This is a genomic window from Micromonospora sp. NPDC004704 (assembly GCF_053601675.1).
Window position 1 is genome coordinate 111,979 of the sequence record NZ_JBSGCD010000006.1, and the last position, 115,343, is coordinate 227,321.

Sequence of the window (115,343 nt, forward strand, 5' to 3'; positions counted from 1 at the left end):
CAGGACAGCGCCACGTCCGGGCTGTTCGTCTCCTGCAACCGCCGGATCAGCGGATCCATCGACATCCGCATCACCCCGGCGGCACCTCGGGTCAGCACCAGGTGGAAACCGATGTCGGTGCCCTGGGGCAGGAACGGGATCAGCGGTTGCAGCGGGCTGTCGTGCCCGCTGAGCAGGTCGTAGTCGTCGACCAGGACGAACAGGCGCGGACCGGTCCACCAGTCGCGTCGGCGCAGCCGTTCGGGGGTGATGTCCGCGCCCGGCACCCGGCTGCGCAGCCCCTCGACGGCCTGCGCCACCGCCTCCTTCGTCGAGTCCGGGGAGACGGAGTAACCCAGCCGGTACTCCTCCGGGATCGACTCGAAGAGCTGGCGGCGGAAGTCGACCACCATGATCCGCGCCTCCTTCGGCGTGAACCGGCGGGTCACCGCCTCCGCGAGGTGGCGCAGCAGGGCGGTCTTGCCGCTCTCGGTGTCACCGAGCGCGGTCAGGTGCGGGACCTCCTCGAAGTTGTGCCAGACCGGCCGCATCCGCTCCTCGTCCAACCCCAACGCCACCCGCAGGTCGCCGTCGGGTGCCGGCAGGTCGGCGGCGGGAAGCACCGCCGGCAGCGTACGGACGGCCGGGGCGGCCGGGCCGTCCCAGAAGTCGCCCACCATGGCGGCCAACCCCCGGGCACCCTCGGCGACCGTGTTCGGGTCGGCCAGCCCGTCGATCCGGGGCAGCCCGCCGAGGAAGTGCGTCTTCTGCGCGGTCAGACCCCGGCCCGGGGTGTGCGGCACCGTCGCCGCCAGCCGCAGGTCGATCGCGGAGTCGACCGGGTCACCGAGGCGCAACTCCAGCCGGGTGCCGATCTGGTCGCGCATCCCGTGGTGCACCTCGGACCAGCGGGCGGTGGTCAGCAGCAGGTGCACGCCGAAGTTCAGGCCCCGGGCGACGACCTGACGGATCGCCGCCTCACCCGCCTCGAACTCCTGCCGCAGGGTGAACCAGCCGTCGACCACCAGGAACACGTCGCCGTACGGGTCGTCGGTGATCGTCCCGTCGGCCCGGTGCTGCCGGTACGTCGCCATGCTGTCCACCCCGAGGGTGCTGAACCGCCGTTCCCGGTCGGCGATCAGGGCGGCGATCTCGGCCAGGGTCCGGCTCACCCGGTCGGTGTCCAGCCGGCTGGCGACACTGCCGACGTGCGGCAGGTCCGCGATGGACGCCAGCGCACCACCACCGAAGTCCAGGCAGTAGAACTGGACCTCGCGCGGGCTGTGGGTCAACGCCAGACCGCCGATGACCGTACGCAGCAGGGTGCTCTTGCCGCTCTGCGAACCACCGGCCACGCCCAGGTGCCCACCGACCCCGGACAGGTCGACCGTCATCAGCTCCCGTACCTGTTCGAACGGCTTGTCGACAAAACCGACCGGCACCACGAGGCGGCCGTTGCCGGGCCAGTCCGGTGCCCGCAGACCGTACTCCGGGTCCGGGGCGAGCGCGGGCAGCAACTGGTCCAGGGTGGGCGGGGCACCCAGCGGGGGCAGCCACACCTGGTGGGCCGGCGGTCCCTGGTCGGCGAGCTGGTCCACCACGACCGCCAGCACGCTCGCCGTGTTCGCCTCCGGCTCGACCCCCTCCGGTACGTCCGGCGCCACCGCGCTCTCCTCCGGCACCCGGTACGGCACATGGTCCAGCAGGTACGGCACCACCTGCTGCTGCACCACCTCCTGGCGTACCCGGGCGGTCTTGGGCCGGTACGCCCCGGAGACGTACGCGGCCTTGAACCGGATCAGGGTCGACACGTGCGTACGCAGGTAGCCGTTGCCCGGCTGGGCGGGCAACTCGTGCGCGTCCGGCACCCCGATGACCGACCGGGACTCCATCGCGGAGAACGTACGCAGGCCGATCCGGTACGACAGGTGCGATTCGAGCTGGGCGATCCGCCCGTCGTCGAGGCGCTGGCTGGCCAGCAGCAGGTGGACCGCGAGCGACCGGCCCAGCCGACCGATCATCACGAACAGGTCGATGAACTCGCGGTGCGCGGCGAGCAGTTCGCTGAACTCGTCGACCACGACGAAGAGGGTGGGCAGCGGGTCGAGCCCCGCACCCTGGGACCGTGCCCGTTCGTAGTCCAGGGCGGAGCTGAACCCGCCCGCCTGCCGGAGCAGTTCCTGGCGCCGTACCAACTCGCCGTGCAGGGCGTCGCGCATCCGGCTGACCAGGGCGGCCTCGTCGGCCAGGTTCGTGATCACGGCGGAGGTGTGCGGCAGCCGGTCCAGCCCGAGGAAGGTCGCCCCACCCTTGAAGTCGACCAGGATCAGGTTCAGCGTCTCCGAGGAGTGCGTCGCGGCCAGGGCCAGCACCAGCGTACGGAGCAGCTCGCTCTTGCCGGACCCGGTGGCGCCGATCAGCATCCCGTGCGGGCCCATCCCGCCGAGCGCCGACTCCTTGATGTCCAGCTCCACCGGTACCCCGTCGGAGTCGATCCCGATCGGCACCCGGAGCCGGTCGGCCGGTGCCCGGGTCGCCCACATCCGGGATACGTCGAGCCGGCTCAGGTCGCCGATGTCGAGCAGGGTGGCGAGGTCGAAGTCGGAGGTCAGCGCCTCGGCCGCCGGTTCGGTGGCGATGCTGAGCCGGTACGGCGCCAGGATCCGGGCCACCGCGCGGGCCTTGGCGACGCTCAGCCCGTCGGCCTTCGCCAGCGGGGAGCGCGCCTCCCGCCCCACCGCGTCGTGCCGGACCATCTCCACCTGCCCGTCGGCCACGTCCAGCCAGAGCAGCTCGCGCGGGGTGGCCGGCGGCGCGGTGCCGAGTTCGACCAGCAGCGCGTTGCGGTACCCGCCGGAGGCCATCCGGGCACCGGTCGGGATCCGCCCGCCGTCGCAGATCACCAGCACGTACGGTTCGTCCCGGCTCGGCGTGGCGCCCTGCTCGTACCGGGGGCGGGCGGAGAAGGCGTCGCCGAGCAGGCGTTCGACCTCCTCGATGTTCTCCGCGACCAACCGGGCCGAGCCGGCGGCGTCCTGGTCGACCGGGTGCTGCACGTGCGGCAGCCACTTGGCCCACTCCCAGGCGCCGGCCCCGTCGCCACCGAGACAGAGGGCGATCATCACCTCCTCCGGGGCGTGGAAGGTGACGAGCTGGGCGACCAGGGCCCGGAGCACCGAGCGGCGTTCGTCGTCGGCGCCGGTGATCCGGATCTGGGCGAAACCGCGCAGGAAGAGGGCGACCGGCTGGTCCTCGATCGTGCTGTACGCCTTGATGAACCGGCGCAGGGACTTGGCCGACAGCGGCTCCAGGTCCTCGATCGGCTTGGTCTGCATCGGGGCGATCCGGGTCGCCAGGCGCTGCCGGCCGGTGCCGACCCGCAACTCCAGGAAGTCCGGGTGGGTGCCGCGCCGCTCCCAGCGCCGGGTGGTCATCGCCACCGACCAGAGCGTGCCCGGCTCGGGATGCCGCCAGGCGCTCGCGTCCCGCTGCTGCCCCACGTACCGCCGCACCCGCCGCCGGTTCTGGGCCAGGTAGCGCAGGTAGTCGCGCCGGTCGCCGCCGAGCCGCCGCTTGCGGTCGCCGCCGCTCATCGCCATCTGCCCGATCATCATGCCGCCCATGGCGACGACCAGCAGTCCGGCCATCATCCAGGTCATCGGCCCGCCCCGGGACGGGCCGACGAACATCAGCATCATCACCCCGGACATCAGCATCATCGGCAGGAACGTCATCGCGCCGCGCAGCCCGCCCGCCTGGATCTCGGGCAGCTCGGGCGGCTCCTGGAGGCTGATCTCACCGGAGGGCATCTCCGGCCCGTTGCGTCGGGCCGGACGCCGGAACACGACCGTGGTCACCGCTGGATCACCTGTCCGTGGGGTCGGGCCCCGCGCGTGGGGCCGGCGCGCCCTACAACGTCCCGACACCGCTGTCGGGTCAACCGGTCGGGGAAAAACCTCGGCCGTCGGTCAACCGGTCGGGGAAAAAACCTCGATCGGTGGTGAACCGACGCGCGGGCGGTCCGTAGTGAGGGCGTGACCATCGTCGCCAGTGGAGAGATGTGTCGGCTGGTCGTCTGTGGACCGGACCGGCAGGTCGAGGTTGCCGTACCGGCCCAGGTGCTGGTCGCCGACCTGCTGCCGGCGCTGCTGCACCACCTCGGCGAGAACCTGGCGGACACCGGCCTGCTGCACGGCGGCTGGGTGTTGCAGCGGCTCGGGGCGCCGCCGTTCGACGAGGACGGCACGGTCGCCTCGCTCGGCCTGCGCGACGGCGAGGTGGTCCACCTCCGGCCCCGGTCGGAGCAGATCCCGCCGGTCGACTTCGACGACCTGATCGACGGGATCGCCACCGGGGTGCAGTCCCGCGCCGGCCGGTGGCGTCCGGAGATGATCCGCTGGGCCGCGCTCGGCCTGCTCGCCGTCCTGTTCGGGGTCGGGTGGGCGGTGCTGGCGCTGACCGGTCCGCCGACACCTCGGGCACTGACCGCGGGTGGTCTCGCGCTGGCCTGCCTGGTGACCGCGTTCGCGGTCACCAGGGCCGGCGGTGACCGGGTGTTCGGCCTGGTCTGTGCGTTCGCCGCGATCGGGTACGCCGGGCTCGCCGGCTGCCTGGTGCCGGACCTCGACAGCGCCGACATCGGCGTACGGCTGGCCGGGCCGGAGCTGTTCGCCGGCTCGGTGGCGGCGCTCGCGGCGGCCAGCATCGGACTGGCCCTCGTCGGGTGGGCCGGTCCGCTCTTCGCCGGGATCCTCACCACCGGGCTGTTCGCCGCCGGTGGTGCCGCGCTGGCCGCGTTCGTACCGCTGGCCACCGACCGGGCCGCGGCGGTGGTCGCGGTCGCCGCGACCGTCGCCGGCACCGCCGCCCCGATGCTCGCGTTCCGCCTCGCCGGTCTCCGGCTGGCGCCGCTGCCGACCGAGCCGGAACACCTCCAGGAGGAGATCGATCCGGAACCGAGCGAACCGCTGCTCGCCCGGACCGCCGCCGCCGACCGCTACATGACCGGGCTGTACGCCGGCCTGGCGTTCGTCGTCGGGATCGCCCTGGTCCTGGTGGGTGCGGCGGGCGGCTGGGCGTCGATCACGTTGGTGCTGCTCGTCACCCTGGTCCGGGTGCTGGCCGCCCGGCCGATGAACAGCGGATGGCACCGGTTGGCGATGGCCGCCCCGGCGGTGGCCGGACTGGTCGCGGTGACCCTGGAGGCGGCGGTCACCGCGCAGCCGTGGCCCCGGCTGCTGTTGCCGGTCGCGCTGGTGCCGCTCGGCACCGTACTGCTGATGGTGGTGGCCCGGATCATGCCGGGGCGTCGGATGATGCCGTACTGGGGTCGGATCGGTGACCTGAGCCAGACCGTGGCCACGGTGGCGATGTTCCCCGTCCTGCTGGCCGTGCTCGACGTGTACCGCTACGCCCGGTCGTTGGGGGGCTGAGCCGGATGCAGTCGCGTCGGGACCAGGTGCAGGCCCAGTCGTACGTGTTGGGGCGGTTGACCTCCGCGCTGGTGGCGGCGGAGCCGGAGGCGGCGGAGAACCCGCACCGCCGGCTCCTGATCGGCACCGTCGCCGGTACGTTGATCGCCGCGCTGGTGGTCGCCGGTTTCGCCGTGTACGGCTTCCTGCGGCCGGGCGGCGCGACCAGTTGGCGCAAGCCGGGCACGGTGGTGGTCGAGAAGGAGACCGGCAGCCGGTACGTCCTCGTCGACGGTCGGCTGCGCCCGGTGCTCAACTACAGCTCCGCCCTGCTCCTGTTCGGCAAGAAGCCGGCGATGACCACGGTCTCCGCGACCTCGCTCCGGTCGGTCCCGAGGGGACAGTCGGTCGGCATCGTCGGCGCGCCCGACGCACTGCCCGCACCGACCGCCCTCGCCGGCACAACCTGGACCGTCTGCGCGGTGGCCGGGCGTGATGCCGCCGGCACCCTGGCCACGGCCACCACCCTGACGGTCGACCGGACCCCGTCCGGCCCGGTGCTCGGCCCGGACCAGGGCGTGGTCGCCCAGGCGCCCGGCGGGGAGACCTTCCTGGTGTGGCGGGGCCGCCGGTACGCGTTGACCCAGACCTGGCTGAGCCGGGTCTTCGGTTACGACGGGTCACCGGCCCCGGTCGAGCCGGGCTGGCTGGACCAGCTTCCGGCCGGGTCGGACATCGGGCCGGTGGCGGTGCCCGGCCGGGGCGAGCAGGGACCGGTCGTCGACGGCACCCCGACCCAGATCGGTCAGCTCTTCGTGGCCCGGATCGCCGGCACCGCCGAGCGGCACTACCTGCTCCAACGGGACGGGTTGAGCCAGCTCACCCCCACCGGGGTAGCGGTGGTGTCGAGCGACCCCGAAACCGCACGGGCGTACGGGTCGCGTCCGGTCGTACCGACCGAGCTGACCGCAGCGGCGCTGGCCGGACTGCCGGCGTCGAAGCAGCCGGTGCTCCCCGGTGACCTGCCGGAAACGCCACCGGCGGTGGCACCCGCCGGGCCGGGCCGGGTCTGGTGCGTACGCCACGGCGATCCGAGCGGCGTGGTCCGGCTGACCGCCGAGTCACCGCTGCCTCCCGGCGCGGTCGCGGCCGGCGACGGAGCGGGGGTGACCCGTACCGCCGGGACCGCCACCGCGGTGGCGTTCGCGGCCGGCGTCGGCGGCCTGGTCCGGCTGGGCCGGCCCGGTCAGGCGCCCGGCACGAGCTACTTCGTGGTGACCGACGCGGGGATCAAGTATCCGCTCGCCGATCCCTCGGTGGCCCAGGCCCTGGGTTATCCCACCTCGCTCGCGGCGACGGTGTCGCCGGCGCTGCTGGAGCTGCTGCCGACCGGGCCGCTGCTCGACCCCCAGCGGGCGCGGGGGTGACCGACACGGCCAACCGGTCCGGCAGCACCGATTCCAGCAACAGCCAACCGAACGGTACGAGAGGACGTGTGTGATGACCCAGCCGAACGAGGTAGACGAGGAAAGCATCCGGCAGCTGCTGGCGGCGTTCGAGGTCGCGATGGCCGACTGCAACGCGGCCGACCGGAGCGTCGACGCGGTCTCCGGGTCGACGCCGTGGCACGGCGAGGCGGCCGTCCGCTACATGCAGGAGCTGCAGAACTGGCGCGGCGGCCTGGCCCAGGTACGCAACGGCCTGGAGCAGCTACGCGCCTCGATGACCCAGCACCTGCAGGTCTCCAGCAACGCGGAAATGGAATCGGCGTCGCACGCCAAGTGGTACCAGCCCTGATCCGTCCCGCCGGCGCCCCCGCCGGCATCCCTGTCGACGACGAGCATTTGTGACGAGCAGCGAGGAGTGACGCATGGCGACCTACGGCCTCAACCCGGACGGCCTGCTGGCCAGCGGTGAGGAACTGCGCGGGGTGACCCGGTCGATCGAGCAGGCGCTGGCCGACCTCGACCAGGTGGTCAACAGGTTCATCACAGCGAACGTGGGTAACACCGCGAGTTCGTACCAGACGGCGCAGAACACCTGGCACCTGGGCATGGGCCAGATGAACGCCGCCCTCAACTCGGGTGCCTCCGCGATCGACCAGATCCGGGACACGTACCAGGTCGCGGACACCCAGGGCGCGGCCCTGTTCGACGGCTCGATCTGAGCCCTCAACGGCCGGGTGGACACGAGCGGGCCGTCCGCCCGGCCGGATGTCGATGTTGAACTCCCCACAGGAGGTGGATCATGCCGATCAGTGTTGACGAGGCGTTCCTGCGCCGGGTAGCGGCGGAGAACACACTGCTCGGGGGCGAGGCTCCCGGTGCGGCGAACGGGCCGATCGACGCGTTGGTCATCAAGCCCGGACACCAGAACTTCGTGGTGGGACAGGCACTCTCCACCGCGATCAAGCAGCAGGGCGGTGTGGTCAAGCAGCGGCTCAACCAGCTCGGTCTGCTCTTCACCACCCGTGGTCAGCAACTGCGCGGATTCGTCGACACGACCGACGACGTCGAGTCGCTCAACGACATGACGGTCGCCGAGTTCCGCGCCCGGATCCCCAACTTCTAGCCCGTACGAACCCGCCGGCACCGGGCCGGTCGGACCGGCCGACGTGGCCGGGCCCGCCGTCCCGGCACCGGTGACCTCCGAGAGGATGACCCATGACCCAGCCATCACCGGGAATGAACTGGGTGCCGGCGCTGAAGGACATCCTGGGCGCGGACGACGACGTCGACCCGACCCGGATCACCAGCCCCGCATGGGTCCAACTGGACACCTCGTACTGGATCTCGGCGGACATCCGGTACAACACCGAGGGGTCCCATCAGCGGCCCTGGGACCACTGGATGCCCGGCGACCCGGCCCACGCCGGCTGGAACCGGATCACCCTCTACCGCAAGCGCAACACCGACACGCTCGAGAACTTCCAGCTCATCCGCGGCTGGATCTCGTTCTACGAGGGTGGGGAGACCGGCCCGGCCCGGCAGGCCCAGATGTTCGTCGCGATGAGCGACGAGACGACCTCGGGGATCATGAGCAACGCGTTCCTGGACCCGCAGAGTCTCTACGACGCCGCGCACCTGTTCTACGAGGTGACGAACTGGCTGATGAACACGGGCCAGCCGAAGGTGCAGGCGTTGGTCGGGGAGATCGACCAGGAGGCGAACGGGTTCGAGGGCTCGGCCGCGGACGCGTTCATGTTCGCCATGGAAGACATCAACCGGACCATGCTCTACCTCAAGGAGAACATCACCGAGCCGGACGACTGGATCGAGTTCATCAACGGCAGCGGTGACGCGGTCGGCACCTTCAAGACCGCGATGGTCGACGCCTGGGCAGCCTTCAAGGAGTACCGGTTCTACGACCCCAACTGGCTGATCGGGCAGCTCGTCCAGTCGATGGAGCAGCAGGTCGACGCGTACGACCGCACGGTCAAGTTCCCCGGGTTCGTCAGCGGCGGCACCACCACCGGCGGGTACGACGAGGTGTGGAACTTCGCCTTCCCCGACCAGGGCATGCCCGGACCGTACGACCTGATGCAGCCGGCCGCGTGGGAGCAGCTCAACACGGACACCAAGACCCAGTGGATCAACGAGCTGAACACGTTGAACGCGGCGTCGCTGGCCGCGACCAAGGCGTTGATGGACAACTTCGCCACCACCACCGACAAGCTGCAACGGGTGATCCCGGACCTGTACCGGGGCACCTTCTACGTGCCGCCGCCGGATCCGACGCAGATCCCGCCACCGGGCGGTGGTGACGGAAACTTCGGCATCAACACCGGCGGCAACAACGGCGGCGGTGGGGGCGGCGGCGAAGGCGGTATCGACACCTCGGGCCTCGGCAGTGGCGGCGGTGGGGGAGGCGGCGAGGGCGGCATCGACACCTCCGGTCTCCGCAGCGGCGGCAACACCGGTGGCGGCGGCTCGGAGTTCGACCCGTCGTCGGTCGGCGGCAACCAGTTCGCGTCCGGGTCCAACTCCGGCGGCGATCCGGGTGGGATCGACACCTCCGGCCTCGGCGCCGGTCCCGGCGGAATCGACCCGTCGGGTGTCGGCGGGGGGACCTCGATCGGTGGGATCAGCGGCGGCTCGAACTCCGGTGGCCTGAACCCCGGTGGCGGCGGAACGTCGATCGGCGGGATCGGCGGCGGCTCGTCCGGCGGCACGGGTGCCGGTGCCGGTGGCGGCGGGATCACCATTCCCGGTCTGGGCAGCGGCGGCTCGTTCACCGGGGGTGGCAGCAGCGGCGGTTCCGTCGGTGGTGGCGCCGGACAGAAGCCGCCCGGCTCGGGCCTGGGCCTGGGCTCCGGTTCCAGTTCGGGTTCCGGTGGATCCGGTTCCGGTTCCGGGGCCGGCTCCGAGGAGGGCGCCGGTGGCGGACTCGGCAGCGGCGGCTGGTCGGGCATCCCCGGCCTCGACGATCCCAGCCTCGGCGGCGGCTCGTACCCCGGCAGCCAGGTCCCCTCCCAGATCGACCCGGGCAATCTCGGCTCCGGCAACTTCCCCTCGGCGGGCTCGGTGGTCGGACCGCTCGGCACCCCACCTCCGGGGTACGCCGGCGCCGGAGCGCTCAACGGTCTCGCGACGAGCGGCGGCGGCCTACCCGGCGGCGGTGGCTTCAACGCCGGCGGTTACGGCCTGGAGAACCTCCCCGGTGCGATCCTCCCGCCCACTGCCGGCGCGAACGGCGCCAACGGCGCGATGGGCGGCATGGGCGGGATGCCGTTCATGCCACCGATGGGCGGCATGGGTGGCATGGGCAGTCCCGGCAACGGTGACAACAAGGAACGCGAGCGGACCACCTGGCTGGCCGAGGAGGAGGAGGTCTGGGGCACCGACCCGGACTGCGCACCGGCCGTCGTCGGGCGTGACGACGGCTCCGAGTACGACCAGTCCGAGACCCAGACTCGGCAACCGGCCCCGACCCGCGGCCCACGGTCGCCGTACGGGCCCTCGCGGGGCACCACCCGCGGACGTTCCTGAGCGAGAGGAGTACCGCAACCATGTCCAGCCCGTTGCACAACCAGATCGAGCAGGCGTACGCCGAACTCGAACGCAGCCAGGCCGCGCTCGCCGGGGTGCAGGAGGAACTCGCGGGCGCCCAGACCACGGTCACGTCCAAGAACCGGGCGATCACCGTCACCGTGGACAGCCGGGGCGACCTGGTCGACATCAAGTTCCTCACCCGGTCGTACCGGACGATGCCGTCGGCCGAACTGGCCACCCTGCTGATCGAGACGATCGCCGAGGCGCGGACGAAGGCGCAGGCGGCGGTGGCGGCGACGTTCCAGTCCGTATTGCCGACCGGCATGTCCGCACTGGACATGATCAACGGCACGGTCGACTTCGAGGAGATGATGCGGGAGGCGATCCGGATCGCGAACGAGCCGTTCCCCGGTGACGAGCCGACCGAGCAGCCGAAGCCGGGAGGCGGCAGGTGACCGAGCCGATCATCTCCGCCGACACCGCCCGGCTGCGGGCCGAGGCGTTCGCCAGCTACCTGGAGCACATGAAGGGCGTGGTGGACGAGTTCGACGCGGAGCGGGCCGCGAACGCCCCGGTGGTGCTCAGCGTCCGGGGCGAGGTGGACGAGGCGATCGTCAAGGACCTCGACCGGGACCTGCCCGAGACGCTCTACGTCCTCACCGGGCTACGGGACCTGTCCCTGGGCGACGGTTCGCGGGTGGAGGAGTTGCGGGTGCTGCTGGAGTCGTACGAGGCGGGCAACGTCGACACCGCCGGTAGCTGGGGCGGCGACGGACCGAACCTGTCGCTCTGACGGGTGGGTGACGGACGGACCCGGCACAACGGACGGAGGTGAGCTGGCCGGATGGCGATCGAGGCGTCGGACCAGCTTGCCGGCTTCCTCAAGTGGGTCTCGGGGGAGGACTTCCCGGGGGCCAACGAGGATCGGCTGTTCGGGATGTCCCGGGCCTACTACGGGGCGGCCGACGGGGTGGAGGCCGCGATCCCGTTGCTGGTCACTGCCGTGGAGTCGATCCGCGAGGGGGTGTCCGGCCAGGCCGACGAGGCGTTCGTCGAGTCGATGCGGGCGTACGTCGACGAGGAACCCGGCTTCCTCGCCGCCGCCGGCCTGCACATGCGCAAGCTCGGGGCGAAGAGCCAGACCAGCGGCACCCAGGTGCAGTACGTCAAGATGACCCTGATCGGCGCGATCATCCTGCTGCTGATCGAGTTCGCGGTCGCGCTCGCCTTCTCGTTCTTCAATCCCGGTGCGGCGTTGAACTGGCTGGCCGCCCGGGTGGCCATCTTCCGCTTCCTGGTCCGTACGCTGCTCGGGCGCCTGCTCATGCACGTGGTGATGAACCAGATCATCGGTATCGGTCTGCAGGTGCTGCTGGACCTGATCGTGCAGCGGTTGCAGATGGCGATGGGCACCCGCGACCACATCGACACGTCGCTGACCCGGCAGGCGGCGATCGCGGGCGCGGTCGGCGGTGCCATCGCGACGGTCCTCGGTCCGGCCGCGAACCGGATCTTCCGCCGGTTCGGCGGCGAGGTCGCCGACGCGGTGGTGGACAACATTCCCACCCCGAAGCCGCCACCGAAGTCCTTCCTCGACGCCCTCATGACCCCGGCGCCCAAGCCGACGGCCCGGCAGGCGGTGGTCGAGGCGGCCGAGGAGCTGGTGGTCGAGGCCGGCACCGAGGTCCTCGCCGAGGGCACGGTCAACGCCATCAACGGCGAGGGCTTCAAGGTGACCGGCGCCGCGGCCACCTCCGGGATCCTGTCCGCCGGCGCCAGCATCGCCGGCACCAACGTCGGCAACGCGATCCGGCCGGGTCCGGACGACGGACCGAACGCCGACGGCACCGACCAGCCGACCAAGTCCACCCCGACGGACGTGCCGACCCCGGTGGTCACCCCCGGCGGTCCGCCGCCGGGCAGCCCCGGTGGGGTTCCGCCGGGTGGTCCCAAGGGCGGGTCCAACGATCCGGGTACGTCAACCGACGGCGGTCCCGACGGCCCCACCGACTCCGATCCGGCCACCTCGACGCCGATTCCCGTCGGTGCCGTTCCGGGCGCCGGGTCGACCAACGGCCCCGCGTCCACGCCCAGCTCTGCGGCGCCGACAACGGGTTCGGGTACGCCGTCGAGCGGTCCCGACGCGCTCGACGCCCCGACCCCGAACGCCCCGACCCCCGACGGCTCGCTGCCGGACGGCTCGGTCCCCAACGGATCGCTGTCCAACGCGCCGACCCTGAGTTCTCCACTGTCGAATGCGCCGACGCTCGACGGTCCGCTGTCGAACGGTCCGGCATCCGACCTCCCGTTCGCGTCCGCCGAAGGGTTCGGGCCGACGGTCGGTGGCGGCGATTCCCAGGGTCCGGTCACCACCGGCTCGTTCACCTCGTCCGCCTCGACCCCGCCAGCCATGTCGTCGGGTTCCCCGGTGAGCGGAGCGCCCACCCCGACCAGCGTCGGTACCGGCGCCTCCTCGACGGCCGCCACCAACGGGGTCGGCGGCTCGACCGGCCCGACACCGGTGACGTCGAGCGCCGTGTCGAGCAGCACGACAGCGGCCGGTATGAACGGCACCCCGGCGGTGAACCCCACCGGCACCACCCCCTCCACCCCGACCAACACCAACACTCCGACCACCTCGACCAGCCCCACGCAGACCAGCACCACTGCCACGAGCACCGCGGCCACGCCCAGCGGCACCGCGTCCAGCACCACGCCCACCGGGTCCGCCGCCCGGACCGGTCCGGCGCCGATCAGCTCCAGTGCGCTCAGCTCCAGCACCACCGTGCCCGGTGCGGTCGGCTCCAGTACGGCGAGTGTCGATTCGGCGGCCCCGCGCCCCGCGACCACCAAATCGACATCCACCGGCCCGACACCCACCGGCCCGACACCCACCGGCCCGACACCCACCGGCCCGACACCCACCGGCTCGTCGGCCACCGGCCCGACATCCGCCGGCCCCATCCGGGTCAGTTCCGCGGCTGTGAACCAGAACCCCGACCCCAACCCGACCTCGGTGAGCAACCCGGCCGACCGGATCGCCGATCCGCGGAGCGAAGAATCGTCGACCCCGGTCGAGACCCCACCGTCTGTAACCGACCAACCGACGCTGACACCTCCCGCGCCGCCGACCACCCCTTCCACTCCCGGCGTGGGCGGCGCGGACGGCCGTCGGGGACCCGTGCGGCATCGGCCCGGGAACTCCCGCGAGCGTCGGGCATGGAACCGGCTGCACCGGCGTTTCCGGCCGGGGACCGTTCTGCCCACTGTCCTTCGCGGACCCGTGCCGGTCACCCTCGCGGGTAAGGCCCGGTCGGCCGGTCCGGCACCGGTGGGCGACCTGACCCGGGGCGCGGACGGCACCTGGTACGCCGACGGCGTACCCCTGATCGTGCGGCCGGTGCCCGGCGGCCGTGCCGGTGTCGGGCTGCTCTCCGACGCCGACTTCGAACTGGTCCGGGGCAGGCCGCTACCGGACGGCGACGGTGCGGCGGTGCTGGTGCACGGCGCGGGTGACCTGGTCCGGGCGGCCGTGCGGCAGGCCGACGGTACGACCGGAGCGGTGCTGCTCGACCCCGACCAGGTGGCCCGGATCGTGGCCGAGGTGACCCCGCCGGACGCGCCGCTGGTCCTGGTCGCCTGCCAGCCGGGAGCACTCGCCGGCGGGTTCGCCCAGCGCCTCGCCTCGGCCCGGGGTACGGACGTGCTCGCCGCCTCGGGCGACGTGATCGCCGGCAGCGACGATTCCCCGGGCAACCTCGTCACGGTCGGTGGCGATCCCTGGTTGCTGTTCGTCCCCGAGGGGCTCGGGGGCGAGGGCTGGGACGTGCTCAACGACGACGTCGACGGGCTGGCGCGGCCCTTCGACGGGATCACCGCGATCGACGGTGACGGCCGTGGGCCGGGTCTACGACTCGGCCGTGGTCCGTCGACCAACCAGGAGGCGTCGACCTCCGGGACGGCGGCGAAGGCGAAACCGCCGCCCTGGACCAGATTCAAGGCCTCGACCAGTGCCGAGAAGACGCCCGGAACCCCGCCGAAGACGACGGGTCCGGCGACCGAGGCCACCCCGGCCGCCCCGCTGCCGGACATCTCCGCCGAACTCGGTGTCTACCACCGACGTCCGGAACTGCTCTCCGAGGTCGACGGTGCGGCCGACGTCGACCGGCTGGTCAACGACCTGCGGCGGGCGGTCCAAGGGCAGGTGCGGGCGCGGGTGTCCAACCATCTGGCCCGGATCACCTACGGCGGCCGGCAGGCGATCTCCGTCGACACGACCGCGATCGAAGAGGCGCTGCGTACGGATCTCCAGTCGTTCTTCACCACCGGCGGACGGACGTTCGACGTCCGGGACGGCTGGCGACGGTGGCACTCCGTCACCATCGCACCGACCCGGTTCACCGACACCCAGCAGTGGGTGGACCAGAGCGCGGACAAGGCCAAGTACGACACCCGCAACGACGCGAACGTGGCACTCAAGGACACCGCGACGGCCGGGGACAGCCTCGCCCTCGGACTGGGCGCCTCGATCGGCGGCAGGTTCGGGCCCGGCGGCGCCCTCTCCGGCGATCTCGCGTTCGCCCGCGCGGCCGAGACCGCCGAGTCGAGCGGCACCCTCTCCGACTCCCGCAACGTCCGCAGCGGCGCCGGTTCCCACCTGGTGCTGGCCTCGGTCCAGTTCACGGTGACGGTGGACCGGGCCGGCCGACCACCGGCGACCTCACCCCCGCTGCACGAGACCGGTGCCGACCACCGGCGACGGATGGCCACCCACCCGCCACCGCCGGGCGGGCCGGTGGCGACGGTCGCCTTCCGGGCGTTGGACGACATCGCCCGAGCCACCCACACCGCCCGCCCCGTCAGCTCCCGGCAGGGCCGGTTCGACGTGTCCACCCTGGTGGAGAGCCTATATCCGGTACGGATCGAGGACGCCCGGTTGGATCGGCGGGATCCGCACGGCAACCGGGTCGACACCCCGACCAGGACCTGGAACGTCACGGCCGAGGACATCCTGCAACAGCTCAGACCGACCGGTACGGTCGGCGAGGGCAGCATCGGCCGGGAACAGGTACGTGCGCTGCTGAGCGAGTCGAGCGTGCTGGGACAGGTGCCGCTGGCGCTCGAAAGCTCGGTGCACTCGCCGCTGGTGCTCAGTTCGTCCCGCCGGCAGGCGGTGGCCCTGGAGCTGAGTTCCGAGGTCACCGAGATGGAGGTGCTCGAGGACGTCGCGAAGTCGTCGTTCCGGTGGCAGCCGGGGGTCACGTCAGTCGGCCGGCAACAGCATGTCAGTTCCGTCGGTGGGGGTGGCAGCGGGGCGTTCCGATGGGGATTCGGGTTCGCGTACATCCAGGCCCGGTTGAGCGCGGGGTTCCGGCGCAACACCACCACCAGCGTCAAGCAGAGCAGCACGGCCAGGACCGGGACGGAGTTCAAGGACGTGAAGAACGTCCTCGCCCGGGTGAAGGTCCGGCTCACGATCGACGCGTCGACCCGGGTCAACGCGTTCCAGCAGCCGTTCCGTCGGTCTCCCCACCCGGTCGTGGTCGAGCTGACCATCCTGGCACGACTGCCGCGCGACAAGGCCGAGCAACTGCTCGCCGGACCGCCGCCGGCCGACGACAGCGCCACGCCCGGGGGTGACCGTAAGGGCAAGGCCAGGAAGCCACCGGAGGAGACCGCCGGCAGGGCGGTGCTGGACGACGTACCCGAGGCGCTGTCCGAGGCCGAGGGCAGCGACGAGGTGACGAACTCGGACTCCGAGGCCGAGACCGTCCCCGATCCACTGCCGCCACCGTGGGCCAAGACCGGTGGCAACTCCGTGCCGTACGGGATGAGCAGGTTCCGGGAGCTGCACGGCCGTACGTCGACGCTGGTCAGGGGCCTCGGAGGCGGTTTCCTGCCCCGGTTCCGGACCGGTGGGGCGGTCAAGGCGATGGGGTTCGTCAGCTCCGCGAGCGAACGGCAGAAGAACCAGTCCGAGCTGGACCGGGTGCTTTCCGTACCGGCGCTGCGGCAGAACTACACCGCCCTGCTCAACGGCGGGGTGGCGGCGGTGCTGACCCGGACGAAGTTCTGGCACTCGCGGCACGTGGTGGTGCACGTCACCGCACGGCACACCCAGGATCTCACCTACTCCGGTGTGGAAAAGGGCGTCGCGGTACGGAACTTCCAGTCCAACAGCGAGCAGGACGGTGCGGCGGCGGGCGCACAGTGGCGGGCGGCGTTGGCCGTCGAGGGCGGGTTCATCGGGCGGTTCCCGGGGCCGAAGGCGAGCGCGGCGGTGATGCCCGGCGGGGCGGTGGAGGGACAGCGGCGCTGGGCGCAGCAGGGCGGGGTGGAGACGACCGGCCAGGAGACCGCCCTGCACGGCGGTACGCCCGACTCCCAGCGCTTCGACGGTGAGCTGGAACTGGTCGTCACGGTTTACACGTACAAGAAGCGAATCGGACGCAACCCGCGGGCCCGGCTGGGGATCGGGCACCGGGCCGGACCGTTGACCCCGACCACCGCACCCGCCGAGGAGTGGGACCTCGACCGGACACAGGTCGGCGACCGGCAGCTCAACCAGTACCGGCTCACCACCACCAAGCCGGTGAGTGTGCTGTTCGCGAAGAGTGCGATCCCCCGTCAGGATCTCGGCGACCTCCAGGTGAACCGGGTGGATGCCGTCGACGGGGACCGGCTCCCGCTGCGTCGGCGTGCCAAGGCCGACCTGTCGACCCTGCGCGACTTCGTGGACCGGCCGGCACCGGCACCGCCGCCCCAGCCGCAGGCCCAAGCCCAAGCCCAGCCTCAGCCGCCGCAGCCGCCGCCGCTCGCGGTGTCGGACTGGCGTTTCGTCGAGGCGATGCCGGGCAGCAGGGAACTGATGGAGCTTGCCCAGGAGACGGTCCTGGAAACCCAGCAGTACGAGGAGGGTGTGTCCCGGCGTCAGCTCGGCGGGCTGCGGGGCGACGTGACGCTGGTCGAGGGGATGCCGGTCTGGGCCGAGATGGTGGATCGGTTCTCCACCAACCAGCAGGTCGCGAACCTGGGACCGATGACCGAGCAGCAGTGGGACCTGGAGCCGATCACCACCGAGGCCGACGGTGGGCGGCTGAACGTGTCGGTCGCGGCCCGGCTCGTCCGGCCCCGGCTGGCGCCGAACCTGTCCGAGGTCACCACCGAGAACGCCCCCGGTGGCGGGGTCCAGGTGTGGGGAACCCGGACCAGGGAGAACCAGATCCAGGGCCGGGTCCAGTTCGGCGTCTCGGGTCGGGAGACGAGCAAACCGGAGGACAAGTTCGGCGGCGGTGGCACCGCGTCCGGGGGTTACCAGCGGATTCTCTATTCGAAGATGACCCGGCACCGGAAGAAGGTGAGCGGGTTCATCGAGCGGAACGTCAACAACCGGAAGGCCAGGACCCGGTCGTACCTGGTGGTGGCCGACCTACGGGCCAGCGTGGTCGCGGAGGTGACGAATCCGGCGGACATGCCGAAGTCGCTGCTGCCGGAGCCGTTCCAGCCGGCGAGTTGGGAGCACCACAAGACGGTGACCCGCAGTGCGGTGATCGAGAACGCCGTCTACCTCTGGGTCAGCGAGGACGAGGCGATCCGGCTCGGTCTGATCACCCGACCGGGACATCCGGCGGTGCCGGAGACCATCGCGGAGGAGGTGGCCGACCAGGACTTCGTGCTGCCGGCCGGGCGCTCACCCGGCCTGGGACTGCAGACGTTCCACCAGGTGCCCTCACTGGTCCGACCGGCGATCGACGCCCTCCGGGCGATGGTCGCCCGACCGAACCCGCATCCGGTCTTCAACCGAATTCTGGCGACGCTGACCGGGATGGGGCTGGCCGATCCGATGCTCAACCGGCGCCGGCTGCTCAACGTACTGTCCCGGACCGGGTTCCCGAGGCACTGGGCGGCGCTGTTCGACGGTGGGGTGTCGCTGCTCTACCCGGAGACCGGGAAGGTCAGCCAGCGGCTGTTCGACATCCGCCTGGTCGCCGTCGCCGACCAGCCGCCCGAACTGGTCCGCTTCGTGGCCGACCACAACGACATCGACGTACGGACGGTGGGCGTCGGTGGCCAGGGCAGGACGGTTCGCAGCGGCCGTGGCGACGCGCTCTTCACGAACGTTGCCGGCTCGGCGATCCTGAACCCGGACGGCAAGCCGGTGGCGCTCGGAGCCGGACACCAGTACGGCTACGGCTCGCTCGTGCTCAGCTCGAACACCTCGGAGTCGGAGAACCGGACCACCGACATCAGCTCCGGTCGCGGGGTCAAGGCCAGGACCCGGCTCCGCCCCCGGTTCGAGATCCGGATCTACTACCGAGGTCGACCGGTACGCGGCGGGGTCGTCTCCTTCCAGGCGCCCGTCACGGTCGACCGTTGGGCCACCAACCTGCGGGTCCGACCGACCGGGACAGCCGCCAGGCCACCCGCCGAGCCCGGCGATCCGGGCGCGTACCAGTTGCCGAGCGACCAGTTGCCCGCTCCGCACCTGCGGACCGGTCGGCTCCGGGCGCCGGGGTGGCGGGAGCGCAACGGGATCCTGGTGCCGCCCCGGTTCGCGCCGGAGGATCTCGACGGCGCCCAGGTGCTCCAGGATGCGGTGAACGGCCTGCTCCAGGGGGTGTCGAACCGGCTGGCCGAGGCAGGCTTCGCCGGAGCCCACCAGGTGCACCAGGGGCTGACCCCGGAGCTCCTGCTGCCGAACGCGAGTGACCTGCTCGCCGACCTCGGGCTGGAACTGCCCGAGGTGCCGAGCACCGACCTGTCGATGAAGGGGGCGGTGGTCCGGGTCCGGCTGGTGCCGGTGGCGGTCCGGCTCGCCGGGGTCGACGCCGGGGTGTACCGGGAACACGTACAGCAGGCGACCGGTTCCTCGGGCAGCGGCTCGAACGCGTTGACCCAGTCCACCCAGGCGCCACGGATCCTGCTCGGCCGGGGTTACCTGGGCGACCCGTACCAGGCGTTGGAGACCGGTGGTGCGGGTCCGTCGACCGGTGAGACCGCGGCGGTCGCCTCCGGCGAGGAGGGCGGGTCGACCGGGTTCGGCAACGTCAAGCCCGAGGGTCCGTCGGCGGCGGTCGCGTACGTCTGCCAGCCAGTGGTGGAGGTGATCCTGCCGGAGCGGGTACGGGTCCTGCTGCCCGCCCGGCAGCGCATCGGCCGTCCGGTCGATCCGGTGACCGTCGTGCTCCGGATGGGCCTGGACGATGCCCGCCAGGTGCTCGCCATCGACGACAGCGATGCCGTACGGCCGGGAATGCGGGCCGCCTTCGACCAGATCGTGGCCAACGACGGGCTGCTGCACGCCGCCGGTGAACGTTTCGTCGCGGCGACCGACGCCGAGGAGGCGGCCAGGTACCGGTTGCAGAGTGTCCAGGAGCCCCGTCTGCGCGACCGGCGAATGGAACGGGAGGAGGTGGTCGACGCCCGCGCCGAGGCCACCACCGAGTGGCAGGCGGCGGTCGAGAAGCGGGAGCGGGCCGAGGCCGTCTGGTGGGACCTGCTCCGGACGCACTCGCAGCTGCTCGACGACTTCGAGGCGACGTACGTCGGGGTACCGCACCGGATCGCGGACCCCGTGGTGGAGACCGATGGGGACAGTGACAGCGATGGTGGTGACGACCCGCCGCCGGCCACCCGCAACACGCCCGCGATCCTGCCTGCCGTGCCGGAGGATGACGGTGCCGCCGCCGACACGGTCGGGACCGAGGTCCGACGGCCGCCGAGCAAACTGTCACCGTTCCAACGGCGGCGCACCGAGCGGCTGACGGACGCCGTCGTCCGGCCGAACGCCGGCCCGCTCCCGGTCGACACCGGCCGCCTGGCCCGGCTCAGGCAGGAGGCTGAGGCGGCGCTCCGGCAGGACGCGGCTGCGAAGGCCGTCGAGCCCAACGTCGCCGAACCGAAGGTTGAGCCGAAGGCCGAGCCAAAGGTTGAGCCGAAAGTTGTCGGGACCGGCGTTGCCGCCGCGAAGGTCGAGCCGAAGGCCGTCGAGACCAGGGTTGCCAAGCCCGGGAAGGTCCGGCCGAAGGCGGGCGTCGAGCGGGTGCGAACGTTGTGGAGGCCGGACCGCAAGCCCGGTCCCTCGACCGTCACCCCCCTGGCGGCGGCCGTCCCGACCCCGCTCGGCCCCGTGTCCGCCAGCGGCACGACGGTGACCAGCCCGGCGGTGACCAGCCCGACGTCGGTGACCAGCACGACGATGAGCGATCAGGGTTCCGCGATCGTGTCACCGACGGACCTTGCACCGGCCGCGCCGGTGCGGGTGACGGAGTTGGTCCGGGACAAGGCCGGGACCTGGTACGCCGACGGCAAACCCCTGGTCGTACGGCGACCGCCGGGTGAACGGGCCGGAGTGGCGCTGCTCTCCGACGCCGACTGGGAGTTGGTACGCAACCGGTCGCTGCCGTACGGGTCCGGGGGCGCCCTGCTGGTCCACGGCGCGGGTGGTTTCGTCGCGGCGCCGGTGCGGCTGGGCGACGGCACCACCGGCGAGGTACTGCTCACCCCGGAGCAGGTGTCCCGGATCGTCACCCCGCTGGTGCCGCCGGAGGTGCTGCTGGTCCTGGTCGCCTGCCGATCGGACGAACTGAGCGGCGAGTTCACCCAGGGCCTGGCGTCGGCGCGCGACGGGGACGTGCTCGCCGCGTCGGGGGACGTGGTCGTCGGGTCCGATTTCCATCCCGGCAAGGTGCTCAGCATCGGGGGCAGTTCCTGGTCGCTGTTCACCCCGACGGTCCTGGGCGAGCAGGGGTGGGACACCCTCAACGACTTCGACGGGCAACCGATCCCGTTCGACGGGATCGTCGCCGAGGACGGTGACTCCCGCGGCACCGGGCTGCGCCTCGGACGCAAGTCGAAGCCGTCCACCTCCGCCACCGTCCCGTCGGCGTCGACCTCGGCTCCGGCGGGTACCCCGGCCACCGCCGCCCAACTCGGCCGCTACCACTCCAACCCGGACCTGCTGTACGAGGTGGACGGGGCGTCGGACCTCGACCGGCTGGTGACGGACGTGACCGAGGCCGTACGGCAACGGGTCCGGGCCCGGGTCCGACCCGGGTACGCCCGTGCCACCTGGGGCGGCCGGCAGGGAATCTCGGTCGACACCACCGCGATCGAGGCGGCCCTGCGGCAGGACCTCCAGTCCTTCTTCACCACCGGCGGCCGGACCTTCGACGTCCGGGACGGCTGGCGCAACTGGCACAGCGTCACCATCACCCCGACCCGGAACACGACCGGCCAGCGCTGGGTGGACCAGAGCGCGGACAAGGCGAAGTTCGACACCCGCAACGACTTCACCTCGGTACAGCGGGACACCGCGACCTCCGCGGACAGTCTCGCCGTCGGCGGCGGCTTCACCATGGCGAGCCGGTTCGGGCCCGGCGGCGGGTTCTCCGCCGAGGCGGCACTCGCCCAGGCCGCGGAGTCGAGCGAGAACACCTCCTCGCTGTTCGACTCGCACAACGTACGCAGCGGCGGCGGGTCGAACCTGGTCCTGTCGTCGGTCGAGTTCACCGTCACGGCCGGGCGGGTGGGGACCGTACCGCAGACGGCACCGCCGTTCCACCGGGCCACCCCGGCGGTACCGGTGCCGGCGGTGTACCCGCCGGCACCACCGGTGGTGACCGCGCAGATCGGGTTCCGGGCGCTCGACGACATCGCCAACGCCGGGGCGCCGGTCGGCGTCAGCCGGGCCAGTGGCGACTTCGACGTCCCCACCCTGGTGGAGAACCTCACCCCGGTACGGGTGCTGGACGCGGCGGTCCGGCAACCCGACGGCCAGTGGAGTGTGCGCCGCACCTGGAACCAGGTGGCCGAGCAGGTCCTGCAACGGATCAGGCGGACCGGCACCGTCGACCCGGGCAGCACCAGCCGGGACCAACTGCGTTCGCTGCTCACCGAACCGAGCCTGCTGGGGCAGCTACCGCTCGCCCTGGAGAGCCCGGCGAACTCGCCGCTGCTGCTCAGCCCGTCCCGACGGCAGGCGGTCTCGGTCCAGATGCAGTCCCGGGTGACCGACTTCGAGGTGCTCGCCGACGTCAAGAAGTCGTCGTTCCGCTGGCAGCCGGGAGTCACCGACAACGGGCGGCAACAGCACGTGAGCATGGTCGGCAGCGGCGGGAGCGTGGTGCCGATCCGATGGGGATTCGGCCTGGCCTACATCCAGCTCCGGCTGTCGGCCGCGTTCCGCCGCAACACCACCACGACGGTCAGGCAGAGCACCACGACCCGTACCGGCACCGAGTTCAAGGACATCGAGAACGTCCTGGCCAGGGTGACGTTCCGGGTCACCATCGATCCGAGCACCCGGGTCAACACGTTCCAGCACTGGTTCCGGCGCCGGACCGGGGTCCGTCCGGTCGAGCTGGAACTGACCGTGCTCGCCCGCCTGCCCAAGGACAAGGCGGCCCTGCTGATCAGCACGGTCCAGCCGGCCGGCACCGCGGCGACCAGTGGCGGCGTTCCGGCGCGGCCGACCGGCACGGCCGCCACCGGGAACCGCAACGGCAAGGCGCGGGCGGTACGGCAGGACGCCGACCCCGATCCGGACCAGCTCCGGCGCCCACCGCCGTACGCGCTCTTCGGCGGGCACGCCATGCCGTACGGGATGAGCAGGTTCGCCGCCGCACAACGGCGTACGACGGCTCTGATCGGGCAGATCGGCGGCGGGTTCCTGCCGCGTTACCAGGGTGACGGTGTCGTACGCCGGATGGGTTTCTCCACCTCGGCGAGCGAGCGGCAGAACAACCAGACCGAACTGGACGGCGTGCTGTCCATGCCGGCACTGCGGCAGAACTACACCGCGATGCTCAACGGTGGGGTGACCGCGACCCTGACCAGGACCAAGCAGACGTACTCGCGGCACATCGTGGTCCACGTCGCCGCCCGGCACCCGCGACAACCGACGTACGCGGGGGAGGAGCCCAACGTCGCGGTCCGCAACTTCCAGGCGAGCAGCGAACAGGACGGTTCGGCGGCCGGGGCGCAGTGGCGTGCCGCGGTCGCGGTGGAGGGTGGGTTCATCGGGCGGCTGCCCGGCCCGAAGGTGAACACCTCGCTTTCGCCCGGTGGCGCGCTGGAGTTCCAGCAGCGCTGGGGCCGGCAGAGCGGCATCGAGGTGACCGGCCAGGAGACGTCCCTGCACGGCGGTACGCCCGACTCGGAGCGCTTCGAAGGTGACCTGGAACTGGTCGTGACGGTCTACTCGTACACCGTCGGGTTGGGCCGGGACCGGCGGGCGCTGCTCGGGCTCGGCCGGCGGGCCCGGCGGATCGAGCACAACCTGGTGCCCGGCTTCACCCGGCTGGCGCAGACGGTGCAGGTCGGCGACGAGCAGATCCCGCAGTACCGCCTCACCGACACGCACCCGGTGAAGGTCCTGCACTCGCGCAGCGCGCTCCCGAGCCGTGACGTCGACTATCCCGTCTCGGTGGCCGAGCGGGAGAGTCGACCGCTGGCCCGGCAGACCCGTACCGACATCTCCACGTTGCGGCAGTTCGTCGACCAGCAGGCGGGGACAACCCCGGCGCCGGCGCAGGCGACCTCGGCGCCTCCGCGTCGTGAGCCGGCGTGGGACTGGCGGTTCGTGGAGGCGATGCCGGGCAGCGCCGAGGTGTTCAACCTGGCCGAGCAGGCGGTGCTCGACACTCAGCGGTACGCGCCCGATCTGGCCTCCAAACGCAAGGTCGGCGGGCTGCGCGGCGACGCCGCGTTGGCTCGCGGGATGCCGGTCTGGGCGGACCTGGTCAACCGGCTGTCGAACTCCCGGCAGATGGCGAACCTGGGCACGATGACCGAACGGCAGTGGGACCTGGAGCCGTTGACCACGGACACCGACGACGGTCGGCTGGACGTGTCGATCGTGGCCCGGATGACCCGCCCCCGACTCGTGCCGGTGGGCGGTGAGATCAGCACGGAGAACGCCCCCGGCGGCGGGGTGCAGGTGTGGGGCAGCCGGACCCGCGAGCGGCAGTGGCTGGGCCGGATCCAGTTCGCGCTCGGGCTGCGCAAGCCCGGGAAGGTGGAGGACAAGGCCGGTGGTGGCGGCACCGGCACCGCCGGCTACCAGCACGTCTTCCGCTACCGGATGAGGCGCTGGCGGGAGAAGGTGAGCGGCTTCATCGAGCGCAACATCAACAACCGCAAGGGGCAGGCCCGTACCTTCCTGGTGGTGGCCGACCTGCGGGTGTCGGCGGTGGCCGAGGTGACCCACTCGGCCGACTTCCCGGCCGCGCTGGTGCCGAGCGCGATCCAGCCGGACCGCTGGCAGAACCACAAGACAGCCGAGCGCAGCGCGGTGATCAAGAACGCGGTCTACCTGCGAGTCACCGAGGAGCAGGCCGCGGCCATGGGCCTGCTCGACGGACCCGAAGGGCCACTGAAGCCGCCGCCACCCGGCCCGTCCAGCATCCGTCAGGACGCCGACCCGGCGCTCGCCCTGCCTGCCGCCCGGTCCGCGGGGCTGGGCCTGCAGACCTTCCACCAGGTCCCGTCCCTGGTCCGCCCCGCGATCGACGAGCTGGAGAAGGCGGTGGCGGCCCCGAACCCGGAGCCGCTGGCAGCACCGATCCTGGCCGCGCTCAACGGCACCGCACTGGCGGACCCGATGCTCAACCGTCGCCGGATGCTCAACCTGCTCTCGCCCAAGGGCGTACGGCGAAACTGGGCGGCCCTGTTCGACGGCGGAGTCTCCCTCATCCACGCCGACACCGGCGCCTTCAGCCAGCACCTCTACGACGTACGGCTGCACGCGACGCTCAACGACCCGATCGAGTTCGACCGTTTCGTGGCCAACCACGACGACATCGACGTACGCATGGTCGGCGCGCGGGGCGCCGGCAAGCTGATGCGGCGCGCCCGTGGCTGGGCGGTGTACTTCAGCGCCCTCGCGTCGGGCGTGATGAATCCGGGCGCGAAGCCGCCGGATCCGAAGGCACCGGAGGATCCGAACGCCGGCGGCGCCGGCGCGCTCGGCGGCGGCTACCAGTACAACACCGGGAACCTCACCGCCAGCACGAACTTCAACGAGTCCGAGCGTCGCACCGTCGACATCAGCTCCGGGCGCGGGGTGAAGGCACGGATCCGCCTCAACCCCCACTTCGAGATCCGGATCTACCACCAGGGTCGGGCGGTCCCGGCGAACACGATCACCTTCCGGGAGCAGGTGACGGTCGACCGGTGGGCCGGGGACCTGCGCAGTGCCGCCCGGAACCGGCCGCCGGCCGCCCTCGACGGGCCGGGCGCGTACCCGCCGCAGGCCCGTCCGGGGGTCGAGCCGGGCTGGCAGGACCGGGACGGACTGCTGCTCCCACCCAGGTTCACCCCGGAGGACCTGAGCGGCGCGGCCGAGGTGCAGCAGGCCGCGGCCGAGCTGATGGCCGACGCCGCGCGCCGGCTCCGGACGGCCGGTTATCCCGGCGCCCAGCAGGTGCAGCAGGCGCTCACCCCGGAGATCCTGCTCCCGAACGCGCGGGCGCTGCTCTCGACCGAGGGGCTGGTGCTGCCGGCGCTGTCGAGCGCGGAAGCCTCGATGCAGAAGGCGCAGATCACCGTACGGCTCGAACCGGTGGCCGCCCGGCTGGCCGGGGTTGACTCCGGTGTGTACCGGGAACACGTCGAGCAGTCCGGCGACGGCATGGGCAGCGGCTCGAACGTGCAGCACCAGTCGATGCACGCTCCCCGGATCGTGGGCGGGCGCGGGTACATCAACGACCCGTACCAGCCGATGGAGACCGGCGGCGCGGGTCCGTCCAGTGGTGAGACGGTGGCGAACGCGGCGGGGGAGGAGAACTCGGCGACCGGGTTCGGCAACGTCAAACCGGAGGGCCCGTCGGCCGCCGTCGCGTACGTCTGCCGCCCGGTGGTGGAGGTGACGCTGCCCGGCAAGTGGTCCCGGCCACTGCGGATCCGGCACCGCAGCAACGAGGACACGGCGGATCCGGTCGTGACCGTCGTGCTGCGGATGGGGCGCGACGACGCACGCCGGGTACTCGGCATCGACAACGGGGCACCGGTCAGGGTGCACGACGACTTCGACGAGATCGTGGCGAACGAGCAGCAGCTCAAGACTGAGGCGGACGAATTCGTGGAGGCGGGTGAGGCCGAGGCCGCCGCCCGGTTCGCGGTCCTGGAGAGTCGGCTGCACGACGGGCAACCCGACGACGATCTGGACCAGGCGTGGGTTGCGGCGGTCCGGAGACGGGAGGTGGCCGAGGCGACCTGGTGGGAGACCGCCCAGCGGCACTACCGACTGCTGGACGCCTTCCAGGCCGGTTCCGTTGCCGTACCGTCCGCCCCGGCGCCCACGGCGCCACCGCTTCCCTCGAAGCCCGATTCGTCGACCCCGACCATCTCCAAGCCCGCGTTTGTCGTCCCGCCACTGTTCCCGTTCTCCGACGAACACGCGGGACCACTGGGGACGCTGTCGCTACCTCCGATCCAGGAGGACGACTTGGAGCCCCCCGCCCCTAAGTTCCCCGACCCCGAGCCCTTCGAAGCTGAGCCGGAGACGTCGGCGCCCGCCCCGCCGGTGGTGTTCTCCGGACCCTCCACGTTGCCGCTCCACGCGGTCCTGCCATTCCCCGCCGTCCTGCCGCTTCCGTTGCTCGGAGCCGAGTTCGTCCCGGTGGTCGGGGAGCCGGTTGTCGCTCCCGAGGTCGGCCCCACTCCCGCGCTCGCCGATACGGATTTGGACCATGAGTACGGGGTGGTGGTTGATCCGAAGCGGGTGAAGCCGTCGGAGCTGGCTGATGGTGTGGTTCGGTTGAATCCGATGTGGTATCGGTTGGAGGATTTCAAGCCGGCGTTGTTGGAGCGTTTGGGTGCGCGGTGGCATTACGTGGTGGATGTGGATGGTGGTATTCGGGTGGGGTCGGAGGAAATTTTGACGGTTGTGGAGGATGGGGAGTGGGAGCGGTTGGTTGAGGGGATGCGGTCGGTTGGTTCGGAGTTGACGGTTGATGAGGTGAAGGGTTTGTTGGATGGTCAGGGTCATCCGACGATTGCTGCGGGTTTTGTTGGTGGTGGTGGGGCTGAGGTGGCGCGGGCTCGGATCAGTGGTGAGTTCGGGTGGAATGCGGTGTTGAGTCGTTGGGAGGTGAATGACAAGTCGGGTCGGTATATGAGTGACAAGGTTCGGCCGGACCTGGATCCGGTGGAGATTGCTCGTTGGTTGGACAATGTTGCCCGCCGGTTGAGTGAGAGGTTCGGCGTCGAGGTTCATCCCGTACTGCTGAAGCACGCCGAACCGGCCGCCCCGCCGGCGCCGGAGCCTGTTCCGGCGATCGTGCCCGAGGACCCCGTCCCGGTTCCCCAGGTGCCCGAAACGGCTCCGCCCACCCAACTGCCGGTGACCGGGGGGACCGCGGTCGGGGTCGCCCGACTCACCGATGCGATCATCCGTCCCTACGCCGGCCCGCTTCCCGGGCGGCCGGCGCTCATGGCCGAACTGCGCGACCGGGTCACCGCCGCCCTCAACAGCGGCCTGGGCGAGGAGTACGCCGCCCAGTTGGCAGTCAGGATCGCGGCGGCCCACGGCGTCACCCACCAACCCACCGAACTTCATGGAGATCAGTGATGAGTCAGAGCAGCCGGTCGGCCGCCTTCCACCACCTGTTACTGCGGGTCGACAGCACCCTGCCCGACGAACTGGTCGCCGAGGCCCGTACCTGGCTGGCCGACGGGATGCTGGTCGACGTCGCCCAGGCGGTCGTCTTCACCGCCATGACCAGTCGCGTTGCGCTCAGCCCGGCCGACATCACCCTGCTCCGGGAGACGCTCGGCGAGACCGGTGGCGACACCGACCCGCTGGCGGAGATCGAGACCGCCACGGCCGAGGTCATGCCGCTGTACGGACTCGCACCGGTCGGCCCGGAGGTGCTGGCCGAACACGGCGAGCTGATTCCGTACAACGTCGATCTGACCCGGTCGGACGGCGGCCCGGCGGGTCCCGACGAACTGGACGCGGCACTGACCGGCGCTGTCGGTGACGCGGCCGGGCCGGTCGCCCTGTGGCGCTGCTGGCGTTACCCGGCGCTGGACACCCAGTGGCCGCCGGCGAAGCGGATGTACCTCGTGTACGCGGCCGACGGCGACAACCTGCCCGGCATCACCGCCCGCCTCCAGCGCGTCCTGTCCGACGCGGGTGAGATCGATCCCCTGGTCACGGTGTTTGCCGACGCGGACACGCTGCCCATGTTCCAGCGCACCGCGCTCGGCTTCGCCGCGCTGCTCTGGACCGCCGAACCACAGCCCGAGATCCGTATCGCCCGGCTGCTCGACCCGCTCGACCCTGATGCGGCCGACCGCGCCGAGGAGTCGCTCGAACCCGATGAGCGGGACCGGATCCTGCGTTACCTGGCACAGGGCGTGCCGCTCGTGATCACCACGACCCTGTTCGACGACGTGGTGGACCCGGCGCGCGGTGCGTCCGTCCCGATGAGCTTCCGCACCGACGGGACGTGGGTCTGGAGCGACGCCGTCGCGTACTACCTGGACCAGCACGGGTTGGCGCCGACGGCCGAATTCACCGCCCACATCCGGAGCGGGCGGTACACCGTGCCCGAGGTCGACGTGCTGAGCCTGCACCGGGCACTGGCCGCCGTACAGGCACCGGTCGGCGCACACGTGGCGGACCCGGTCGGACTGGTGACCGGATGACCCCCGGATCACCGTGAACCGGACCGGCGTGGCGTGCGTAGTGCAGGCGACCGGGCAGTGAACAGCGCCGTCCGCCCTGAACGGCCGGTCGGACCAGGGCCATGCGGGAAGGGGCGGTCCGGTGATCTCAGAGCGCGCCACGGCCCCGGCCGTCGGTTCGGTGATCGCCGCGCTTGCCGGTGACGCGCTCCTGCTGCGTACCGCCGCCGACGATCCGGCGCCGATGATCCGGCTCACCGCCGCCCTGCCGGTCGAGCCGGACCGGGTCACCGTGCTCAGCACCCCGGCGGTGACCACCCTCCCGGATCTGTCCACGCTGCTGCCCGAACTCCTCGCCGAGCACCTCGGCGGGAGCGCCGCCGGGATACGCCTGCTCTGCCTCGGCACGTACGCCGAGCCGGTGGCAGTGGATCTCCTGGTCCGCGACCTCGCGGAGCGGATCGGGCAGGAGGTCGTCCTGCCGTTGGATCCGTGCAGCGTTGACGACGGCGGGCAGCCCGGAACGTTCACCGGTGGGCGGGAGTGGCTCAGCTGCGCGCCGGGCGGGACACCGGTTCCGGAACCGGAATGGCCGCCACGACCACCGGCACCGACGCCCACCCCGGCGACGAGCGGGGACGCCACCACGGCCCCCGTCGTGAGCGCCGACCTGACAACAATCCCCGTCGTGAGTGCTGAGCCCACGACAGCTTCCACTGCTGACACCGGCCTCGACGTGGGTGCGACCACGACCCCGACCGCGAGGGTGGACGCGGATCGACGGGCTGAGCCGACCGCCGACGCTTCGGTGTTCCGGCGTCCCGGCATCGGGCAGATGGCCGGCCCATCCATCCCTCGCTACCTGCCCTATGGCGGCAACCGGCGCCGACCCGGCACGACAGCGGCACCGCCGGTCAATGTGACGGCAGCACCGCCGGACGGTACGACAGCGGCGCCGCTGCCGGGCAGGGCCGCAGTGGTGCCTGCCGTCGACAGCCCTGTCCCGGTGGTGGTGGCCGCACCGGAGCCGCAGGTTGCCGGACGGTCCACACCGGCCGGCTGGTCGTTCCTGGCCGGGGACGCGCCTACGGTCGGGATGCCGCTGGCGGCGGGCTTCCTGGTGGAGGTCGAGATCGGGGCGACCGGGTTCCGGGTGGCCGGCCGGCCCGTTCCGCCCGCCGGCCTGGCGAAGCTGATCGTGGCAGCCCAGCGTGGGTCGACCCGGCCGGTGGTCCTGCTCAGTTCTGGCACGTTCCCCGGCGGCCCGGCCGCCGACCTGCTCTTCGGTGGACTCGCGGACGCACTCGGCGGCACCGTGTACGTCGCCGACGCGGCCGTGTCGGTGACCGCGCACGGGTTGCTCGTCACGGAGGGGCAGTTCCGGCGGTGGGCGCCGAGAAGCGCCACCCCAGCAGCGGGTCCACGTCACCGGACGGTCGGACGCGTTCTTCCCGTGCCGGCCGGAACGCGACGTCGTCCGGGCAGCCCGACGGCGGCCGTGCCCGTACCACCGGGGGCGGCCGTGCCCGGGGCGGCTGCGCCCGGGGCGGCCGAACCCGAGCCGGACGGGTCCAGGGCGGACGGTCATGAAACGGCCGTACCCGAGGCGGGCGAGATCGGGTCGGCGGTCGAAGTCCCGGCGGCAGCGGCGGCGTCGGGCGAGGGTCGCGCCGGGCCGGACCGGGCGGAATCGGGACAGCACCCGTCGAGGCTGCCCGAGCCGGTCACCGTGGAGACGAGCCCGGTGCTCGCGGCCGGCCCGGCCGTGGCCGAGCCGGTGCCGGTCGAATCCGTGGCTCTGCTGGACTCCGCCCGTTGGCGCGATACCCCACCCGCACTGGAGGTGCCGCGGATGATGCACCCGGCGGGACCTCTTCCGGTTGTCCCCGTGCCCGATGCCGCAGCACCGCCGCAGGCACCTCCTCCGACCGTCCCACTGCCGGCGCCGGCCGCGCCGGTTGCGTACACCGGTGTTGCCCGGACCGAGACGCAGGCGGCGGCGCGCAGTCAACCCGTGCCGGACGCGGACACTCCCGCGGCACGGTTTTCCGGTGGCGTCAGTTTCGGCGATCCGGGAAGCCCGGCCCTTGTCGAGTCGGTAAGCCTGGCGCTTGTCGAGTCGGGGAGTCCGGGGCTTGTCGACGGGCGGACCGGCCACCAGGCGCCCTCTCCGTACGGTGTCGACCAGCGGCAGCCGGCCGGCGCGGGGAGTCCGACGGGCGCGGTCACCGAGGCCGAGGCCGTGGGTGGGCCGCCCGCACCCGCGGAGCCGGAAGGCGTGGCCACCGGCGACCGGGCCAGCATCGGCAACGCGCAGCACATGATCACGGCGACGGCGACGCCGGTGGCGTTGGGGCAGCCCGGCCCCGAAACCCGGCCGGCGGCGGTGGCACCGGCGCCGTTCTGGCTCACCGAGGAGACCTGGGACCCCGCGGATCGCGGACGCCTGCGGGACGCCCTCAACGGACGGTACGACGCACACGTGCGGGTCATCACCCGGACCCTGGCCGAGGAGCCGGGCATGCGTGCCGCCGGTGCGTCGGCCGAGATGATCGCCGGGCTGGTCGCGTTGCGGGCGTACCACGACGGCGAACGGGAGGCGGTGAACCGGGAGCTGCGGACCGGGGGTCAGGTCGAAGATGGTCCGGCCGGCAACGGCGAATCGGGGGAGCGGGCCCGACTGCTGGCCCGTGGCGCCGTGCACGGGCTGCGCCGGCTTCCCACCGTGCTCGGGCCCGTCTACGCGTCGGCCCAGCTACCGCCGCCGGCACTCGCCGGCTACCGGCCGGGCGTCGACGTGGTCGAACCGGCCTTCCTCGACGTCGACCTCGCCGCCGCCCCGGCGTCCGAGGCAACCGTCCAGTTCGTCATCTGGTCCGCCAGCGCCCGCCGGCTCGACCGGATCAGTCCCGGTGACACGGCCGCCGCCCTCTTCCCGCCCGGTAGCCGGTTCGCGGTTCTCGCGGTCGACCGTCCGGACGACGACCAGGAGCCGATCCGGGTGCTGCTCCGGGACCTGGCCGGGCAGGGCGTACGCGGCGACCGGGGGGTGGACCGGCTGCTCGACCGGCTACGCGCCGCCCGTACGCCGACCACGGCGGTCAACCGGTCCCGATTCCTGGAGTTCGCCCCCGGGCTCGACCCGTCGGGTCAGGTTTTTGCCATCCCGTCGCAGCTCGTCCCGTCCGGTGCGGCCGACGGGCGGTCACTGACCGGGCACAGTGGAGGTACGCGAACGTGAGCCAGGACATGCTGTCGGTCTCCCAGCACGATCCCACCTGCCCGTCCAGGATCTCGGACGCGCTGGCGGCGGCCGCGCCGGGCGCCACCATCGTGGTGCAGCCGGGGACCTACCGGGAGCAGTTGCGGCTCACCGGCGACGTGACCCTGGTCGCCGAGGACGGTCGGGGCACCGTCACCGTCCAGGCCGACGGCGGTGTGGCGGTGTTCGTGGGAGGCGGTTCGGCCACCCTGCGCGGACTGGCGGTCACCGGCGGCAGTGACCGGTTCCCGGCGGTGCAGCTCGGTGGTGGCACGTTACGGATGAACGGCTGTGACGTACGCGCCGACGGGATCGTGGCCGTCCATGCCGTCGCCGGGCGGCTGGAGATGGACGACTGCGCGGTGACCAATCCGACCGGCGCCGGGTTCCTGGTAGAGCAGCAGGGCTCCGGAACGATCGGCAACACCGCGATCACCGACATCGGCGGCGCCGCGATCGTCATCGCCGCCGGCGCCGATCCGGAGTTCTCGGGCTGCACCGTGTCCGGGGTCCGTGGCGCCGGGGTGCTCTCCACCCGGGGCGGCCGGGGCACCGTACGCGGGTGCGAGATCAGCGCGGTCGACGGCCCGGCGGTCGCGGTCGAGGAGGAGGGTGCGATCCGGGTCGTGGACACCGTCGTCCGGGACACCCCCGGCTCCGGGCTGGTCGCCACCGACGGCAGCCCGATCCTGGAGGACTGCGAGTTCCGTGGCATCGGCGGACACGGACTGGTCTGGTCCGGTCGGGCCGCCCCGGAACTGCACCGGTGTCGGGTGACCGGCACCGGGGGCCACGGTGCCTTCCTGCTCGACGCCGCGGCCGGTCTGCTCGACGGGTGCGAGTTCGCGGAGACGGGCGCGGCGGCGGTAGCGCTCACCGGCACCGCCTCGCCCCGGGTCGAGGGGGGCCGGATCGTCGGCGGTGACGGGGTGGCACTGCTCCTCGACGGGTCGGTGACCGGCGAGGTCACCGGAACCGAGGTGCGGGGCGGCACCACCGGGGTCCTGCTCCGGTCCGGCGCCGACCCGCAGCTCACCGGTCTGACCATCGAGGGCGCCACCGAGTACGGGCTGCAGTCCGTCGACGGCGGCCGGGGCACCGTACGCCGACTCAGCGTGACCGACTGCGCCGAGGCGGCGATCCGGGTCGGCGCCGAGGCAACGCTCGTCATCGACGACGCGAACCTGCGGGGTGGCCGGGTCGGGCTGCTCGTCGCGGCCGGCGGCACCGCCACCGTGACCTCCTCCGACCTCGGCGAGGCGCACGACGCGGGGGTGACCGTCGAGGCGCGCGCCGAAGTCACCCTCCGGGACACCCGGGTGCACCACAGCGGCGGATCCGGGGTCCGGTTCGCCGCCCGGTCGCGGGGGCGGCTGGACCGCTGCGACATCTTCGACAACGCCGCCGACGGGGTGTGGCTGGACACGACCGAACCGGTGTCGATGACCGGGACGACCGTTCGCAACAACGGCGTCCAGCAGGTACGCCGGGGCGTGCCGAACAGTTCACCGGAGCCGGTCCGGGCCGACGCGGACGAACCGCAGCGACCGGAGTCGGCCGAGCCGACCGCCGACCCGGTGCCGGCGGAGCGTGCCGTCGAGGACCCGGTCACGCCGTTGCTGGCCCAGTTGCACGCCCTGGTCGGGCTGGCCGGGGTCAAGCAGGAGGTCGCGACCCTGGTCGGCCTGCACCGGATCAGCGCCCGGCGCAGCGCCGCCGGGCTGCCGATGCCACCGATGTCGCGGCACCTGGTCTTCGCCGGAGCGCCCGGCACGGGCAAGACCACGGTGGCCCGGCTCTACGGGCAGATCCTGGCCGCGCTGGGTGTCCTGCCGGGCGGGCAGCTCGTCGAGGTCGCGCGGGCCGACCTGGTGGCCGAGCACATCGGTGGGACCGCGGTGAAGACGACGCAGAAGTTCACCGAGGCGATCGGCGGGGTGCTCTTCCTGGACGAGGCGTACGCGCTCGCCCCGGTCGAGGGCGGGTCCGGCCACGACTTCGGTCGGGAGGCGATCGACACCCTGGTCAAGCTGATGGAGGACCACCGGGACGAGGTCGTGGTCGTGGTGGCCGGCTACTCGCCGCAGATGCGTACGTTCCTGGCGTCGAACCCCGGCCTGGCGTCCCGGTTCTCCCGGACGGTGGAGTTCGACAGCTACACCACCGACGAGCTGGTGACGATCGTCGAGCGGCTGTGCAGCACCCACCACTACGCCCTGGAGTACGACACCCGGCTGGCCCTGGCCCAGTTGTTCGACACGATGCCCCGGACCGAGTCGTTCGGCAACGCCCGGGTGGCCCGGCGGGTGTTCGAGGAGATGATCGGGCGCCAGGCGTACCGGCTGTCGGAGGCGGGGGCGTCGTCCGGGGTCGAGCTGGCCCAACTGCTGCCCCAGGACCTGGGTGCCGCTGCCGCCTCGGCGGTGAGCGCCGGTGCGCCCCGGGCGGCCGAGGTGGACGCCCTGCTGTCCCAGCTCAACAACATGATCGGCCTGGCCGGGGTGAAGCGTGAGGTGTCCGACCTGATCGACCTGCTGGCGAACGTACGGGCCCGGGTACGGGCGGGTCTGCCGGTCCCGCCGGTCTCCCGGCACCTCGTCTTCTCCGGCCCGCCCGGTACGGGCAAGACCACCGTGGCCCGCCTCTACGGGCGGCTGCTGACCGCCCTGGGTGTGCTCAGCGGTGGGCAGTTGGTCGAGGTGGCCCGCGCCGACCTGGTCGGCGAGTACGTCGGCCACACCGCGCACCGTACGCGGGAGGCGTTCGACCGGGCACGTGGCGGAGTGCTGTTCATCGACGAGGCGTACACGCTCGCCCCGGCCGACAGTCGCAACGACTTCGGTCGGGAGGCGATCGACACGCTGGTCAAGTTGATGGAGGACCACCGGGACGAGGTGGTGGTGATCGCGGCCGGTTACGACCAGGAGATGGCCGCGTTCCTGGCCGCGAACGCCGGTCTCCAGTCGCGGTTCACCCGACACATCCACTTCGTCCACTACCAGGCCGACGAGCTGGTGGCGATCTTCGAGGGGCTGGCGCGGGCGAGCGGCTACGAGTGCCCGGGCGACACCCTGGTGGCGCTGCGGGCCCACTTCGAGCGGGTGCCGACCGGCCGCTCGTTCGGCAACGGCCGGTACGCCCGACAGTTGCTCGACGAGGCGGTGACCCGGCAGGCCGGACGGCTCCGGTCGGTCGCTTCGCCCAGTGTGGACGACCTGCGGATCCTGCGCGTTTCGGACGTCTCGCCAACGGTGGGCGCCAATGTCTGAGGACTGATCGGACACATCGGACGGCCCGGAAAGCCTTGCCACACACCAACATTCATCTTCAAGACATTCATGTGTCTCCTTTCCTCCACCGTCGGTCAGACCGGGCAACGCAACGTGGCGGCAGTCGTCGGGCGCTCCGCTCGACGGCGGTGGCGTGGGGAGGCAACTCGGTGGTTGCGGTGTGCAATGAGACGGGCGCGGCGGTGTCGTCCTCGACCGGTCGGGACATCGCCGATCCGTCCCGGCCGGACCGGCGTCTCACCGATGCCCGGATGGCGGTCCTGTACGAGACGCACTCCGACCCGCTGTTCCGTTTCCTGCTGCGGCTGACGCTGGGCGCCCGGCACCTGGCCGAGGATCTGCTCCAGGAGACCATGGTGCGCGCCTGGCGGAGCATCGACGTGCTCGCCGCGGATCAGGAGTCCCAGCGCCGGTGGCTGTTCACCGTGGCGCGGCGGATCGCCATCGACGCCGCCCGCGCCCGGCAGGCCCGGCCGACCGAGGTGGGGGTCGTCGACATGTCTCGGCTGCCGGCGACCAACGACGCGATGGAGGGCGTGGTCGCCGCGCACACCGTACGCGAGGCGCTGCCCAAGCTGAAGCCGGAACACCGTACGGTCCTGATCGACCTGTACTTCCGTGGCCTGTCGACCGGCGAGGTCGCCGCCCGGCTCGGTATTCCGGAGGGCACGGTGAAGTCGCGCGCCCACTACGGCCTGCGGGCGCTGCGGGCGGCCGTCGGGTCGACCAACGCCGACTGACCGTGCCCCGGCGGCCCGCCGGGTCGGGTCCTAATCTTGGTGTGACAGCACCGCGTGGTGCCCTCCATCCGAGCAGATCCGGCGGACCCATGACCGACCTCGACCCCGCGCACCCGGACCCGAACCACCCGGCCGGGCTCTACCTCCTCGGCGCCCTGGACGCCGACGCCGAGGCCGCCTTCGAACGGCACCTCGCCGGGTGCGCCTCCTGCCAGGACGAGTGTGACCGGCTCGGGCCGATGGTCACCGCGTTCGGGCGGCTCGACGCCGACGAGGTCATCAACAGGGAGCCGCCGGTCGGGTGAACCGAGCCGGCTTCCGGGCGGTCAGCCGCGCCACCACTTCTGGTTGGCGTCACCGCTGCACTCCCAGAGCTGCAACCGGGCCCCGTTGCCGGTGTTCCAGTCCTGTACGTCGACGCATTTGTCGGCGAGCTTGTTGACCAGGTCGTGGGCGCCGTTGAGGGTGAACCGCTGCGCCGGGCCCCCGTTGCAGACCGCGAGCTGGACGGTGGTGCCGTTGGCGGTCGACGCCCAGGCCGCGTCCATGCACTTGCCGAACGCCCGCACACTGCCGTCGGCCGCGAACGTCCACCGCTGGTTCGCCGACCCGTTGCAGGACCAGAGCCGCAGCGGTGATCCGTCGGCCGAGCCGGACGCGTCGATGCACTTGTCGACGTACCCGTGGATCGTGACCCCGGACGGCGCCGGCTTGGTCGTCGTCGGCGCGGGTTTGGGCGGGTTCACCGGCGGATTCGGCGCCGCCGGGGGTGGCGGTGCGGCCGGCGGCGGCGCGGCCACGACCGGTGGCGCCGCCGGGGGTACGGCCGGTGGTGCCCCGGGCGGTGCGGCCCCGGCCGGCGGTGGTGCCGGTGGCGGCGCGGATCCGGCCGGTGGTGGCACCGCCGGGCTGCCGGGACGGGGCAACTGTGCCCCGGCCGGTGGACCACCCAACCGCGGGTCGTTGGCGTAGTGGTCGGCGTAGGCGAGCACCATCGCGGTGTGTTCGCGCAGGCCCGGCGAGTCGGGCAGGCCGCCGGCCTGCTGGACCACGGCGCTACCCCAGTGGTACGCGGCCAGCGCCATCGGGTACGGGTCCGTCCCGATCCCGGACAGTTCGCGGGTGAGCACACACATGGCCTGACCGAGCGCCGGGATCGCGGCGTCGGGGTCCCACGGGGAGGCGGTCGGGGGCGCGTACCGGGCCCAGGTCTGCGGCAGGAACTGGGCGACCCCCTGGCCGCCACCGGCACTGAGCAGGTTCGGGTTGAAACCGGAGGACGCCATCAGCTGGGCCGCGACCCGGGCCGGGGTGACCGTGGCGCAGACCTGCCCGGCGGCCAGCACCAGGGGCAGGTAGCCGTCCGGCACCGGGATCGGGGCGGTACCCGCGGTGGGCACCACCCCGACGGCGCGGGGAGTGGGACTCGGGCTGCCGGCGGTGAGGTCGGGCTTCCGCTCGTACCAGGTCGCGTACGCGGCCACGGTGTCGACGTACCCGCGCGCCGCCGCCGGCACCCCGCCCGCCGTCCGTACGGCCGGCAGCCCCGACCGGTACGCGGCCAGCGCCAGCCGCCACGGGTCCCCGTCGACGCCGGACCGGCGTACCTGTCCGACCAGGTCGCACATCTGATGGGCGAGGGCGAAGATGTTGGCGTCGGTGTCCAGCCGGGGCGCCCTGGGCCACGGGGCCCAGTCCTGCCATGCGCTGTCGGTCAGCGCGGCGATGCCGGCCCCGCCCGAGGAGTCCGCCCGCAGGTTCACCTCGAACCCCGACGCCGCCATCAACTGTGCCGCCACCCTGGCCGGGGTCAACGCCGGGCAGGACAGTGCGGCGGCCGCGATCGTCGACACCTGCGCCACCGGAACCGGGCTGGCCGCGCGGCCGGACTCCTGCGCGGTCGCGTCACCGAAACCGGAGCCGGCCGCCACCGCACACACCCCGACCAGTCCCAGTACGGCGGTGACCGCGACCGCCCGGCGCAGCCGCAGATCGAGCCGCAGGTGCCGTACGGGCAGCCGCCGACCCGCCCCGGCCCTGGCCCACCGGGCGACGGCGGCCACGCCCCGCCCGCCGAGGCGTCGTACGGCTCCGCCGCCAGCCGTTGCCCGCACGGGCACCTCCCTCACTCACCCGGACCCGACCCCCACAACGGCCCGCACCCGCCACCGGTTCACCGCCACCGCCACCGGCCCCCGGACTCGGGGCGCCGGTAGCGGCCGACCCCTAGCGGCTCAGGCGCCGGTAGCGGCGGACCGCCAGCGGAGCGAAGACCGCGATGAGCAACAGCGGCCAGCAGACGGCCAGCAGCACCGGGTGCTGGGCGACGAACGAGTCCCCACCGAGGCCGGGGTTGCCGAACAGGTCGCGGGCCGCCGCGACGGTGGACGAGAGCGGGTTCCAGATCGAGATCGCGCCGAGCCAGTCCGGCATCAGCTCCGGTGCCACGAAGACGTTGGAGAGCGCGGTGAGCGGGAAGGCGAGCGGGAACACGATCACGGAGACCGTCTCCGGGTTGGGCACCACCAGCCCGAGGTAGATCCCCAGCCAGGTGAGCGCGACCCGGAGCAGCAGGATGAGCGCGACCGCGATCAGCGCGTCGGCCCACCCGTTGCGCCACTGCCAACCCACCAGCAGGCCGCAGACGACCAGGGTGGACATCTCCAGCAGTGCGCGCAGCAGGTCCGCCACGCTCCGGCCGGTGAGCAGCGCGGACCGGCTCACCGGCATCGACCGGAACCGGTCGACCACACCCTTGTTGACGTCGGTGGCGATGCCGGTGGCGGTCGCACCGAGGCCGTACAGCATGGTCATCACGAACACGCCCGGCAGCAGGAACTCCCGGTACCCGCCACCGCCCGGCACCGCCATGCCGCTGCCGAAGACGTACCCGAAGACCAGCACGAACATGATCGGGAGGGAGAAGTAGAGGATGAGTTCCTCCGGTGCCCGGACCACGTGCGTCATGTAGCGCCCGGTCATGGCGCGGGCGTCGGAGACCGCCCAGCGCAGCCGGGTCGACGCGGTCGGTGCCGGCTCCGCGCCGGTCAGTGCCGGTGCACCGGTACGGGTGTCCATCGTGGTGTTCATCGCCGCCGCGCCCCGTTTCCGCTGGTGGAAGCACTGGTCGCGGTGCCCGTGGAGCCACCGGTGGGTGGGCTCGTGGAACCGCCGGTGAGATGCAGGAACGCCTCGTCGAGGGTGGGTCGCCGCAGGCCGATGTCCTCGACCGAGACGCCCGCGTCGACCAGTGCCCGCATCACCTCGGCGAGCGCGGCGACCCGATCGGTCACCGGGGCGCTGAGCCGCCGGGTCTCCGGGTCGCGGTCCGGGGTCGTGGCGCAGACCCGCCCGACGATCCCGGCGGCGATGTCCAGCTCGGCCACGTCGTGCACGACCACCTCCACCCGGTCGCCGCCGATCTTCGACTTCAGCTCGTTCGGGGTGCCCTCGGCGACCACCCGACCGGAGTCGACCACCGAGATCCGGTCGGCCAACTGGTCCGCCTCCTCCAGGTACTGGGTGGTCAGCAGCACCGTGGTCCCGCCCCGGACCAGGTCCCGTACGGCGTCCCAGAGGCGGTTGCGGCTGCGCGGGTCCAGGCCGGTGGTCGGCTCGTCGAGGAACAGCACCTCCGGTGTCCTGATCAGGCTGGCGGCGAGGTCGAGCCGGCGGCGCATCCCGCCGGAGTACTCACCCGCCGACCGGCCGGCCGCGTCGGCGAGCCCGAACTGCTCCAGCAGCTCGTCGGCCCGGCGCCGGGCCTGGCGTGGGCCGAGGTGGTGCAGCCGGCCGAACAGGGTCAGGTTCTGCCGTCCGCTGAGGATCTCGTCGATGGCGGCGTACTGGCCGGTGAGTCCGATCCGGCCGCGTACCCGGGCGGCCTGGCGGGTGATGTCGAGTCCGGCCACCTCCGCCCGGCCGGCGTCGAAGCTGAGCAGGGTGGCGAGGATCCGTACCGCCGTGGTCTTGCCGGCGCCGTTCGGCCCCAGCAGGCCGTACACCGTGCCGGCGGGCACGGCCAGGTCGAAGCCGTCGAGCGCCCAGTTGGGGCCGTACCGTTTGCGCAGCCCCTCGGTCAGGACCGCTGGTCGTGTTGTTGTCATGACCCCGAGCCTGGAGCCCCGCGCTGACCGGTCACGCACCGGCGACTGACGGGCCCGCACCGGTGACTGACGGGGCCCGCCGGGGCGGTGCGTCAGTGGCCGGCGAGGACCCGGAGCGCCTGGTCGCGGCCGAGTGCCGTGCCCCGGACGAAGGCCGGTTCGTACGCCGCGTCCCCGAGGACGGCTCTCGTACGGTCGGCGATCCGGGTGAGTTCGGCGGCTCCGGCGACCGTGACGTCGCGCAGCACCCGGTCGACCGCGCCGAGCAGCAGCGCGGCCCTGGTCGGGTCGGTCCCGCCCAGGTCGAGCCGGACCAGGCCCTCGACCGCCTCGCCCAGCGGCGGCAGGCTGTCGAGCACGAGCGTGCTGGTCAACGCCCGCGCGTAGAAGTCGCGTGCCGCGCCGACACCGTCGGTCACCTCGGCTATCCGCCCGAGCATCACCAGCAGGTCCAGCCGGGTGCCGGCGGCGGCGAACCACCCCTGCGGACACTCCGTCAGCGCGGCCTCGCACAGCTCGCGGGCCTCGTCGAGGTCACCGCGGCGGCGGGCGATCTCGCCGAGACCGAGCCGGGACGCGGCGGCGAGTTCGAGCGCACCCGCCTGCCGGGCGAGCTGTCCGGCCCGGACGAAGTCGGCGTACGCACCATCCAGGTCGGCGGCCTGGATCCGTACGTTGCCGCGGGTGCGCAGCAGATCCGAGATGTCCACGGTCGAACCGAGCTGTTCGGCCAGCGGCAGCGCCTCGGCCAGCGACGCCAGGGACGACGCGTGGTCGCCGCGCGCGGCGGTCAGTTCGGCTGTGGTGGCGAGCGCCAGCACGGTGCCCCACCGGTCACCGATCGCGCGCAGGCCCTCCAACCCTCGGGCCAGTGCGGCCTCGGCCGGCTCGGCCTGCCCGGAGAACAGCCAGGTCAGGCCCAGGCCGATCGAGGTGAGCGCGCGTGCCCACGGGTCCGAGCCGAGCAGCCCGCCCTCGTCGATCATCGCGAGCATCGCCTCCGTGCTGTCCGCCGGTGGCCCGGAGGCCATCGCGGACAGGAAGAGCAGGAAGGGCTGACGGGGTGGCCGACCCAGGGTACGCAGCACCCACTCGGCCGCGTTCGACCCGGTCGGTGGCTGATGCCGGGTGAACCCGCCCAGCGCGGCGTTCAGCAGGCAGAGGGTGTGCTCCTCCTCGAGGCCTCGCGGTGGCTCGGTGCCGACCGTCCGGAGCACCTGTTCGGCCAGGACCGTGGCCTCGCCGCGCAGTCCGCGTACCCACCAGTAGAAGGACAGGGCCGCGACCAGCCGGAGCGCGGGGGCGGGGTCGGTGCCACCGGTGCTACGGCGCAGGGCGGCGTGCAGGTTGTCCCGTTCGGCGTCCAGCCGCCGGAGCCAGTCCAACTGCTCCGACCGGCGCAGGTGCGGGTCGGCGGTTTCCGCGAGGTCCAGGAAGTAGGCCGTGTGCGCCCGGTGCAGCAGGTCGACCTCACCGGCCTCGGCCAGCCGCTCGGCACCGTACGCGCGTACCGTGTCCAGCATCCGGTAGCGCCCGTCGTGCACCTCGACCAGGGACTTGTCGACCAGTTCCGCGAGGACCTCGACCACGTCGTGGCCGGGCATCCCGCAGACACCCTCGGCGGACTCCACGGTGGCGCCGCCGGTGAGGACGGTCAGCCGGCGGGCCAGCACCCGTTCGGTCGGGTCGAGCAGGTCCCAGCTCCACTCGACCGCCGCGCGCAGCGTCCGGTGGCGCGGCAGGGCGGTCCTGCTGCCCCGCGACAGCAGCCGGAACCGGTCGTCGAGCCGGGCCGCGATGTCCGCGACCGGCAGGGTCCGCAGCCGGGCGGCGGCCAGCTCGATCGCCAGCGGCAGCCCGTCGAGGGTACGGCAGATGCGCAGTACGGCGTCGAGGTCGGCGGCGCCGAGATCGAAGTCCGGTGCCACGTCGACGGCCCGTTCAGCGAAGAGTCGTACGGCCGGGTAGTCGCGGGCGTCGGCCGGCGTGGTCCGCTCCGGTGGCAGCGCGAGCCCGGTGACCGGGCACAGTGCCTCCCCGGTGAGTCGCAGTGGTTCCCGGCTGGTGGTGAGGATCCGCAACCGGGGACAGGCGTGCAGCAGCCGGGCGGCGAGCCGGGCCGCCTCGGCGACGACATGTTCGCAGTTGTCCAGCACCAGCAGCACCGGGCGGTCGGTGAGCGCCGCCACCAGCCGTTCGGTGGTGACCTGCCGGTGCTCGGCCGGGGTCCGCAGTCCCGCGTCCCGCAGTCCGAGTGCGGTGAGTACGGCCTGGGCCATGTTGGTGCCGGGGCTCACCACGGCCAGTTCGACGAAGCAGACCTCACCCTCCTGCCGGCCGGCGGCCTCGATCGCCAGCCGGGTCTTGCCGGCGCCACCCGGACCGGTGAGCGTGACCAGTCGGGCCTCGCCGAGCAGCTTGCCGACCCGACGCAGTTCCTCGTCCCGGCCGACGAAGCTGGTGAGCTGGCCGGGCAGCCCCGGCCGGGCCGTTGACGCCGGTGTCGGTGGCTGATCCGCCCGGAGGACCGAGAGGTGTACGGCGACCAGTTCGGCCGAGGGGTCGGCACCGAGTTCGTCGGCGAGCGTACGGCGGGCGTCCTCGTACGCGGCCAGTGCCTCGGCGGGCCGGCCGGCGGCGTACAGCGCCCGCATCAGCAGCCCGCGCAACCGTTCCCGCAGCGGGTACGCGGTGACCAGTTCACGCAGTTCCCCGATCGGCGACGCCCGGTCGGGGAGCCCGAGTTCGGCGTCGACCCGGTCCTCGACGGCATCGAGTCGCAGTTCGTCCAGGCGGGCCGCGTGCGCCCGACCGGCCGGGGTGTCGGCGATGTCGGCGAGCGGTTCGCCCCGCCAGAGGGCGAGTGCCTCCCGGAGCAGGGCGGCGGCCTCGGTCCGGTCACCGGCGGTGAGTGCCCGGCGGCCGGCGGTGGCGAGCCGGTCGAACCGGTGCGCGTCGACCTGTTCGGGGTCGACCGCGAGCCGGTAGCCGGTCTGGTGGAACTCGACCAGCGGGTGCGCCGGGTCCTGGCCGGGCAGTGCCTGGCGCAGCCGGGAGACCTGTGACTGGAGGGCGTTCGCGGCGCCGTGCGGCGGGGTCTCGCCGTAGAGACCGTCGATGAGCCTCGGTACGGGCACCACCCGGCCGGCGTCCACCAGCAGGAGGGTGAGCAGGGCGCGCAGGCGGGTGCCGCCGACGGTGACCTCTTCCCCGTCGGTCCGGAGTACCCGGGTCGGGCCTAGGATGCCGTACCGCATGGCACCCATTGTCGCCCACCGGGCCGCGGCGGTTGCGCCGGCGGCCCCGGCGGTGGGCGCGACGGCGCAGGTCAGGGTCGGCCGGTCGATCGGAGTTGCCGGCAAACCTCCGCGACGTCTACTTCGTCGTCCCACCCGCGTACGCCCGGTGCGTACGCGATCTTGGGCAGATGCCGCTGAATCGGGGACAAGTATGTCAATATCTGACGTTCCTCGGCCGGTATTGACGAAGATCCGTAAGGGGCAAAGACTGGCGCCCGCACTTACGTGTGGCGCCGGGTCGAAGCCCGTACCCGGCCCGAACACGCTCGCTTCTGGAGGACCTCGGATGAGGAGTTCCCACCTGGGCAGGGTCGGCCGGATGGCGGCCCTGCTCGCCCTACCGGTCGCCCTCGCGCTCAGCGCCGGCCCGGTCGGCGCACAACAGTCCCAGCCGGACGGGCAGGTCGTACCCGACCGGCAGTCCAGCACCGAGCAGAACGGGGTCGCGCTGATGCGCGTCGTCGTGCCGGGCCAGTCCGACCTGGACCGGCTCAACGACCTCGGCGTCGACCTCGCCGAATACAAGAAGCCGGTCGACGACGGCCTCGAGGTGCACGCCGTACTCAGTCCGGAGGAGACCCAGCAGCTTCGTGAGCTGGGCTTCGACGTACGCGACGCGATCTCCGACCAGACCGACTTCGCGGAGAACAAGGCCGAGCGGCAGGCGGCCATCGCCGCGGCGGCGGTCGACGCGGACGAGGTCGACAAGCTCACCCCGCTGCGCGCGGAGTGGTTCACCAGCATCGACGACCAGCGTTTCATCTCGGTCGAGGTGAAGTCGAGCGCGATCGACGCCCAGACGAGCCTCACCGTCACCTGGGACAAGGGCAAGGGAACCCCGGCCGGCTCCGGCGGTACGGCGACCATGTCCCGGTTCACCGACGCCGGCCAGTACATGTACCACCGGTTCAACACCCCGATCCCGGTCACCGACGCGCCGGCCACGGCGACCATCACCAGCAACCGGGGCGGCACCGTCACGGTTCCGGTGAAGAAGTGGCTGGGTGCGAAGGTCAAGGCGCCGAGCAAGCACTACCTCTCGGACTTCGTCGACCACTACATGGACCCGACCGAGATCACCAACCGGATCACCACGCTGGGCCGGGAGTTCCCGAAGATCGCCGAGGTGATCGACCTCCCGAACCTGACGAACGGTTACCGTCGTGCCGCGCAGGCGCAGTTCGGCACCGATGCGGCGAGCACGCTCTACGTCAGCTCGAAGGCGTACGGCTCCGAGGGCGGCAACGGTCTGACCGTGGCACTGGTGAAGCCGGAGGCTGCCTCGGCGCCGCTCGGTGTCGTGGTGACCGGCCGCAACGTCGTGGTCAACCTGGCCACCGACGGCTCGGCCGCGGTCAGCAGCACCGCCAAGCAGGTGGTCGACGCGCTGAACGCCGACACCGGGGTGTCCGCCCTGCTCACCGCCGCGACCTACCGGGGCAACGCCGGGGCCGGGCTGGTCTCGGCCGCGCCGGCCGCGACGCTGACCGACGGACTCAAGGCGCCGGCGTACGTCTCGCGTGACCCGTTCCAGATGAAGGCGCTGCGGATCGGCAAGAAGCGGGACGGATCGAAGGTGGGTGTCTTCCTGTACTGCCAGGAGCACGCCCGCGAGTGGGTCACCCCGATTACCTGTGTGGAGACCGCCGAGCGGCTGCTGCGCAACTACGCCACCAACGAACAGACCCGCAAGCTGGTCGACGGCCTGGACATCTTCATCCTGCCGGTGGCCAACCCCGATGGCGCGCACTACAGCTTCTACGATTTCAACTCGCAGCGCCGGAACATGACCAACCACTGTACGGAGACCAACTCCGACCCGGGCCGGCGCAACTCCTGGGGCGTGGACCTGAACCGGAACTTCTCCGTCGGTTCGGTCTTCGACGGCTACTCGGGTGCCTCGACCACCTGCACCGGCGACACGTTCGCCGGACCGGCCGAGCTGTCCGAGCCGGAGGCCCGCAACGAGGTCTGGCTGACCAACCAGTTCCCGAACATCAAGTTCGCCATGAACACCCACTCGTACGGCGGGTACTTCATGTGGCCGCCGGGGGCGTACAAGACCGCCGGGCGGGAGCTGCTGCCGTCGCCGGACTTCGGCACCGAGAACTACTTCTGGGACGCCTCCACGCACGTGCTCAAGGCGGTCCAGTCCTACCGGGGCACGGCGGTGTGGCCGGGCCGTACCGGTCCGGTGCCGGACGTGCTGTACTCGGCGGCCGGTAACAGCGCCGACGAGCACTGGTTCAACCGGGGCATCATCGGCTGGGACTTCGAGGTCGGGTCCGACATGTACGACCCGGCGACCGGTCGGTTCAACGCGGTCGGTTTCCAGCCGCCGTTCGCCGAGGGGCACGAGGAGGCGATGGAGTTCGCCGCCGGGCAGATCGCCATCCTCGAGGTGGCCCAGGCGTACGCCGCGGACAAGACCGACCCGGTCTCGACGCTGACCGTACGGGACAAGGGCGTCGGCTCGAAGGTGTTCAGCTTCAAGATGGACGAGCCGGCGAACATCTACTACACCCTGGACGGCAGCCGGCCGACCCTGAACTCGACCCGGCTCACCTCGGCCGGGATGCGTGAGGGCGCGCAGGAGATCACCATCAACGCGAAGACCACGGTGAACTGGTTCGCCGTCGACATCGCGGGCAACATCGAGAACAACTACCAGCCCACCGGCACCCGCAACAACTACAAGACCCAGACGCTCTACGTACCCAAGCAGTAGCCCCACCGGGGATGTACGCGGTGGCCGCCGACCCTCGGGTCGGCGGCCACGTCGCGTTCGGGTGGCCGAGGCCGGGACGGGCGTCAGGCGGTCGGTGCCGGTTGGTCGAGGATCGCGCTGAAGCGTTCCTCGGCCAGGTCGAGCTGTTGGAAGATGTGCTGCTTCACCCGGTGCGACAGTGGCGTGTCCGGGCGGCCGATCAGCTCCCGGAACACCGGCACCAGCGGCCGGTACTTGGTGGCGGACGAGGTCACCTTCGGGCCGACGGTGTGGATCACGCCGACGCCGTTGTCGGTGAAGTCCGACACCTTGATCACCCGTGCCCAGGGCTCCCGGTCCAGGCTGGCCGCGACGTGCTCGCGGTACTGGACGTACCGGTCCCGGTCGGGGGTGAACGTCGGGTTGGTGACGGCGGCGACCAGGCAGGCGACCCGGTCACCGAACCGCCGGGCCAACTCGGCCAGGGCGGCCGGAGTCGGGTCGGCGGCCCCGCTGGCGCCGGCCAGTTCCGCCGGGTGGTCCTCGACCGAGTCGTGCAGCAGACCGGCGACGACCACGTCCACGTCGTCCACGTCGTAGTGGTGCAGCAGCCGGATGCTCACCCGCAGCAGGTGGTTCAGGTACGGCTCGCGGACCCGTCTGTCGTCCCGGTGCAGCTCGCTGGCGAGGTCGAGGGCGGCGATCAGCCGATCCCGGTCGGCCGGGTCGAACCGTTGGATCTCCAGCCGGAACCTCTCCCGGAGTCCGGCCTCACCGTGGATCTCGGTGATCGCGTGCATCGGCATGCTGGCGAGGTACGCGGGAAACTCCATGGCGCTACTTATATCGGATCCCAGCAAGATCAGCTTTGTTCGGCACGCGCCCGGGTGGCCGCCAGGAACTCCCGGATCAGCGCCGGGTCCTTCACGCCCCGGCTCACCTCGACGCCGCTGGAGACGTCGACGCCCCACGGCCGCAGCGTGTCGATCGCGGCGGCGACGTTGCCGGGGTGCAGGCCACCGGCGAGCAACCAGTGCCCGTCCGGTACGTCGCGGTCGAGCGTGTCCCAGTCCCAGGCCGCCCCGGAACCGGGCTGCGGCGAGTCCACGATCAGCAGGTCCTCGCCGAGCGCGCCGCACCGTAGACCGCCCGGGCCGCCGGCAGAGGTGCCCCGGATCAGGGGCAGGCCCAGGTCCCGCAGCGCCGCGTAGTGGCTGGCCGGCTCGTCGCCGTGCAGTTGGATCGCCCGTACCCCGGACTCGGCCACCGCGGCCCGGACCGCCTCGACCGGCTCGCCCCGGAGCACCCCGACGGTCAGTACGCCCGCCGGAACCGACCGCGCCAGTTGGGCCGCCTGCGCCGGGGTCACCTGCCGGGGGCTGGCGGTGAGGACGAACCCCACCGCGTCCGCGCCGGCCCCGACCGCGGCCTCGACGTCCCGCTCGGTCCGTAGCCCGCAGACCTTGACGAACATCCGATCCCGCCCCTCCGCGTCCGGCCAGTGCTGCGGCGCCATTCTCGCGGGCGGGGTCGGAGCGCCTCGCCCCGGGATCGCCGTCCGGCGCGTCGTGGCCTCCCACGCGGTGGGGCGTACGCCGTAGGGGTGAGGTGAAAGTCGTACATCTTCTGTTTTATCCGAATAATGCTCAACTGTAGCGGCGAGTGCCTTCGGGCTGTGTCCATCGCGATATCCGAGCCTGCCATGCAACTTCCCACCGCCTCGGTCACGTCATCGTCCTGCGCTGACCGAGGGGTCAGCGGCGCGATAGGGGAGATCGATGGAAGCTGGAACAAACCGGTCACGGCGCGGTGGCCTGTCGCGCCGACAGGCGATCACTTCGGCCGCGCTCGCCGCCGCCGGTCTGGGAGTGCTCGGCACCGGGTTGGTCCTGCGCCTCCCAGAGGCCGCCGGTGAGGCCGGGCCGGGCGCGAACACCCCCAGCCCGACCCCGAGCCCCACCCCGGACCTGCTGGCCGAGGCGCAGACCCGGATCGAGGCGTACGTCGCCGCGCTGGGTGAACGGATCACCCTGGCCGTACGCGACCAGGTGACCGGCACCGAGTTGACCGTCGGGACCCGCGCCTTCCAGACCGCCAGCATCGTCAAGGTCGACATCCTCGCCGCCCTGCTCCTGCGCGCCCAGGAGAAGGGCGAGCAGCTCACCGCCACCGACCGGCAACGGGCTCGCCCGATGATCGTGATCAGCGACAACAACGCCGCCTCCGCGCTCTACCAGAAGATCGGCAAGGTCGCCGGCCTCACCGCCGCCAACCGGACGCTCGGCCTGGTCGAGACCAAGCCCAACGTGCACTGGGGCATGACCACCACCACCGCCGCCGACCAGGTACGCCTGCTCGCCGCGATCACCGCCACCGACAGCCCGCTGGCACCGGCCAGCCGCGCGATGATCCTCGACCTGATGAGCCAGGTCGACAAGACGCAGCGGTGGGGTGTTCCCGCCGCCGCCACCGCGCAGACCACCGGGGTCTACGTGAAGAACGGCTGGGTGCCGGACGACGCGAACGGCAACCGCTGGGAGGTCAACACCATCGGCCGGCTGGTCGAGCCCGGACACGACTGGCTGGTTGCCGTACTCTCCGACAACCACGTGAAGCTCCAGGACGGGACCGCGATGGTGGAGAAGGCGGTCACGTACGCCCTCGGCGAGCTGCGCGAACTGCCGGCCGTCACGATTCCCTGACCCCCTGCCGGGGCAGCGCGGTCGCCGTCCCGTCACCCCCGCCCGGTGACGGGTCGGCGCTCGGACCGACCGGGTCCGCCGCCGGTGGGCCGGCCGGGTCTTCCGCTCTCGGGTCGGCCGGTTGGTCGGCCGGGTCTCGCTCCGTTGGCTTGGCGGGCCGGCGGTGCAGCAGGACGAACAGGCCGCCGGCCAGTAGTCCCCAGAAGGCGGCGCCCAGGCCGAGCACGGTGATCCCGGACGCGGTCACCAGGAAGGTCACGACGGCGGCCGGTCGTCCCTCGGGTTCGGCGACCGCCGCCGCGATCGCCGCGCCGAGGGCGCCGAGCAGGGCCAGCCCGGCGACCGCCTCGACCAGCACCGGCGGCGAGAGCAGCACCACGGCCGTGGCCAGTCCGGACCCGAGCCCGAGTACGAGCTGGCTGCCCCCGGCGGTGACCGAGGCGATCCACCGTCGGCGCGGGTCGGGGTCCGCGTCCGGTCCGGCGGCGAGGGCGGCGGTGATCGCCGCGAGGTTGACCGCGTGCCCGCCCAGCGGTGCGGCGAGGGTGCTGGCCAGCCCGGTGCCGACCAGGACCGTACGCAGGGGTGGCCGGTAACCGAACCCGGCCAGCACCGCCATGCCGGGCACGTTCTGGCTGGCCATGGTGACCAGGAACAGCGGCAGGGCCAGGCTGACCGTCGCCGCCCAGGTCCACGTGGGGGCGGTGAACGCGATGGTGGGGCGCAGGTCCGCGCCGGCCAGCCCGCCGGGCGGTGCGGTCCACACGATCGCCACCACGGCGACCGCGAGTGCCGCCGGTACGGCCCACTGCCGGGCGTAGCGGCTGAGCACGGCCCAGGTGACGACGATCGGCGCCGCCATCAGCGGTACCTCGACCAGGGCGCGTACCGGGGCGACGCAGAGGTCGAAGAGCACCCCGGCCAGCATCGCGCTGGCCACCGGCACGGGGATCGCCGCGACCGCCCGGCCCAGCACCGGGATCAGGCCCGCCGCTATGACGAGCAGGCCGCAGAGGGCAAACGCGCCGACCGCGGCGGCGAACCCGCCCGGTACGGAACCGGTGGAGATCAGCAGGGCGGCTCCCGGTGTGGACCAGGCGATGCTGATCGGCATCCGGTGACGTACCCCGAGCCAGATCGCGACCAGGCCCATGGCCAGACAGAGGGCGAGCAGACCGGAGGCGGCCTGGCGTTCGTCGGCGCCGACCGCACGGAGGGCGGCGAGGACCACCGCGAAGGTGCTGGCGAAGCCCACCAGTGCGGTCAGCACACCGGCCAGGACCGGTTGGAGCAGGCGGTTCATCGGTGCCTCCCACCGTCGATCTCGATGCCACCGGTACGGTCCGGCGTTCGGAGTCGCGTCGTCCGCGGCCATCCCGACCGTTCCGTAACCCGTCCGTTCCGTAACCCGTCCGTTCCGTAACCCGTCCGTTCCGTAACCCGACCGTTCCGTAAACGGAACGCCTAGGGATCTGGAGAATAGCGGCATGGACTCAACCGTGGTCGAGCCGGGCGGCGCCGGGGTGGGGCACCGGCTGCGCGAACTCCGCGAGGCACAGGGCCTGTCGCTGTCCGCCCTGGCCCGCCGGGCCGGCATCGGCAAGGCGACGCTCTCCGGGCTGGAGGCGGGCACCCGCAACCCGACCCTGGAGACGCTCTACGCGGTGACCGCGCAGCTCGGCGTACCCCTGGCGGCGGTGCTCGCCGGCAGGGCCGGCCCCGAGGGCGGAACACCCCCGGTCGTACGCGGTCGGGCGGTGGTCGCCACCCTGCTCGAGGTGTTCGAGGAGGCGTCGATCACGTACGAGCTGTTCCGGCTGCGGGTCCTGCCCGGACCGGCGCAGACCTCACCCGCGCACCACGACGGGGTGACCGAGCACATCACCGTCTTCGCCGGGGTGCTGCGCGCCGGACCGCTGGACGCCCCGCTGGTCGCCGGCCCCGGCGAACACGTCTCGTGGCGGTCCGACGTACCGCACGGCTACGCCGCCGCCGGTCCGGACGAGGTGCAGGCCAGCCTGCTGATCCGCTACCCGCGCCGACCCGGACCGTCCTGACCGGGGCCGGGTCCGCGTAGAGTTCCGGGATCATCGGTGAAACATCCAAGGTACGGAGCGGTAGCGCGGCATGACGGTAAGTGAGCAGAGTGGGGTCGGTGTGGCACCGACGGGGATCGATCCGACGGATCTGGAGACCTGCCTGCGTGTGCTCGCCGAGGTGGACACCCTGCCGGTGGATCATCCGGACGCGCTGCGGGTACGGCTGGCCACCGCGAAGATCTTCAAGAGCGTGAAGGAACGCCGCCGCAAGGAGCGCCAGCAAGCGGTCACCGAGGCCGACCGGGCGGTCACGGCCGCCACCGCCACCGGGGCGCCCGGACGCATCGACGACGAGACCAAGGGTCTGCCGCTGGTGTCGGCGACCACGGACGCGCCGTTGGCCGGAACCCTGCAGCGGCCCAGGGCCTGCTACATCTGCAAGGAGCGCTACCGCGAGGTGGACGCGTTCTACCACCAGCTCTGCCCATCCTGCGCGGCGACGAACCGCAGTCGGCGCGACGCGCGTACCGACCTGACCGGGCGGCGGGCGCTGCTCACCGGCGGCCGGGCCAAGATCGGCATGTACATCGCGCTGCGGCTGCTCCGCGACGGTGCCCACACCACCATCACCACCCGGTTCCCGAACGACGCGGTCCGCCGGTTCTCCGCCATGCCGGACAGCGACCAGTGGCTGCACCGGCTCCGGATCGTCGGGATCGACCTGCGTGACCCCGCGCAGGTGGTGGCGCTGGCCGACTCGGTCGCCGCCCAGGGCACGCTGGACATCCTGATCAACAACGCCGCGCAGACGGTCCGTCGCTCACCCGGCTCGTACGCGCACCTGGTCGCCGCCGAGTCGGCACCGCTGCCGTCCGGGCCGCTGCCGGAACTGGTCACCTTCGGCCACCACGGGATCGGCGCCGCCGCGCTGACGGCCGCGCTTCCGCAGCAGCGCCATGCGCTCGCCCCGCACGAGTTGACCGCGCTCGCGCTGACCAGCGGTTCCGCCTCGCTGGACCGGGTCGCCGCCTCGACCGCGATCGACGCGGGCGGTCTCGCACCCGACCTTGATGCGGAGAACAGTTGGTCCCGGCGGGTGCACGAGGTCGACGCGGTCGAGCTGCTGGAGGTGCAACTCTGCAACGTCACTGCGCCGTTCGTGCTGGTCAGCCGGCTGCGCCCGGTGATGGCCGCGGCACCCGCCCGTCGCAAGTACGTGGTGAACGTGTCGGCGATGGAGGGGCAGTTCGGTCGCGGCTACAAGGGTGCCGGCCACCCGCACACCAACATGGCCAAGGCCGCGTTGAACATGTTGACCCGTACCAGCGCGGCCGACATGCTCACCGAGGGCATCCTGATGACCAGCGTGGACACCGGCTGGATCACCGACGAACGCCCCCACCCGGTCAAGGCCCGCCTGCACGACGAGGGCTTCCACGCCCCCCTGGACCTGGTCGACGGCGCCGCCCGAGTCTACGACCCCATCGTCCGCGGCGAACTGGGCGAAGACCTCCACGGCTGCTTCCTCAAGGACTACACCCCCTCAGCCTGGTAACCCCGCCCCGGACCATCGCACTGATGTAGAGAAAGAGTGGCTACCCGTCGTGGGATAGCCACTCTTTCTCTACAAGAGGGGTTTTGCTACGAGCGAGGGGTGGGGGTCAGGGGAGGGGGCGCTTGAGGTGGTAGCGGTGCACCTCGAACGTGCTCTCCTGGTTGTTGATGTCCTCGGCCGCCGAGACCAGCTCCCACCCCTGCGCGCCAACCCGGTTCAGGTGCGAGATCGCGGTGTCGCCGAAGGCGGACACGTCCTGTCTGGAGCCGTCCGGGCCGTACCAGATGTAGGTCAGATCCAACCTCCGGCCCTCGCCCACCCGACGCCGGACCAGCAACGCGTACTCCCATTTGACCATCCGTCCATTATGGCCGGTATCCGGCGGGTGATCGCCAGCCCCATGGCGGTAGGGTCGGGCCTCCGACAATCCCCGCCCGATGTGTCGGTCTTTATCGGTATGAACCACCAGGTCGATCGGGGTGCAGCCAGGGACGGAGGCGCGATGCCCCGGCCACCAGGGCAAGCGCGAGTACGGTGATCACGGCCTGCCCGATCCGCCCCGGCGCCACTCCCGGGGCCGGATCGAGCACGTAGTTGGCGTACCCGTTCGCGGCGGCGTCGGTGACCAGCACGGCACTACCCAGCACCAGTCCGGCGGCCCGGCGGGCGGCCAGCAGGGCGGCGGCCAGCGGGTCGAAGACGGTCAACGAGACGAAGTAGACGGTCAGCCACACCGGCAGCCCCGGATACGGGTCGGTGCCCCCGGTCGCGAGCTGGAACAGGTGCGCCATCGTGCCGTACGCGAAGACCACGACGGCGGCACCGACCGCGACTCGGATCCGGCCCGGCACCCCCGACCACCGACGACCTCGCATCCCGACCAGTCTGCGTCACCGGGTCCAGCGGTCGGGTGGTGAAATGAGCGGTCAGGAGAAGTGGGTCTTCGGGCGGGGAAGCCGCTCGCCGTCGACGACCACGTCCACCTTCTCGTTGTAGAAGGCGATCAGCCCGGCGATCGGGATCAGTTGCCGGGTCGGGAAGTCGTACGCCCACGCCAGGTCGGGGTGGACCGTGTCGCCCACCCGGACCGACCAGTAACCGCTGGTCCTGCCCTTGTACGGGCACTGGGTGACGGTGTCGGTCGGCACCAGGTGGTCGAAGTCCACCTCGGTCCGGTTGAGGTAGTAGCGGGTCGGCAGGCCGGTCTCGAAGACCAGCACCGGCGACGACGACTCGGCCAGGACCAGACCGTCGAGCTCGATCCGTACGGTTCGGGTCGACCGGAGCGCGTCGACCCGGACGTACGGGTTGCGCGGGTGGACGAAGATCTCCTCGTCCTCCTCGAACCAGGAGTCGAGGGCCTCCCAGTCGAACCGGACGGTCCCGTCCAGCCCGGCGAGGACGTCACCGGCGTAGACCCAGGCCGAGTCCGGGCGGGAGATCGAGCCGGCGCGCAGCCCGTGCCGGTGCGCGGTCCCCCGGCGCAGCCGCTCGGTCCGCTGCTCGTCGACCAGCAGCCCGTCCTGCACGTCGACTCGCGGTAGGTAGAACTGCGGATAGTACGGCCACTCCCAGACGTACAGGGCGCGGGTGGTGTCCAGGACGACCCGGCCGCTGAGCATCGCGCGTACCCGACGGGGCACCGGCTCGATGTGGTCGACCGGGACGATCATCTGCGGGAAGTCAGGCACGGGCACGGCCAGCCGATCTCGGGGCGCCGACGAATGTCCTGCTCACGATACCCGCGCGGGCGGGGTGTGGGCGGACGCTTTGGCGTACCCGGGGATGGGCCGGACCGCACCGGTACGCCCGACGACGGGGCGTACCGGTGCCGCCGGTCAGGGCGCGGTGACCCGGTACGTGGCGCCCGCCTGGGTGGCGAACGTGATCACGTTTCCGCTGACCGCGTGGCTCACCGTGCCGCCACCGACCTGGTTGACCACGATCGTCTGCCCCGGCCAGGGGTGTTGCAGCCGTACGGTCCGGCCCGCCTCACTGGTGATGTCGACGTAGGTGACCCGACCGCCCTGGAACGCGCTCGACACCACCAGCGCGTCCTTCTCCCGCAGCTTCACGAAGCTGGCGTCCCGGTTCGTCGGCCAGACCGGGAACAGCCGCAGCACCCCGCCGTCGCTCTGCAACAGCAGGTTGTTGACCGCCTCGGTCGCGCCCGCCTTCTCCAGGCCGTGCACCCCGTCCCGGATCCGCAGGTTCGCCACCATCTTGGTGTTGATCTGGTTCCTGAGCTGGTCGATCAGGCTCTGCGCCGGGTAACCGACCCGGGCCGCCTGGGTGAAGACCTTCGGGAAACTGTTGTCCTGGCCCCACGAGTTCATCGCGTTCAACGTGTTGATCGCGATCTGCCGGTCGGCGGCCGGCGAGTTGATGCCCAGGACCTCGCCGGGGTGGATGAACTCCAGGTTCACCGTGTTGTCGCCCGGCCGGATGTTGCGGGTGTCCGGCCCGGTGATCGTCCCCGGATCGGCGAGCGCGAAAACCGTCTGGCCGTTGTACGTCGTCGTCGGCGTGGCCGGCAGGCGGTCCCGGATCTGGGTCCAGGTGGCCCGGTCACCGGCGTCCACCCCGAGCGTCACGCTCGCCTCGACCAGGGAAGAGAACAGGTACTTCAGCAGCCCGATGTCCGGACTCGGGTTACGCGACCAGGTGCCCTCGTGCGGCCCGGCGTACAACCGGTACCGCTGGGTGGCCGCGTCGTACTCGAGGTAGTGGGTGAAGAACGCGGCGACCTCCTTCAGGAACGGGTACGCCTTACCGGACAGGAAGTTCCGGTCCTGGGTGTAGTCGTAGTACGCGATGAACTGCGACGCGGCGAACAGCGAGTTCGCCACCTGCTGGTGGTAGTTGTCGTCGGCGGTCGCCCCGAACGGTGCGATTCCGACCGGGAAGAGCAGCCCGCTGGGCACTCCACCGCTCGGGAACCGGCTGTTGACGTACGTCGGGTTGACCCGGCGCAGGTCCTGCTGGGCGCGGCGCCGAGCCTCCGGCACGTACGCGAGCAGCAGGTCCGTGTACGGCAGCGCGAGATCGGCCCGGTTGCTCGAATAGGTGCCGTAGAAGTTCGCCATGAAGTTGTAGTTGAGGTGCATATCGCCGTTGAACATCGGATAGTCCGTGGTGGCCCAGATCCCGTACAGGCCCGGCGCGGTCTTGCCGGCCCGGCTGGACGAGCCGAGCAGGTACTGCGAGCCGTAGTAGAACCGTTCGAGCACCTCGTCGTCGAGGTCGACGTACGACCGCAGCCAGTACTGCTTCCACCAGTCGAGGTGCTGGTTGTAGAGGGTGCCGAGGCTGGCGGCGCTCTGCCCGTCGACGAGTCCACGGGCGGCCGGGGCCGGGTCGGCCGGGTTCTGCCCGCCACCGGCGACCCCGGTCACGAGCTGGATCGTCTGGCCGGGTTGCAGGTCGAAGACCTGGGTCGCGGTGGCGCCGCTCGCCGTGGGTGCGCCGACCGGGCCGGTGCCGACCAGGCGGGTGGCCAGCGCGGCCCGGGACACCCACCGGGAACCGCTCGGGGTGGTCCGGTTGGCCCAGGTGGTGTTGCCGGTGACGCCGGCGGTGTTGGTGAAGCCGGGCTTGGCGTCCTGCGACCCGGACCAGGTCTGGGCCCGCAGTTGGGTGGCGGTCGAGCCGAGCGACTGGATCTGGGTCACCATGATGTTGTCGTTCGCGGCGGTCCAGGTCTTCATCGACACCGGTACCCCGCCGATGGTCATCGACGTGGTGATCTCCCCGGTGAGGGTGTTCTGCTCCTCCAGGAACGGCCCGGACGGTACGGGCGGCGCCGAGCCGGGTGCGTACAGCTCGAACTGACCGATCCGGGCACGCGGGTTGTTGATCGAGTCGGGCGTCGTACCCTGGGTCGGCTCGCTCAGGGTGACCCGGACGTAGCGGGCGCTGACCGCGGAGATGGTCCGGTCGGTGGTACTCGCCGTGTTGTTGGTGACGGTGTCCACCGTGGTCCACGTCGAGCCGTTGCCGACCTGGACGACGAAGTTCTTCGAGTTGTTGGCGGTCTCGTTCGGCCGGGCCGCCCCGTCGTGCCGGATCACCCAGCGGCCGATGGTCCTGGCCGAGCCGAGGTCGAGGGTGAGCGTCTGCGGCTTGCCGACGTCGGAGACCCAGCCCTCGTAGCCGGCGGCCCACTGGCCGTTCACCGCCCGGCTCGGCGGGAAGCTCGGGTGGCTGGTGGTCGCCGTGGCGGTGGCGCCGAGGGCGAGGTTGCCCGACGGCGTGGCGGTCACCGGCGCGATCGTCACCCCGCCCAGCGCCACCAGTGACGGGTTCGGGTTACCGGCCCAGAAGTTGCCCTTGGACAGGTAGAAGGTCTTGTAGCCGTCGCCGCCGCCGGAGGTGACGCCGATGTCGCCGTTGCCGAGGAGTGCGGTGTTCGGCATCGTCCGCGACACCGACTCGCTGTACGCCTGGTTGGTCCAGCGTCCCTTGACGCCGCCGAGCAACTGCTGGACCTCGGCCCACTGCTGCTCGGGGGTGGGTGGCGCCGCCTGGGCCGGGGCGGGTGCCACCACGAGCGTGCCGACGACGGTGACGAGCAGGGCTGTGGAGAGGGCCCTGCGGTACCGCTGTTGTCGTTTGCTGGTCACGGAATGTCCTTTCTGGGACGGGCGGGGGTCTTCCGTGTCCACCGGTGCCGAATGCGGAACAGCGCCGGACCGCTGGGGTCTAGGGCTGCGCGTCCGCGGGCGATCGGACCGGCGCGACGTTGAGGTTGGACAGGACGCCGACACCCGGACGGTGGCGGGTGGTGGGTACGGCATCGGTGCCGAGGTCGGCGAAGGTGGGCTCGAAGTCGAACAGGGCGGCCAGGACCGCCTCGGCGGTGGCGGCACCGGCGATCGAGTCGCGGTTGGAGACCCCGCGTTCGGCCACCCGTACCCGGATGTCGGTCGGATCCCGGTCGAGGATCTCCATCGCCTGCCCCCACAGCGCCCCGGACGCCGACTCCGGGGTCAGCCGGAGCAGTCCGATGGCGAGGTCGGGGCGACCGAGCCGGGCGAGCCCGTGCGCGGTCACCCCCGGCCAGGCGCCGAACGCCCCGCCGGCCCCGTGGTCCGGCCGGTCGGAACTCTCCGCGACCGGGTCGTCCTTGGCCAGCGCCCGCATCCAGGTCCCGGTGAGCAGGTGCCCGGTGACGAAGTCGACCATCTCCCGGCGCCGGGTCGGGCCGAGTTCGGCGTGCAGCGCCGCGGCGACCAGCCCGAAGTCGAGGCTGTGGCCGATGGTCTCGGTCCGGTCCGGGTGCCGGACCGACCACCGGCCCCCGTCGACGTACAGGTCGAGGACGGCGGCGGCGAGCGTCTGCGCCTCGCCCTGCGCCCGTGCCGCGTCGTCGGGTCGACCGCGCAACCGGTACAGGCCGGCGAGGGAACGCATCATCGTCACGTAGCCGGCGTTGAGGGAGGCGATCACGTTGATGTAGTTCGGTACGCACTCCAGCACCCGCCAGGCGTCGTCGCCGAAGTCGGCCAGCACGCCGCCGGTGGCCGTACGACGCCGGTCCCGCCAGCCGTACGCGAGCCGCTCCACATGGTCTGCGACGGTCGCCGAACCCGCCCTCTCGTCGAGGAATCCCAGGTCACCGGTGACGCAGACGTAGTGTTCGACCAGCCGGAACAGGGACAGGTCGGTGGACGCGTACTCGTTGCCCAGCGGGCCGCCCCGCCGGGTGTCGAAACCGAACGAGTCCCGGTACGGCCCGCTCAGCGCCCGCAGCAGCCACGCCCTGAGCCCGACCGGTTCGAGCAGCGCGTACATCCGGCTCCACTCGCTGTGGTCCCAGTAGAACGTGGTGGTCGGGCCGAGCCGGGGTCCGCCGGTCAGGAAGACCGGTTCGGTCGGGCTGGCGTTCAGGTTGCGCAGGTACAGCACGAGCAGGGCGCCCATGTAGTAGGCGCGGCCGAGCTGCGGGTCGTCCGCCCGGAAGGTGGGCAGGTGCCCGCTGAAGTCGCCGTTGTCGGGGGTGAACATGTTGCGCCAGTGCCGGCGCATCCCGTACTCGGTCTCGGCCATCGTCTCGTCGAAGGTCGCCGAGGCACCGCGGGCCGCCCCGGTCACCTCGGCCGGGTCGGTGCCGTAGGCGCAGACCACCCCGAGGGTGCGGGTCTCGCCGGGTGCGAGCGCCAGGGACCAGGTCGCCCGCGCACCCGCGCCGGTGACGGTCAGGTCGCCGGGCGCGGTCGGGAAGGCGTACGCCGCCCGCGCGGCCGAGTGCGCGTCTGCGGTGACCGCGACCCCGTCGGTGATGGTGGTGCTCCAGCGCCGGGACCGCGACCAGTGGTCGGTGGTGGTCGCGACCGGGGTGCCGTCGAGCAGCAGGGTGACCCGGTGGTCGGTGAGCAGAACGGAGATCCGGTGCCAGGCGCCGGCCACCAACGGGGTGTCGGCGTGCTCGACCTCGCCGGAGATGCCGAACCAGAGCCCGTCGGCGTCGATACCGAGTTGGAGCGAGTCCGGGTGGTTGCCGTGGGTGAGGATGACACCCGGCTCGGTCAGCGTGTCCGGCCGGAACTCGAAGCTCAGTACCAGGCTGTCGCGCAGTTCGAAGCCGTCCAGGTCGACCCGGGTGGTCGGCTCCAGCTCGACCGGGTCGGCGAACTCGAAGACCGTACCGCCGTCGGCCGGGCCGCAGTGCAGGTTCCGGATCCCACCACGGGCCGCGTCCCGGTGCGGGTAGACGGTGTCATCGCTGACGTGCCGGGGCAGCTCGTACTGCATCAGCATCGGCGCCCGGTCCTCGTCGCGCTGGATGCCGGGCAGGCGGGGGCGGCCGAGACGGACCCGCCGGGGGCCGGGGCCGAGCAGGTACGGCGCCCCGTCCCGGGCCGGGCGGGTGGCGTCCCGGATCCGTTCCAGGGTGATGAAGTCGTGGTAGTCGCCGTTGGTCCAGGGCACGTCGTAGAGCCAGCCCCAGCCCACCTCGGTTGCCGTGAGCAGCGCGAACAGGTCCTGGGTGACCGTGTACGTGGCTGCCGAGTCCTGCTCGTTGGTGACCTGCACCCGCCAGAGCAGCAGGTTTCGCGACAGCGCCATCCGGGCGTCGGTGCGTACGGACACCCGCTCGCCCCGGTGCTCCCGCTGAACGCCCCACGGCTTCCACCGGAAGCGCTGGGCGTCCGGCACGACGCCGTCCACCCGCAGTACCCCGGTGTGGTAGCCGAACGAGTACGGCGGCGCGGCCAGCCAGGACAGTGACGTCAGGTCGTGGTTGACGTGCCCCTGCCCCTGCTGGTTGCGCAGCGAGGGCAGGTGGGCGAGCTCGGTTGCGTCGACCCACTCGCCGGCCACCTCGTCCAGGTCCGGTACGCCCACCGGCAGCGTGCTGTCGTCCCGTACGCGACGGCTGGGTTGCGCGGTGGTGGTCACTTGGTCGACCCCGCGGTCAGGCCGGCGATGAACTGCTTCTGCACGGCCAGGTAACCCAGCACCGGGACGATCGCGGCGAGGAACATGATGCCGAACAACTGCCCGTAGTCCACGGAATACTGTCCAATCGTCAGGTACAGGCCGGTGGTGATGGTCTGACCCTGCAACGGGCCGAGAATGAAGAGCGGGTTCAGGAAGTCGTTCCAGATCCAGAGCGACGAGAAGATCGCCACCGTCGCGGTCGCCGGCCGGACCAGCGGCATCACGATCTGCCACCAGATCCGTACCCCGCCGGCCCCGTCGAGGCGGGCCGCCTGGATGACCTCCTCCGGCACCGAGCGCATGAACCCGACGTAGACGAAGACGGCGAAGGAGAGGTAACCGCCGCCGAGGTTGGACAGGATCAGGCCGGGGTAGCTGTGGTCGAGGCCGACCCAGGTGAGGATCTTGATGGTGGGCAGCAGGATCACCTGCGGCGGCACCATCAGGCCCGCGGCGAGTGCGGTCAGCACCAGCGCCCGCGCCCTGGTCCGGCGCCGGGACAGGTAGAAGCTGAAGGCGGCGGCCAGCGGGATCAGTAGCACCACCGAGCAGACGACGGTGATCAGCGAGTTGCGCAGGCCGAGCTGGATCAGGTTGTCCGGCCGGCCGAGCGCGGTGCTCAGGTTGTCGATGGTCGGCGGGATCGGCAGCGACACCGGGCTGCGCAGGATGTCCGGCTGGGCCTTGAACGCGTTGACGATCATCAGGTAGATCGGTGCGACGAAGACCAGGATGACGGCGGCGGCGACGATCACGCGTACCCGGGGTCGCAGCCGGCGGATGGCGGTCACAGGTTCACCTCTCGGCGGCGCAGCACGTTGGTCACCGACAGCGCGATCACCGCGGAGAGCAGGAGCAGCACCATCGCGACCGAGGAGGCGTACCCGAACCGGTCGGAGGTGAAGGCGAGCTGCACGATGTAGAGCGCGGTGGACTGGGTGGAGTTGGCCGGACCACCGCCGGTCAGTACGGCGATCACGTCGTAGAGCTTCAGCACGGTGATCAGCGAGATGGTGACACTGATGGTGGTTCCGGGGGCGATCATCGGCCAGATGACCCGGGTGAACCGCTGCCGGCGGTTCACCCCGTCCAGGGCGGCCATGTCGTGCAGTTCCAGCGGGATGTTCTGCAACGCGGCGAGGTAGACCACGGTGGTGAAGCCGGTGAGGATCCAGGCGACGACCACCCCGATGGAGAACAGCGCGGCGTTCGGGCTGCCCAGCCAGGCGAACGGTTCGTCGATCAGCCCGAGCCGTTGCAGGATGTGGTTGAGCAGCCCGTCCTGGGTCAGGATGGTCTGCCACACGAAGCCGACGATCACACCGGAGAGGACCTGGGGGAGGAAGGCGACCGTACGCATCACCCGGTAGCTGAGCGTGGTCCGGTTGAGCATCATGGCGAACAGCACGCCGACGGCGTTCGCCGCGACGGTCACGCCGACGGCCAGGATGAGGGTGAAGACGAGGCTGGCCCGCAGTTGGGTGTCCCCGACCGCCTCGCGGTAGTTGTCCAGGCCCACGAAGCTGCTCGTGGCCCGCAGCGGGTTCTCGTTGGTGAAGCTGCTGCGCAGGCTGAGCAGGAGCGGCAGTACGAGAAAGCACACGTACAGTCCGAAGGCGACCGCGGCTATGGCGAACAGCCCACGGTTCTCCCGGCGTACTCCGCCGCGCCTGCGTGCTCGACTCGTCCGAGTCAAGATGTCACTTCCTTAGCCCGGGTCGGGGTCCGGCGAGGAACCCCGACCCGGTTGGTCCGGTTGCCGGTGAGGGATGGTCGGGGGCGACTACTTGGTCGCGGTGTCCCAGGCCTTGTCGAGCTTGGTGAGTTCGCCCTTGACGTCGGAGCTGGTGAACAGCGCCTGGCTGGCGGCGTAGAAGTCGTTGTTGACCCCCGGCGGCAGCGCGTCGTCGTTGGTGGCCCAACTGATCGAGCTGACCTTGGTGTTCTCGTCGGTGACGTACTGGTAGGAGTCCTTGAACACCTGGGTCACGGTCACCCCGTAGTCGTCCAGGGTCTTGTCCTTGAGCATCGGGAAGGCGCCGTCACCCTCGATCAGGGCCTTGAGGTTCTTCGGGTCCAGCGACCAGGCCTGGGCGAACTTGGTGGCGCCGGGGATGTCCCTGCTCTTGGCGCTGATCGCCATCGAGCCGCCGACGGTGAACGGGATGACCAGTGAGCCGTCGTCGGTCGGCCACGGGAAGACGCCGAAGTTGTCCGCCGTCTCCTTCGGCACCGAGCCGAGGAACCAGCTTCCCATCGGGTACATGGCGGACTTGCCGCCGGTGAACCGGGTGATCGAGTCGGCGTACTTCACGCCGAGGGCGCCCTTGTCGAAGTACCCGTTGCCGACCAGGGTGCGGTACTTGTTGACCGCGGTGACGACGTTGTCGTCGGTGAACTTGACCTTGCCGGCGTACCGGTCCTGGAGCCAGTTGGGGTTCTTGCCCAGCACGTCGGCGCTGATGATGCCGACCAGCGGCATGCCGGCCGCGAACGGGTCGGCGCCGCCCAGCTCGATCGGGTTGACCCCGGCGGCCTTGAGCTTGTCGCACACGGCCAGGAACTCGGCCCAGGTCTTCGGCGGCTGCACCCCGGCCCTGGTGAAGAGTTCCTTGTTGTAGAACACCTGGGGGATGACCTGGGAGTTGGTCGGTGGGATGTAGACCTTGCCCTTGAGGGCGTTGCCCTCGGGCAGCAGGAAGTTGGCGTTCACCCAGGTCTGGTCGTACGGCTGGAGCAGGCCGGCGCCGACGAAGTTCGCCGGGGTGATCGACTGGAGCAGGTCGGGGAACTGGCCGGATGCCTGGAGCTGCTTGGCGTACGTGTCCCGGTCGGTGTTCGGCGAGGTGATCCGATTGATCTTCACGCCGGGTGCCTGCTGCTGGGCGGAGGCGATCGAGTCGTTCCAGAAGGTGGACGTGAGGCTGGGCGTCTCGAACGTCAGGTAGGTCAACGTGCTCTCGCCGCCGCCGCTGCTCTCGCTGTCGGAGCAGGCGGTGGTGAGGGCGAGCGCGCCGATGAGGCACGCCGCCAACAGGGGCTTGCGTATCAAGGAGGTCCTCCTGGCGATCATGGTGGGGGTGCTGGAGTACCAGGCTGGCTCGCGGGGCGGACCCCGGGAGGGTTCCAGGGTGGCGGGGTGGGATAACGTTATCCCGAGGATAGGAAGTTTCCGGGGCGTGTCAAGACTGTTGCTCTGATCGAAACTGAGCACGTGCGGCACCGCAGTCCGCAGGGCGAGAGGGAGAATCACGGCGATGACTGAGCGTATGGCGCAGGACACCGCCGGGCACCGCCGCCGCAAGCGGCCGACCATGCGGGACGTGGCCCGGGAGGCCGGGGTGGCACTGCGTACCGTCTCGCGGGTGGTCAACGGTGACCCGACGGTCGGTCCGCACCTGGTCAGCCGGATCCGGGCGGCCATCACCGCGCTCGACTACGAGCCCGACGAGCGGGCCCAGCAGTTGCGCCGGGGGGTCAGCGGGACCATCGGCGCGGCGGTCCGCAACCTCGCCGACGCCCACCCGGTGCTCAGTGCCGTCGACCAGGCGGCGCGGGTCGCTCAGCTCACCGTCCTGGCGATGTCGACCGAGGACGAGGAGCAGCGCGAGCGCGAGGCGGTGATGTCCATGTGCCGACGCCGGGTGGACGGCATCATCCTCGAGCCGATCAGCGTCAACCACCAGTACCTGGCCGCTGAGGTTGCGGCCGGAATGCCGCTGGTCGCGGTGGACCGGCCGACCGGTGGCCTGGCCGCCGACACCGTGCTCTCGGACAACGCCGGCGGCATCGGCCTGGCCTTCCGCCACCTGGTCCAGCACGGTCACCAGCGGATCGCCTACATCGGCGACCACGAGCGGATCTTCACCGGCCGGGAACGGGCCGCCGCCTTTCGGGCCTGTGTCACGGCGCACGGCGGCCCGCTGGACGGCATGGTCCACCCCGGCGCACTCGAACCGGCCCGGATCGCCGCCGCGCTGGAGACCGCCCTCGATGGCCCGGCGCCGGCGACCGCGCTGATCACCGGCAACGCCACCGCCACGGTGGAGGTGCTCCGGCGGCTCGGCGCCGACGCCGGCCGGCTCGCCCTGGTCGGCTTCGACGACTTCCTCCTCGCGGACCTGCTCCGCCCGGCACTCACCGTGGTCGCGCAGGACAGCGCCGCGATCGGGCGGACCGCGATAGAGCTGCTCCTGGCCCGGTCCGCCGACCCCTCCCGGCCGGTACAGAGCGTGACCGTGCCGGTGGAGTTGATCCCGCGCGGTTCCGGCGAGCTGCGCCCGTAGCCGCAACGGGGTCCCTGTCCGGGTCCGGGACCGGGTCGTAGGCTGGCCCCGTGCCCCCGCCCCGAACGCCGCAGTGCAACCTCCGCGCAACCGGTCGGCGCCGGACGGGAGGACCGTCGGACGACCGGCGGGCGATCCGATCGTGCAGGCACCTCGGAACGGGTCCTAGATAACGTTATTCCCACGGTCCGGACTCGCGCGGTCGCCGCCCGCCCCGGACCCGTACCTCCGGAAGGGACGGATCCATGGAAGGCGTCCGGATCGAGTTCGACGTAACCGCCGAGATGCGCGACGGCACCGTCCTGCGCGCCGACGTCTTCCGGCCCGCGCAGGGCGGTCCGTGGCCGGTACTGCTCGTCCGGACGCCGTACAACAAGCAGGATCCGGGCATCTTCGCCGGCCTCAACCCGCTCGCCGCCGTCCGTCGCGGTTACCTGGTGGTCATCCAGGACACCCGTGGGCGGTACCGGTCCGAGGGGGAGTGGGAGCCGCTGCGCCACGAGCAGACCGACGGGTACGACTCCGTACGCTGGGCCGCGACCCTGCCCGGCGCGAACGGCCTCGTCGGCATGTACGGCCCCAGTTACCTGGGCAACGCCCAGTGGATGGCGGCGGCCGGAAAGCCACCGGAGCTGACCGCCATCGCACCCGCCTTCACCTGGTCGGAGCCCTTCGACGGGCTGTTCGGCCGGGGCGGGGCGATCGAACTCGGTCTCGGCGGCAACTGGTCGCTGCAACAGGGCGCGAACCAGCTCGGCCGCCGGTTCCGCGACGCTCCCGGTGAACGTGACCGACGACTGGTCGCCCTGGTGGCCGAGCTCGACTCGCTGGCCGACGGCGGATACTGGGAACTGCCCGCCGACGCGTTCCCGGCCTTCGCCCGGCACGAGGTCCCCGACCTGGGCTACCAGCGGGCACTGTCCGACCCGGAAGCGGTGGCCTCCTGCCGGGTGTCCGACAAGTACGACCAGATCGACCTGCCAACCCTCAACATCGGTGGCTGGTACGACGTCTTCCTCCAGGGCACCCTGGACAACTACGCCGCGATGGCCGCCGCCGGTCGGCCCGCCCGGTTGGTCGTCGGACCGTGGTCGCACCGCAGTCAGGGCGGCCACCAGCAGGGCGAGGTCAACTTCGGGCTGGCCGCCAACGAGCGCAGCCTCGACCTGCGGACCACCCTGACCGACCTGCAGCTCGACTGGTTCGACCGGTGGCTGCGGCCGGACCGCCCGGTCGGACCGGGTCAGCCGGTGCGGCTGTTCATCACCGGCGTCAACCGGTGGCGGGACGAGCCGCAGTGGCCGTTGGCCCGAGCGGTGGACACGCCCCTGTACCTCGGCCCGGACGGGACCCTTCGCGACGAACCGTCCGGACCGGAGACCGCGCCGGACACGTTCCGGTACGACCCCGCCGACCCGGTCCGTACGCACGGCGGTCAGATCCTGATGGCCGGCGAGTATCCGCCCGGCCCGTTCGACCAGGACCGGATCGAGCGCCGGGCGGATGTGCTGGTCTACACCGGCGCTCCGCTCACCGACGACCTGGAGGTGACCGGGCGGATCCGGATGGCGCTGGTCGCCGGGTCGACCGCTCCGGGGACCGACTGGGTGGCCCGGCTCTGCGACGTCGACCCGGACGGCGTCTCCCGCAACCTCACCGACGGGATAGTCCGGGTTCGCGCCGAGCCGGGGGAGCCGGGGGAACACGAGATCGACCTGTGGTCGATCGGGCACGTCTTCCGCCGTGGGCACCGGGTGCGGGTCCAGGTGACGTCGAGCAACTTCCCGCGCTGGGACCGCAACCTGAACAACGGCGGGACCGGAACGGCGATGATGGTCGCGGACCAGACCGTCTACCACGACGCGACCCGACCGTCCCGGATCATCCTGCCGGTGGTACCGCCGGCGGACCCTTGCTGAGTGCCGAGCCCGTGCCCGAGCCGGGTGCAGCCGACTCGGGCACGGTGATCTACGGGGTGGACGGGATGACTAGACGGGCCGGGACGTGACGATGATCCCGATGCACATCTCGTCGCTGGTGCCCTCGCCCCAGACCACGTAACGCGGCGGCAGGGGCTGCAACTGGGGTATCTGGCGCCGGAGGGTCGCGTCGTGGGTACAGGTCACCCGGTACCTGTCGCCCGCCTTGACGGCCACCGGGGCGACCAGTGGCTGGATCGCCTGCGAGTCGAAGTCGTACGCGGGAATGTCGAGCAACGTACGCGCCTGCGGGGTGTCCGGGTTCAGCTCCACCTTGATCGACCGTCCGAGCAGGTGCATGTGCCCGGCGAGGGCGTACAGGGTGGCGGGTTTGCGGATTTCCTGGTCGCAGTGCTGGGTGGTCCCGGCGACCGGAGCCCGCCCCCCGTTGCAGTACGTGTTGAGCTCGTCGACCGCCGCCCCGGCGGCGTCACCGAACCGGGACCTGACGTCGGCTACGGCGGCCTGCCGTTCGCAGAGCGGCCCGGACTCGCCGTCGGCGCACGGCAGCTCGACCGGTGCCGAGATCACGTCGGTGGTCAGCGACACGAAGTTGGCTCCGCCGTCGGTGAGCCGCAGCCGGATCCCGGACCGGTCGGAGCCGACCGCACCGGCCTGCGCACCGAGCAGGTTGTAGTGGACCTGCATGACGAGTTGGCTGCCGGGTGTCATCGGATAACCGAGGTCGGGCGCGAGCAGCGTCTCGTTCGCGCCGGGCGCCCAGTGGGCCACCCAGGCCAGGTCGTCTCCGATGCCGCTGTTGCCGAAGCAGGTCCAGCCCTCGCCCGGCGTACTGTCGTCCAGTTCCCGGGCCTCCTTCGCGCTCTGCTGGCCGACCCGGAAGAAGATCGCGTGGTGGACGAGTTCGGTGTTCTGGGGCAGGAACTGGCTGCCGGTCAGGAAGGCCGGGTTGGTCAGCCCCGGATCGACCAGGAAACACCGGTACTCGTCGGTGCCGCCGTTGGGGGCCGCGGGCGTGTACGGCCGGGGCATGGACAGGTTGACGAAGCGCTCCCCGTCGCGCAGCGGTGCCGCCGCCGGTGGGTCGAAGCGGCTGTCGTGCCCACCGTGTCCGGCGCCGCTGGGCGAGGGCTTTCCGGCGCCGGATTCGCCGGGCCCGGGACTCAGCGAACAGGACGTGATCAGCAGGAGTACGGCACCGAGTAGGGCGGCTGTGCCGAGGGAGCGCTGGACAGGTCGGACGATTTCCATGGCTGCCTCCGGCCGGGCTGGGGAATCCGTTCAAACGGATCAGGCACCACCCGCTGTGAGCGGGCTATGTCGCTCTGTGACCGGGCGCCAGCGTACCGGGCGGACATTAAGGGAATCTCCGGCGACACTTTCGATGTCGTACATCGGACAAAGCAGCGGATAAAAGCGAGTTTTTCCCATGTATTGATCGGTGTCACCGTTGCGACGGGAAGTACCGGTCCGTCAGTGCGTTGTGGAACGTGCCGGTGGGGTCCAAACGGTCGCGCAGCCGGCGGAAGTCGTCCCAGCGCTCGTAGAGGTCCCGCACCACCTCGGGCTCGGTGCCGAAGAGCTTGCCCCAGTGCGGTCGCGCCCCGTACGGCGCCAGCACCTCTTCGATCGCCGCCAGCACCGGGGTCACCGCCGGGGTGTCCTTGACCCAGGTGAAGTGGATGGCCACACTCTCCCGCCGGTAGCTCGGGCTCAGCCACAGGTCGTCGGCGGCGATCGTACGGATCTCCGAGATCTGCAGCACCGGTGCGATCAGGTGCCGGATCGTGGCCAGGGCGTCCAGTGCGGACCGGGCCTCGGACCGGGGCACCAGGTACTCCGACTGCAACTCCTCGCCGCTGCTCGGGGTGAACTCCAACCGGAAGTGCGGCAGCCTCGCGTGCCACGGACCCGGTACGCCGAGTTGCTCGGTGCAGTTCACCGCGGACACGCCCGGCACCGGGTGCAGGGGCTCGTCGGCCAGGGTCGCCCCGTGCCAGACCGGCGGTACGGCCGCCGCGTCGAACCCGTCGACCCGGAGCTTGCGCCAGACCTGGTTGATCCGGTCACCGGTCCAGTCGGTGAACAGGCTGACGCTGTACCCGCCGCCGAGAATCTCGTCGAAGTGCTCGCGCAGCAGCTCGCCGGGCAGGTCTCGGTAGACGTACTGGCGCAGGTCGTAGGTCGGCTCGATGGCCAGGGTCAACGCGGTGACGACGCCGAGCGAGCCCAGCCCCACCACCATGCCGGGGAAGTCGGCACCGTCGGCGTTCCGGCTGACTGTCACCAGTTCACCGTCGGCGGTGACCAGTTCCATCGCGGAGACGGCGGTGGCCAGACCACCGTTGTGCTCACCCGAACCGTGGGTCCCGGTGGCGCAGGCGCCGGCGACCGAGATGTGCGGCAGCGAACCGAGGTTGTGCAGGGCGTAGCCCTCGGCGTACAGGCGGGCGGCCAGCTCGCCGTAACGCATCCCGGCGCTGACCGTGACGGTCCGGCGCTCCGGATCGATCTCCGCCCGCTCCGGCAGACCGGCGACCGAGACGAGATCCCCCGGGGTGTCCGCGATCCGGTTGAACGAGTGGGCGGTGCCGAGGGCGCGTACCCGCTCGCTGCCGGCGACGATCCGCCGCAGTTCGGTCACCGAGGACGGGTGGTGGAACCGCCGGGCGCCGAACGTGATGTTGCCGGCCCAGTTGGTCCGGGGTCCGCTCGCGGGGTCTGGCGTCGGTGCGGCTGTCGGTGCGGGCGTCATCGGCGGTCCTGTCTGCGCGCGGTGGACCGGCCCCGCCGAGGTGGAGCCGGCGTGTGCCGCCAGGGGGCGCGGCGGCACACCGTACCAAGATTGCCCCGTGGACAGGTGCGCGCCAACCTGGTCGGTGACACGATCACCGGGCGGATCGGATGGCCGGGGCGAGACCGGCACATCCGGGGGCGCCGGCCACACCGCCGGTGCCGGGAAACCGTGTACGACCCTGATCGGCATCCCTCGAAAGAAGGCAATGATGACCACACCCTCGACTCCCGGAGCCGGCGACCTGCCACCCGGACCCACCGGCAAGCCGGTGCTCCCCGCGGCCGGCGGTGCCGTACCCGAGTTGGCGCCGCCCACGGTGACCGTGGCGACGTACCCCGACTACGCCTCGGCCCAGCGCGCCGTCGACTACCTGTCCGACAGCGGGTTCCCGGTCCAGCACACCGCGATCGTCGGCACCGGCCTGCGGCTGGTGGAGAACGTCATCGGCCGGCTGACCACCGGCCGCGCGGCATCGGCCGGTGCGGCCAGCGGCGCCTGGTTCGGTCTGTTCATCGGGCTGCTGTTCGGCATCTTCAGCAGTTCGGGCTGGCTCGGTGTGCTGATCGCCTCGGTGGTCATCGGCGCGGTCTGGGGCGCGATCTTCGGCGCGAGCGCGCACGCCATGACCCGTGGCCGGCGTGACTTCACCTCGCGCAGTTCACTCCAGGCCGAGCAGTACGGAATCGCGGTCGACGCGGAGCACGCCGAGGAGGCCCGTCAGCTCATCGTCCGGCTGAACTGGCGTTCCAGCGAGTCCGGCTCGGCCGGCTAGCCCGCTCCACCCGTACGCCCGACACACCGGGGCCGCGCGACCGTTCCGGTCGCGCGGCCCCTTCGTGTTCCGGCCCCGGTCTGCCCGGCCGGACCGCTCCCCGACTCGGATCCGCGAGCCCAAATTGTCGTGTTGCGTGGTTTTCGGCGTGTCAGGTGGTTCATAGTGATTTGGGAAATATCGGGAGCGCCCTGACCGCCACCTCCGAGCATTTCGAAAGGCAACCCACCATGCACGTCCTGATGACGGCGGCGGGCAGACGTACCGAGCACTGGACCGAACTGTTCGCCGCGCTCTGTGACCGGCCCGAGGTCACGCTCACGGTGCTCGCGGCCGACGTCTCGGCGTCGACCCACCGGCGCCTGGACCGGTTGGCCCGGTTACGACCGAACCTGCGCTACCACCTGGTGTCGCACCTGCTGGGCGAGCACCGGACCGGGCACCTGGCATCGGGGCTGTTCCGACCGGGAACCGGCCGGCGGCTCGGCGGCCGGCACCCGGACGTCGTACACGTCATCGGGGAGGCCACGTACCTGACCACCTGGCAGGCCATCCGGATGCGGCAGCGACACTGGCCCACCGCACCGCTCACCCTGTACGCGGCGCAGAACGTCGTGACGCGGTTCCCGGTGCCGCTCCCGCGACTCGAACGGCAGGCGTACGACAGCATCGACCACGCCTTCCCGATCACTCCGGCGGCGCTCGGGGTGCTGCGCGCCAGGGGATACCGGGGGCCGGCGACGATCGTCCCGCTCGGGGTCGACACCGCCCTGTTCCGGCCCCGTCCGGCGGCCCGCCCGCAGGCGCGACGCTTCACCGTGGGTTTTGTCGGCCGGCTGGAGCCGTACAAGGGCGTGCACGACCTGCTCCGGGCCGTGGATCTGCTCGACTGCGACCTGCTGGCGGTCGGCGGCGGCAGCCTGTATCCGGAGATCGAGCGGACCGCCGCCCGTCGACCGGGCCGGATCAGCCTCGCCGGCTGGACCGACCACGCCGACCTGCCGGAACTGCTGTCCCGGATGGACGTGCTGGTCCTGCCCTCGATCGAGGTGATCCGGCGCGGCCCGCTGCGGTGGACCGGTGTCCCGCAGCGGGAGCAGTTCGGCCGGGTGCTGCTGGAGGCGATGGCGTGCGGCGTACCGGTCGTCGGCAGCGAGGTGGGCGAGATCCCGTACGTGATCGGCTCGGCCGGTCTGACCTATCCCGCCGGTGACGTGGTGGCCCTGGCCGACCGGCTCGCCGCGCTGCGTGACCATCCCGACCTCGCCCGACAGTTGGCCGGCCGGGGGTTACGCCGGGCCACCGACGAGTTCAGTTGGGCGGGGACCGCCGACGGCATGTACCGCGTCTGGCAGGAGTTGACCGGCGCCGGGCGGCAGTTGGCCACCGCCCGAGGACCCGACCTGCCCACCGGGCCGTGACCACCCGGCGGGTGGCGACCGCCGCGCGACAACCAGTACCGCAGAAGACATCTCAGCGAAGGAACGACGATGACCGATTCCCTGTCCCCGGCGCAGGTCGCCGAGCCGACCACCGACGATCCCCGTCAGCTCTACCTCGACCTGCTCAAGAAGACCCTGACCCGGTACGCCTTCGGGGAGACCTGGACCCCGTTCCAGCCCCGCCGCCGGTCGTTGCGCGGCGCGGTGTACCGCCGCGGCCAGCGGTTGCTGCACCAGCGGGGGATGGAACTGGTGCTCCGCTTCCCGTTCGACGCGCAGGCGCGCGAGGTCGGCCGGGACTGCCCGCCGGACGCGGAGACCATGATCGGCCTGCACCGGCTGGACAACCTGGAGCACTGCGTACGGGACGTGCTCGAACGCGGCGTGCCCGGTGACCTGATCGAGACCGGGGTGTGGCGTGGCGGCGCCTGCATCTTCATGCGCGCCATGCTCAAGGCGTACGGGGACCACGACCGTACGGTCTGGGTCGCGGACTCGTTCCGTGGCCTGCCCAAACCCGACCCGCGCCGGGTCGAGGACGTCGAGGACGCACTGTGGAGCGTGCCCGTCCTGGCGGTGTCGATGGACCAGGTCAAGGGCAACTTCAGCCGGTACGGACTGCTCGACGACCAGGTCGGCTTCCTGCCCGGATGGTTCAAGGACACCCTGCCGACGGCACCCCTCGACCGGATCTCGGTGATGCGCCTCGACGGTGACCTCTACGAGTCCACCGAGGTGGCGTTGCGGTCGCTCTACCCGAAGCTCTCCGTCGGCGGGTACGTCATCATCGACGACTACCACGCCGTACGCGGCTGCCGCCAGGCCGTCGACGACTTCCGCGCCGAGTTCGGCATCACCGACGAACTCCGCCAGGTCGACTGGACCTGCCGCTACTGGCAACGCACCCACTGACCACCCCACCCCCACCCCCGCCCCGCCCCACCCCCGCCCCACCCGCCCCACCCCCACCCCGTCGATCTAGGGCAAATACGTGTGGTCAGAGATCAACAAGCGCGTATTTGCCCTAGATCGACGAGCGGGGCGGGGTGAGTTGGGCGGCGAGGTCGTCGAGGGTGTTGAGGGCTCGGCCGGTGCCGGAGAGGTCCAGCTCGACGTCGTACTCGGTTTCGATCGCGTCGATGAGGCGGAGCAGGCCCAGCGAGTCCACGCCCAGCGCGACCAGGGAGGCGCCGCTGACCAGCACGTCCTCGGTCCCGACCGCCCCGTCCGTGACCTCGTGGATCAGCTCGGCCAGCCGTCGGCGCAACCCGTCGTCCCCGGTCATCGTGGCGCTCCCGAACGTCGTACGAACTCGGCGATCTCCCCGATCGTCGGGGTGTCGAAAAATACGTCCAGCGGTACCTCCACGCCCAGGTGCTGGTGGATCCGGCCGCTGATCCGGGTGATCGTGAGCGAGTGACCGCCGAGGTCGAACAGGTCCTCGTCCAGACCGATCTCACCGATCTGGAGCACGTCCTGCCAGATCACCCGGATCCGCGCCACGACCTCGTCGGTGTCGCCGTCGGCCTCGGCGTCGGTCGGCGGGACCTGTGCGGTGGTGGTGCGTTCACGTGCCGGCTCGGGCAGCGCGGCCCGGTCCAGCTTCCCGTTCGGGGTGAGCGGCAACCGGTCCAGGAACACCCAGGCGTTGGGCAGCATGGCGGCGGGCAGCGTCCGCGCCAGGTGCGTACGCAGCGCGGCCGGTTCGGGTGGGGCGCCCCTGGGCACCACGTACCCGACCAGCCGTGCCTCGGTCCCGTCGGCTCCGTCACCACGCAGCAGTACGGCCGCCGCGACGACGTCCGGATGCGCCGACAGTCCCGCCTCGATCTCGCCCAGCTCGACCCGGTGCCCACGGATCTTCACCTGCTGGTCGGCCCGCCCGACGAAGTCGAGCCGACCGTCCGGCAGCCGGATGACCAGGTCACCGGTGCGGTAGAGCCGCGCCGACCCGGTCCCGAACGGGTCGGGCAGGAAACGTTCGTCGGTGAGGTCGGGTTGGCGCAGGTAGCCGTCGGCCACGCCCCGACCACCGAGGTACAGCTCGCCCGGCACGCCCACCGGCAGCGGACGCAGGTGGTTGTCGAGCACGTACGCGCGGATGTTGGGCAGCGGTCGGCCGATCGTCACCCGGTCCGGATGCTCGGGCAGTTCGGCGACGCTGGCGTAGATCGTCGCCTCGGTCGGCCCGTACCCGTTGAACAGGCGGGTGGTCCGACGCCGCAGCTCGCGGGCGAGCGGCAGCGGCAGCGCCTCGCCTCCGGCAAGCGCGACGACCGGGAACCCCGGTTCCCGGCCGAGGCCCGCCTCGAGCAGGACCCGCCACCCGGACGGGGTTGCCTGGACGTGGGTGATCTCCTGGTCGCGGATCAGCCGGCAGACGGCCGCGCCGTCGGCGGCGTGGGTGTTCGACGCGACCACCACCCGGGCGCCGGTCACCAGCGGCAGGAACACCTCGACGGCGGAGATGTCGAACGACAGCGAGGTCAGCCCGAGCCAGCGGTCGGCGGGTTCACCGCCGAGCAGGTCCCGCAGGCCGAGCAGCAGGTTCGCCAGGGCATCGTGGCGCACCGCGACGCCCTTCGGCCGACCGGTCGAGCCGGAGGTGTAGAGCACGTAGGCGACGTCGCCCGGACCGGGCAGGGGTCCGGTCTCGGGCACCGTCGGGTCGGCGGGGTCGAGGTCGTCGACGGTGAGCACCGGCAGGCGCGGATCGAGGGCGGCGGCGGCCGACGCGGTGGCGATGACCAGCGCAGGGTCCGCATCGGCGAGGATCATCGCCTGCCGGGTCGGCGGGTAGCCCGGGTCGACCGGCACGTATCCGGCGCCGCAGCGGAGCACCGCGAGCAGCGCCGCGACCGCCTGCCACGACCGGTCCAGGCAGACCGCGACCAGCGCGCCGGCGCCGATTCCCCGCCCGCGCAACACCGCGGCGAGCCGGCCGCTGGTCGCGTCGAGTTCGGCGTACGTCAGCCGCCGGTCCCCGTCGACCACCCCGACCACGTCCGGGCGTTGCCGAACCTGGGCGGCGAAGAGCGCGGGGACAACCGCGTCGGCGGGGTAGTGGCGCTCGGTGCTGTTCCACCCGTGCACCAGATCCGACAGCTCACCGGGCGGGAGCAGGGGCACGGTCGGCATCGGCCGGTCCGGGTCGTCGACCACCGCCGACAGTACGGTCCGCAGGTGCGCCCCGATCCGGTTGACCGACTCCCGGTCGATCGCGGTCGGGCTGTGCTGGAGGCTGACGGTGACCGCGTCCGGACCGTCGACGATCTGCACGTGCAGCGCGTTGCGGGCCGTGTCGTTGAACATCGTCCACTCGACCGTGGTGTCCGGAACGGCGAAGTCCGGGGCGGGGCCGCGCCGCCGGTAACCGACCGACACCGGGGTCAGCGCCGGAGCCGGGCGCAGCCCGCCGACCGTCTGCGCGAGCGGTACGTGCCGGAACCGGTACAGGTCGCGTACGCCGGTCCGGACCGCCCGCGCGTAGGCCCGGAACGTGGCCTCCGGTGCCGGCGGGTGCACCGGCAGTTCGTTGACGAAGAGCCCGACCTGCCCGGCGGTCGCGGCGGTACGGGTGGACAGCGCCACGCCGACCGGGAGGTTCGGGTTGCCGTAGCGGTCCAGCAGGGTGTGCACCGCGGCGAGCAGCAGCTCGAAGCGGGTCACGCCGATGTCGGTGGCGGCACCGTCGACCCGGGCGACGAGGTCCGGGTCGAGTGCGAATTCGACACTGGCACCGGGTTCGGCGGCGGTCGGCACCCGGTGCAGGCCGGGCAGCAGGACATCGCCGGGGGGCGACCACCGGGCGGCCCAGTGTTCGTGGGCACCGGCGAGATCGGCGGTGACCCGGTGCTGCTCGGCCGCCGCGTGCCCGACGTACGGGTCGGGGGCGGGGCCGAGGTCGACCGGCCGCCCGGCGACCGCCGCGCGGTACGCCGTCGCCAGTTCGCCGAGCAGCACGTCCTTGGACATGCCGTCGAAGACCAGGTGGTGGGCGGTGACCAGGAGGAGGTGCTCCTCCGGTGCGCCGGTCAGCAGGGTGAACCGGGCCAGCGGTCCCCGGCGCAGGTCGAACGGTCGGGTGATTTCCGCGCGGATCCGCCCGTCGGAGAGCTCGCCGGTGGTCAGCGCGAGTTTCTCCACGGCGGGGACGAGCCGGGGTACGCCCTCGGGGTCGGGTTCGACCGCCGTGCTCAGCACCTCGTGCCGGCCGATGACGGCGGTGCACGCCTCGGTCAGCGCGTGGCGGTCGAGCCCCGCCCCGAACCGGACGCCGAGCGCCAGGTGGTACGCCGTGCCGGCCACTCCGGCCTGCTCGGTGAACCAGACGGCGTGTTGGGCGTACGTCGTCGCAGCGGTGTTCACGGGCCCTCCGAGTGGTGGCGGTGCGCGGTCGTGCGGGTCTGTTCGAGTTGGCGGACCAGTTGGCGTTTGAGCACCTTGCCGGCCTCGTTGCGGGGTAGCTGGTCGAGCACCAGCAAATGGGTCGGGAGCTGGTAGTCGGCGAGTCGCGTGGTGAGGAAGGCGCGCAGCGCGGGCAGGGCGAGGTCGGCGGCCGGGGTCTGCGGATGGGGGACCACCACGGCGGCCACGGTGCTGCCGAGCACCGGGTGCGGGATGCCGACGACGGCGGTCTCCGCGATCCCGGTGTGCTCGTACAGGGCGGCTTCGATCTCCAGGGTGGAGATCTTGAACGCGCCGGACTTCACCACGTCCTCGTGCCGGTCGGCGAGGTAGAGGTAGCCCTCGGCGTCCATCCGTCCGACGTCTCCCATCCGTACCCACTCGCCGTGGAAGGTCGCCCGGCTGGCCTGCTCGTCCCGGTAGTAGGCGCGCGGGTGCCGGCACCGCAGCCAGACCTGTCCGGTGGAGCCCTCGGGCAGGGGGCGCCCCTGCTCGTCGGCGATCATCAGGGCGCCTGCGGCGGCCCGGCCGACGGCGTCCGGGCGGGACGGGTTGAAGATCATCGTGGTCTGTGCGGGCGCCGCCTCGGTCGAGGTGTAGTAGTTGACGATCACCGCGTTCGGGAACGCGGTGGCGAGCCGGGCGGCGACCGCCGGGGCCAGCGGCGCGGCCGTCGACCCGATCAACTGCACCCCGGAGGTGTCCCGCCCGCCCAGCGCACCGGAGTTGAGCAGCTCGATCGCCATCGACGGGACGACAAAAACCGTTCCGGTGCCGGGGGATCCGATCAGCCGGGCGAACCGGGCCGGGGTGAACTGCGGCAGGGTCAACGCGGTCGGCTTGGCGGTGAGCGCGTTGAACAGCATCGTCTGGGCGGCGTTGGTGCCGATCGCGAACGCGTGCAGGAACCGCTCGGAGTGCGCCAACGCCAGCCGGCGGGGATGGCTGGGTGCGGCCACGGTCAGGTTCGCGTGGGTCGCCCCGACGCCCTTCGGTCGACCGGTCGTCCCGGAGGTGTAGAGGATCTGGGCCAGGTCCCCGGGACGTACGACGGGGCCGGGGTGCGGTTGTGGTGCCGCCGTACCGACGGCGACCAGTTCGGCGACGGTGGCGACCCGTACCGGCGCTGCCGCCGGCGTCGGATCGGTACCGGGGCCGTGGATCAGGGTGGTGGCCGCGCAGTGCTCCAACGCCTGCCGTACCTGGGTGGCGGCGAGCCGGTCGGAGAGGGGAACGGCGACCCCGCCGGCACGCTGCACCCCGCAGTACGCGACCGCGAAGTCCACCCAGTCCGGCGCGCCGAAGAGCAGCCCGACCCGGTCACCGGCAACCAGTCCACGCTCCCGGAGTGCGGTGGCCACCGCACTCGCGCCCGCGTCCCATTCGGCGAAGGTGAGCGTCGCGACCTGGTGCACCTCGATCGCCACCCGGTCCGGATGCACGGCCGCCCGCCAACTCAACACCTCGGGTACGGTCCGGCCGGCGGATGCGCCGTCGTTTGTCACGCGGTGTGCCTCAATTCGACGAAGACGCCAGAGGGCCTCCCCGTGTCACGGCCGCATCGTTGGTCTGTTGGTCGGTCAGCGGTTCGCCGTACCGTCGCTCAGTGTTAGGTCGGCGTTCCGATTCGCAGTGTGCCCGCTGCGGCCGGTGGCGGGGATCGGCCGAACGGGGCAGCGGATTGGAACCGAAACACTGATGCCCTCCACATAGGACGAACTAGTCGGGAATGCGCTTTCCTTCGTGTGCCGCGCACGAGCAGAGGAGCGGCACCCGGCGGCGGAACCGGCCGCTGGCGATAACATCTGGCACCGGACGATCCCCGTGCCGCAGCCACCCGTGGCCGTCACGCACCGACCGTCCGGGCCGTACGGAAACGTCGTTGGAGGAGCGCATGAGGCGGGTGGCGGAACCGGTCGGCTCCGAGTCGGAGCACCTGGTCCACGCCGACTTCACCGGCGGTCGTGCCGGAACCGCGCCGGTGACCTGGGGCCAGCGTTCCATGTGGTGGACCATGGACGACTTCCGGTCACGCAACAGTTTCCTCAACCTCTGCCGGGTGGTGACCGTGCCCCGGCGCTCTCCGGCGGACGTACCGCACGTGGCCGAGGTGATCGGCACGCTGGTCGCCCGGCACGAGTCACTGCGGACGCGGGTACGCCCCGTCGACGGCGAGCTACGGCAGGAGGCGTACGCCTCCGGGCGGCTACCGCTGCTCGTGGTCGACGCCGACGCCCGGCGTACCGATGACCCGGACGGGCCCGACGACGACGGCGCCGGGCTCGCCGCCCAGGTGTGCGACCGGCTGGGCCACGTCCCGTTCGACCACACCGAGGAGTGGCCCCTGCGGGTGGCCCTGGTGGTGGTCGGCGGCCGGGTGCGCCGGATCGTGCTCGTGCTCAGCCATTCCACGGTGGACTTCCACGCCACCGAGACCGTGCTGCGGGACCTGCGCCTCCTGCTCGTACGCGGCAGGATCGACACCCCGCCGGGCCTCCAGTCGATCGACGTGGCCCGCCGGGAGGTCGGGGCGCAGCGCGGTCGCTCGGACCGGGCGATCTCCTACTGGACCAAGCAGTTCGCGAGACTGCCGGAGGGTGGGTTCGCGGCGATCGGCCCGGCGCACACCCCTCGGTACCGGGGACTGATGATGGTCTCCGAGGCGGTCGACCTGGCCAGCCGGATGATCGCCGCCCGGCACCGGGTCAGCACCTCGACCGTGCTGCTCGCCGCGACCGCCGCGCTGACCGTCGGCGGGGACGAAGCCCTCCGCTGCGGGCTGGTCAGCATGGCGAACAACCGCTTCCAGCCCGGACACGACGACGCGGTGGCCAAGCTCAACCAACTCGCCCTCATCGCCGTCGACCTCGCCGACCGGCCGACCTTCGCCGGGCTGTTGCCCCGGGTCGGGCAGGCCGCGATGGACGGTTACCGGCACGCGTACTACGACCCGCCCGCGATGCGGCGCGCCTTCGCCGAACTGGGGTTCGACTACCTCACCATGCTCGGCCCGTACTGCCTGGTCAACGACATCCGGCTGCCCGGCGATCCCGGTGCTGCCGGCCCGGATCTCGACGAGCGGGCGCTGCGGGCGACCCTGACCCGGACCACGCTCACCTGGTCCGAGCCGGCGAACAAGTTCGTCTGGCGGTGCCGCCTCCAGATGGTTGACGCGCCCCGCGCGGTCGGCCTCGTCCTCACCATCGACACCTGTTACCTGCCGCCGGACCGGGCCGTGGCGCTGCTGCACGACATGGAGGAGCTGCTGGTCCGGGCGGCGGTCGGTGAGGTCCCGTGGCCCTGGCGGCCGGGTGGGGGAGCGGCCTCGTCCTGACCCCGTCGGGCGGGGCACCGTTCACAATCCCGGCCACCGGTTCGCCACGACCGGCGGCTAGGTTGAGCTGATGCATGATCGTCTCGGGCCGGATCCCGGCCGGTCCGGCGGGCCGGCGGTCGCGGGGCCCGAACCGGTGTCGTTGGCCGAAGCGGGGGCGCGGCCCGAAGCGGTGGCGCCGTCGACCCGGCCGCCGGTGACGATCCGCTCCCTCGGACCGACCGTCTACCTGCCGACCGTCATCTACAGCCTCGGACAGGGCGCGGTCGCCCCGGTCGTCGTACTCTCCGGCACCGCCCTCGGCGCCTCGGCCAGCGCCGCCAGCGTCCTGGTCGGCCTGATCGGCGTCGGGCAGATCGTCGGCGCCGTACCGGCGGGGGCGTTGATCGCCCGGATCGGCGAGCGGCCGGCGATGGTCTGGTCCACCGCCCTGGTGGTGCCGGCACTGCTCGCCTGCGTCTTCGCCACCTCCGTCTGGACGCTCGGTGTCGCGGTGGCCGGGATCGGGCTGGTCGGTGCCGTCTGGGGAGTGGCCCGGCAGGCGTACGTCACCGAGGTGGTGCCGTACGAGCTGCGCGCCCGTGCCCTGTCCACCCTCGGCGGGGCGGGCCGGATCGGCGCCTTCATCGGCCCCTTCGTCGGGGCGGCGACGATGACGGTGGTCGGCACCGACGGCGCGTACTGGGTGCACGTGGTCGCCGCCACCGTGGCGGTGACGGTGCTGCTCGTCCTGCCCGCCCTCCCGGTCGACCGGGCACCCGGTACGGCACCGACGAAGGTCCGTACGCTCGCCGTTGTCCGCGACAACCTCGCGGTGCTGCGGACCCTGGGCCTCGGGGTCCTGCTGGTCGGGGCCCTGCGCGCGTCGCGCCAGACGGTGATCCCGCTGTGGGGAGCCCACCTCGACCTGGACCCGGCGACGCTCAGTCTCGTCTTCGGGGTCTCCGGCGCGGTCGACATGCTGCTGTTCTATCCGGCCGGGCGGGCGATGGACCGGTGGGGGCGGCGGGTCGTCGCGATCCCGTCGATGTTCCTGCTCGGGCTGGCACACGCGCTGCTGCCGCTGGCCACGACCGTTGTCGGCCTCGCGGCGGTGGCGATGCTGATGGGACTGGGCAACGGCCTGAGCAGCGGACTGATCATGACCCTCGGCGCGGACGTGTCACCGGTGGTCGGCCGGGCGCAGTTCATCGGTGCGTGGCGGCTCTGCGCGGACCTCGGCAACGGCGGCGGGCCGCTGCTGATCGCCGCGGTACTGACGATCGGGCCGCTGACCGCCGCCGTGCTGACCATGGCCGGGGTGGGCGCGGCGGCGGTCGCCGTGCTGCACCGCTGGACCCCGAGACCGGCGGCACTCGACTAGGTTGCCCCATAGTCGTCGGCAGAACAGGCTCGCGTCGAAGCGACCGGCACGGGCATGCTGAGCGGACGACCGACGGGGGAGGCGTGGCGTGACGCGTGACCATGGGGTGTTCCGGGCCCGATTAGCGGTGGCCGTACTCCTGACCGCCGCCCTGGTCGGCGCCGGCTGCGCCGACCGGGACGAGCCGGGTCCGGACCGGCAGACGCGCGTCGACCAGGCGTTGCAGCGGTACGCGGACGGGGCGCTCGGGAAGGATGGTGTCTCGGCGGCGCCGACCCGGCACCTGCTCGCCGGTACCGACAAGCTCGCCGGCGGCACCGAGGTCACCCTCTGGGTCACCGACCCGGCGGCCAGCCCCGAGGTCAACGCCCGTTGCTACTACCTCGACCTGGAGGAGCGGGGCGGCTGGGTCAGCGGGTTCGGCGGCTGCGGAGGCACCGACGACCAGGTCACGCTCAACCGGAACAACGAGATCGTGTTCGGCACGGTCGGCAGGTGGCCCGCCAGCACCGTCCGGATCAGCCGGGGCGGCCCGTCGACCGACATCACCGTGACCGGCGGCTGGTTCCTGGTGCCGAGCGGGCTGACCGGCGTCAGCAACAGCAGCTACTCGATCGAGCTGGTCGACGCCGACGGCCGGACGATCTGCACCGTACGGAACCTGACCCCGCCGGCGAGCGTCACACCGGTGACCTGAACCATCCCGCCCAGGTCACCGGCCCGGCAGGGAAGGGGCCTGTGCGAGGATGCGGCCGTGCGAGCGGTGGTGTTCGAGGAGTTCGGTGGCCGGCCCGAGGTCCGTACGGTGGCGGATCCGTCCCCGCCGGTCGACGGTGTGGTGGTACGGGTCGAGGCGACGGGTCTGTGCCGCAGCGACTGGCACGGCTGGCAGGGCCACGATCCGGACATCCGCCTGCCGCACGTGCCGGGTCACGAGTTCGCCGGCGTGGTCGCCGAGGTCGGTGCCGGGGTGTCGGGCGTACGGGTGGGCGACCGGGTCACCGCCCCGTTCGTCTACGGCTGTGGCCGGTGCGTCGAGTGTCTCGCCGGGCAGCAGCAGGTGTGCGCGTTCCAGACCCAGCCCGGCTTCACCCAGTGGGGCTCGTACGCCGACTACGTCGTGGTGGACCACGCGGCGGTCAACCTGGTCCCCCTGCCCGACGAGGTGGACTACCGGGTCGCGGCGGCACTCGGCTGCCGGTTCGCCACCGCCTTCCGGGCCGTGGTGAGCCAGGGCCGGGTGGCGGCCGGTGAGTGGGTGGCGGTCTTCGGCTGTGGTGGTGTGGGGCTGTCCGCTGTCATGATCGCCGCCGCGAGCGGAGCCCGGGTGGTGGCCGTGGACCTCGCCGAACCGGCCCTGGCACTGGCTCGCGAGTGCGGTGCCACGGCCACCGTGAACGTCGCCGGACTGGCCGGACCGGTGCAGGTCGCCGAGGCCGTACGCGATCTCACCGGTGGGGGCGCGCACCTGTCGGTGGACGCGCTCGGCAGCCACGACACCTGCGTGGCGGGCATCCGGAGCCTGCGCCGTCGGGGCCGGCACATCCAGGTTGGTCTGCTGCCGGCCGTACTCGGTGCCCCGGCCCTGCCGATGGACCTGGTGATCGGCGCCGAACTGGAGGTACGCGGCAGCCACGGGATGGCCGCGCACGCGTACCCGGCGCTGCTCGGCCTGATCACCGGCGGGGTGCTGGACCCGGCCCGCCTGGTCACCGGTGCGATCGGCCTGGACCAGGCTCCCGAGGCACTGTCCACGATGGACCGTCCTGGTGCCGCCGGCATCCGCCTGATCGAGCCCTGACCACCCGCGTTGTCGGGCTCCCGAGGTGAGATTATCGGCGGCCCGACCCGGTAAAAGGCGGTCACCGGGTGACGGGCGGGGTGAGGGGCGCGGGTGTGGTCCGGCGGGTCGACGGGGAGCAGGGACCGCTCAGGCCAGGCCGAGGAAGAGCAGGGTGTCGTCGAGCATGGACCGCTGGGTCGAGGGCGGGTAGCGGTCCGGGTCGGCGGAGGCGAGCGCGGCGGCCCCTTCGAGCATGGCGACGAGCGTGGCCGCCGTGTTTCCCACCCGCCGCTCGGGCCACTCCGGCGCGGCGGCCCGGACCAGTCGCTCCACCCGCCCCAGCCAGGCCCGGTTGTTGGTCCGGTGCAGGGCGATGAGTTCCTCGTCCCCGACGGCGGCGGCGAGGAAACCCACCCAGACGATGCTCTCGGTCCGCGTCTCGTCGTCCAGGGCGAGCCCCTGCTGGAGGACGGCCCGCAGCGCCTCCACCGGACCGGTGGCGTTCGCCTCCAGTGACTCGACCCGCGCGCGAGTCCGTTCGTGCAGCAGGTGACGGGCGTGCAGCAGCAGCGCCCGGCGGTTCGGAAAGCGGTGCATCACCAGGCCGGTGGTACAGCCGGCCGCGGCGGCGACGGCGCGGATGGTCAGGCGTTCGAGCCCCTGGAGGGCCAGTACGTCCCAGACGGCGCGCGACAGCAGGGCTTCCTGCGCCGGCTTGTCGGCAGTACGTGACATTCGTGGGCTCCCATCGCCAATCCGTAACGGCTGTTACCGTAACATCTGTTCTGCATGGGAACGCTTGTTGGTATCGAACAGGGGGCGCGGATGTCGGCAGGATGGACGATCGAGGTGCGGCCGTGGGACGACCCGGTTGGTGTGGCCCTGCGGGCGCGGCAACGGGCGGAACTCGACGCCCGTTACGGCACCGACGACCATGAACCGGGGCAGGCGCCGTCGGCCGACGACATCGCGCTTTTTGTCGTCGCCCTCGACGCGACGGACGGCCCGGCGATCGGCTGCGGTGCGTTGCGGCAACTGGACCACGGCTCGGCAGAGATCAAACGGATGTACGTCGATCCGTCCGCGCGCGGCACCGGCGTCGCCACGGCTCTGTTGCGCGCCCTGGAGGCGGCTGCCGTGCAGCGGGGATGGCTGACGCTCCGGCTGGAGACGGGCACCGCCCAGCCGGACGCCCGGCGCTTCTACGAGCGCGAGGGTTACCGGCAGATCGAGGCGTTCGGCAGCTACGTGGGTGCGGACCTGTCGGTCTGCTACGAGCGTCAACTCGTCGCCACGGGTCGCTCCTCCCACCGGTAGCCCGGACAGCGATCTCCACAGTGGAGCGAGCGGAAACCCGTACGTGTAGGCGAAATCGTTTACCGCGTGGCAATCTGTCCGACGCGAGCCCAAAACAGCGGGGCCGTGTCCTTCTTCTAGATCCACAACGTCTCGAGATCCACTCCGCGCCCGGCCTCCCCCACACGGCCGGGCGCGGCCTCATCGAAGGGTCGTACTGGTGCATCAACCCCTTGCGCTACCCCGGCGGCGACGCCTGTCCCGGCTCGCCCTGCTCACCGCGGCTCTCGCCGCGGTCGCCGCGCTCGTCGCGACCTCGGTCGGTACGCCCACCGAGGCCACCAACCGCGCCCGGCCGTTCCCGATCGACCTGGAGCGCACCACCATCCCGGAGCTGAACGAGGCGCTCAACGCCCAGCGCATCACCTCCGTGCAGCTCGTGGAGGCATACCTGGAACGGATCCGGGCGCTCAACTCCAACGGCCCCGGCCTGAACGCGGTCCGGGTGCTCGCCAAGGACGCCGTCGACCAGGCACGCGTCGCCGACCAGGACCGGCGCAAGGGACGCACGCGCGGCCCGATGCACGGCATCCCCGTCCTCGTGAAGGACAACATCGATGTGAAGGGCCTGCCGACCACGGCCGGCGCGCTGGCGCTCGCCGACTCGCGTCCGGGTAAGGACGCCTTCCTGGTGACCCGGCTGCGTACCGCCGGGGCGATCATCCTGGGCAAGACCAACCTGACCGAGTTCGCGAACTTCACCACCAACGGCATGCCGTCCGGCTACAGCGGGCTCGGCGGTCAGGTGCTCAACCCGTACGACGTGAGCCAGACTCCGAGCGGCTCAAGTTCGGGCTCCGGTGCCGCCGCCGCTGCGGCGCTCGCCGCCGTCACCATCGGCACCGAAACCTCCGGCTCGATCCTCAGCCCCTCGGCGGCGAACTCGCTGGTCGGGGTGAAGCCGACGGTCGGCCTGGTCAGCCGTACCGGAGTCGTCCCGATCGCGGCCAGCCAGGACACCGCCGGGCCGATGACCCGTTCGGTGTACGACGCCGCCGCGCTTCTCACCGCGCTGACCGGCATCGACCGGGAGGACCCGATCACCTCCACCAGCAGCGGCGTGGTCGGCACCGACTACACCCGCGCGCTGTCCACCACCGCCTTGCAGGGCAAGCGGATCGGGGTGGCGAGCGCGCCGACCGGCAACCAGGGCGTGCTGTTCAACGAGGCGCTGGATGTGATCCGGGCCCAGGGCGCCGAGGTGGTGCCGGTCACGGTCAGCACCGGTGGCCTGCCGCCGGGCATCCTCGACTACGAGTTCAAGCGGGACCTGAACGCCTACCTGGCCCGGCTGCCGCAGAATGCCCCGATGGACACCCTGGACGACGTGGTCCAGTACAACCTGGCGCACGCGGCCGAGGGGACGATCAAGTTCGGTCAGACCCAGCTCGTCACGTCGAACAACATCGACCTGACCGACCCGGTCGCCAAGGCCGCGTACGAGACCAACCGTGACACCGGCATCGCCGGCGCGCGGGACCGGATCGACTCGGTGCTGCGGGCGCAGACCCTGGACGCGATCGTCTTCGTCGGCAGCGGTTCGGCCGGCATCGGCGCCCGTGCCCAGTACCCGTCGGTCGCCGTCCCGATCGGGTACGACCCGGCGAACGGTCGCCCGGTCGGCCTGTCCTTCCTGGGCACCGCCTACACCGAGGCGTCCCTGCTCGCCTTCGCCTACGACTACGAGCAGGCGTCGAAGAAGTGGCTGCCGCCGTCGCAGGTGAACCCGTCGCTGTTCCGGTGCAGCCCGCTGGAGGGCCACAGTCCGGGCTGCGCCCCGTGACCTGACCCCGGTCGTCCTACTCCGGCCCCGTCGACACCCACCGGTGTCGGCGGGGCCGATCCCATGCTTGCCTCGGCACCAGTTCTGCCCGCCGACAGCGGTCACTTTTACGACGTACATCAAAGACGATGTACGTACATCATCTTCGATGTAAAGAAAAACCGCGTGATGTCGATTCCCCCTGGCCGCGTGGGACTCCCGCATTCACCGGGTCGGCGATTCTTACATTTCCTGTACGTGCGGACACGCTGGACTCCCTCGCCCGCCACAAGGGAGGATCCGAGCGCGGACATCAGTCCGTATCGGTGTACTTACAGGCGGGGTGAGTTGATGAACGTCGAGATGTGGATCCGTGCGCTGAAAGCGGCTCGGGCGAGCGCGGGGGCTTCCCAGGAACATCTCGCGAGCCTGATCAAATGGAGCCCGTCCACCATCGCCGCGATCGAAACCGGTCGTCGCCGCCCGACGGAGGGGTTCGCCGAGGCGGCCGACGACGCGTTGCAGACCGGTGGACTACTGGCCGAGTTGCTGGCGAACGCGAACCACCGCCGTTCACCCACCTGGTTCGAGGACTGGCGCTGGATCGAGGACCAGGCCACCCGACTACGAGAGTTCCATCCCTGCCTGGTCCCCGGACTGCTCCAAACGGAGGCGTACGCCCGCGCGTTCATTTCCAGCAACCCGCAGCACACCCCCGAACGGATCGAGGAACTGGTCGCCGCCCGACTCGACCGCCAGGCCCTGCTGACCGGCGAGCAGGCGAAGACCTATGTGGTGGTGATCGACGAGTTCGCCCTGCACCGGATGATCGGCGGCAAGGATGTCCGTAAGGCGCAACTCGAACACCTGATCCACCTCGCCGGCCTGCCGAACATCAGCCTGCACGTCATCCCTGTCGATGCCGGCGCCTACCCCGGCATGGCCGGCGCCTTCATTCTGGCCACCCTGCCCGAGGGGGACGTGGCCGTCTGGTTGGAGACCTCGGCGTCCGGTCAGGTCGCCGACCAGCCCGCCGTGGTCGATAGCATGCAGGGAAAGTGGGACGCACTGCTCGGGGCGGCGATGCCCCAGCAGATATCCCTGGCCATCCTCAAGAAGGCGGCAGGTGAGCTGTAGTGGACAACTTTCGGTGGCGCAAGAGCAGCCGCAGCAATGACAGCGGCGGGTCCTGCGTCGAGGTCGCGGACAACGTCGCCGGGGTGGTCGGCGTACGGGACAGCAAGGACCAGCGCGGACCGATCCTGACCTTCGACCCGGCCGCCTGGCGAACGTTCGTCACCACCATCAAGCACTGAACGACCCGGAAGGCCCGACGATCTTGCAGTTGTGGTGCCGCACAAACCCGGATCAGTGCCCTGATTCGGGCGCCACAACTGCAAGATCGTCGACGAGGGGGAGGGGCTGGCGTCCCGCGCCGCCGAGGTAGGTCAGCTCCAGCAGGCGGAAGGTGTGCGGCCCGGTCGCATCGGCGGCGAACTCGTGCTGCCCGCCGGGCGCGAGGTAGTGGGCGCCGTCGGTGTCCGGGTGGGAGAGGCCGATTACCACGACCGGGACGTCGCCCGCCTGCCACCGGTGGCGGGCGCCCGGCTCCACTTCGATGCCCCGGACGCGTACCTCGTCGTCGGCGAAGACCTCGGTCGGGGTGAGACCGCCGGTCGCGGCCCGAGCGGGGGAAACGACCGGATCGGGTACGCCGGACGCCTCCTCGCCGAGGTCGAGCAGCTCGACAATCCGGTTGCGGTAGTTCGCCTCCCCGTAGTTGGTGAGCATGTGCACCGGCGATACCGGCCGGTGCACCACCCCGCCCACCTGCTCGGACAGGAACCGGGCCGGGCTGCCGTCGAGCCAGTCCATCCGGCAGGGTGAGGTCTCCAGGTTCAGCACCACGTACGGGTTGTGATGCAGGTGCCAGGGCTGCGACTCGCCCGGCGCGAGCCGGACCTCCCAGACCCGTACGCGGGGGTTGACCAGCAGCACCCGCTGGCCGATCTCGCCCAGCACGACCGGTTGGCCGTCCGGGGCCGAGGCGATGCTTCCTGCGCTCACGTCGACGTCCTCACTGGCGGGGTACGGGCGCGCCCATCATCGCCCACGCCCCGCTCGAAGATCCAAACAGGTACGGCCACACCCGTTCGGATTGACGGACATCGTTTCTGGTGTAACGATTCCTGATACCGGCCGGAAATGGTCGCGTAATTCGAGTTACTCGAATTACAGAAGTGGCAATCGGATGGCGATCGGCGCGTCGTCCACATTCACCGCACCATGAAAGCTCCTTTACCCGTCGAGTGAAGGGTCGTACGCAATCATGCACAGGAACATCGGCGGTCTGCGCCGCCGGACGGTCGTGGCCGCGCTGACCGCGGGCGTCGTGGCGCTCACCTCGTTCGTACCCGGTGTGGCCGTCGCCGCCCCGGCCGACGGTCCGGCCCCGGCCGGCGACGTCGGCGCCCAGGTGGCCTGGAACCTGCTCTACTCCGAGGACTTCTCCACCCCGGTCAACCCGGGCAACGCGCCCTGGGTCCGCGAGACCTACGCCAACCCGTTCGACACGATCATGGACGACTCCGGGCAGTGGTACCGCAACGACTACGGGCCCGACTGGAACACCGCGTTCAATTCCTTCAACACGTACCGCAAGGAGTTCCCGGTCGGGCAGAACGGCTGGCTGACCGCATCGCTCTCGGCCCGCGACTGGGACAAGAACGGGGTCATCGAGGCCCCGCCGTCGATCACCACCCAGGCCCAGGGTGGCGGCAACGTGGCCGTCCTGAACGTGCCCGACCACACCGGTGGGGCGATCTTCCGGCCGACCAACAAGCTCCCGTCGCAGTACCGCATCGAGTACAAGCTGAAGACCATCGACTTCGGCGGCAAGCGCAACGGCTCGATCGAGTACGGCGGCCGGGTCAACGGCTACAGCACTTCGGGCTGCAAGACCCAGCACCCGTGGGGCGAGGGCTCGAACAGCCCCGGCTGGTCCGGTGACGCCTCCGCGCCGTACTGCGAGTGGCAGGACGTCCGCTCCGGCCCGTACGGCTACAACGGCTTCCATTTCCTGTCCATCGTGGACTTCGCCAACCCGGCCCCCCGGAACAACCACTTCTGGCACTACCGCCGCAAGGTGCTGATGGACTCCTTCTCCCAGCACCCCGACCGGGTCGGCAGCGGCACCGGTGGCCGGGTCTGCAACTCCAACACCAACCAGTACTACAACTACCGGGACGGGAACTTCAACACCGTCAACATGTGGATCAGCGGCCTGCCGAACTGGAATCCCGGACCGGGCGGACTCGCCGGCAACTCGCAGTGGTTCATGACCAACTGCTCCGGCGGGGTCGCCGAGCAGCAGCTCTCCTCGGCCGCCGAGTTGCAGCCCGAGCTGATGCCGAACGAGTTCTACACCTTCGCCATCGAGCGCGACGCCACCGGTTACGTCCTGGAGGCCAGCGGCAACTTCGCCCGGGTCGGGCAGAAGACGATCCGGTTCCACCGCCCGTTCATCGTCAACAACGCCCCGATCTGGCACTACAACACCGAGCCCGGCGAGTACGACGGGCGGTTCAACAACAACCTGGTGCAGAACGACAACAACGGCAGTACGATCTGGGCGAACCAGTGGCCGGCCGGGTCGGCGTACCCGGACTACTTCGTCATCGGCGACCTCTACACCAACGTGTACGAGGGCAGCGCCAGCCTGACCGACATCCGCCTCTACACCCCGGCGCCGCCGACCACCACCAACCTGGCGCTGAACAAGCCGGCCACCGCCGACAGCCAGTGCGCGACCGCCGAGGCACCGGCCAAGGCGGTCAACGGAAGCTGGACCGGCGGCAACTCCGACAAGTGGTGCTCGCTCGGTACGTCCAAGTGGCTCCGGGTGGACCTCCAGTCCAACCAGCAGGTGGGCCGGTTCGTGGTCCGGCACTCCGGTGCCGGCGGCGAGAAACCGGCCTGGAACACCCGTGACTTCGACCTCCAGACCAGCACGAACGGCACCACCTGGAGCACGGTCGCGTCCGTACGCGGCAACACCGCCGACGTCACCACGCACACCTTCACCCCGGTCACGGCCCGGTACATCCGGGTGAACGTGCTGACGCCGACCAGCGACAGTGACCGGGCGGCTCGGATCTTCGAGCTGGAGGCGTACGCGAGCTGACCGGCCGTTGCCACCGGGAGCGACCGTCCCCGGGTGCGGTCGAGCAGACCGCACCCGGGCCCCGGTCAGCTCGCCGGGGTCGCGTTGCCGAGCAGGTCGCGCAGCCAGCGGAGCTGGAGCTGTTGCTGGAAGGCGGCGCCGCCCTCGTGCCCGTTGTACGGCCACACACTGATCTCCTTCGCCGCCCCCGCGTGGTGGTTGAACGCGGCGAACACCGTCGACGGCGGGCAGACCGCGTCCATCAGCGCCACCGAGTAGAGCGCCGGGGCGTTCGCCCGCGCGGCGAGGTTCACCCCGTCGAAGTAGCCCAGCGTGGTGAACGCCTGCTCCACCCGGTGCCGGTGCGTCTTCAGGTAGGTCACCAGTTCGCCGTACGGCTGGGCGTCGGTGATCTCGGTGGCCCGCCGGTGGTGGCAGAGGAACGGCACGTCCGGCATGACCCCGGCGAGCCCCTCGGCCAGTCCGCTGACCGCGATCGCGATGCCGCCGCCCTGGCTGACCCCGGCGACCACCACCCGGTCCGGATCGACCAGGGGGTGTGACCGGGCCGCGTCGACGGCCCGTACCGCGTCGGTGAAGACGCGCCGGTAGTAGTAGGTCTGCGGGTCGGCGATGCCCCGGGTCATGAATCCGGGGGTCTGCGGCCCGCCGGCCGGGTCGGGGTCTGCGGTGTCGCCCACCATCGAGCCGGCGCTGCCCTGCCCACGGGTGTCCATCACCAGGTGCGCGTAACCGGCCGCGCTCCAGTTCAACCACTCGTGCGGCAGCCCGCGTCCCCGGCCGTAGCCGAGGTACTCGACCACGCACGGCAGTGGGCCGGTGGCATCCCGGGGGACCAGGAACCAACCGCGTACGGGCTGTCCGGCGAAACCGGGGAAGGTCACGTCGTACACCCGCACGGTGGCCAGCCCGGCGTCGTACGGCTCGAACCGGGCCGGGGTCCGTGTCGTCCTGGCCTCGGCCAGCGTCCCGGCCCAGAACGCGTCGAGGTCCTCCGGCTCGGTACGGGTGGGCAGGTAGTCGCGCAGTTGCTCCAGGGGCCAGTCGACCAGCATGAGGGGCGGTCCTTTCGCGTACGCGCCGTCACCGGTGACCACCCCCGCCGTCGGCCGAGGAGGAACGGAGGGTAACGTTGCCGTCCTCAGTTCGCTGCTGCCCCGAGGAGGTGGGACCGATTCTCGTCACGAACGGCGGGTGCTCCCACCGGGCGGCGCCATGGGCTTTCTTGATCTAGGTCGAGCCATGGTAACCGCGGGAGCGCCCACAGGCGTCCCGAAGGGTCAGACATGTCGACTTCCCCATCCACACCGGCGCTGAGCCGGACCGCCGTCATCCGTACGCTGCGCGCCGCCGGTTGTGTGTTCGCCGAGGACGAGGCGCAACTGCTCATCGACGCCGCCCCCGAGCCGGCCACCCTCCGGTCGATGGTGCAACGGCGGGTCGCCGGACTACCGCTGGAACACATCGTCGGCTGGGCCGACTTCTGCGGACTGCGGATCGCCGTCGACGCGGGGGTCTTCGTGCCGCGCCGACGTACCGAACTGCTCGTACGTCGGGCCGTGGCGCTCTCCCCGCCGGCGGCGACCATTGTGGATCTGGCCTGCGGAACGGGTGCGGTCGGGCGGGTGATCGCCGACCGTGTCGACGGCGTCTCCCTGCACGCGGCGGACATCGAGCCGGCCGCCGTACGGTGCGCCCGGCGCAACCTCGAGCCCGTCGGCGGCCGGGTGTACGCCGGTGACCTGTACGACCCGCTGCCGGTCGCGCTGCGCGGTCGGGTCGACGTGCTGGTGGCCAACGTCCCCTACGTGCCCAGTGCGGCCGTCGACCTGCTGCCGCCGGAGGCACGCATCCACGAGCCGCTGGTGGCGCTCGACGGTGGGGCCGACGGACTCGACGTGCTGCGCCGGGTCGCCGCCGACGCCCCGGAGTGGCTCGCCCCGGGTGGGCACCTGCTGTTGGAGACCAGCGTGGACCAGGTCGACGCGGCCCTCGCAGCACTCGCCGGGGCCGGGCTGACACCCGCGATGGCCGGCGACGACGACCTGCACGCCACGGTTGTCATCGGCCGTTGCTGACCGCCCGCACACTCGCCAGGGCGTCGGCGCTGCTGAGCGCCGGTGCGTTGGCGGTGCCTGCCGTCCGTACCCCGGCCGGTGCGCCGGCTTCGGTCGTCTCGACGGTGCCGTCCAGCGCGACCAGGCGGGCGGGTGCACCGAGCCCGGCCAGCCACGCCCCGGCGCCCGCGCCACGGACCAGCGCGGCGAGGCTCAACGCCTTCGCCGTGACCGGGTCGGCCGCCGCCACCGTGACGTCCCGCCAGACGGGTGCCGGTGGCAGCCCGGTGCGCGGATCGACGATCGGCCGGGCCGGGCCGCGGCCGGTGGTACGCGTGTTCGCCAGTGCACCACCGGCCAGCCCGAGGGTGGTCCCGCCGATCGGCACCCGCCAGCCGTCCGGCGGTGTCGGGCCGGCGGTGGCCACACAGCCGCCGAGCGCGACCAGTACGCCGTCACCGGTGCGTGCCGCGAGCAGGTTCGCGCACCGGCGCGCGGTCACCGCCCGTGCGGTCGCGGTCAGGTCCAGCAGCACCGGCGCCGGTACGGTCAGCGAACCGTCGCCCAGTGTCACCCGGCGCCACCCGTCCCGTACCGGGGCCGGGCGCAGCGAGGATCCGCACACCGGGAGCCACGGGCCGCGGTCCGGGCGGGACAACCGCAGCAGGGCGGCGCCCACCGTCGGGTCCACGTCACCGTCGGTCAGCTCGGCGGCGGCGAGGGCGGCGGCGACCAGTTCGGCGAGGCGTGCGCTGATCCGTACCGGCGTGCCGGCGGCGCGGTGCACCCGGGACAGCTCACTGCCACCCCACCGGTGCCCGTGGGTCCGGTTCAGGGCGGCGAGTTCCGCCGTGACCAGCCGACGGGCGATCCGGGACGCTTCCGTCCCGGTCACCACCACCCGTACCTCGGTGCCGCGATCCGACCAGCGTGCTTCCGCCATGGTGCCCCTCCCGGTTGTCGCCCGAACCACCCCGTCACCGTCGCCGGGCCTGCTGAACTGCTCGTAGGTCGCACCTGTGGGTCCGCTGTGTAAGCCCGCGTCGTCCGGGTGGTGAGCCGGCCCCGTCGGCGTCACCGGGGTACGCCCCGACGGTGGCTTACACAGCCGGCACACAGGTTCCGCCGAGGTGGGGCACAGCGGCCGACGGCAGCATGGACGGATGACGACGGACGCGCGACCCTCCGGCCGGCAGATCGAGCTGCGGCGCCCCGACGGCGAGCCGGTCCGGGTGCTGGTCGTGGACGACGAGACCGTGCTCACCGACCTGCTCTGCATGGCGCTGCGCTACGAGGGCTGGGACGTACGCAGCGCGGAGACCGGCGTGGCCGCGGTCCGGCAGGCGAAGCGGTTCCAACCGGACGCGGTCGTGCTCGACGTCATGCTGCCCGACCTGGACGGACTCGAGGTGCTCCGGCGGTTGCGCGGGCACGCCCCGGCCATGCCGGTGCTCTTCCTCACCGCGCGGGACTCGGTCGAGGACCGGATCGCCGGGCTCACCGCCGGCGGCGACGACTACGTGACCAAGCCGTTCAGCCTGGAGGAGGTGGTGGCCCGGTTGCGGGGGCTGATGCGGCGCGCCGGGGTCGGTGTCGCCACCCAACCCGACGCGGTGCTGGTGGTCGGTGACCTGACCCTGGACGAGGAGAGCCACGAGGTACGCCGCGCCGGGCAGCTCATCCCGCTCACCACGACCGAGTACGACCTGCTGCGTTATCTGATGCGCAACCCGCGCCGGGTGCTGAGCAAGGCGCAGATCCTGGACCGGGTCTGGAACTACGACTTCGGTGGCCAGGCCAACATCGTCGAGCTGTACATCTCGTACCTGCGCAAGAAGATCGACGCCGGTCGGGAGCCGATGATCCACACCCTCCGGGGAGCGGGTTATGTCCTCAAGCCCGCCGGTTGAGTCGTCCGCGCTGCGCCGACGGCTGACCGGTTGGTCGTTACGGGCCCGGCTGGTCGCCGCCGTGGTCGCGTTGCTCGCGGTGGTCTGTGTGCTGATCGGCGCCGCCACCACCATCGCGTTGCGCCACTCGCTGATCAAGCAGCTCGACCAGCAGCTCGCCACCGTCGCCGGACGCGCGGGCGGCTCGTTGAACGGCCCGCCGAACGGCCGTCCGCCCGGTGTCCCGTCCGGCTCGGGGAACCCGTTCGGGCCGGGGGACCCGTTTCCGCGCGGACAGCCGATCGGCACCCTGACCGCCGTGGTCGAGGACGGTGAGGTCGACTGGGCCGTCACGCTGCCGGCGGACACCAGCACCGAACGGGAGCCGGTCCCGGCCGCGCAGGAGCCGACGCTCGCGGGTCTGCCGGCCGACGGGGAGCCGCGTACCCGTGCCCTCGGTGACCTGGGCGACTACCGCCTGGTCGCCCGGGAGATGCCGGGCGGCGAGGTGATCGTCACCGGTCTCCCGCTGACCGAACTGGAGCAGACCGTCTGGCAGATGATCGGCATGGAGGCGGGTATCGCAGCCGGCGGACTGCTGCTCGCCGGCACCGCCGGGGCGCTGATCGTGCGGGTCTCGCTGCGCCCGCTGCGCCGGGTCGCGGCCACCGCCGGCCGGGTCGCCGAACTGCCGCTGGACCGGGGCGAGGTGGCGCTCGCCGTACGGGTGCCGGCGGGTGACACGGATCAGCGTACCGAGGTGGGCCAGGTCGGGGCGGCGCTCAACCGGATGCTCGGTCACGTCGCCGGCGCGCTCGCCGCCCGCCAGGCCAGCGAGACCCGGGTACGGCAGTTCGTCGCCGACGCCAGCCACGAGCTGCGTACGCCGCTCGCCGCGATCCGGGGTTACGCCGAACTGACCCGCCGGGGCCGGGACCCGGTGCCACCCGACATCGCGCACGCGTTGCGCCGGATCGAGTCGGAGGGGACGAGGATGACCGCCCTCGTCGACGACCTGCTGCTGCTCGCCCGGCTCGACGCGGGGCGTCCGCTGGCCGTCGAACCGGTCGACCTCAGCGCGCTCGCGGTCGACGCGGTCAGCGACGCGCACGTGGCCGGACCGGACCACCGCTGGCGGCTCGACCTGCCCGACCGGGCGGTCTGCGTCGACGGCGACCCGGCCAGGCTGCACCAGATCCTGGCGAACCTGCTGACCAACGCCCGTACGCACACCCCGCCGGGGACCACGGTCACCACGAGCCTGACCGAGGTCGGCCCGGACGGGGTCGCGCTCACCGTCCTCGACGACGGTCCGGGCATCCCGCAGGCGTTGCAGGGCGAGGTCTTCGAGCGGTTCGCCCGTGGGGACGGCTCGCGTTCCCGGGCCGTCGGCGGGACCGGGCTGGGGCTGGCGATCGTGTCCGCCGTGGTCGAGGCCCACCGGGGTACGGTCACCCTGACCAGCCGTCCCGGGCATACCGCGTTGACGGTACGGCTGCCGCGACTCACAGCGGACACATAGGCCACTCACCGGATCGACCTAGCCGGCCCGTCGAATCTGGCCGGCATGACCCGATCAGAGACCCTGCCGACGACCGCGGCGCCCGACGTACCCGAAACCGCGCCGGGCGAAGCCGACCGGGCCGTGACCGAGCCCGCCGTACCCCGGTCGCCGGCCTGGGTACGACCCGCGCTGGCCGCCCTGCTGCTTGCCACCGCCCTGCTCTACCTCTGGGGACTGGGCGCCTCCGGCTGGGCGAACTCGTTCTACTCGGCCGCCGCCCAGGCCGGCTCGGCGAGTTGGAAGGCACTCTTCTACGGCTCCTCGGACGCGGCCAACTCGATCACCGTGGACAAACCACCGGCGGCGATGTGGCTGATGGCCCTGTCCGTACGGATCTTCGGCCTGAACTCCTGGGCGATCCTCGTCCCGCAGGCGCTCGCCGGGGTCGCCTCGGTCGGTGTCCTCTTCGCGACCGTCCGACGCTGGTACGGCCCGGCCGCCGGCCTGCTCGCCGGTACGGTCCTCGCGCTCACCCCGGTCGCCACCCTGATGTTCCGGTTCAACAACCCCGATGCCCTGCTCGTCCTGCTCCTGGTGCTCGCCGCCTACACATGCGTACGGGCGGTCGAATCGGCGGCGACCCGGTGGATCGTGCTGGCCGGGGTGCTGGTCGGCTTCGGTTTCCTGACCAAGATGCTCCAGGCGTTCCTGGTGGTCCCGGTCTTCGCCGGGGTGTACCTGCTCGCCGCGCCGACCGGGGTGTGGCGTCGGATCCGGCAGCTCCTGCTCGCCGGGCTCGGCCTGGTGGTGGCCGCCGGGTGGTGGGTGGCGATCGTCGAACTCGTACCGGCGAGCGCCCGGCCGTACGTCGGCGGGTCGCAGGGCAACAGCATCCTTGAGCTGACCCTCGGCTACAACGGGTTGGGCCGGATCACCGGAGAACAGCCGGGCAGTGTCAGTGGCGGCGCCGGTGGTCCGGGCGGTCCGGGCGGCGGGGGCGGCATCTGGGGCAGCACCGGATGGCTGCGGCTGTTCGGTAACGACATCGCCGGACAGGTCGGCTGGCTGCTGCCGGCCGCGCTGCTGCTGCTGGTGGTCGGGCTGGTGGTCGCCGGACGGGCGCCGCGTACGGACCGGGGCCGGGCCGGGTTCCTGATCTGGGGTGGCTGGCTGCTGGTCACCGGGGTCACCTTCAGCCTGATGCAGGGCATCTTCCACGCGTACTACACGGTCGCGCTGGCGCCAGCGGTGGCCGCCCTGGTCGGCATGGGCGCCACCGTGCTGTGGCGACTGCGCCGGCATCGGGCGGCGCTGCCGGTGCTCGCCCTGGTGCTGGCGGTCACCGCCGGCTGGTCCTGGGTCCTGCTCGGCCGGAGCCCGCAGTGGCAGTCGTGGCTGCGGCCCACCGTGCTGGTCGCCGGACTCGTCGCGGCGGTGCTGCTCGCCCTGCTGGGCTGGCTGACCGCGCGGGTGACGGCGGGCCGGGCCTCCCGCTGGTCCGCTGCCGGAGTGCTGGCCCTCGGCCTGCTCGCCGCGCTCGCCGGACCGCTCGGTTACTCGCTCGACACCGCGGCGACCGCGCACGCCGGGGCGATCCCGTCGGCCGGGCCCTTCGTCGCGGCTGGCGGGTTCGGCGGCCGGGGTGGTCCTCCGGGCGGCGGGCGGATGCCCGGCGGCCCGTTCCCGGATGGCGCGAACCAGGGTGCCTTCCCCGGTGGCGGTGGTCCGGTCGGGGGCAACCAGGGTGGTTTTCCGGGTGGCAACCAGGGCGGCTTCCCCGGCGGTGGGAACCCGGGCGGTGCCGTTCCCGGTGGTGGGAACCAGGCGATACCCGGTGGTGGCAACCAGGCGTTTCCCGATATGCCGGGCGGCGCCGGACCGCGCGGCGGTGGACCTGGTGGTGGCATGGGTGGGCTGCTCGACGCCCGTACGCCGAGCGCCGAGATGGTCGCGTTGCTGAAGCAGGATCGGGACCCGTACACCTGGGTCGCGGCGACGGTCGGCTCGAACAACGCCGCCGGTTACCAACTCGCCACCGGTGACCCGGTGATGCCGATCGGCGGCTTCAACGGCAGCGACCCGTCGCCGACGCTCGCCCGGTTCCAGGAGTACGTACGGGCGGGAGAGATCCACTACTTCCTGGGTGGCTCGGGCTTCCGGGCCAACGGCGGCAGCCAGGACGCCCAGGAGATCGCCACCTGGGTCTCGGAGAACTTCACCGCCAGCACCGTTGACGGAACCACCGTCTACGACCTGAGCACCGGCCGGGAGGACTGAGCCGTGACGCCCTCCATCGCCCCGTCATCGCTGCGCGAGCATCGGACACCCGAACGGCCCCTCGCCGTACTGGACGTGGTCATCCCGGTCTACAACGAGGAGACCGACCTCGCCCCGTGCGTACGGCGGCTGCACGCGTACCTGACGGAGTCGTTTCCGTACCCGTTCCGGATCACGATCGCGGACAACGCCAGTGTGGACGGCACCCTCGTGGTGGCCCGTGAGCTGGCGGAGGTGTTGCCGGGTGTCGACGTACTCCATCTCGACCGCAAGGGTCGCGGCCTGGCGCTGCGGTCGGCCTGGTCCGGGTCGGACGCCCCGGTCCTGGCCTACATGGACGTCGACCTCTCCACCGACCTGGCCGCGCTGCTGCCCCTGGTGGCACCGCTGATCTCGGGCCACTCGGACCTGGCCATCGGGACCCGGCTCGGGCGTGGGTCCCGAGTGGTCCGGGGCGCCAAGCGGGAGATCATCTCGCGGGGATACAACCTGCTGCTGCGTGGCACCCTCGCCGCCCGGTTCTCCGACGCCCAGTGCGGCTTCAAGGCGATCCGTCGCGACGTCGCCGACCGGCTGCTGCCGCTGGTACGCGACACCGGCTGGTTCTTCGACACCGAACTCCTGGTCCTGGCCCAGCGGGCCGGGCTGCGCATCCACGAGGTCCCGGTCGACTGGGTCGACGACCCGGACAGCCGGGTCGACATCGTGCCCACCGCCCTGGCCGACCTGCGCGGCATCTGGCGCCTGGCACGCGGCCTGGCCACCGGGGCGATACCCCTGACCGAAATACGCGCCCAGCTTGGCCGAGCCCCGCTCACCACCCCGACCGGGGCGATACCGGCCGGCCTGCCCCGGCAACTGCTCCGGTTCGCCGCCGTCGGGATCGCCAGCACCCTCGCCTACATCGCGCTGTACGCGTTGCTCCGTACCGGAATCGGCGCCCAGCCGGCGAACCTGCTGGCGCTGCTCGTCACCGCCGTGGCGAACACCGCCGCGAACCGGCGGCTCACCTTCGGTATCAGCGGCCGACGCCACGTCGCCCGGCACCACCTGCAAGGGTTGCTGGTGTTCGCCGTCGGTGTCGGTCTGACCAGCGGCGCGCTCGCCCTGCTGCCCCGCCTGGTCGCCCATCCACCGCGCTCGGTGGAGCTGTTGGTGCTGGTCGGTGCGAACCTCGTCGCGACGGTCGTGCGGTTCCTGCTGCTGCGGATCTGGCTGTTCCACCACCGACCGACGAGTGTCAGCCCCTGAGGCTGGGGCCCGCCCGGCAACGCGGACAGCGAACTCCGTTGACCAGCGACGGCCCTGGACGATGTCGACAGCGACCCGGTCGATTCCTCGCGCTACCGTGCCGTCAGGACGCGCTGCGATGCCGGAGACACAGGTGACTGAGTACGAGGAGATGTACCGGCGCATGATCCTGACTGATCCGAGGCTGCGCAAGCAGTGGCTGCTCGCCCAACTGCCAGCCTCGGCCGGTCCGGTGTCCCGATGGCTAGGAGTGATCGAGTCAGCGGTGTCAGACGTGTACTACGAGCAGCGTGGATGGCCGTCGACACGGCCACGGGCAGACATCGAGCTTGCGGCCGAACTCCTCCAATGGGCCTGCGAAGAGGGGTATCCAGAAGAGGGGTATCCACCGGAACTGGCGATCAAAGGACATGGATGCCAGCCTCCGTCAGCGCCTCATCGACGTACCCGCGCAGCCCCCCGCGTTCGTGAATGATCTTGCGGTTCAGGGCGGATGGACGGCTGCGCGGGTGACCGCGGCTGTACTCTTGTTGCCGGTCAGCCGGGCGCTCCCGCAAAGGCTGGTGGCCCTCTGGCTGCGGAGACGGCCGAGAGCCGTCAAGGCGAGGACCGCAGCCTCACACCCGGAACGTGCGGCGGTAGGCGTCCGGCGGTACGCCGATCGTGCGGTGGAAGTGGCGGCGCAGTGTCGTCGCCGTACCCATGCCTGCGGCCGAGGCGATGGTCTCGACGCTGTCGTCCGTGGCCTCCAGCAGCTCCTGCGCGCGACGGATCCGCTGCGTCAGCAGCCACTGCAGCGGGGTGGTGCCGGTTACCGAGTGGAAGTGGCGGGCCAGGTGGCGCGAGCTCATGTTCGCCTGGCGCGCCAGGTCCTCCACAGTGAGCGGCTGGTCCAGCCGCCGCATCACCCAAGGGAGCAGCTCGGCCAGGGGATGGCCGTCCTGGGCGGGCACCGGTGTGGTGACGAACTGGGCCTGGCCACCGGCCCGGTGGGGCGGCACCACCAGGCGGCGGGCGACCACGTTGGCGATCGCCGAGCCGTGGTCGCGGCGGACCAGATGCAGGCACAGGTCCATCGCTGCGGCCTTGCCCGCAGACGTGAGCACGCTGCCGTTGTCGACGTAGAGCACGTCCGGGTCGACCTCCACCCGGGGATAGCGCGCGGCCAGTTCGTCGGTGTGGGCCCAGTGCGTGGTCGCGCGCAGCCCGTCCAGCAGACCGGCGGCGGCGAGCACGAACACGCCCGTGCACAGGGAGACGACCCGCGCGCCCGACTCGTGGGCCGCGCGCACCGCCTCGACCAGGTCGGCCGGCGGGTCCTCGTCGACGTCGGCCAAGGCGGGGACGATCACGGTGTCGGCGTGCGCCAGCCGGTCGAGCCCGCAGTCCGGCTCGAGCAGGAACCGGCCGACCCGGACGGCGCGCGTGCCGCACACCCTGACGTCGTACCAGGGGCCTGGCAGGGCCGCCGGGGCGGAGCCGAAGACCTCGTAGGCCAGGGCCAGCTCGAAGTGCAGCATCCCTTCGGTAGCGGCGACCGCGACGGAGCGCGGGACAGAACTCATGTCGGGAATTGTACGGGTCGTGTCGTTCCGGACACTGGCACCGATGGGCCAACGGGGACAGGATTTCCGCAGTGGATCACTTCGAGCACACGGGAGCAGACATGGGATCAGGTCGGAACGTGGCGGTGTTCGGCGCCTACGGGCACACCGGACGGTTCGTGGTCGCGGAGTTGCGCGAGCGCGGGTACGTCCCGCTGCTCCTCGGTCGCGACCCGGGCAAGCTGCTGGCACTGGTACAGGCCCAACCGGGGCTCGATGCGCGGCAGGCGTCGGTCGACGATCCGACCTCGCTCGACCGCGCGCTGATCGGCGCGGCCGCCGTGATCAACTGCGCCGGGCCCTTCGCCACGACCGCCGCCCCGCTGGTCGAGGCGGCGCTGCGTGCCGGCATCCCGTACGTCGACGTGGCGGCCGAGATCGAGGCGAACCTTGACACGTTCGCGCACTTCGCGGAGCGTGCCCACGCCGCGGGCACCGTGGTGGTCCCGGCGATGGCCTTCTACGGCGGCCTCGGCGACCTGTTGGTCACCACCGCGATGGGCGACTGGACGGCGGCGGACGAGGCGCACATCGCCTATGGCCTGAGCAGTTGGCACCCCACCGCCGGGACGCGTGTTGCGGGCGCGGTCTCGGGGCAGCGACGGGGTGGCCGCCGTGTCCGCTACACCGGCGGACGGCTGGAGTACCACGACGACGCTCTGCCGACCCTGGAGTGGCCCTTCCCGGCTCCGCTCGGCCCCCAGAGCGTCATCGGAGAGTTCACCATGGCCGATGTCGTCACCATTCCCAGCCACCTGGCGATCCCGGAGGTGCGCACCTACATGACCGCCAAGGCGGCCGCGGACCTGTCCGCTCCTGACACCTCGGCACCGACCGCCGTCGACGAGCGCGGCCGCTCCGGGCAGACCTTCGTCGTCGACGTCCTCGTCCGCTCCGACGGCACGGAGCGCCGCGTGGTCGCCGCCGGTCAGGACATCTACGCCATCAGCGCGCCGCTCGCGGTGGAGGCCGTCGACCGCATCCTCAGCGGCCGGACCAGGACCACCGGCGTCGCCTCCGCGGGCGCGGTCTTCGACGCCCCGGAGTTCCTCCGCGCCCTGTCCTCGCACCTCGCGCTGCACGTCCCGCTCGACACGCGCGGCTGACCGGCGACCCGTGCCGGGATCCGGGCCGTGGTCAGGGCGGCCACTCCGCCAACTCGGCCGTGAACGGACAGCGCCCACGACGCACCCGAAAGGTAAGTCCGAGCTCCGCAAGATCATCTGAGAAGTAGTCCGGACTCCAAACGTTCGAGCGGACAGGACAGTGCCCGACCGCCGCATTGTTGATCTTGGCCCGGTTGGGGCAGCAAGATATGCCGTGAACGCGGCAAGGAACCCGGGGTAGAACTCGCGGTGGTGGTGGTGCACCGCCGACCGGCCGCTGAGGAGGACCGGCCGGCCGGCGGCGAGTGGGGCGCCCGGTCAGCCGACGGTTGTCGCCGCTGCCTGGGCCTCCTCGGCGAAGTGGCAGGACACGGTCCGGTCCGAGGCATCCTCGAGCCGCCGGGCGACCGGCTGCTCGGCGGCGCACCGGTCCTGCGCGAACCGGCAGCGGGTGTGGAACCGGCAGCCGGTCGGCGGGTTCGCCGGGCTGGGCGGGTCGCCGATCAGCATGATCCGGTCGCCGAGCTTGCGCCGGTTGCGGTCCACCACCGGGGCCGCCGACAGCAGCGCCTGGGTGTACGGGTGGGCCGGGTCGTCGTACACGGTGGTGGTGTCGCCGAGTTCGGCGAGCCGACCCAGGTACATCACCGCGGTCCGGTCCGCCACGTGCCGGACCACCGAGAGGTCGTGCGCGATGAACAGCAGGGCGATGTTCATCCGCCGTTGCAGGTCCCGCAGCAGGTTGACGACCTGTGCCTGGACCGACATGTCGAGCGCGGAGACCGGCTCGTCGCAGACCAGCACCTCGGGGTCGAGGGCGAGCGCGCGGGCGATGCCGATGCGCTGGCGCTGTCCGCCGGAGAACTGGTGCGGGTAGCGGTGCATCAGCTCGGGTGCGAGGTTGACCAGGCTGAGCAGTTCGGCGACCCGGTCGCGGCGGGCCGCGTCGCTGGTCACCTGCTTGTGTACGACCAGCGGTTCGCCGATCAGCTCGAGCACGCTCATCCTGGGGTCCAACGAGGTGTACGGGTCCTGGAAGACCATCTGCACCTGCCGGCGCAGCAGCCGGCGGTCGCGTCCCCGTACCCGGGTGACGTCCCGGCCGTGGATCTCGATGCTGCCGGAGTCCGGCCGTTCCAGTCCGACCAGCATCCGGGCCAGCGTCGACTTGCCGCACCCGGATTCGCCGACGATGCCGAGGGACTCGCCCGCGTGCAGCCGCAGGCTCACCCCGTCGACCGCGCTGACCCGTGACCTGCGCATCCCGGACCGACCGGTGGCGAAGGTCTTGTGCAGGTCACGGGCGTCGAGCACCAGGTCACCCGGAGACGGTGGCATGGAGCACCTCCTCGCTGCGGTGGCAGGCCGCGGTACGGCCGGCGGAGACGACGGTGAGCGCGGGGCGCTCGGTACGGCAGCGGTCGACCACCCGCGCGCAGCGGGGGTGGAACGGGCAGCCGTCGGGCTGGTGGGCAGGGCTGGGCGGGCTGCCGGGAATGGCGTACAGCTCCTGGCCCCGGTGTTCGGCCTGTGGGACCGAGCGCAGCAGCGCCTCGGTGTAGGGGTGTGACGGCCGGTTGAGCAGGTCGTCGGCGCTGCCGGCCTCGACCACCCGGCCGGCGTACATGACCATCACCCGGTCGGCGACCTCGGAGACCACACCGAGGTCGTGGGTGATCAGCAGGACCGCCATGTTCAGGTCGCGGCGCAGTTCGTCGAGGAGTTCGAGGATCTGCGCCTGCACGGTCACGTCCAGCGCGGTTGTCGGCTCGTCGGCGATGACCAGTTCGGGGCGGAGCGCGATCGCCATCGCGATCAGGATGCGCTGGCGCATGCCGCCGGAGAACTGGTGCGGGTAGTCGTCGACCCGGCTGGACGGGGCCGGGATGCCGACCTGGCCGAGCAGCTCGATCGCCGACGCCCGCGCCTGCTTGCGGGACACCTGCCGGTGGGTGCGGAACAGTTCGCCGAGTTGGTCGCCGATGGACAGCACCGGGTTCAGCGCGGAGAGCGCGTCCTGGAAGACCATGCTCATCCGGTTGCCCAGGACTTCCCGGCGTTGCCGCTGGGGCAGCGTGAGCAGGTCGGTGTCGCCGAGCCGGAGCCGGTCGGCGGTGACGGTCGCGTTGGGAGCGGAGAGCCCCATCATCGCGCGGGCGGCGGCCGACTTGCCGGACCCGGATTCGCCGAGCAGTGCCACCAGTTCGCCGGGTGCCACGTCGAGGTCGACGTCGACGACGGCGGGGACGGGTCCACGGCGGGTGCCGAACGTTACCGAGAGGCCGCGTACGTGCAACGCGGCGTCGGGCGGGTGACGCATGTGTTTCCTCCCGGTAAATCAAGTGGACGCTTCTGCCCGTAGATAGCTCAATGGCTAGCTGTTCTGCCCGTTCTTCTTTTGCATCTTGACTTCCGTGCCGGATTATTGCAAGCCTTGCATGGGTCGCCCCGGCCGCGGATTTTCCGGCCGGAGCGGCGACCGCATCGCGACATCACCAATCGGCAGTGCAACGACACGGAGTGTTACCGAAAGGCGGCATTCCGGGGTCACGAAGAAAGGGGCTTTGATGCTTGACAGCGCAAAGCGATACACCGGTTACACCGCGTATGACTACCTTGAGCCGGGCAAGGACTACAAGATCTTCAAGTACGCCGAACAGATCAGCCGCGTACCCGCCTACCAGGGGCTGGAGCTGTCGGACAGCCAGCGGGAACGGACCGTTCGGCTACTCACCGACGAGATCGTGATCTCGCTGCACGACCACGTCCAGGTCTTCCCCGAGGACATGGGCCAGCTCCGCGAACACATCCGGCAGGGCCGCGAACCCACTGGCTACCAGGGCCTGGCGCGCTCCGGTATGACCGCGGTCTTCGACAACGGCATGGACGGCACCTGTTGCATCTCCAGCGACGCCGGCTGGAAGTACCAGGACGTTCTGTTCGACCTCGGCGTACGCATGGCCGACCTGGCCCACCAGGACTACGTCATCAAGGCCGAGTCGCTGCGCGACATCCACCGGGCCCACGAGACCGGGCGGCTGGCCCACGTCTTCGCGCTCGAGGCGGCCACCCCGATCGAGAACGAGGTCGACCGGCTCGACGTGCTGTACGGCTTCGGCGTACGGCAGATCGGGATCGCCTACTCCGAGGCCAACTACCTCGGCAGCGGGCTCAAGGAGCGGGGCGACGGCGGGCTGACGTACTTCGGCGAGCGGGCCGTGGAACGGATGAACAAGCTCGGTTTCGCCATCGACATCTCGCACTCCGGTGACCGCACCGCGCTGGACGTCATCAACTACTCCAAGAAGCCGGTCCTGATCACCCACTGCGGTTCGCGTGAGGTCTGGCCGACCAACCGGATGAAGCCGGACGCCCTGATCAAGGCGTGTGCCGAGCGCGGCGGCGTGATCGGGATCGAGGCGGCCCCGCACACCACCCTGTCCGAGGCGCACCCGAACCACTCGCTCGAGTCGGTGATGGACCACTTCACCCACCTGGTCGACAAGATCGGCATCGACCACGTGACGTTCGGCCCGGACACCCTCTTCGGTGACCACGTCGGCCTGCACACGGCCTTCTCGGGCAACCTGTCCATCTCCCAGGCGCACGGCCATGTCGAGCACCCGAAGGTGGAGTACGTCGACGGCCTGGAGAACCCGGCCGAGTGCTTCTACAACATCATCGGATGGCTGGTCAGCCACGACTACTCGGACGACGAGATCCGCAAGGTCGTGGGCGGCAACACCATCCGCGTACTCGAGGAGGTCTGGGTCTAGATGCGTGTTCGTACACCCCTCATCGCGGTCTCCGCCCTTGCGCTGGCGGCCACGGTTGCCGCCTGCGGACCGTCCGCACCGTCGAAGACGGCCGACGGCGGCACCGACGCGACACTCACCATCGCCACCACCACCGACGTGGTCAACTTCAACCCCCTGGTCGGCAACAGCCGTACCGACAACTGGATCACCAGCCTGATGTACCCCCGGCTGCTGACCATCGACGCCAACGGCGCCAAGCAGCCCTACCTGGCCAAGTCGTTCGGTTACACCAACCCGACCACCGGCTTCTACGAGCTGCGTGACGACATGAAGTGGAGCGACGGCAAGCCGGTCACCGCCAGCGACGTCGCGTACACGATCAACGCGATCCTGAAGGACAAGCCGGCCGGCAACACCACCTACGGCCAGCTCGTCAACGTCGACTCCGCCTCGGCACCGTCGCCGACGCGGGTCGAGCTGAAGCTCAAGACCCCGGACTCCACCGTGGTCAGCGAGGCCGGGTTCTGGATGAACGTGGTCCCGCAGCACGTCTTCGAGCCGGCCGGCAGCGTGGCGAACTTCCCCAACAACAGCAACTGGGTCAGCGCGGGACCGTACAAGCTGACCAGCTTCGCCAAGGGGCAGAACTACACCCTGGAGCGGGTCACCCCGTACCCGTTCGCGCCGAACGGCACCCCGACCGTGGCGAAGATCGTCTACCGGGTCTACCCGGACGTCAACACCGAGATCCTCGCGCTGAAGAACGGCGACGTGGACCTGATCGCCAACGCCCTGCCGCCGGCCCAGGTGAAGAACCTCCAGGGCGCCAGCGGGATCAAGGTCGAGGAGGTGCCCGGCCTCGGCTACGCGCACATGACGTACAACATGAAGCGCAAGCCGCTGGACAACGTCAAGGTCCGCCAGGCGCTGGCGCACACCGTCGACTACAACGCGATCCGTTCGGTGGTGCTCCAGGGCCAGGCGGTCAGCACCGGCTCCAGCCCGATCCCGCCGGTGCTCAAGGAGTTCGTCGACCCGTCGCTGGAGGAGTACAACTTCGACCCGAACCTGTCGAAGCAGCTCCTCGCCGAGGCCGGTTACGGACCCGGCAAGACCCTCACGCTGTCGATGATCTACTCCCTGCAGGACGCGGTCACCTCCCAGTGGGCGACCATCGTCAAGGACGACGCGGCCAAGGCCGGCATCACCATCAACCTGCAGGGCATGGACCGCAACACGTACCTGGCCAAGACGGCCGCCGGTGAGTACGACATCTACGCGGGCAACTTCGCCATCATGGACGACCCGACCACCAACATGGCGCTGACCTACCTGCCCGGCGGTGCGATCAACTACTCGCTGGTCGACGACCCGGCACTCAACGCCCTGATCACCAAGGCGCAGGCCAGCACCGACAAGGCCGAGCAGAAGTCGCTCGCGCAGCAGGCCGCGAAGATCGTTCACGCCAACGTATACGACAACGTGATGTACATGCAGAACCTCTACTTCGCCCACAGCGACAAGTGGAGTGGTTTCGTGATCAAGCCCAGTGAGCTGCTCTCCGTGGTGGATCCGCAGTCCCTGGCCAACGTGACGAAGAGCTGACGCCGATGCCTCAGGTTGTCCGATTCGCGGTGCGCAGACTGGGCAGGGGAGTGCTGACCCTGTGGTTCGCTGCCACGGTCACCTTCCTCCTGCTCCGGCTGCTGCCGGGTGACCCCGCGCTGGCGGTGGCCAGCCCGAACATGACTCCGGAAGCGCGCCAGATCCTGCTGCACCAGTACGGTCTGGACCAGCCGCTGCTCGCCCAGTACGGCAAGTACCTGTGGCAGCTGCTGCACGGCAACCTGGGGATCTCGTTCACCCAGCAGATCTCGGTCACGGACGTGCTCCTGGAGCGCCTGCCGTGGACCCTCCTGCTGACCATCTCGTCACTCGTGGTGACGGTCGCCGTCGGCATCCCCCTGGGGGTGCTGGCGGCGACCCGCCCACGCGGCCTGCTGGACCGCCTGGTCCAGGTGGGCGGCGTGACCGGGCAGTCGCTGTTCGTCCCGAGCGTGGGCATCTTCCTGCTCTTCGTCTTCGGGCTGCAACTGCACTGGCTGCCCATTGGCGGTGCCTACAGCCCCGGGATCTACGGCGCCGCCTGGTACGGCGACGTCGCCCTGCACCTGATCCTGCCCTGCTTCAGCCTGGTCCTGGTGCAACTCGGCTCGTACGTGCTCACCCTGCGCTCCACCCTGATCGAGTCCCTCGGCGAGGACTACTGCGTGCTCGCCCGAGCCAAGGGACTGCCCAACCGGAAGGTGGTCTGGAAACACGGGCTGCGCAACGCGCTGCTGCCCACCACCACCCTGGTCGGCCTGCAACTCGGCTTCCTGGTCGGCGGGGCGGTGTTGACCGAGACGGTCTTCGCCTACCCGGGCATCGGCCGGGGTATCTACGAGGCGGTGACCCAGCTCGACTTCCCGGTTCTCCAGGGCGCGTTCGTACTGCTGGCCGCCACCGTCGTGGTCGCCAACGTGCTGACCGACCTGGCCTACGGACTGCTCGACCCGAGAGTGAGGACGGCATGACCACCGCGGCCACCGCACCCGTCGGCCCACTGGAGACCGTCGTCACCGACCAGGTCACCGCGGCCCGAGCCACCTGGTCGGCGTTCCGCCGCAACCCGCTCGGCCTGGCCTCGGTCGCCATCCTGGCCGTACTCGTGATCGTCGGGATCTGCGCGCCGCTGATCACCGACTCCCCGTCCGGGTACGGCGACCAGGTGCTCCAGGCCCCGTCCGGAGCGCACTGGTTCGGCACCGACAACCTCGGCCGGGACATCTTCGCCGAGGTGGTCTGGGGAGCCCGCCTCAGCATCGTGATCGCCGCGCTCTCCTCCGCGCTCGCGATCGTGATCGGCGTACTCGTCGCGGTCCTCGGTGCCTACTTCCCCCGGGCGGACACGATCATCGGCACCATCGTCGACCTCTGCCTGTCCCTGCCGGTGCTGCCGCTGATGATCCTGGTCGCGGCGCTGGCCGGGCCGAGCCTGGTCACCCTGGTCCTGGTCATCGCGTTCTTCTCCTGGCCCGAGGTGACCCGGGTGGTCCGGTCCCAGGCACTGTCGGTGGTCCGGTTGCCGTACATGGACGCGGCCCGGCTGACCGGCGGGTCACACGTCTGGATCATCCGCAAGCACCTGCTGCCCGCGGTCGCCCCGGTGATCGTGGTGTCGGTGGTGCTGACCGCGTCGCGGGCCGTACTGTCCGCGGCGGGCCTGGCCTTCCTCGGCCTCGGCGACCCGAACAGCTGGTCCTGGGGTCGGATCCTCTACGAGGCCCAGCAGTCCGGTGCGATGTCCAGCGCCTGGTGGACCACCCTCTTCCCGTCTCTGGCCATGCTCGCCCTGGTGGTATCGGCCACCCTCATCTCCATCGCCTACAACGACGCTCGCAACCCCCGTACCCGGGAGGACTAGCAACGATGCTGGAAACCCAACGGTTGTCGCCCACCTTCTACACCGCCCTCCAGGACGACCTGCGTGCCGAACTGGCCAGTGCGGGTCTCGACGCGATGCTCGCCGACGACCCGGAGGACGTCGCCTACCTGACCGGCTTCTTCCACCACCCCGGCGAGCGGCCGGTCGCGGTCCTGCTCCCGACCGACGGAACCACCCGGCTGCTCCTGCCCGAACTGGAACGCGAGCACGCGCAGGCCCAGCACAGCGCGGCCGAACTGGTCGCCTATCCGGAGTTCCCCGGACTCCGTCCCCAGTTCAGCTACCTCGCCCCGGTCACCGGCCGGATCGGGTACGCGGGCAGCATGAGCGTGGACCGGCTGGCCCAGATCACCGCCGCCTTCCCGGGCGCCACGATGGTCCGTACCGATCTGGTCACCCGGGCCCGTTACCGCAAGCGGCCGGAGGAGATCGCCCTGCACGCGGAGGCGGCCCGGATCACCGACCTGATGCTGGCCGCCGGCCGTACCCTGATCGCCGACGCCGTCGCGGGCGGCGGTGAGCTGCCCAGCGAGGCCGAGTTGGCCGACCACATCACCACCGTCGGCACCCGCACCATGTACGCCGAGCACGCCGACGTGGTGGTGGTCTCGCCACTGGCCGGCGGGCTGGTCTACGCGGGTCCGAACAGCGCCCGCCCGCACGCCCTGCCCTCGGGTTACCGGCTGCGTCCCGGTGACACGTTCATGCTCTCCCTCGGCTGCGCGGTCGGCGGCCGGTTCGTCGAGGGGGAGCGGACGTTCATCCTCGGCGAACCCACCGCCGACCAGCGTCGTTACTACGAGGCGGTACGGCAGGCGCAGCAGACCGGCGGCGAGGCGCTGCGCCCCGGTGTGCGCTGTTCGCAGGCGAACACCGAGTGCCTGGACGTGATCCGGGCCGCCGGACTGGGCGAGTACCTGCGGCACCGGCAGGGCCACGGCATCGGGCTCGGCATGCACGAGCCACCCTGGCTCGCCGACGGCGACGACACCCCGCTCGAGGTCGGCATGGTGGTCTCCAACGAGCCCGGCATCTACATCCCCGGCCACGCCGGCTACCGCATCTCCGACTCGATGCTGATCACGCAGGACGGCGCCCGGCCGTTCACCTCGTACCCGCGTTCCCTCGACGACGTGGTCGTCGCGCTCTGAGCGTGACGCCCCGGCGAATGCTCCGGTAGGAAAGGAAAGACAGTGCGGCTGAACATCAACGGCAATGAACTAGAGGTCGAGGTCTTCGGCGCGGACGACGCGCCGGTCCTGATCGCCCACCACGGCGCCCCCGGTCTCGGCTCGCGGTCCGAGCCCAGAGCGACCTTCAGCCCGTTCGCGGACACCTTCCGCGTGATCGTCTTCGACGCGCGGGGTTCCGGCGCCAGCGAGGGCAACGGCCCGTTCAGCCACGAGCAGTGGGTGGCCGATGTGGACGGCCTGCGCGAGTGGGCCGGCGTGGAGCGGTTCGTGATGGCCGGCGGGTCGTACGGCGGTTTCATCTCGATGGAGTACGCCATCCGCCACCCCGAGCGGGTACGCGCGCTGGTGCTGCGGGACACCTCGGCCGACCACGAGAACGACAAGGCGGCCCGGCACAACGCCGAAACCTCCACCCGGGTCACCATCGACCTGGAGAAACTCGACCGGATCAACACCGGCCAGACCCGTGACGACGCGGACCTGCGCGACTGCTGGCAGGAGATCCTCCCGCTGTACGACCACGTGTACGACCCCGCCAAGGTGGCCGAGCGGGTCGAGGCCACCCCCTATCGCTACGAGACGCACAACTACGCGTTCTCGGTCAACATGCCGAACTACGACATCAAGTCGCAGTTGCACCGGATCACCTGCCCGACGCTGGTCACCGTCGGCCGGGACGACTGGATCACGCCGGTGGCGAGCAGCGAGGTAATTGCATCCCTGATTCCGGACGCTAGGCTCGTCGTGTTCGAAAAGTCGGGCCACTCGCCGCAGATCGAAGAGGCGCAGCGGTGGCGACAGGTGGTACGGGACTTCCTCCACGAGATTGGCGCCGATGAGCAGTAGTACCGACCATCTCGACGATCTCGACCGGCGGATCATCGCCGCGTTGCAGAGCGACGGTCGGGCCAGCTGGACGGAGATCGCGGAACTCTCCGGCAGTTCGGTCGCGACCGTCGCCCGGCGCGGCCAGCAACTGCTGCGCGAGGGAGTCGTCCGGGTCGCGGCGATCCCCGGCAACAACCACGCCGGGGCGGCGGACCTGTTCGTCCTGCGCATCACCTGCGAACCCGGTACGCAGATGGAGGTGCTCGCCGAACTGGTCCGCCACACCGACCTGCGCTTCCTCAGCCTGGTGACCGGCCCGTACGACATCCTGGCCGAGCTGAACCTGCGCCGGGAGGAGTCGTTGCAGGCCCGGATCGTCGAGCGGATCCTCGCCATCGAAGGCGTACAGCGCTGCGACACCGACCTGACCCTGCACGTCTACAAGGTGTCGCACGACTGGAGCCGGCAGTTGCTCAGCGACGCACCGCCGGAGGAGGTGGCCGAGGCACACCAGTGCGACCCGAGCCACTTCGACGCGGTCGACCGCCAGATCATCGACCTGATGCGGGAGGACGGGCGGTCCAGCTTCCGGACCGTCGCCGCCGAGGTGGGGCTGAACGAGAGCACCGTACGGCGGCGGTTCGAGACCCTGCTCGGTCGCGGCTGCATCCTGGTCACGACCCTGGTCCCGGCCCCGGCACTGGGGTTCGAGTCGGAGATCGTCCTCAACATCACCGTCGCCCCGCCGTTCCTCGACTCGGTGGCGCGGACCCTGTCCCGCTACCGCGGCGTCCGGTACGTGGCGGCGATGCTGAGCAACAACGCGCTGATGTGCGAGCTGATCCTGCCGACCACCCAGGACCTGTTCCAGTTCACCACGAACACCCTCGGCCGGATGGAGGGCGTACAGGGGTGGACCGCGAGCGTGGTGCTGCTCGTGTTGCGTCGCGGCTTCGTCGAGACGCCCTGGTGGCGGGGGAGCATCGAGACCGCACAGCAGTGAGCACCACCCGCTCCGGGGCCACGACGCGCTGAGCCCCGGTGCGGGAGCCGTCCCCCGAAACCGCCACCCAGGCCCGCTGTCTCGACCGATCGAGGTAGCGGGCCGGTTGCGCTCCGGGGTCGTTTCCGTGTTCGGGCTGGTCATGCCGGGCGCCCCCACCGAGGCCGATCCGGCGATGGTCACCGCGGGCCTTACCCGGTCGATCGGGGCAGGGGACGGGGTCTATGTTGTGGGGGCGTTTCGGGTGGTTCGGCGCGCTTGCGGCGCCCGACGTCGCGCCCACCGGACCGGTGCCGGCAGGACCCGACCATCGCCCGGCCGGCAGCGGTCGAGCCCCGATGAAAGGAAGCGCAACCCCATGTCTGGAGTCCAGGGCCGGCACTGGCAGGGCGAGTCGGCGAACCCGTCACCGACCGGGCGGGGCGGCGAAACCGGCCTTCGGGAGGTTGACGGCCCGCCACCGGAGGAGGACGCCGACCTGGCCGCCGCCGTACGCTCCACCACCAGGATGCGTACCGCCTTCTACGTGGTGGTGCTGCTCATCGCGCTCGGTGGTCAGGTGTCCGGTGCGATGGAGGCGCTGGCCATGCCCTGGTACGTGGCCCTCCCGGCGGTCGGCGCGCTGGAACTGGGCGGCATGGTGGTGCTGGCCAACGCGGACGTACGTCGGCGGTTGGGCGAGCACGCCACGCTCTCGAGGTTGCTCTCCGCCGCCATCGCGGGGGGAGCGGTGGCGTTCAACTGGTTGGCCCACGACAACCACCTCGAAGGCGGGTTCTACGGCGGCATGTCGCTGCTGGGCTACCTGGTGTGGTTGATGAACACGGAGAACAAGCGCCGCGACCGGTTGCGGGCCAAGCGCCAGTTGCCGCCGACGCCGCCGGCATACGAGGTGGTCGGGCACTGGCTCCGGCACCCGATGCTGACCCGGCGGGCCCGCTCGCTGGCGAAGGCGGCGCCGGGGCTGGGCCTGTACGGCTCGCTCGACGCGGCCCGCGTGCAGGTACGGACCGAGCGCCGACAGGCCGCCCTGTCCAAGGTGCTGCGCCGCAAGATCAGGCGGGCGCTGGACGGCACCACCGCGGACATCGCGGTGGCCGTCTACGACCTCGACGAGATCGCCCGCCGGCTGGCCGAGCGCGCCGACTACGACGGTTTGACCGCGCTCATCGCGGCGGACCTCGCACCCGCCCGCGTGCTCGCCGGGAACCTGCCGGCCAACCGCCGCCGGTGGCGACGTCGCCGGGCGACGACGGTCGACGCCGCCGCGCTCGCCTCGGCCGGCCAACTGCTCACCGACGCCCTCTCGGCGACGGTCCCGATGAGGTCCGCCCCGGACGCCCGGTCGATTCCGGGTACGCCGCACGGCGACGCCGACACCCGCTCGATCACGGGTACGCCGTCCGGGGAGCTTGCCACCCGCCCGACGCCGGTCCTGTCCGGCGACGACGCCGACACCCGTCCGATCACGGGTACGCCGTCCGACGACCCCGACGCGCCGGACGCGTCCCGGGACGACGAGGGGTACCGGCCCGGCGATCCGGAGTCGATCACGGTGGCCGGGCGGGTGGCCCGGACCGGTGAGCGGATCGAGCCCGTGGCCGAGCCGATCCACCACGTCGATCCGGTGCCCGCGCGAGTTGCCCGGACGGGCGTGCCCAGGCAGCGGTCGGGGTCGCACGACGACCTGCCGGACGAGCGCCCCACCCCGGTATCCGACCAGCCCGTCCCGGCGGTCACCGCGCTCGCGGACGAGGGCGTGACCCGGTCCGATCCGGAGCGCAACGGTGCGGTCGACCAGGGGGACCGGACGGAGTCGGGTCGCCCGCGATGGGACGCGCTGACCGCCGAGGTGAGCGCCATCTTCTCGACGGCCCAGGCCCAGCGCCGGACCGCCCGGACGGCACCCGACCGCGAAACGGCCGCCGGTCGGACGGCAACCGATCGGGAGATGGCGTCCGGTCGAACGGCAGCGGATCGCGAGACGGCGTCGGGCCGGACGGCAGCGGACCGGGAGACGGTGGCGTCCCGGGCCGCAGCCGATCGGGAGGCCACGCCCTCGCGTACGGTGGCGGCGCGGGAGGCGTCCGGGCGTACCGGGTCCGAGCGGCGGTCGGTCTCGGCGCGCATCGGCACCGAACGGGAGACGGTATCCGCCCGGGTGGTGGACGCGGGGGAGCGGGAACCGGAGCCGGCGACGCAGATCGAGCCGGAGCAGGGGCCGGCGGCCGTACCGCTGCTGGAGCGTCCGCTGCCGGACCTGGTTGCCGCGGCGGCGACCCGTACCCTTCCTCCGTCGCAGGTCAGCTCGTTGCCGGCGGCCGAGCCGGTACGACCGGCGCGGGGTGTGGCGGCGGTGCCGTCCGGCTCGGAGGGCTCACTCCGGGCCCGGGTCTACGGTCTGCTGGACGAGGAGGTGGCGGCCGACGACGATCGGGAGAACTCCGCCCTGACCGATCTGGTGGTGAACCAACTGGGGTTGACCCCGGCCGAACGCGCCACCGCCGGGAAGTACGTCGGCCGCTGGCGCGGTGACGTGGGCGCCGGACGCCGTACCCGGACCGCCGAGCGGCGTCTCGGATCGGTACCGGGGCAGTAACCCCGGTCCGGTACGGAGACAGCCGGTCCCTTCCCGCCGCAGGAGGTGGACCGGGGTCTAGGACGTACGCGGCGCGAGGGCGGCACCGATCCGGACCGTGGTGCCGCCGGTGGTGCTGTCGATCGAGAGCGTGTCGGTCGTCTGTTGGACGATCCACAGGCCCATGCCACCGTCGGGCGAGGGGGTCGGCCGTTCGCTGCGGTTCAGGTATCTGTTTGCGGGGAAGCCCGGACCGTGGTCGCGGACCTCGCAGACCAGGTCGGCGGTCTCCCACAGGCGCAACTCACCGCTGCCGCCGCCGTGCCGGACAGCGTTGATCATCACCTCGTTGACGGCCGTGACAAAATCCGCGGCCTTCTCGGCGCTCAGTCGGCAGCGGCGGATCACGGCGTCGACCGCGTGGCGGACCTCGGTGAACCGCTTCGCGTCGAATGTGGATACGAGGAGTAGTTGCCTGATGCCGTAAAGTGGCGTGTCGGGTGGGGGATGCCCGGTCACGGGAGTCCCTTTCTGAACCTGGTTCGACCGCTGGCACGCGCCTGGTTCCGAGCCGTCGGGGCAGGCCGGGATACCCGGAGGCCGGGCGGAATGCTGAGCTGGTGTGCCATTCGTGTGCGGCAACGTTCGAGGTCTTGAAGCGCGGCCGGCCCTGACCTCACCGGCACTTCTGTGGATCCTTTCGATCGTGGGCGGCAAAGGCTGGGTAGGTGGATGCTACCGCCGCCCGCGCTTCGGCGTCGGGGGCGGCCGTGCGTCCGCCGGGTGCGACTAGGCTCATCCCGTGATCGAGCCAGGTGACACAGGTAACGCCGAGCGGTTGCGTCGCATCGAGGCGGTGACCGACGCGGCGCTGTCCCGGCTCGACGTGGAGCAGTTGCTCGACGAACTACTCAGTCGGGTAGAGGAGATCCTGGGGGTCGACACCGCGGCGATCATGCTGGTCGACCCGCACGCCCGGGAGTTGGTGGCGACCTCGGCGAGGGGCCTCGAGGACGAGATCCGTCAGGGTTTCCGGCTCCCGATCGGTCAGGGCTTCGCCGGACGGGTCGCGCGGGATCGGCAGCCCGTCGTGATCGAGCGCGTCGAACGGGCCGACGTGGTCAGTCCGGTGCTGCGGGACAGGGGCGTCCGTTCGTTGCTCGGCGTACCGATGCTCGCGGGCAAGGACCTCGTCGGGGTTCTGCACGTCGGTACCCGTACGGTGC

At 71.5% G+C, this 115,343-nt stretch carries 76 protein-coding genes (2 of these 76 only partly in view); 47 read left to right on the forward strand and 29 right to left on the reverse strand.

Going from position 1 to position 115,343, the window contains the following annotated elements; genetic code table 11:
- Positions 1–3,788: the 5' portion of a type VII secretion protein EccCa gene (gene eccCa / locus ACWEFB_RS10475; RefSeq protein WP_452284604.1), read on the reverse strand. 178 nt of this gene lie to the left of the window's left edge; 3,788 of the gene's 3,966 nt are visible here — the first part of the coding sequence; it begins with the start codon at positions 3,786–3,788; its stop codon lies beyond the left edge, outside the window.
- A 225-nt stretch (positions 3,789–4,013) separates the two neighbouring features.
- On the opposite strand from eccCa, the gene eccD reads away from it, so the two are divergent.
- From eccD to ACWEFB_RS10545, 14 genes are all read left to right on the forward strand, one after another.
- Positions 4,014–5,411, forward strand: coding sequence for a type VII secretion integral membrane protein EccD (gene eccD, locus ACWEFB_RS10480; RefSeq protein WP_452284261.1), 1,398 nt, complete (start codon positions 4,014–4,016; stop codon positions 5,409–5,411).
- Positions 5,412–5,416: 5 nt separating this feature from the next.
- Positions 5,417–6,817 (forward strand): type VII secretion protein EccB, encoded by a 1,401-nt coding sequence (gene eccB / locus ACWEFB_RS10485; RefSeq protein WP_452284263.1) that lies wholly within the window; start codon positions 5,417–5,419, stop codon positions 6,815–6,817.
- A gap of 73 nt (positions 6,818–6,890) precedes the next feature.
- Positions 6,891–7,187 carry a hypothetical protein gene (locus ACWEFB_RS10490; protein ID WP_326557881.1) on the forward strand — a complete coding sequence of 99 codons (297 nt, stop codon included), beginning with the start codon at positions 6,891–6,893 and terminating at the stop codon, positions 7,185–7,187.
- Positions 7,188–7,260: 73 nt separating this feature from the next.
- Positions 7,261–7,557 (forward strand): WXG100 family type VII secretion target, encoded by a 297-nt coding sequence (locus ACWEFB_RS10495; protein WP_326557882.1) that lies wholly within the window; start codon positions 7,261–7,263, stop codon positions 7,555–7,557.
- A gap of 80 nt (positions 7,558–7,637) precedes the next feature.
- Positions 7,638–7,961 (forward strand): hypothetical protein, encoded by a 324-nt coding sequence (locus tag ACWEFB_RS10500; RefSeq protein ID WP_452284266.1) that lies wholly within the window; start codon positions 7,638–7,640, stop codon positions 7,959–7,961.
- A gap of 92 nt (positions 7,962–8,053) precedes the next feature.
- Positions 8,054–10,378, forward strand: a complete 2,325-nt coding sequence (locus ACWEFB_RS10505) for a hypothetical protein (RefSeq protein WP_452284268.1) — start codon at positions 8,054–8,056, stop codon at positions 10,376–10,378.
- A gap of 20 nt (positions 10,379–10,398) precedes the next feature.
- Entirely contained in the window at positions 10,399–10,836 is a 438-nt protein-coding gene (locus ACWEFB_RS10510) for a YbaB/EbfC family nucleoid-associated protein (protein WP_326557885.1), read from the forward strand.
- Positions 10,833–11,174 carry a hypothetical protein gene (locus tag ACWEFB_RS10515; RefSeq protein ID WP_326557886.1) on the forward strand — a complete coding sequence of 114 codons (342 nt, stop codon included), beginning with the start codon at positions 10,833–10,835 and terminating at the stop codon, positions 11,172–11,174. The genes ACWEFB_RS10510 and ACWEFB_RS10515 overlap by 4 nt, the downstream gene beginning before the upstream one ends.
- 51 nt (positions 11,175–11,225) lie before the next feature.
- Entirely contained in the window at positions 11,226–27,953 is a 16,728-nt protein-coding gene (locus ACWEFB_RS10520; RefSeq protein WP_452284271.1) for a WXG100-like domain-containing protein, read from the forward strand.
- Complete coding sequence (locus tag ACWEFB_RS10525; RefSeq protein ID WP_452284273.1) at positions 27,953–29,035, forward strand: hypothetical protein; 1,083 nt, start codon at positions 27,953–27,955, stop codon at positions 29,033–29,035. Before ACWEFB_RS10520 ends, ACWEFB_RS10525 begins: the two co-directional genes overlap by 1 nt.
- A 121-nt stretch (positions 29,036–29,156) precedes the next feature.
- A complete protein-coding gene (locus ACWEFB_RS10530; protein WP_452284275.1) occupies positions 29,157–32,255 on the forward strand; it encodes a hypothetical protein in 3,099 nt (1,032 codons plus the stop codon).
- Entirely contained in the window at positions 32,252–35,545 is a 3,294-nt protein-coding gene (locus ACWEFB_RS10535) for a right-handed parallel beta-helix repeat-containing protein (protein WP_452284277.1), read from the forward strand. The genes ACWEFB_RS10530 and ACWEFB_RS10535 overlap by 4 nt, the downstream gene beginning before the upstream one ends.
- A gap of 179 nt (positions 35,546–35,724) precedes the next feature.
- Positions 35,725–36,306 (forward strand): sigma-70 family RNA polymerase sigma factor, encoded by a 582-nt coding sequence (locus tag ACWEFB_RS10540; RefSeq protein WP_326557891.1) that lies wholly within the window; start codon positions 35,725–35,727, stop codon positions 36,304–36,306.
- 89 nt (positions 36,307–36,395) lie between these two features.
- Positions 36,396–36,611, forward strand: coding sequence for a zf-HC2 domain-containing protein (locus ACWEFB_RS10545; protein WP_452284279.1), 216 nt, complete (start codon positions 36,396–36,398; stop codon positions 36,609–36,611).
- 21 nt (positions 36,612–36,632) lie between these two features.
- On the opposite strand, the gene ACWEFB_RS10550 is transcribed toward ACWEFB_RS10545, so the two are convergent.
- The 4 genes from ACWEFB_RS10550 to ACWEFB_RS10565 form a co-directional block, all read right to left on the reverse strand.
- The gene (locus tag ACWEFB_RS10550; protein WP_452284281.1) at positions 36,633–38,420 is read right to left on the reverse strand and encodes a ricin-type beta-trefoil lectin domain protein; all 1,788 of its coding nucleotides are present in this window, start codon (positions 38,418–38,420) and stop codon (positions 36,633–36,635) included.
- 112 nt (positions 38,421–38,532) lie between these two features.
- Complete coding sequence (locus tag ACWEFB_RS10555) at positions 38,533–39,288, reverse strand: ABC transporter permease (protein WP_452284606.1); 756 nt, start codon at positions 39,286–39,288, stop codon at positions 38,533–38,535.
- Positions 39,289–39,392: 104 nt separating this feature from the next.
- Complete coding sequence (locus tag ACWEFB_RS10560; RefSeq protein ID WP_452284283.1) at positions 39,393–40,412, reverse strand: ATP-binding cassette domain-containing protein; 1,020 nt, start codon at positions 40,410–40,412, stop codon at positions 39,393–39,395.
- Between the two features lie 92 nt (positions 40,413–40,504).
- On the reverse strand, positions 40,505–43,669 hold the full coding sequence (locus ACWEFB_RS10565; protein WP_452284285.1) for a BTAD domain-containing putative transcriptional regulator: 3,165 nt from the start codon (positions 43,667–43,669) through the stop codon (positions 40,505–40,507).
- 328 nt (positions 43,670–43,997) lie between these two features.
- On the opposite strand from ACWEFB_RS10565, the gene ACWEFB_RS10570 reads away from it, so the two are divergent.
- Positions 43,998–46,439 (forward strand): M14 family zinc carboxypeptidase, encoded by a 2,442-nt coding sequence (locus ACWEFB_RS10570; protein WP_452284287.1) that lies wholly within the window; start codon positions 43,998–44,000, stop codon positions 46,437–46,439.
- Between the two features lie 83 nt (positions 46,440–46,522).
- On the opposite strand, the gene ACWEFB_RS10575 is transcribed toward ACWEFB_RS10570, so the two are convergent.
- The gene (locus ACWEFB_RS10575; protein WP_452284289.1) at positions 46,523–47,251 is read right to left on the reverse strand and encodes an HD domain-containing protein; all 729 of its coding nucleotides are present in this window, start codon (positions 47,249–47,251) and stop codon (positions 46,523–46,525) included.
- 29 nt (positions 47,252–47,280) lie between these two features.
- Positions 47,281–47,934, reverse strand: a complete 654-nt coding sequence (locus ACWEFB_RS10580; protein WP_452284291.1) for a phosphoribosylanthranilate isomerase — start codon at positions 47,932–47,934, stop codon at positions 47,281–47,283.
- A 262-nt stretch (positions 47,935–48,196) separates the two neighbouring features.
- On the opposite strand from ACWEFB_RS10580, the gene ACWEFB_RS10585 reads away from it, so the two are divergent.
- Positions 48,197–49,120, forward strand: a complete 924-nt coding sequence (locus ACWEFB_RS10585; protein WP_452284293.1) for a serine hydrolase — start codon at positions 48,197–48,199, stop codon at positions 49,118–49,120.
- On the opposite strand, the gene ACWEFB_RS10590 is transcribed toward ACWEFB_RS10585, so the two are convergent.
- Positions 49,107–50,423 (reverse strand): benzoate/H(+) symporter BenE family transporter, encoded by a 1,317-nt coding sequence (locus ACWEFB_RS10590; RefSeq protein ID WP_452284295.1) that lies wholly within the window; start codon positions 50,421–50,423, stop codon positions 49,107–49,109. The two genes, ACWEFB_RS10585 and ACWEFB_RS10590, sit on opposite strands and share 14 nt — an antisense overlap.
- A gap of 184 nt (positions 50,424–50,607) precedes the next feature.
- Here ACWEFB_RS10590 and ACWEFB_RS10595 point away from each other — a divergent pair, with 184 nt between their 5' ends.
- Together ACWEFB_RS10595 and ACWEFB_RS10600 are read left to right on the forward strand one after the other, a co-directional pair.
- Positions 50,608–51,177, forward strand: a complete 570-nt coding sequence (locus ACWEFB_RS10595) for a helix-turn-helix domain-containing protein (RefSeq protein WP_452284297.1) — start codon at positions 50,608–50,610, stop codon at positions 51,175–51,177.
- Positions 51,178–51,247: 70 nt separating this feature from the next.
- Entirely contained in the window at positions 51,248–52,714 is a 1,467-nt protein-coding gene (locus ACWEFB_RS10600; RefSeq protein ID WP_452284299.1) for an SDR family NAD(P)-dependent oxidoreductase, read from the forward strand.
- Between the two features lie 106 nt (positions 52,715–52,820).
- Here the strand turns inward: ACWEFB_RS10600 and ACWEFB_RS10605 are convergent, their stop codons facing one another.
- From ACWEFB_RS10605 to ACWEFB_RS10640, 8 genes are all read right to left on the reverse strand, one after another.
- Positions 52,821–53,072: a hypothetical protein gene (locus ACWEFB_RS10605; protein WP_326557905.1), complete on the reverse strand. Its 252-nt coding sequence runs from the start codon at positions 53,070–53,072 to the stop codon at positions 52,821–52,823.
- Between the two features lie 91 nt (positions 53,073–53,163).
- Positions 53,164–53,589 (reverse strand): hypothetical protein, encoded by a 426-nt coding sequence (locus ACWEFB_RS10610; RefSeq protein ID WP_452284301.1) that lies wholly within the window; start codon positions 53,587–53,589, stop codon positions 53,164–53,166.
- Positions 53,590–53,640: 51 nt separating this feature from the next.
- Positions 53,641–54,411 (reverse strand): DUF427 domain-containing protein, encoded by a 771-nt coding sequence (locus ACWEFB_RS10615; protein ID WP_452284303.1) that lies wholly within the window; start codon positions 54,409–54,411, stop codon positions 53,641–53,643.
- Positions 54,412–54,552: 141 nt separating this feature from the next.
- Positions 54,553–57,336, reverse strand: a complete 2,784-nt coding sequence (locus ACWEFB_RS10620; protein WP_452284305.1) for a discoidin domain-containing protein — start codon at positions 57,334–57,336, stop codon at positions 54,553–54,555.
- A 79-nt stretch (positions 57,337–57,415) separates the two neighbouring features.
- The gene (locus ACWEFB_RS10625; RefSeq protein WP_452284307.1) at positions 57,416–60,115 is read right to left on the reverse strand and encodes a hypothetical protein; all 2,700 of its coding nucleotides are present in this window, start codon (positions 60,113–60,115) and stop codon (positions 57,416–57,418) included.
- Positions 60,112–60,948 carry a carbohydrate ABC transporter permease gene (locus ACWEFB_RS10630; RefSeq protein WP_452284309.1) on the reverse strand — a complete coding sequence of 279 codons (837 nt, stop codon included), beginning with the start codon at positions 60,946–60,948 and terminating at the stop codon, positions 60,112–60,114. The genes ACWEFB_RS10625 and ACWEFB_RS10630 overlap by 4 nt, the downstream gene beginning before the upstream one ends.
- Complete coding sequence (locus ACWEFB_RS10635; protein ID WP_452284311.1) at positions 60,945–61,853, reverse strand: carbohydrate ABC transporter permease; 909 nt, start codon at positions 61,851–61,853, stop codon at positions 60,945–60,947. Before ACWEFB_RS10635 ends, ACWEFB_RS10630 begins: the two co-directional genes overlap by 4 nt.
- Before the next feature lie 87 nt (positions 61,854–61,940).
- A complete protein-coding gene (locus tag ACWEFB_RS10640; protein WP_452284313.1) occupies positions 61,941–63,209 on the reverse strand; it encodes an ABC transporter substrate-binding protein in 1,269 nt (422 codons plus the stop codon).
- Between the two features lie 205 nt (positions 63,210–63,414).
- Between ACWEFB_RS10640 and ACWEFB_RS10645 the strand changes: the two genes are divergently transcribed.
- Together ACWEFB_RS10645 and ACWEFB_RS10650 are read left to right on the forward strand one after the other, a co-directional pair.
- A complete protein-coding gene (locus ACWEFB_RS10645) occupies positions 63,415–64,443 on the forward strand; it encodes a LacI family DNA-binding transcriptional regulator (RefSeq protein ID WP_452284315.1) in 1,029 nt (342 codons plus the stop codon).
- A gap of 245 nt (positions 64,444–64,688) precedes the next feature.
- Positions 64,689–66,362, forward strand: a complete 1,674-nt coding sequence (locus ACWEFB_RS10650; RefSeq protein WP_452284317.1) for a CocE/NonD family hydrolase — start codon at positions 64,689–64,691, stop codon at positions 66,360–66,362.
- A gap of 69 nt (positions 66,363–66,431) precedes the next feature.
- Here ACWEFB_RS10650 and ACWEFB_RS10655 read toward each other — a convergent pair whose 3' ends face one another.
- Together ACWEFB_RS10655 and ACWEFB_RS10660 are read right to left on the reverse strand one after the other, a co-directional pair.
- Positions 66,432–67,634, reverse strand: coding sequence for a monooxygenase (locus ACWEFB_RS10655; RefSeq protein ID WP_452284319.1), 1,203 nt, complete (start codon positions 67,632–67,634; stop codon positions 66,432–66,434).
- Positions 67,635–67,827: 193 nt separating this feature from the next.
- Positions 67,828–69,138, reverse strand: coding sequence for a D-arabinono-1,4-lactone oxidase (locus ACWEFB_RS10660; RefSeq protein ID WP_452284321.1), 1,311 nt, complete (start codon positions 69,136–69,138; stop codon positions 67,828–67,830).
- Positions 69,139–69,388: 250 nt separating this feature from the next.
- Between ACWEFB_RS10660 and ACWEFB_RS10665 the strand changes: the two genes are divergently transcribed.
- The 3 genes from ACWEFB_RS10665 (at position 69,389) to ACWEFB_RS10675 (ending at position 72,306) form a co-directional block, all read left to right on the forward strand.
- Complete coding sequence (locus ACWEFB_RS10665; RefSeq protein ID WP_326557917.1) at positions 69,389–69,952, forward strand: general stress protein; 564 nt, start codon at positions 69,389–69,391, stop codon at positions 69,950–69,952.
- 230 nt (positions 69,953–70,182) lie between these two features.
- Positions 70,183–71,373: a glycosyltransferase family 4 protein gene (locus ACWEFB_RS10670; RefSeq protein WP_452284323.1), complete on the forward strand. Its 1,191-nt coding sequence runs from the start codon at positions 70,183–70,185 to the stop codon at positions 71,371–71,373.
- A 69-nt stretch (positions 71,374–71,442) separates the two neighbouring features.
- Positions 71,443–72,306: a TylF/MycF family methyltransferase gene (locus ACWEFB_RS10675; protein WP_452284325.1), complete on the forward strand. Its 864-nt coding sequence runs from the start codon at positions 71,443–71,445 to the stop codon at positions 72,304–72,306.
- A gap of 112 nt (positions 72,307–72,418) precedes the next feature.
- On the opposite strand, the gene ACWEFB_RS10680 is transcribed toward ACWEFB_RS10675, so the two are convergent.
- From ACWEFB_RS10680 to ACWEFB_RS10690, 3 genes are read right to left on the reverse strand one after another with little or no spacing between them, the layout of a single operon-like run.
- The gene (locus tag ACWEFB_RS10680; RefSeq protein WP_452284327.1) at positions 72,419–72,679 is read right to left on the reverse strand and encodes a phosphopantetheine-binding protein; all 261 of its coding nucleotides are present in this window, start codon (positions 72,677–72,679) and stop codon (positions 72,419–72,421) included.
- On the reverse strand, positions 72,676–75,762 hold the full coding sequence (locus ACWEFB_RS10685; RefSeq protein ID WP_452284329.1) for a non-ribosomal peptide synthetase: 3,087 nt from the start codon (positions 75,760–75,762) through the stop codon (positions 72,676–72,678). Before ACWEFB_RS10685 ends, ACWEFB_RS10680 begins: the two co-directional genes overlap by 4 nt.
- On the reverse strand, positions 75,759–77,306 hold the full coding sequence (locus ACWEFB_RS10690) for an AMP-binding protein (RefSeq protein WP_452284331.1): 1,548 nt from the start codon (positions 77,304–77,306) through the stop codon (positions 75,759–75,761). Before ACWEFB_RS10690 ends, ACWEFB_RS10685 begins: the two co-directional genes overlap by 4 nt.
- 389 nt (positions 77,307–77,695) lie before the next feature.
- Here ACWEFB_RS10690 and ACWEFB_RS10695 point away from each other — a divergent pair, with 389 nt between their 5' ends.
- The 4 genes from ACWEFB_RS10695 to ACWEFB_RS10710 all read left to right on the forward strand — a co-directional run bounded on the left by ACWEFB_RS10695 (position 77,696) and on the right by ACWEFB_RS10710 (position 82,299).
- Positions 77,696–79,135 (forward strand): condensation domain-containing protein, encoded by a 1,440-nt coding sequence (locus ACWEFB_RS10695; RefSeq protein ID WP_452284334.1) that lies wholly within the window; start codon positions 77,696–77,698, stop codon positions 79,133–79,135.
- A 70-nt stretch (positions 79,136–79,205) separates the two neighbouring features.
- Complete coding sequence (locus ACWEFB_RS10700; RefSeq protein WP_452284336.1) at positions 79,206–80,498, forward strand: MFS transporter; 1,293 nt, start codon at positions 79,206–79,208, stop codon at positions 80,496–80,498.
- Between the two features lie 88 nt (positions 80,499–80,586).
- A complete protein-coding gene (locus ACWEFB_RS10705; RefSeq protein WP_452284338.1) occupies positions 80,587–81,195 on the forward strand; it encodes a hypothetical protein in 609 nt (202 codons plus the stop codon).
- 57 nt (positions 81,196–81,252) lie between these two features.
- Positions 81,253–82,299, forward strand: coding sequence for a zinc-dependent alcohol dehydrogenase family protein (locus tag ACWEFB_RS10710; RefSeq protein ID WP_452284340.1), 1,047 nt, complete (start codon positions 81,253–81,255; stop codon positions 82,297–82,299).
- A gap of 129 nt (positions 82,300–82,428) precedes the next feature.
- Here ACWEFB_RS10710 and ACWEFB_RS10715 read toward each other — a convergent pair whose 3' ends face one another.
- The gene (locus ACWEFB_RS10715; RefSeq protein ID WP_452284342.1) at positions 82,429–83,016 is read right to left on the reverse strand and encodes a TetR/AcrR family transcriptional regulator; all 588 of its coding nucleotides are present in this window, start codon (positions 83,014–83,016) and stop codon (positions 82,429–82,431) included.
- 90 nt (positions 83,017–83,106) lie between these two features.
- Here ACWEFB_RS10715 and ACWEFB_RS10720 point away from each other — a divergent pair, with 90 nt between their 5' ends.
- The 4 genes from ACWEFB_RS10720 to ACWEFB_RS10735 all read left to right on the forward strand — a co-directional run bounded on the left by ACWEFB_RS10720 (position 83,107) and on the right by ACWEFB_RS10735 (position 86,715).
- Positions 83,107–83,598 carry a GNAT family N-acetyltransferase gene (locus ACWEFB_RS10720; RefSeq protein WP_452284344.1) on the forward strand — a complete coding sequence of 164 codons (492 nt, stop codon included), beginning with the start codon at positions 83,107–83,109 and terminating at the stop codon, positions 83,596–83,598.
- A gap of 199 nt (positions 83,599–83,797) precedes the next feature.
- Positions 83,798–85,420 (forward strand): amidase family protein, encoded by a 1,623-nt coding sequence (locus tag ACWEFB_RS10725; protein ID WP_452284346.1) that lies wholly within the window; start codon positions 83,798–83,800, stop codon positions 85,418–85,420.
- A 330-nt stretch (positions 85,421–85,750) separates the two neighbouring features.
- Positions 85,751–86,536: a helix-turn-helix domain-containing protein gene (locus tag ACWEFB_RS10730; protein ID WP_452284348.1), complete on the forward strand. Its 786-nt coding sequence runs from the start codon at positions 85,751–85,753 to the stop codon at positions 86,534–86,536.
- Positions 86,536–86,715, forward strand: a complete 180-nt coding sequence (locus ACWEFB_RS10735) for a DUF397 domain-containing protein (protein WP_452284350.1) — start codon at positions 86,536–86,538, stop codon at positions 86,713–86,715. Before ACWEFB_RS10730 ends, ACWEFB_RS10735 begins: the two co-directional genes overlap by 1 nt.
- A gap of 52 nt (positions 86,716–86,767) precedes the next feature.
- On the opposite strand, the gene ACWEFB_RS10740 is transcribed toward ACWEFB_RS10735, so the two are convergent.
- Positions 86,768–87,466, reverse strand: coding sequence for a hypothetical protein (locus ACWEFB_RS10740; RefSeq protein WP_452284352.1), 699 nt, complete (start codon positions 87,464–87,466; stop codon positions 86,768–86,770).
- A 262-nt stretch (positions 87,467–87,728) separates the two neighbouring features.
- Between ACWEFB_RS10740 and ACWEFB_RS10745 the strand changes: the two genes are divergently transcribed.
- Positions 87,729–89,582 (forward strand): discoidin domain-containing protein, encoded by a 1,854-nt coding sequence (locus ACWEFB_RS10745; RefSeq protein WP_452284354.1) that lies wholly within the window; start codon positions 87,729–87,731, stop codon positions 89,580–89,582.
- 65 nt (positions 89,583–89,647) lie between these two features.
- Here the strand turns inward: ACWEFB_RS10745 and ACWEFB_RS10750 are convergent, their stop codons facing one another.
- On the reverse strand, positions 89,648–90,637 hold the full coding sequence (locus ACWEFB_RS10750) for an acetylxylan esterase (protein ID WP_452284356.1): 990 nt from the start codon (positions 90,635–90,637) through the stop codon (positions 89,648–89,650).
- A 231-nt stretch (positions 90,638–90,868) separates the two neighbouring features.
- On the opposite strand from ACWEFB_RS10750, the gene ACWEFB_RS10755 reads away from it, so the two are divergent.
- Positions 90,869–91,660, forward strand: a complete 792-nt coding sequence (locus ACWEFB_RS10755) for a putative protein N(5)-glutamine methyltransferase (protein WP_452284358.1) — start codon at positions 90,869–90,871, stop codon at positions 91,658–91,660.
- Here ACWEFB_RS10755 and ACWEFB_RS10760 read toward each other — a convergent pair.
- Positions 91,644–92,582, reverse strand: a complete 939-nt coding sequence (locus ACWEFB_RS10760; RefSeq protein WP_452284360.1) for an FAD:protein FMN transferase — start codon at positions 92,580–92,582, stop codon at positions 91,644–91,646. The genes ACWEFB_RS10755 and ACWEFB_RS10760 overlap by 17 nt on opposite strands.
- Positions 92,583–92,802: 220 nt before the next feature.
- Between ACWEFB_RS10760 and ACWEFB_RS10765 the strand changes: the two genes are divergently transcribed.
- The 4 genes from ACWEFB_RS10765 to ACWEFB_RS10780 are packed head-to-tail and all read left to right on the forward strand — an operon-like array spanning position 92,803 to position 98,560.
- Positions 92,803–93,549 (forward strand): response regulator transcription factor, encoded by a 747-nt coding sequence (locus ACWEFB_RS10765; RefSeq protein ID WP_326557936.1) that lies wholly within the window; start codon positions 92,803–92,805, stop codon positions 93,547–93,549.
- A gap of 22 nt (positions 93,550–93,571) precedes the next feature.
- Positions 93,572–95,050, forward strand: coding sequence for a sensor histidine kinase (locus ACWEFB_RS10770; protein ID WP_452284608.1), 1,479 nt, complete (start codon positions 93,572–93,574; stop codon positions 95,048–95,050).
- A 45-nt stretch (positions 95,051–95,095) separates the two neighbouring features.
- Positions 95,096–97,309 (forward strand): glycosyltransferase family 39 protein, encoded by a 2,214-nt coding sequence (locus ACWEFB_RS10775; RefSeq protein ID WP_452284362.1) that lies wholly within the window; start codon positions 95,096–95,098, stop codon positions 97,307–97,309.
- A 15-nt stretch (positions 97,310–97,324) separates the two neighbouring features.
- Positions 97,325–98,560: a glycosyltransferase gene (locus ACWEFB_RS10780; protein ID WP_452284610.1), complete on the forward strand. Its 1,236-nt coding sequence runs from the start codon at positions 97,325–97,327 to the stop codon at positions 98,558–98,560.
- A 617-nt stretch (positions 98,561–99,177) separates the two neighbouring features.
- On the opposite strand, the gene ACWEFB_RS10785 is transcribed toward ACWEFB_RS10780, so the two are convergent.
- Positions 99,178–100,125 (reverse strand): helix-turn-helix domain-containing protein, encoded by a 948-nt coding sequence (locus ACWEFB_RS10785; RefSeq protein ID WP_452284364.1) that lies wholly within the window; start codon positions 100,123–100,125, stop codon positions 99,178–99,180.
- Positions 100,126–100,226: 101 nt separating this feature from the next.
- Here ACWEFB_RS10785 and ACWEFB_RS10790 point away from each other — a divergent pair, with 101 nt between their 5' ends.
- Positions 100,227–101,270: a saccharopine dehydrogenase NADP-binding domain-containing protein gene (locus ACWEFB_RS10790; protein ID WP_452284366.1), complete on the forward strand. Its 1,044-nt coding sequence runs from the start codon at positions 100,227–100,229 to the stop codon at positions 101,268–101,270.
- Positions 101,271–101,588: 318 nt separating this feature from the next.
- Here the strand turns inward: ACWEFB_RS10790 and ACWEFB_RS10795 are convergent, their stop codons facing one another.
- Complete coding sequence (locus tag ACWEFB_RS10795; RefSeq protein ID WP_452284368.1) at positions 101,589–102,608, reverse strand: ABC transporter ATP-binding protein; 1,020 nt, start codon at positions 102,606–102,608, stop codon at positions 101,589–101,591.
- The gene (locus tag ACWEFB_RS10800; RefSeq protein ID WP_326557942.1) at positions 102,589–103,590 is read right to left on the reverse strand and encodes an ABC transporter ATP-binding protein; all 1,002 of its coding nucleotides are present in this window, start codon (positions 103,588–103,590) and stop codon (positions 102,589–102,591) included. The genes ACWEFB_RS10795 and ACWEFB_RS10800 overlap by 20 nt, the downstream gene beginning before the upstream one ends.
- 247 nt (positions 103,591–103,837) lie before the next feature.
- Here ACWEFB_RS10800 and ACWEFB_RS10805 point away from each other — a divergent pair, with 247 nt between their 5' ends.
- The 8 genes from ACWEFB_RS10805 to ACWEFB_RS10840 all read left to right on the forward strand — a co-directional run bounded on the left by ACWEFB_RS10805 (position 103,838) and on the right by ACWEFB_RS10840 (position 114,138).
- Complete coding sequence (locus ACWEFB_RS10805; protein WP_326557943.1) at positions 103,838–105,046, forward strand: dipeptidase; 1,209 nt, start codon at positions 103,838–103,840, stop codon at positions 105,044–105,046.
- Positions 105,047–106,633, forward strand: coding sequence for an ABC transporter substrate-binding protein (locus tag ACWEFB_RS10810; RefSeq protein ID WP_452284371.1), 1,587 nt, complete (start codon positions 105,047–105,049; stop codon positions 106,631–106,633). It abuts the gene before it with no gap.
- A 5-nt stretch (positions 106,634–106,638) separates the two neighbouring features.
- Positions 106,639–107,604 carry an ABC transporter permease gene (locus ACWEFB_RS10815; RefSeq protein ID WP_326557945.1) on the forward strand — a complete coding sequence of 322 codons (966 nt, stop codon included), beginning with the start codon at positions 106,639–106,641 and terminating at the stop codon, positions 107,602–107,604.
- The gene (locus ACWEFB_RS10820) at positions 107,601–108,494 is read left to right on the forward strand and encodes an ABC transporter permease (protein ID WP_326557946.1); all 894 of its coding nucleotides are present in this window, start codon (positions 107,601–107,603) and stop codon (positions 108,492–108,494) included. Before ACWEFB_RS10815 ends, ACWEFB_RS10820 begins: the two co-directional genes overlap by 4 nt.
- 5 nt (positions 108,495–108,499) lie before the next feature.
- On the forward strand, positions 108,500–109,666 hold the full coding sequence (locus ACWEFB_RS10825) for a M24 family metallopeptidase (protein WP_452284374.1): 1,167 nt from the start codon (positions 108,500–108,502) through the stop codon (positions 109,664–109,666).
- A 42-nt stretch (positions 109,667–109,708) separates the two neighbouring features.
- Positions 109,709–110,554, forward strand: coding sequence for an alpha/beta fold hydrolase (locus ACWEFB_RS10830; RefSeq protein ID WP_452284376.1), 846 nt, complete (start codon positions 109,709–109,711; stop codon positions 110,552–110,554).
- Positions 110,544–111,539: an Lrp/AsnC family transcriptional regulator gene (locus ACWEFB_RS10835; protein ID WP_326557949.1), complete on the forward strand. Its 996-nt coding sequence runs from the start codon at positions 110,544–110,546 to the stop codon at positions 111,537–111,539. Before ACWEFB_RS10830 ends, ACWEFB_RS10835 begins: the two co-directional genes overlap by 11 nt.
- A 358-nt stretch (positions 111,540–111,897) precedes the next feature.
- Positions 111,898–114,138 (forward strand): hypothetical protein, encoded by a 2,241-nt coding sequence (locus ACWEFB_RS10840; protein ID WP_452284378.1) that lies wholly within the window; start codon positions 111,898–111,900, stop codon positions 114,136–114,138.
- A gap of 57 nt (positions 114,139–114,195) precedes the next feature.
- On the opposite strand, the gene ACWEFB_RS10845 is transcribed toward ACWEFB_RS10840, so the two are convergent.
- On the reverse strand, positions 114,196–114,636 hold the full coding sequence (locus tag ACWEFB_RS10845) for an ATP-binding protein (RefSeq protein WP_452284380.1): 441 nt from the start codon (positions 114,634–114,636) through the stop codon (positions 114,196–114,198).
- A gap of 283 nt (positions 114,637–114,919) precedes the next feature.
- Here ACWEFB_RS10845 and ACWEFB_RS10850 point away from each other — a divergent pair, with 283 nt between their 5' ends.
- On the forward strand, positions 114,920–115,343 hold the 5' portion of the coding sequence (locus ACWEFB_RS10850) for a PP2C family protein-serine/threonine phosphatase (protein WP_452284382.1). It continues 797 nt past the right edge of the window; the window shows 424 of its 1,221 coding nt (coding positions 1–424); the start codon lies at positions 114,920–114,922; its stop codon lies beyond the right edge, outside the window.

Excerpts from the sequence above, each read along its gene's own strand:
- ACWEFB_RS10660 (WP_452284321.1), bottom strand. The coding sequence starts at position 69,138 with ATGACGCCCGCACCGACAGCCGCACCGACGCCAGACCCCGCGAGCGGA.
- ACWEFB_RS10695 (WP_452284334.1), top strand. The coding sequence starts at position 77,696 with ATGAGGCGGGTGGCGGAACCGGTCGGCTCCGAGTCGGAGCACCTGGTC.
- ACWEFB_RS10600 (WP_452284299.1), top strand. The coding sequence starts at position 51,248 with ATGACGGTAAGTGAGCAGAGTGGGGTCGGTGTGGCACCGACGGGGATC.
- ACWEFB_RS10505 (WP_452284268.1), top strand. The coding sequence starts at position 8,054 with ATGACCCAGCCATCACCGGGAATGAACTGGGTGCCGGCGCTGAAGGAC.
- ACWEFB_RS10610 (WP_452284301.1), bottom strand. The coding sequence starts at position 53,589 with ATGCGAGGTCGTCGGTGGTCGGGGGTGCCGGGCCGGATCCGAGTCGCG.
- ACWEFB_RS10815 (WP_326557945.1), top strand. The coding sequence starts at position 106,639 with ATGCCTCAGGTTGTCCGATTCGCGGTGCGCAGACTGGGCAGGGGAGTG.
- ACWEFB_RS10835 (WP_326557949.1), top strand. The coding sequence starts at position 110,544 with ATGAGCAGTAGTACCGACCATCTCGACGATCTCGACCGGCGGATCATC.
- ACWEFB_RS10720 (WP_452284344.1), top strand. The coding sequence starts at position 83,107 with ATGTCGGCAGGATGGACGATCGAGGTGCGGCCGTGGGACGACCCGGTT.
- ACWEFB_RS10715 (WP_452284342.1), bottom strand. The coding sequence starts at position 83,016 with ATGTCACGTACTGCCGACAAGCCGGCGCAGGAAGCCCTGCTGTCGCGC.
- ACWEFB_RS10760 (WP_452284360.1), bottom strand. The coding sequence starts at position 92,582 with ATGGCGGAAGCACGCTGGTCGGATCGCGGCACCGAGGTACGGGTGGTG.
- ACWEFB_RS10510 (WP_326557885.1), top strand. The coding sequence starts at position 10,399 with ATGTCCAGCCCGTTGCACAACCAGATCGAGCAGGCGTACGCCGAACTC.
- ACWEFB_RS10675 (WP_452284325.1), top strand. The coding sequence starts at position 71,443 with ATGACCGATTCCCTGTCCCCGGCGCAGGTCGCCGAGCCGACCACCGAC.
- ACWEFB_RS10810 (WP_452284371.1), top strand. The coding sequence starts at position 105,047 with ATGCGTGTTCGTACACCCCTCATCGCGGTCTCCGCCCTTGCGCTGGCG.
- ACWEFB_RS10775 (WP_452284362.1), top strand. The coding sequence starts at position 95,096 with ATGACCCGATCAGAGACCCTGCCGACGACCGCGGCGCCCGACGTACCC.
- ACWEFB_RS10500 (WP_452284266.1), top strand. The coding sequence starts at position 7,638 with ATGCCGATCAGTGTTGACGAGGCGTTCCTGCGCCGGGTAGCGGCGGAG.
- ACWEFB_RS10750 (WP_452284356.1), bottom strand. The coding sequence starts at position 90,637 with ATGCTGGTCGACTGGCCCCTGGAGCAACTGCGCGACTACCTGCCCACC.
- ACWEFB_RS10730 (WP_452284348.1), top strand. The coding sequence starts at position 85,751 with ATGAACGTCGAGATGTGGATCCGTGCGCTGAAAGCGGCTCGGGCGAGC.
- ACWEFB_RS10565 (WP_452284285.1), bottom strand. The coding sequence starts at position 43,669 with ATGCGGTACGGCATCCTAGGCCCGACCCGGGTACTCCGGACCGACGGG.
- ACWEFB_RS10650 (WP_452284317.1), top strand. The coding sequence starts at position 64,689 with ATGGAAGGCGTCCGGATCGAGTTCGACGTAACCGCCGAGATGCGCGAC.
- ACWEFB_RS10820 (WP_326557946.1), top strand. The coding sequence starts at position 107,601 with ATGACCACCGCGGCCACCGCACCCGTCGGCCCACTGGAGACCGTCGTC.
- eccB (WP_452284263.1), top strand. The coding sequence starts at position 5,417 with ATGCAGTCGCGTCGGGACCAGGTGCAGGCCCAGTCGTACGTGTTGGGG.
- ACWEFB_RS10490 (WP_326557881.1), top strand. The coding sequence starts at position 6,891 with ATGACCCAGCCGAACGAGGTAGACGAGGAAAGCATCCGGCAGCTGCTG.
- ACWEFB_RS10590 (WP_452284295.1), bottom strand. The coding sequence starts at position 50,423 with ATGAACCGCCTGCTCCAACCGGTCCTGGCCGGTGTGCTGACCGCACTG.
- ACWEFB_RS10645 (WP_452284315.1), top strand. The coding sequence starts at position 63,415 with ATGACTGAGCGTATGGCGCAGGACACCGCCGGGCACCGCCGCCGCAAG.
- ACWEFB_RS10580 (WP_452284291.1), bottom strand. The coding sequence starts at position 47,934 with ATGGCGCCGCAGCACTGGCCGGACGCGGAGGGGCGGGATCGGATGTTC.
- ACWEFB_RS10585 (WP_452284293.1), top strand. The coding sequence starts at position 48,197 with ATGGAAGCTGGAACAAACCGGTCACGGCGCGGTGGCCTGTCGCGCCGA.
- ACWEFB_RS10755 (WP_452284358.1), top strand. The coding sequence starts at position 90,869 with ATGTCGACTTCCCCATCCACACCGGCGCTGAGCCGGACCGCCGTCATC.
- ACWEFB_RS10665 (WP_326557917.1), top strand. The coding sequence starts at position 69,389 with ATGACCACACCCTCGACTCCCGGAGCCGGCGACCTGCCACCCGGACCC.
- ACWEFB_RS10525 (WP_452284273.1), top strand. The coding sequence starts at position 27,953 with ATGAGTCAGAGCAGCCGGTCGGCCGCCTTCCACCACCTGTTACTGCGG.
- ACWEFB_RS10605 (WP_326557905.1), bottom strand. The coding sequence starts at position 53,072 with ATGGTCAAATGGGAGTACGCGTTGCTGGTCCGGCGTCGGGTGGGCGAG.
- ACWEFB_RS10520 (WP_452284271.1), top strand. The coding sequence starts at position 11,226 with ATGGCGATCGAGGCGTCGGACCAGCTTGCCGGCTTCCTCAAGTGGGTC.
- ACWEFB_RS10560 (WP_452284283.1), bottom strand. The coding sequence starts at position 40,412 with ATGACAACAACACGACCAGCGGTCCTGACCGAGGGGCTGCGCAAACGG.
- ACWEFB_RS10680 (WP_452284327.1), bottom strand. The coding sequence starts at position 72,679 with ATGACCGGGGACGACGGGTTGCGCCGACGGCTGGCCGAGCTGATCCAC.
- ACWEFB_RS10575 (WP_452284289.1), bottom strand. The coding sequence starts at position 47,251 with ATGGAGTTTCCCGCGTACCTCGCCAGCATGCCGATGCACGCGATCACC.
- ACWEFB_RS10805 (WP_326557943.1), top strand. The coding sequence starts at position 103,838 with ATGCTTGACAGCGCAAAGCGATACACCGGTTACACCGCGTATGACTAC.
- ACWEFB_RS10570 (WP_452284287.1), top strand. The coding sequence starts at position 43,998 with ATGAGGAGTTCCCACCTGGGCAGGGTCGGCCGGATGGCGGCCCTGCTC.
- ACWEFB_RS10745 (WP_452284354.1), top strand. The coding sequence starts at position 87,729 with ATGCACAGGAACATCGGCGGTCTGCGCCGCCGGACGGTCGTGGCCGCG.
- ACWEFB_RS10765 (WP_326557936.1), top strand. The coding sequence starts at position 92,803 with ATGACGACGGACGCGCGACCCTCCGGCCGGCAGATCGAGCTGCGGCGC.
- ACWEFB_RS10555 (WP_452284606.1), bottom strand. The coding sequence starts at position 39,288 with ATGACCGGGCGCTACATGACGCACGTGGTCCGGGCACCGGAGGAACTC.
- ACWEFB_RS10795 (WP_452284368.1), bottom strand. The coding sequence starts at position 102,608 with ATGCCACCGTCTCCGGGTGACCTGGTGCTCGACGCCCGTGACCTGCAC.
- ACWEFB_RS10595 (WP_452284297.1), top strand. The coding sequence starts at position 50,608 with ATGGACTCAACCGTGGTCGAGCCGGGCGGCGCCGGGGTGGGGCACCGG.
- ACWEFB_RS10785 (WP_452284364.1), bottom strand. The coding sequence starts at position 100,125 with ATGAGTTCTGTCCCGCGCTCCGTCGCGGTCGCCGCTACCGAAGGGATG.
- ACWEFB_RS10800 (WP_326557942.1), bottom strand. The coding sequence starts at position 103,590 with ATGCGTCACCCGCCCGACGCCGCGTTGCACGTACGCGGCCTCTCGGTA.
- ACWEFB_RS10495 (WP_326557882.1), top strand. The coding sequence starts at position 7,261 with ATGGCGACCTACGGCCTCAACCCGGACGGCCTGCTGGCCAGCGGTGAG.
- ACWEFB_RS10825 (WP_452284374.1), top strand. The coding sequence starts at position 108,500 with ATGCTGGAAACCCAACGGTTGTCGCCCACCTTCTACACCGCCCTCCAG.
- ACWEFB_RS10840 (WP_452284378.1), top strand. The coding sequence starts at position 111,898 with ATGTCTGGAGTCCAGGGCCGGCACTGGCAGGGCGAGTCGGCGAACCCG.
- ACWEFB_RS10700 (WP_452284336.1), top strand. The coding sequence starts at position 79,206 with ATGCATGATCGTCTCGGGCCGGATCCCGGCCGGTCCGGCGGGCCGGCG.
- ACWEFB_RS10655 (WP_452284319.1), bottom strand. The coding sequence starts at position 67,634 with ATGGAAATCGTCCGACCTGTCCAGCGCTCCCTCGGCACAGCCGCCCTA.
- ACWEFB_RS10545 (WP_452284279.1), top strand. The coding sequence starts at position 36,396 with ATGACCGACCTCGACCCCGCGCACCCGGACCCGAACCACCCGGCCGGG.
- ACWEFB_RS10670 (WP_452284323.1), top strand. The coding sequence starts at position 70,183 with ATGCACGTCCTGATGACGGCGGCGGGCAGACGTACCGAGCACTGGACC.
- ACWEFB_RS10790 (WP_452284366.1), top strand. The coding sequence starts at position 100,227 with ATGGGATCAGGTCGGAACGTGGCGGTGTTCGGCGCCTACGGGCACACC.